Raw genomic sequence first — 93576 nt, forward strand, 5'->3', positions numbered from 1 at the left:
CAGGGGGGACCCTGTGGGAGAGTAGGACGCCGCCGAACAATTATTGTGGGAAAGCCCCGCACCTTCTGGTGCGGGGCTTTCCTGCGTTCCGGACCAGAACCGTTTCCCTTCCGGGACGGAAACGGGCAGGCTGCTCAGAGGCGGCCGGCCGCTTTCAGGGCCAGATAGGCGTCGGCCAGAGCCGGAGCCAGTGTGTCCGGGGCGGCGTCGACCACCGTCACGCCATGGCGGCGCAACTGGTCGGCCGTCCGAGCGCGCTGAGCCTGATTCTGCGCGGCCGCAGCCGCCTCGTACACGCCGTCCACGGTGCCCCGGGCCTTCGCCATGGCGGCCGCCCGGGGATCCGCCACCGAGGCCACCAGAACCGTGTGGCGCCGGGTGAGCTGGGGCAGCACCGGCAACAGGCCCTCCTCGATCGGCGCCGCGTCCAAGCTTGTCAGGAGCACGATAAGTGAACGCCGGGGAGCGCGGGACAGGGCCGTCGAGGCCAGGCCCCGGGCATCCGTCTCCACGAGTTCCGGCTCCAGCGGGGCCAGCGCGGCGACCACCGCGGGAAGGACATCGGCCGCTGAGCGGCCCTGGACCTGGGCGCGGAGACGGCGGTCGTAGGCCAGAACGTCCACACGGTCGCCCGCTCGGGACGCGAGGGCCGTCAGCAGGAGGGTGGCGTCCATGGCCGCGTCCAGGCGCGGCACGTCCCCGACGCGGCCGGCCGAGGTGCGGCCGGTGTCCAGGACGATCAGAAGATGCCGGTCGCGCTCCGGACGCCAGGTCCGTACGGCCACCTCGGACTGGCGGGCGGTGGCGCGCCAGTCGATCGAGCGCGTGTCGTCCCCGGGGACGTACGCCCGAAGGCTGTCGAACTCCGTGCCCTCCCCGCGCGACAGGACGCTGGTGCGGCCGTCGAGCTCGCGGAGCCGGGCCAGCCGGGACGGCAGGTGCTTGCGGCTGGTGAACGGCGGCAGGACCCGTACCGTCCACGGCACCTCGTGGCTGCCCTGCCGGGCCGCGAGGCCCAGAGGGCCGTACGAGCGCACCGTCACCCGTTCCGCGCGGCGGTCGCCGCGACGCGTCGGGCGCAGGGTCGAGGTGAGCCGGCGCCGCTCGCCCGGCGGGACCGTCAGCTTCTGACGGGTCGGTGACAGGGCGGCGCTGGGCGGCCAGGCGTCCCTGAGCTGGGCGCGGAGACGGCGGCCGGAGGGGTTCGTGACCGTGAGCCGCACCTCGGCCGCGTCACCGAGTCGAACAGACGTATCACCACTTCGGGTGAACCGGAGCGTTCTTACTGGCGCGGCCAGGGCGTAGTCGCACAGAATTGCGAGCGAGAGGGGCGCGTTGACCGCGAGCATCCCCGTCCAGCTGGGGGCGAGGATGCCAACGGGGAGCGATCCGAGGGCCGCGAGGAGCGCGGCTCGTCCGGTGAGGGCCATGAGGCGCCGTTCTCAGCGGGGGACGGGGACGTGGGCGAGGATCGAGTGGATCACGGAGTCGGCCGAGACTCCTTCCATTTCGGCCTCGGGCCGCAGGTGGACGCGATGACGGAGGGTGGGGAGGGCCAGGGCCTTCACATCGTCGGGGGTGACGTAGTCCCGGCCGGTGAGCCAGGCCCAGGCGCGGGCGGCCGAGAGCAGGGCGGTGGCGCCTCGGGGAGAGACCCCGAGCGTGAGGGAGGGGGATTCACGCGTGGCACGGCAGATATCGACGACATAGCCGGCGATCTCGGGGGAGACCGTGACCTCGGCGACCGCGGCTCGGGCGGCCTCCAGGTCGGCGGGGCCCGCGACCGGACGGACACCGGCGGCCTTCAGGTCGCGGGGGTCGAAGCCCTCCGCGTGCCGGGTGAGGACATGGATCTCGTCCTCACGTGAGGGCAGAGGCACCGTCAGCTTCAACAGGAAGCGGTCGAGTTGGGCCTCGGGGAGGGGATAGGTGCCCTCGTACTCGACGGGATTCTGCGTCGCGGCCACCATGAACGGGTCCGGCAGGGCGCGCGGGGTGCCGTCGACGGTGACCTGACGCTCCTCCATCGCCTCGAGCAGCGAGGCCTGGGTCTTCGGGGGCGTGCGGTTGATCTCGTCGGCGAGCAGCAGGTGGGTGAAGACCGGGCCGGGCTGGAAGGAGAACTCGGCGGTGCGGGCGTCGTAGACGAGGGAGCCCGTGACGTCGCTCGGCATGAGGTCCGGGGTGAACTGGACTCGCTTGGTGTCCAGTTGGAGCGTGGCGGCGAGCGCGCGGACCAGGAGGGTCTTGGCGACACCGGGGACGCCCTCCAGGAGGACGTGACCCCGGCAGAGCAGGGCGACGACGAGACCGGTGACGGCGGGGTCCTGACCGACCACCGCCTTCGCGATCTCGGTACGCAGGGCCTCCAGGGAGGCACGGGCGCGGTCCGAGGGCGGCGCGGTCTCGGGAGTCGGGGCGCTCATGAGGTACGTACCTCTCTTTCGAGGGCGTCGAGTTGGTCCGCGAGGCGGACGAGGGTGGCGTCGTCGGCGGGAGCCGGGCCGAAGAGAAGGTCTTCAGGGTCCCCGCCGGCTCCGGAGAGCCGGGCGGTGAGAGCGGGCAGCAGCAGGTCGGGGGAGTGGGCGTCCCGGACAGGGACACCCAGCAGGGGAGCGATCCGGGTACGGGTCGCGGAGCGCAGAACGGAGGCGGCGCGGTCACGGGCGTTCGCCTTCCGGTAGAGGCGGGCTCGCCCCTCGGTGGCCTCGGAGGCGTGGACGGTGACCGGCAGCCGTTCCGTCACCAGCGGGCCGAGGCGGCGGCCGCGCCAGACGGCGGCGAGGACCGCGGCGACGGCGAGCTGGAAGGCGCCCCACAGCCAGCCGGAGGGGATGAGGGCGAGGAAGTCGCCCGCGGTGTCGCCGTCGGACGGTTCGCCGGCGGGCGGCAGGTCGGACAGGGAGGGGAGGTACCAGACGAGATGGGGACGGGAACCGAGGAGCTGCAGGGCGAGCGAGGCGTTGCCCTGCTCATCGAGACGGTCGTTATGGAGGATGTCGGGGGCGCCGAGGAGGACCGTGTCGCTGTCACCGGTGGCCGGGAGACGGACGAGGGTCGGCAGACCGTCGGCGTGGTAGCAGGCGTCCGCCCGGATGCCTGCCGCCGTCAGGTACCGCTCGCCGCCGAGGTCGGCGCTGCCCGCGCGGCGGGCGGCGGGCAGGGAGCAGGCGGGGGCGAGGTCGGTGACGCGTGTGCTCTCGGCGGCGGTGACGCCGGGGGCGAGCGTGGCGAGCGACGGTGCGCCCGCCCCGATCAGGACGGTGCGGCCGGCGGATGCGCGCATGACCGTGCGAAGCGCGGACAGCCGGTTGTCGGAGAGCAGGTCCGGGGCGGTGACCAGGAGGGTGGAGTCGCGGCCGGTGGCGGCCGTGGCCTCGTCCAGGGTGGTGGCCACGGTGACGGTGACGCCCCGGTCCTTGAGGAGTTCGGCGACGGCCCGGCTGCCGTGGGGATCGGCGGAGCGGGGGTCGAGGGCGCCACGGGGTTCGGACGACTGGAGGAGGGCCAGGATCAGGCCGCCGGTCAGCACCAGGGCGAGCACCAGGACGGCGCCCCGGGCGCGGGCCCAGAGCTGGGCGGGGGAGAGCGCCGTCGACGTGGGGCTGAGCGTCCCGCTCATGCGACGGGCTCCGGGGAGGCGGGCTCCAGGACGGGCCGGGCCCGCTCCAGTGCGGTGTCCAGCTCGGTGAGCCGGAGGTACGCGGCCTCGTCCGCGGCGCGGCCGCCGTACGTGACGTCGTCGAAGGCGCGGGCCGCGAGGCGCAGGGCGTCCGCGTGGGACGGAAGGGAACGGCCGGCTTCGGCGGCGGCCTCGTCGGCGGTGCGGCCCGGGCGGGGCTCGATCAGGGTGCGTTCCTCCAGGGAGCGGACGACGGCCCGCATGCGTTCCTGGACGGCCTGGTTCCAGTGGCCGGCGGAGGCGTGCCGGGCGGCGCTCGCCCGGTGCTCGGCGGCGGTGCGGGGGCCGTCCTCGAACAAGGTGTCCCCGCTCGACGTCGGTGTCCGGCGGGGAGTGCCCAGGCGCCACCACAGGGCGCCGACGAGGGCCAGGACGACCAGGGCCACGACGACGAGGCCCAGCACGCCGCCGGGCGCGGCCCCGGAGGCCTTGTCGAGGAGGTCGCCGAGCCATTCCCAGAAGCGGTCGAGCCCGCGCTGGAGGAGGCTCGGGTCGTTCTGGTGGTACGCCGGGTCGGACAGCTCCCGCTCCGCCGCCTCGCGGGCGGGGACGCGGGAGAGGTCCACCGGCACGTCAGCCTCGGACGGGGCCCTGGTGAGCAGCCCCGTCGTTCCCCCCGCGGCCGTCACGGCATCAGCCTCCGACGGCTTCGTCGCCCGGAGCGGCGCCGTAGCCGGGGAGACCGGCCGCCCGGCCCAGTTCGAGATCGAGGGCCTCGCGCCGGATGCGCTGGTCGACGTAGAGCAGGACCGTCACACCGGCCGAGATCGGATAGGTGACCGCGCTCGTGAGGACCGCGCCGATGCCCGTGACGATCAGGAAGGGCCAGCCGGGCGCCGTGGCGGTGCCGGAGACCACGCCCGAGATACCTTCGCCGTCCATCGCCATGCCGGCCACGGTGAACGGGACCAGGACGATCATGGTGACGACGAAGATCAGCAGCTGGGTCAGAAGGGTGATGCCGAAGATCCGCCACCACGCTCCCCGCACCAGCTTGGCCGAGCGCTTCAGGGCGGCGAACACACCTTGGCGCTCCAGCATCAGGGCGGGCGAGGAGAGGCTGAACCCGATCATCAGCCAGAGCGTCACGACCGCGGCGGCGAGGCCGCCCAGCGTGACCAGGGCGGTGCCGGGATCGCCCCCGATCAGCAGACCGGGAAGTACACCGACGGTCATGATCGCCAGGCTGATCGCGGGCAGCAGCAGCGACAGGCCGATCAGCTGGAGGAGCCGCGGGCGGGCCTCCTGCCAGGCGGAGCCGATGGACACCGGCCGGCCGAGGACGGCACGGCTGACGACGACCGTCAGCAGGGCCGCGCTGACGAGCGAGGCCATCAGCGCGACGAGGAGACCCGGGGCTGCTCCGATCACGGACGTCCGGGCCGCCTCCAGGGAGTGGTCGAGCACCTCGGCGGGGGTGGCGTCGGGGCTGAGCGCGGGCGGGGCGGGGACGAGATACCGCTGCGCGAGGATGTTGGCGAGCTCCGAGATCACGGCGACCGTGACGGTGACGGCGAGGACCGGGCGCCAGTAGGTGCGCAGGGTCTTCACGGCGCCGTCGAGGATCTCACCCACGCCCAGCGGGCGCAGCGGGATCACCCCGGGCTTCGCGGCCGGGGGCCTGTCCCCGTACCCGTGCGGCGGCGGAGCGCCCCAGCCATCGCCCTGGGGCGGGACCCGCCCCGGCGGCGGGCCCGCGGGCGTCGACCACCGCTGGGCGGGCGGCTGGTCCTTGGACCACTGAGGGGCGGCGCCGTTCGCGTCGGAGGAGGCGCCGGGGGCCCCGGAGCCGTCCTGGCCGTCGGAAGGTGCAGATCCGGGCGAGCTCCAGCCCGGAGTGTCGTTCACGGTCGTCCACCTCGGAGGAATGGTCGCGGTGCCGGATCGGCGAACCGGCTCGGTCACGGGGCCGACCGCCCGGCGGGCGGCGGGCCGGGTGCCATCGTGCCACGCGGGCCCCGCCCTCGGGCCGGGGCCGGTGACTCTCTCCCCTCCCTCCATGGTGCTGCGGTGACGGCGGACCGGGGCCATGTCCGGCCACTCCGTACCAAAGGTCGCGGAAACGGCGGGGCGCGGCCCGGGCCGGCGGGGCGGCCCGCCCCACTCCTCCCGACGTCCGGCGGGGGCGGCCGGTCGGAGCGTGGGACGGGCCGGGCGGTACGGGGTACGGTTCTGCGCGACCACCGGGGGACACGGGGTGACATCCATGACTGACATCAACACCCGCGAACACAGCCAGTCATCGGCAGCCGACTAGCACGTCACCGCAGGTCAGTGAGGTATCTCACCAGCCGCCTTGGGACTGATACGGAAATGGGATGATGTCGATATGAAGGGACGCGTTCTTGTCGTCGACGACGACACCGCACTGGCCGAGATGCTCGGCATCGTGCTGCGGGGTGAAGGGTTCGAGCCGTCGTTCGTCGCTGACGGGGACAAGGCGCTCGCCGCTTTCCGGGAGACCAAGCCGGACCTGGTGCTGCTGGATCTGATGCTGCCCGGACGGGACGGCATCGAGGTCTGCCGGCTGATCAGGGCCGAGTCCGGGGTGCCGATCGTCATGCTCACGGCCAAGAGCGACACGGTCGACGTCGTGGTGGGCCTGGAGTCCGGGGCCGACGACTACATCGTGAAGCCGTTCAAGCCGAAGGAGCTCGTCGCCCGCATCCGCGCGCGGCTGCGCCGCTCCGAGGAGCCGGCTCCCGAGCAGCTCACCATCGGTGACCTGGTCATCGACGTGGCCGGGCACTCCGTGAAACGGGACGGGCAGTCCATCGCCCTGACCCCGCTCGAGTTCGACCTGCTCGTCGCCCTCGCCCGCAAGCCGTGGCAGGTCTTCACCCGTGAGGTCCTCCTGGAGCAGGTCTGGGGCTACCGGCACGCCGCCGACACCCGACTGGTGAACGTGCACGTCCAGCGACTGCGTTCGAAGGTCGAGAAGGACCCCGAGCGCCCGGAGATCGTCGTGACCGTCCGCGGTGTCGGTTACAAGGCGGGACCGAGCTGACATGAGTACGGGCAGTGCTGCTCCGAAGCCCGGGGACCCGGGAGTCCGTACGGGGCGGGCTGCCGGACCGGGGCGGGGGGGCCCGCGTTTCGGCCGTCCGTCCACCGGCGGGCGACTCTTCCACGACGGCGCCCCCGGCGGGCGGCTGTTCCGGCTCGCCGCCCGATGGGTGCGCCGCCCGCTGCTCCCCGCCGTACGGCTGTGGCGGCGGAACATCCAGCTGAGGGTCGTCGCCGGCACGCTGTTCATGTCGCTCGGCGTCGTGCTGCTGCTCGGCGTCGTCGTCTTCGTCCAGGTGCGCAACGGTCTTCTCGACGCCAAGGAGAGGGCCGCGCAGAGCCAGGCCGCCGGCGGGTTCTCCGCCGCACAGGACCGTGCCGCCACGACCCCCACCGGGCCGGGACAGCAGGACGGCGTACGGGCCGGTGCCTCCGTGAACTGGCGCTCCACCCTCGTCGAGCAGCTCGCCAGCGGCGGCCAGAGCGCGTTCAACGTCGTCGCGCTCTCCCTCGACACCGGCGACACCGCCAGCCGCGGCGCCCGTGCCTCCGGCGAGGTCGACCCGACCCGCAGCATCCCCGCCGACCTGCGGCACTCCGTCGCGCAGAGCAGCGACACCTTCCAGAAGTTCAGCCGGATCCACTACACCAACGGCCGCGACTCCGAGCCGGGCCTGGTGATCGGCAAGCGCCTCACCGACGCCGAGGGCGACCAGTACGAGCTGTACTACCTCTTCCCGCTCACCCAGGAGGAGGACTCCCTCGCCCTGGTGAAGGGCACCCTGGCCACGGCCGGGCTGTTCGTCGTCGTCCTCCTCGGCGCCATCGCCTGGATGATGGTGCGGCAGGTCGTCACCCCCGTCCGCATGGCCGCCGGGGTCGCCGAGCGGCTCTCCGCGGGCCGGCTCCAGGAACGGATGAAGGTCACCGGCGAGGACGACATCGCGCGCCTCGGCGAGGCCTTCAACAAGATGGCCCAGAACCTCCAGCACAAGATCCAGCAGCTGGAGGACCTCTCGCGGATGCAGCGGCGGTTCGTCTCCGACGTCTCGCACGAACTGCGCACCCCGCTGACCACCGTACGGATGGCCGCCGACGTCATCCACGAGGCCCGCATCGACTTCGACCCCGTCACCGCCCGCTCCGCCGAACTCCTCGGCGACCAGCTCGACCGCTTTGAATCGCTGCTCTCCGACCTCCTGGAGATCAGCCGCTTCGACGCGGGCGCGGCGGCCCTCGAGGCCGAGCCGATAGACCTGCGCCAGGTCGTGCGCCGGGTCATCGGCGGCGCCGAACCGCTCGCCGAACGCAAGGGCACCCGGATCGTCGTCGTCGGCGACGAGCAGCCCGTGGTCGCCGAGGCGGACGCCCGCCGCGTCGAACGGGTGCTGCGCAACCTCGTCGTCAATGCCGTCGAGCACGGCGAGGGCCGTGACGTGGTGGTGAAGCTGGCCGCCGCCGGCGGGGCGGTCGCCATCGCGGTCCGCGACTACGGCGTCGGCCTCAAACCCGGCGAGGCCGCCCGGGTCTTCAACCGCTTCTGGCGCGCCGACCCGGCCCGCGCCCGCACCACCGGCGGCACCGGCCTCGGCCTGTCGATCGCCGTCGAGGACGCCCGCCTGCACGGTGGCTGGCTCCAGGCCTGGGGCGAGCCCGGCGGTGGCTCGCAGTTCCGGCTCACGCTGCCGCGCACGGCCGACGAGCCGCTGCGCGGATCGCCCATCCCGCTGGAACCCGACGATTCCCGGCGCAACCGGGAGCAGGCCGCCGCAGGCCGGGCGCAGGAGAGCGCCCGCGTCGCGGCCGTCCCGGCCCAGTCCGCCCGGGAGCGGTCACCGCTTCCCGTACCGCCCAGGCTCCCCGAGCCGCCGCGGGCCACCGTCGACCCGGCGGCCCTGCCCGGCAGCGGGGCGCGCGTGGTGGCGCGGGCGGTGCCCCGGAGCGACGGCGGGGGCGGAGCGGACGCCGGCACGCACACGTACACCGAGGAAGACATGGAGCGGGAGGACGGGACACGTGGGGGCTGACGTCCGGGAGCGGCACCCGGGGCGGGGACGGAGCACACGCGCGCTGGCCCTCGCCATCTGCGGCGGGATCCTCGCGACGGGCTGCGCGACCATGCCCGACAGTGGTGAGGTCCAGCAGGTGAAGGCGTCCAACCCGGGGGACTCGCAGGTCCGGGTGTACGCCGTGGCGCCCCGGGAGAACGCGGACCCGGAGGAGATCGTCGACGGCTTCCTGGAGGCCATGACCAGTGACGACCCCGGTTTCGCCACGGCCCGCAAGTACCTGACGAAGCATGCGGCGCAGGCGTGGAAGCCGGAGGAGAGCATCACGGTGCTCGCCACCGCGCCCGACCGCGAGCAGGCCGACCGCAAGGCCGACCCGGGGGACGAGGGCCGCGCCTACCCGATCTCGGGCCGGAAGATCGCCACCGTGGACGCCCGCCACGCCTACCAGCCGATCAGCCCGGCCGACTACCTGCGGTCCATCCGTGTGGTGCAGCAGCCCTCCGCCAACGGCAAGGACAAGGAGTGGCGCATCGACAGCCTGCCGCCCGGCCTTGTGCTGGGCGAGGCGGACTTCCTGCGGAACTACCGGTCGGTCAACACGTACTACTTCGCCTCGGGCAAGGACTGGGTCGTCGCCGACCCGGTCTACATCCGGCAGCGGCAGGACCCGGTCACCCGCATGGACCCGGTCACGCAGACCATCAAGGCCCTCCTCGAAGGGCCGACGAACTGGCTGAAGCAGGCCGTCGACTCCCGCTTCCCCTCCGGTACGCAGCTCAGGAGCGGCGTCACCACCCTGACGCCGGACGACCAGTCCACCCTCAAGGTGCCGCTGAACGCCAAGGCGGACCAGGTGGGGCCCGACATCTGCCGCCGGATGGCCGCGCAGGTGCTGTTCACCCTGCGCGACCTGACGTCGGTACGTGTCGAGCAGGTCGAGCTCCTCGGCACCCGGGACCGCTCCCTGTGCCGGCTGGGCAAGGGGCAGGCCGAGGAGGAGTTCGCCGCCGTGCGGGGCACCCCGCGGCCGGAGAACCCGTACTTCGTCCACGAGGGCAAGCTGATGACCGTCTCGGTCAGCGGCAAGGAGCCGGAGGCGCCGAGCGAGGTGCCCGGCCCGTTCGGCAAGGGCACCACGCCGCTGGGGTCGGTCGCCGTGGACCGGGGGGAGACCCGGGCCGCGGGCGTCCGGGCGAACGGCGCCGAGCTGCTCGTCTCCTCGATCACCAGCGACATGGGACCGCCCCGCTCGGTCCTCACGAGCAAGGGACACGGCCCGCGGGAACGGCTGTCCGCGCCCAGCTGGGACGGAAGCGGTGACCTCTGGGTCGCCGACCGGGACCCGGCCGCCCCGCGCCTGTGGATGGTGCCGAACGGCTCCGGCGAACCGGTCGAGGTCCGCACGCCCTGGCTGAGCGACGGCGCCCGCGTCGAGTCGCTGCGGGTCTCGGCCGACGGGGTGCGCGTCGCCCTGCTCGTCAGCCGTGAGGGACGTACCACCCTGCAGATCGGCCGGATCGAGCGGCAGACGGCGGGCGCCGAACCGGCCGTGTCCGTGGTCGACCTCCAGCCCGCCGCACCCCGCATGGAGACGGTCACGGCCGTCTCCTGGGCGGGCCCGAGCCGGCTCGTCGTGGTCGGCAAGGAGGCGGGCGGTGTCCAGCAGGTCCGCTACCTGCAGACCGACGGATCGACCTCCGCCAGCTCGGTGCTGCCGGGGCTCAACGGCGTGACCACGGTGGCCGCGCCCCACACCGACCAGGCGCCGGTGGTCGCCGACTCCGGCGACGACGGCATCGTCCGGCTCGCCTCCGGGATGAACTGGCAGCCGGTGGTGAAGGCGGGCGTCTCGCCCGTCTACCCCGGCTGACGGATCCCGCACCACCGCCGCTCGCCCCCGGTCCTCCGGCGGCGGGCGGCGGTTTTCCACAGAGGTGGCGGCCCGGGGACCGGGAGCGCAGAGTGGAGCCATGCGGGGGTGGTGGCGCGAGATCTCCGGTCTGGTCCTGCCGGCCGCCTGCGAGGGCTGCGGCAGGCCGCGCACCGTGCTGTGCCCGGACTGCGGGGCCGCGCTCCTCGGGTGGGACGCCGGCACCGGAGGACCTACGGGAGCGGTCGCGGTCGCCGGCCCGTGCCGGGTGCGGCCCTCGCCGGAACCGCCCGGGCTGCCGGAGGTGCATGCCGCGGCGCCCTACGCCGGTCCGGTACGGGCGCTGCTGCTGGCTCACAAGGAGCGTGGGGCGCTCGGGCTCGCCGCGCCGCTGGGCGCCGCCCTGGCCGCCGCCGTGGAGGCCGCAGCAGGCCCCCTGGAGGACGTACGGCCGGCCCCGCTTCTCCTGGTGCCCGTGCCGTCGTCGCGGCGGTCGGTGCGGGCGCGTGGTCACGATCCGACACTGCGGATCGCGCGGGCGGCCGCGGCCCGGTTGCGGTGTACGGGCCGCCCCGCCCGGGTCGTCCCGGTGCTGCGGCAGCGGCGGCGGGTCGCCGACCAGGCGGGGCTCGGGGCACGCGGACGCCGGGCGAACCTGTCGGGGGCCCTGGAGGTCGTACCGGGCGGCGGGCGGCTGCTCGCGGCCGGCCTGGTGGTCCTCGTGGACGACCTCATGACGACCGGCGCGTCGCTCGCGGAGGCGGCGCGGGCCCTCGGTGAGATCCATTCGCCGTTCATCCCCTCCTCACCGGAAGGTTTACCGGCGGTTTCCGGGCAGGGCGGAATCGAACAGCGGGTGGGGGCCGTGATCGCATCCTCTCCCGCTTCGTTCGAAATAAACCGGAACTCCGTGGGAACTCGAATCGTTGCAGGTGGTGAGCGGTGAAAGCACTCGAACGGAGGTAAGTCGCGGCAGCGGGTGCCGACACCCGTCCGAAGGAGCTATGTTCGGTTGTGAGGAATGACCGCAGTCACTCCTCGCCGAATACACGGTTGCGCCTCTAGGACAGGAGTTCAGGGCGAATTAACCTCGCGTCGATGGGGTGGGGATCGCATCGACGGGGGAGGAGGAGGTGAAAGTTCGCCGAGTCCGATCTCCGGTAATCCACCGGAGTCTGGTGCAAAGGGAGACGCCCGACGGTCAAGGAGCCGATTCGGGCGATCCGGGAACGGAGTTCTGCGTGGACATCGTCGTCAAGGGCCGCAAGACCGAGGTGCCCGAGCGGTTCCGCAAGCACGTGGCCGAGAAGCTGAAGCTGGAGAAGATCCAGAAGCTCGACGGCAAGGTGATCAGCCTCGACGTCGAGGTGTCCAAGGAGCACAACCCGCGGCAGGCCGACCGGTCCGACCGCGTGGAGATCACCCTCCACTCCCGAGGCCCGGTGATCCGGGCGGAAGCCGCCGCGGCCGACCCGTACGCGGCGCTCGACCTCGCCAGCGACAAGCTGGAGGCCCGGCTGCGCAAGCAGCACGACAAGCGGTACACGCGCCGCGGCAGCGGCCGGCTCTCGGCCGCCGAGGTCGGTGATGTCGTGCACGGTGTCGCCCAGATCGACGAGAACGGACAACTGGTCGGCTCCGAGGCCGAACAGGACGTGCCCACCACGATGGTGGGCCCGATCGAGGTCCAGGGCGAAGGCCCGCTGGTCGTCCGCGAGAAGACCCACAAGGCCGCCCCGATGACGCTCGACCAGGCGCTCTACGAGATGGAGCTGGTCGGGCACGACTTCTACCTCTTCGTCGACTCCGACACCAAGCAGCCGAGTGTCGTCTACCGGCGTCACGCGTACGACTACGGCGTCATCCACCTGGAGAGCGACCCGCTCGCCGAGAGCGGCGGCGCCGGTGGCGCGCTCGGCGGCTGACGGGCCGCCGCACGTCCCCGCCTGACATGCCCCTCACGGTGCCCCTGGAGCGCGCTCACCGCGCTCTCAGGGGCACCCCCGTGAGACCCGCGCGGCCGGCTTGTCCGCCGAGGGATCACCGCGGCACCGCCGGGGCATGAAATCATGGCGTGCACGCCAACCGGTGCTTCCCGAGCAGTGGTTGGAGGACCGGAAACGAATTCAGGCCACGGCCTTCAGGGGGAGGAACGATGGCGGACAGCTTCGGACCGGTGCTCAGCGAGCGCGAGCACGGTGGCGCGGTCATCCCGGGGACAGCTCCGGAGGGATCGGATTCGGACAGCGGAGCCTTCCGCAAAGAGCCGATCAGGGTCCTCGTCGTGGACGATCACGCCCTTTTCCGCCGGGGACTCGAGATCGTCCTCGCCCATGAGGAGGACATCCAGGTCGTCGGAGAGGCCGGAGACGGCGCCGAAGCCGTCGACAAGGCGGCCGATCTGCTCCCGGACATCGTCCTGATGGACGTGCGGATGCCCCGGCGCGGTGGCATCGAGGCCTGCACCTCGATCAAGGAGGTGGCCCCCAGCGCGAAGATCATCATGCTGACGATCAGCGACGAGGAGGCCGACCTCTACGACGCCATCAAGGCGGGCGCGACCGGCTACCTCCTCAAGGAGATCTCCACCGACGAGGTGGCGACCGCCATCCGCGCCGTCGCGGACGGCCAGTCGCAGATCAGCCCCTCGATGGCGTCCAAGCTGCTCACCGAGTTCAAGTCGATGATCCAGCGCACGGACGAGCGCAGGCTCGTGCCCGCGCCCCGGTTGACCGACCGCGAGCTGGAGGTCCTCAAGCTCGTCGCGACCGGGATGAACAACCGGGACATCGCCAAGGAACTCTTCATCTCCGAGAACACCGTCAAGAACCACGTGCGGAACATCCTGGAGAAGCTCCAGCTGCACTCCCGCATGGAGGCCGTGGTCTACGCGATGCGGGAGAAGATCCTGGAGATCCGCTAGGGCCTCCCTTCCGGCAGATCCGGAAGAAAGGCCTCAGGGCGTGGCCGGGCAGCCCGGGCGGGCAGGGCCGCCGCGGACCGGAGGATGTCAGTCGAGCGCGGCGACAAGGGCCGGAGCCAGCTCCGGAGTGTCCACGCGCTCCACCTTCACCGCGTCGCAGCCCACCCACTCGGCCGCCTCGCGCAGCGCCGTGGCCACGGCCGGCACGGCCTTCGGGCCCTCCAGGGACACCTGCCGGGCCACCAGCGTCCGGCCCTCGCGCGCCGGGTCCACCCGGCCGACCAGCCGGCCACCGGCCAGGACCGGCATCGCGAAGTAGCCGTACACCCGTTTCGGCTTCGGCACGTACGCCTCCAGGCGGTGCGTGAACCCGAAGATCCGCTCCGTGCGGGCCCGCTCCCAGATCAGAGAGTCGAACGGTGACAGCAGCGTCGTGCGGTGCCGGCCACGGGGCTCCGAGGCCAGCGCCGCCGGATCTGCCCAGGCGGGCTTCCCCCAGCCGGCCACCGTGACCGGCACCAGGCCCGAGGCCTCGATCACCGCGTCGAACTGCTCGCCCTTGATGCGGTGGTAGTCGGCGATGTCCGCGCGCGTGCCCACCCCGAGCGCCTCGCCCGCCTGCCGCACCAGCCGCCGCACGCACTCGGTGTCGTCCAGGTCGTCGTGCAGCAGCGCGTCGGGGATCGCCCGTTCCGCCAGGTCGTACACCCGCTTCCAGCCGCGCCGCTCGACCACCACCACGTCGCCGTACATCAGCGCCCGCTCGACGGCGATCTTGGTGTCGGACCAGTCCCACCACTCGCCCTTGTTCTTCGCGCCGCCCAGCTCCGTCGCCGTGCGCGGCCCCTCGTCGCGCAGCTGGGCGACGACCTTCTCGTACGTCCCGGGCGCCAGGTCGTGGTGCCACTGGGGCCGGGCGCGGTAGGCGCGGCGGCGGAACGCGAAGTGGGGCCACTCCTCGACGGGCAGGATGCACGCCGCGTGCGACCAGTACTCGAAGGCGTGGGCCTCGGTCCAGTAGGCCTGCTCGACCGTGGCGCGGCCGACCGCGCCGAGGCGCGCGTACGGGACGAGCTCGTGCGAGCGGGCGAGCACGGAGATGGTGTCGAGCTGCACCTGCCCGAGCCGGCGGAGGATCCCGCGCACTCCCGCCCGGCGGTCGGCCGCGCCCAGGAATCCCTGGGCGCGCAGCGCGATCCGGCGGGCCTCGTCGGCGGTCAGTTCGGCGGCGGGCGGCGGCACAGTCGTCATGGACCGCACCCTAGGGCCCGGCACCGACAGGAGGGCCGGGAACCGGTCACCCCGTGTCAGGTCAGGGCCTCACGGTCCTGCGCCGGGAGGTAGGGCAGGGGGCTGGGCAGGCCGAAGTCGGAGGGGAGGAGGGAGGCGATCCAGCAGTCGCGGACCGTCCCGTGGTGGAGGAGCCCGGCACGCTGGACGCCCTCCGGAGTGAACCCGGTCCGTTCGATCACGGCCCGCGAGGCCACGTTGCCGACCTCGGCGCGCCAGACCAGGCGGGTGCAGCCGAGGCCGGTGAAGGCCCAATGGGCCAGGGCGCGGACGGTCTCCGTCATGTAGCCGTTGCCGCGGGCCTCCGCCGCCTGCCAGAAGCCGATCTCGTACACCCCGGGCTCCTGGGCCCGGAGGGAGGCGGCGGCGAGCAGCGGGCCGCCCTCCAGGAGCTCGACCGCGAACCCGTACTCCTTGTCCTCGCGCCAGCCGTCCGGGACGAGCCGGTCGAGGAAGAAGCCGGCGTCCTCGCGCGTGTACGGGTCCGGGACGGTGGTCCAGCGGCGGATGGCCGGGTCCTGGCAGATGGCGTACACGGCGTCGGCGTCCTCGGGAAGCCAGTTCCGCAGGCGCAGCCGGTCCGTGGTGAGCGTGATGGGGTCCATGACGGGATTCTGGTGACCGGGGGCACGGGACGCGAACACTTTTCGGGCGGGGCGGCACCTTCCGCCCGCCTCGGGCGTTCTCATTCCGGGCGCACGTGCGGCTCCGGCACTGCGGGCCTCCCTCCCCGGCGGTGGTCTCGCTTACGATGGCCGTTGCGGTGGGGACCACCTGCCGTGCCCGCGCTCGTGTCCATCACAAGACCCAGTGCCAGGCCCGACCGGCAAGGAGACCAGCCTCAGTGTCCGTCTTCAACAAGCTCATGCGTGCAGGCGAAGGCAAGATCCTGCGCAAACTGCACCGCATCGCGGACCAGGTCAACTCCATCGAAGAGGACTTCGTCAACCTCTCCGACGCCGAGTTGCGGTCGCTGACGGAGGAGTACAAGCAGCGGTACGCCGACGGCGAGAGCCTCGACGACCTGATGCCGGAGGCCTTCGCGACCGTGCGCGAGGCCGCCAAGCGTGTCCTCGGCCAGCGCCACTACGACGTGCAGATCATGGGCGGCGCCGCCCTGCACCTCGGCTACGTCGCCGAGATGAAGACCGGTGAGGGCAAGACCCTCGTCGGCACGCTCCCGGCGTACCTCAACGCGCTCTCGGGCAAGGGCGTGCACCTGATCACCGTCAACGACTACCTGGCCGAGCGCGACTCCGAGCTCATGGGCCGGGTCCACCGCTTCCTGGGGCTGAGCGTCGGCTGCATCCTCGCCAACATGACGCCGGCCCAGCGCCGCGAGCAGTACAACTGCGACATCACGTACGGCACGAACAACGAGTTCGGCTTCGACTACCTGCGCGACAACATGGCCTGGTCGAAGGACGAGCTCGTCCAGCGCGGCCACAACTTCGCCTGTGTCGACGAGGTCGACTCCATCCTCGTCGACGAGGCCCGTACGCCGCTGATCATCTCCGGTCCGGCCGACCAGGCGACCAAGTGGTACGGCGACTTCGCCAAGCTGGTCACCCGCCTGACCCGCGGCGAGCCGGGCAACCCGCTCAAGGGCATCGAGGAGACCGGCGACTACGAGGTCGACGAGAAGAAGCGGACCGTCGGCATCCACGAGTCCGGCGTGGCCAAGGTCGAGGACTGGCTGGGCATCGACAACCTCTACGAGTCGGTCAACACCCCGCTCGTCGGTTACCTGAACAACGCCATCAAGGCGAAGGAACTGTTCAAGAAGGACAAGGACTACGTCGTCATCGACGGCGAGGTCATGATCGTCGACGAGCACACCGGCCGTATCCTCGCCGGCCGCCGCTACAACGAGGGCATGCACCAGGCGATCGAGGCGAAGGAGGGGGTGCCGATCAAGGACGAGAACCAGACGCTCGCCACGATCACCCTCCAGAACTTCTTCCGCCTCTACGACAAGCTGTCCGGCATGACCGGTACGGCCATGACCGAGGCCGCCGAGTTCCACCAGATCTACAAGCTCGGCGTCGTCCCGATCCCGACGAACAAGCCGATGCAGCGCAAGGACCAGTCGGACCTGATCTACCGGACCGAGGTCGCCAAGTTCGCCGCGGTCGTCGACGACATCGCGGAGCGGCACGAGAAGGGCCAGCCGGTCCTCGTCGGCACGACCTCCGTGGAGAAGTCCGAGTACCTCTCGCAGCAGCTGTCGAAGCGGGGCGTCCCGCACGAGGTCCTCAACGCCAAGCACCACGAGCGCGAGGCCAGCATCGTCGCCCAGGCGGGCCGCCGCGGCGCCGTCACCGTCGCCACCAACATGGCCGGCCGCGGTACCGACATCAAGCTCGGCGGCAACCCGGACGACCTCGCCGAGGCCGAGCTGCGCCAGGCCGGTCTGGACCCGGTCGAGCACGTGGAGGAGTGGGCGGCCGCCCTCCCCGCCGCCCTGGAGCGCGCCGAGAAGGCCGTGAAGGCGGAGTTCGAGGAGGTCAAGTCGCTGGGCGGGCTGTACGTGCTCGGCACCGAGCGCCACGAGTCGCGCCGTATCGACAACCAGCTCCGCGGCCGTTCCGGCCGTCAGGGCGACCCGGGCGAGTCCCGCTTCTACCTGTCGCTCGGCGACGACCTGATGCGTCTGTTCAAGGCGCAGATGGTGGAGCGCGTGATGGCCATGGCCAACGTGCCGGACGACGTGCCGATCGAGAACAAGATGGTCACCCGCGCCATCGCCTCGGCCCAGTCGCAGGTCGAGACCCAGAACTTCGAGACGCGTAAGAACGTCCTGAAGTACGACGAGGTCCTCAACCGGCAGCGCGAGGTCATCTACGGCGAGCGCCGCCGCGTCCTGGAGGGTGAGGATCTGCAGGATCAGATCCGCCACTTCATGGACGACACGATCGACGACTACATCCGCCAGGAGACCGCCGAGGGCTTCGCGGAGGAGTGGGACCTCGACCGGCTGTGGAGCGCGTTCAAGCAGCTCTACCCGGTGAAGGTCACCGTGGAGGAGCTGGAGGACGCGGCCGGCGACCGGGCGGGCATCACCGCCGAGTTCATCGCCGAGGCGGTCAAGAACGACATCCACGAGCAGTACGAGGCGCGCGAGAAGCAGCTCGGCTCGGAGATCATGCGCGAGCTGGAGCGGCGCGTGGTCCTGTCCGTCCTGGACCGCAAGTGGCGCGAGCACCTCTACGAGATGGACTACCTCCAGGAGGGCATCGGCCTGCGGGCCATGGCCCAGAAGGACCCGCTGGTCGAGTACCAGCGCGAGGGCTTCGACATGTTCACCGCCATGATGGAGGGCATCAAGGAGGAGTCGGTCGGCTACCTGTTCAACCTGGAGGTCCAGGTCGAGCAGCAGGTCGAGGAGGTGCCGGTGCAGGCCGGCGCGCCGTCGCTGGACAAGCAGGAGGCCGTGCCGTCCGGTGCCGGACGGCCCGAGATCCGCGCCAAGGGGCTCGACGCCCCGCAGCGGCCCGACCGGCTCCACTTCTCCGCGCCCACCGTGGACGGCGAGGGCGGCGTCATCGAGGGCGACTTCGCCACCGACGGCGGGGCGGAGTCCGGTGACGGGATGACCCGCGCCGAGCGGCGCAAGGCGCAGAAGAACGCGGGCGGGCGCCGTCGCAAGAAGTGACGCGCCGCCGAGGCTGATGGGGAAGGGGTCGGGCACCGGAAGGTGGCCGGCCCCTTCGTCATGCCCGGCCGCCGCCGGCGCGGGCCGCCGGACGGAGGTCGTCGAGCTCGACGGCGGCGCAGCGCCAGCGGTGGTCGGCGCCGCGTTCGAGGCGGAAGGCCATGGCCCGGACACGGGGGCCGGTGGCGATGCTCGCGAAGGCCTCGATCACGGTCCGGCCGGCGTCCAGCTGCATCGCGCAGCGGCGCAGGACGGGACGCGGCCCGAGCGACCGCAGCGGGGTGTCCGGGGCGAGGCGGACCAGCTGCTCGTACCCCTCCCCGACGGTGTACCCGAGCATCCAGTGGACCGGCCGCTCACCACTGAGCACGGCGAGCAGCCGCTCGGCGAACACGGTGTGCGGAGGCAGCGCGCGGGGCGGGGTGCGGTGCGGGACGGACGGCCGGACCCCGGCCGCGCCGCGCGGACGGCTGCCGGCCGGGCCGCCGGGCGCTGTGCGGGGGCGGGGGGTACGGGGAGTGACGGGGCGCGAGGTGGCCTGCGGGGCGGCGGGCCGGGGCGCGACGGCTTCCCCCGCGGCTTCCCGTACGGCTCGCCGGGCGGGCCGTACGGCCTTGGCGGGCTCGGCGGGCGGCGTGGTGGCGAGCGTGGTGGTCATGGCGATCCCCTCCTGGCACAACGGCGGAGTACCGGTCGGTAACTTCCGTTGGGGATCTTGTACGGGCGGGCCGGGTACGGCGGCAAGGGCCGGGCGTCACCAGGCGACTCCGGAGAGTGATTCACCTATCAGGGTGAATCGGGAGGAGGTCGCGTCCAGGAGGGTCGAGCGGCCGTTCCCGGGGTGGACGGGGCGGCCCCCCGGCCGCCCACCCCGAAGGGGGACTCCGCACGTATCCTGAGGGCCACTCCGACTACGAAAGCGGCCAGCCATGCGCGTGTACGTCCCCCTGACCCTCCCCGGTCTCGCACAGGCGCACAAGGCGGGCGAGCTGGGCCCCGGCCCGCTGACCGCCTACGCCGTCACCCCCGCCCTGCGCGAGTGGTACGTCTCCGACGACATCGAGGAGCTGGAGTACGCGGCGCTCAACCGGGCCGCCGCCGCCTCCCTGCGCCTCCTCGCGGGCGACCCCCGGGCGCCCCGGCGCCGGATCGTCGTCGCCGTCGACGTGGCCGACAGGGAAGCGGCGGTCGACCCCGACCGCGGACTCGACGCCGGATCCATCGGCGAGGTCCGCATCGCCGGATCCGTCCCGCTGTCCAAGGCGGCGGCGGTGCACGCGGACGCCGACGACGCCGAGGCGGACGTCACCGCGGCGGCGGCCGCGCTCGGCGCGGCGGACCTGGGTGACGACGACGCCCAGTTCGTCGTGGACGGGGCCGAGGACCACGAGCTGCTGTGGTTCGGGGTGCAGGAGATCCCCGCGCTGCTGAGCTGACGGCCGGGGCCGGCCGCCCTCCGTACCGGCGCCCTCCCCGCTGTCGGTGGCGCCCGGTACGGTCTTCCCCATGGGGAAGCACGGTAAGGGCCGGGGCACGCACCTGGTCTGGGACTGGAACGGCACGCTGCTCGACGACATCGGCGCGGTCATCGACGCGACCAACGCCGCCTTCGCGGAGCTCGGCCTGGAGCCGATCACGCTGGAGCGGTACCGCGAGCTGTACACGGTGCCGGTGCCGAAGTTCTACGAACGGCTCATGGGCCGGCTGCCCACCGACGACGAGTGGACCGTCATGGACGGAACCTTCCACCGGCACTACTGGCAGCGGGCCGAGGCGTGCGTGCTCACCCCCGGCGCCGCCGAGCTGCTCGCCGCGCGCCAGGCCTCCGGTCTCACCCAGTCGCTGCTCTCGCTCGCGCCCCACACCGACCTCGTCCCGCTCGTCCGCCGGCACGGGATCGCCGAGCGGTTCCTCCGCGTGGACGGGCGGACCGACCGGTCCACGGACGGCAAGGCCGGGCACATGGTGCGCCACCTGACGGCGCTGCGTGACGTCCCGGCGGAGCGGGTGGTCGTCATCGGGGACGCCGCGGACGACGCGTACGCGGCGGCGCACGTGGGCGCGAGGGCCGTGCTGTTCACCGGTGGCTCGCACAGCCGGGCCTCCCTGGAGCGGGTGGGCGTGCCGGTGGTCGACTCGCTGGAGGAGGCCGTGGCCGTGGCGGAGGAGCTGGTCTGAGGCGCCCGCGCCCCCGCCCCGTCCCCCGCCGGCCGCGCCCCGGCGGCCCCCGCCTCTCAGCCCTTCGCGCGCAGCACCTTCAGGAACTCGCGCATCCACACCGGGTGGTCCGGCCAGGCGCGGGAGGAGACCAGCAGGCCGTCCACCACGGCCTCCGTGTCGCGGAACGCCGCCCCCGCAGCCTGCATGTCCAGCTCCAGTGCCGGGTACGCGGTGACCCGGCGGCCCTCCAGGCCGCCGACCGCAGCCGTCAGGAGAGGACCGTGACAGATCTGCGCCACCGGCTTGTCCGCGTCGAAGAACGACTTCAGGATCTTCCGCAGCTCCGGGTCGTTGCGCAGGTACTCGGGCGCCCGGCCGCCCGGGATCACCACGGCCACGTACGCGCTCGGGTCCACCTCCGAGAACGCCAGGTCCGCCGGCCAGGTGTAGCCCGGCTTCTCGGTGTACGTGTCGAAGCCCGGCTCGAAGTCGTGCACCACGAACCGGAGCCGCTTGCGGGACGGGGCCGCGATGTCGACCTCGTACCCCTCCTCCAGCAGCCGCTGGTACGGGTACAGCACCTCCAGCGACTCCGCCGCGTCACCGGTCACGATCAAGATCTTCGCCATGGCGTCTCCCGGATCTCCGTTGGTCGGCCGGCCGTGCCCGGTCCCCGCGCCGCGGTCCCGGCTCCCAGCCGTTCCTCGTGCCGGGTCCACGCTCCCGCGTGCGGCCCGCCCTGCCAAGACCACCCTGTGTCGCTGTCCAGAACGTCAAACTTCCCCTCGCACTTTTGTACACATACGGCTCATGACGATCCGGGGGGCGGGAGCGATAGGCTTTTCCCGTGATCAGCGCGATACGCCGAGGGGGCAACGCAGCCCCCGGCTGCCGCCCGGCCCGCGGAAGCGGCCGGGCCGCCCGTGCGTTCGCCGATCCTTTCCGTCCGGGCGGGCCGCGCTGTATGGCCGATAACGACCCGGGCATCTCTCATCGGGCATACCGTCGACACCGACCGGAATCACCGCGTCGTGGCGTTGTGCCCTTCCTTCCACCGACGTCACGCAACGGCGCGCGACCAGGAGTCAGAGGACATGCAGACCAAGCTGGACGAAGCCAAGGCCGAGCTGCTCGAAAGGGCCGCTCGGGTAGCTGAGCACAGCCCGGTCGGGGGGCGACTTCCGACGGGCTCCGAGGGCGGGGAGCGCCCGGACCGGGACACCGTGCTCGACTACCTCCAGCGCTACTACCTGCACACCGCGCCCGAGGACCTCACCGACCGTGACCCGGTGGACGTCTTCGGCGCCGCGCTCTCGCACTACCGGCTCGCCGAGAACCGGCCCCAGGGCACTGCCAGCGTCCGCGTCCACACCCCGACGGTGGAGGAGAACGGCTGGACCAGCAGCCACTCCGTCGTCGAGGTCGTCACCGACGACATGCCCTTCCTCGTCGACTCCGTCACCAACGAGCTGTCCCGCCAGGGCCGCGGCATCCACGTCGTGATCCACCCGCAGGTCCTCGTCCGCCGTGATGTCACCGGCCGCCTCATCGAGGTCCTGACCGCCCAGCCCGCCGAGCGCCCCCACGACGTGCTCACCGAGTCCTGGATCCACGTCGAGATCGACCGCGAGACCGACCGCGCCGACCTCAAGCAGATCACCTCCGACCTGCTGCGCGTCCTCTCCGACGTCCGCGAGACCGTCGAGGACTGGGAGAAGATGCGCGACGCCGCGCTGCGCATCGCCGACGGCCTGCCCGACGAGCCCACCGCCTCCGACCTGCGCCCCACCGAGGTGGAAGAGGCCCGCGAGCTGCTGCGCTGGCTCGCCGACGACCACTTCACCTTCCTCGGCTACCGCGAGTACGAGCTGGTCGACGGCGACGCCCTGGCCGCCGTGCCCGGCACCGGCCTCGGCATCCTGCGCTCCGACCCGCACCACAGCGGCGACGACCAGGGCCACCACGCCCACCCCGTCTCGCCGTCCTTCAGCCGGCTGCCCGCCGACGCCCGCGCGAAGGCGCGTGAGCACAAGCTGCTCATCCTGACGAAGGCGAACAGCCGGGCGACCGTGCACCGCCCCTCGTACCTCGACTACATCGGCGTGAAGAAGTTCGACGCCAACGGCAACGTCGTCGGCGAGCGCCGCTTCCTCGGCCTCTTCTCCTCCGCCGCCTACACCGAGTCCGTCCGCCGCGTCCCGGTCGTCAAGCGCAAGGTCCAGGAGGTCCTGGACGGCGCCGGCTTCTCGCCCAACAGCCACGACGGCCGCGACCTGCTCCAGATCCTGGAGACGTACCCGCGCGACGAGCTGTTCCAGACCCCGGTCGACCAGCTCCAGGCCATCGTCACCAGCGTCCTGTACCTCCAGGAGCGGCGCCGGCTGCGGCTCTACCTGCGCCAGGACGAGTACGGCCGCTACTACTCGGCCCTCGTCTACCTGCCGCGCGACCGCTACACCACCCGGGTCCGGCTGCGGATCATCGAGATCCTCAAGGAGGAGCTCGGCGGCACCAGCGTCGACTTCACCGCCTGGAACACCGAGTCGATCCTCTCCCGCCTCCACTTCGTCGTCCGCGTCGAGCCCGGCACCGAACTCGCCAAGCTCACCGACGCCGACGTCGACCGCATCGAGTCCCGGCTGGTCGACGCCGCCCGCTCGTGGTCGGACGGCTTCGGCGAGGCCCTCAACGCCGAGTGCGGCGAGGAGCGCGCCGCCGAGCTGCTGCGCCGTTACGGCAACGCCTTCCCCGAGGGCTACAAGGCCGACCACTCGCCGCGCGCCGCCGTCTCCGACCTCGTCCACCTCGAGGCCCTCGCCCAGAGCGGCAAGGACTTCGCGCTCTCCCTCTACGAGCCGGTCGGTGCCGCGCCGGGCGAGCGCCGCTTCAAGGTCTACAAGGTCGGCGACCCGATCTCGCTGTCCGCCGTGCTCCCGGTCCTCAACCGGCTCGGCGTCGAGGTCACCGACGAGCGGCCGTACGAGCTGCGCGGCGCCGACCGCACCCGCAAGGCCTGGATCTACGACTTCGGCCTGCGGATGCCCGTCTCCCTCGGCAACGGCGGCGACTACCTCGGCGACGACGCCCGCGAGCGCTTCCAGGAGGCCTTCGCCGCCACCTGGACCGGCGCGGCCGAGAACGACAACTTCAACTCGCTCGTCCTGTCCGCCGGGCTCACCTGGCGGCAGGCGATGGTGCTGCGCGCCTACGCCAAGTACCTGCGCCAGGCCGGTTCGACGTTCAGCCAGGACTACATGGAGGACACCCTCCGCAACAACGTCCACACCACCCGGCTGCTCGTCTCCCTCTTCGAGGCCCGGATGGCCCCGGAGCGCCAGCGCGCCGGCACCGAACTGACCGACGGCATCCTGGAGGAGCTGGACGGCGCCCTCGACCAGGTCGCGAGCCTGGACGAGGACCGCATCCTGCGCTCCTTCCTCACCGTCATCAAGGCGACCCTGCGGACGAACTTCTTCCAGAAGGCCGCCGACGGCACCCCGCACGCCTACGTGTCGATGAAGTTCGACCCGCAGGCCATCCCGGACCTGCCGGCCCCGCGCCCCGCCTTCGAGATCTGGGTGTACTCGCCGCGCGTCGAGGGCGTCCACCTGCGCTTCGGCAAGGTCGCCCGAGGCGGCCTGCGCTGGTCCGACCGCCGCGAGGACTTCCGTACCGAGATCCTCGGCCTGGTCAAGGCGCAGATGGTGAAGAACACCGTCATCGTGCCCGTCGGCGCCAAGGGCGGCTTCGTCGCCAAGCAGCTCCCGGACCCGTCCGTGGACCGGGACGCCTGGCTGGCCGAGGGCGTCGCCGCGTACAAGACGTTCATCTCCGCCCTGCTCGACATCACCGACAACCTCGTCGCGGGCGAGGTCGTGCCGCCGCTCGACGTCGTCCGCCACGACGAGGACGACACCTACCTCGTCGTCGCCGCCGACAAGGGCACCGCCACCTTCTCCGACATCGCCAACGGCGTCGCGGAGTCGTACGGCTTCTGGCTCGGCGACGCCTTCGCCTCCGGCGGCTCGGCCGGCTACGACCACAAGGGCATGGGCATCACCGCCCGCGGCGCCTGGGAGTCGGTCAAGCGCCACTTCCGCGAGTTCGGCCACGACACCCAGACCGAGGACTTCACCGTCGTCGGCGTCGGTGACATGTCCGGCGACGTGTTCGGCAACGGCATGCTGCTCTCCGAGCACATCCGACTGGTGGCCGCGTTCGACCACCGCCACATCTTCGTCGACCCGAACCCGGACGCGGCCGTCTCGTACGCCGAGCGCCGCCGCCTGTTCGAGCTGCCCCGCTCCTCCTGGGCCGATTACGACACCTCCCTCATCTCCGCGGGCGGCGGCGTCTTCCCGCGCAGCGCCAAGTCGATCCCGGTCAACGCGCACATGCGGGCCGCCCTCGGCATCGAGGACGGCGTCACCAAGATGACCCCCGCCGAGCTGATGAAGGCGATCCTGCGGGCCCCCGTCGACCTGCTGTGGAACGGCGGCATCGGCACGTACGTCAAGGCCTCCACGGAGTCCCACGCGGACGTCGGCGACAAGGCCAACGACGCCATCCGCGTCGACGGCCAGGACGTGCGGGCCAAGGTCATCGGCGAGGGCGGCAACCTCGGGGCGACCCAGCTGGGCCGCATCGAGTTCGCCCGCACCGGCGGCAAGGTGAACACCGACGCCATCGACAACAGCGCCGGCGTCAACACCTCCGACCTCGAGGTCAACATCAAGATCCTGCTCAACGGGCTCGTCGCCGAGGGCGACATGACCGTCAAGCAGCGCAACAAGATCCTCGCGGAGATGACCGACGAGGTCGGCACGCTCGTCCTGCGCAACAACTACGCGCAGAACGTGGCCCTGGCCAACGCCGTCGAGCAGTCCCCGTCCCTGCTCCACGCCCACCAGCGGTTCATGCGCCGCCTGGGACGCGACGGGGCCCTCGACCGCGGCCTGGAGTTCCTGCCGAACGACCGGCAGATCCGCGAGCTCCTCAACAGCGGCAAGGGCCTGAGCCAGCCGGAGCTCGCCGTCCTGCTCGCCTACACCAAGATCACGGTGGCCGACGAGCTGATCGGTACGGAGCTGCCGGACGACCCGTACCTGCGCGAGCTGCTGCACGCGTACTTCCCGACGCTGCTGCGCGAGAAGTTCCCCGAGGCCATCGACGGTCACGCGCTGCGCCGCGAGATCATCACCACGGTCCTGGTCAACGACACCGTGAACACCGGTGGCTCGACGTTCCTGCACCGCCTCCGCGAGGAGACCGGCGCGTCGATCGAGGAGATCGTGCGGGCGCAGACCGCCGCCCGGGCCATCTTCCGGCTCAGCCAGGTCTGGGACGCCGTCGAGAACCTCGACAACCGGGTCCCGGCCGACGTCCAGACCCGGATGCGGCTGCACTCGCGGCGCCTCGTCGAGCGCGGCACCCGCTGGCTGCTCAACAACCGGCCGCAGCCGCTGCGGATCGGCGAGACCATCGACTTCTTCGCCGAGCGCGTGGAGCGGGTCTGGGCGCAGCTGCCGCAGCTGCTGCGCGGCGCGGACCTGGAGTGGTACCAGTCGATCCTGGACGAGCTGACCGAGGTCGGCGTGCCGGAGGAGCTGGCGCTGCGCGTCGCCGGGTTCTCCTCCGCCTTCCCGATCCTCGACATCGTGGCGATCGCGGACCGCTCCGGCACGGAGGCCCTGGCGGTGGCCGAGGTCTACTACGACCTGGCCGACCGGCTGCGGATCACGGACCTGATGGACCGGATCATCGAGCTGCCGCGCAGCGACCGCTGGCAGTCCATGGCCCGTGCCTCGATCCGCGAGGACCTCTTCGCGGCCCACGCGGCCCTCACCTCCGACGTGCTGGCGGCGGGCGACGACTCCGCCACGCCGGAGGAGCGGTTCAAGGCCTGGGAGGACAAGAACGCGGCCATCCTGGGCCGCGCCCGGACGACCCTGGAGGAGATCCAGGGCTCGGACACCTTCGACCTGGCGAACCTGTCGGTGGCGATGCGGACCATGCGCACCCTGCTCCGTACCCACAGCTAGGACGTACCGCCACGGGGCCCCGCCGGAGGTTGTCCGGCGGGGCCCCGTGTCATTCCGCGTCGGCCGGTTCGGGCTCCGGGGTGACCGTGGAGGTCCACAGCCGGCGGGCGGCGAGCAGGGCCGCCGCCAGGAGCAGGGCGTTGCGGAGCGCGGGGACGGCGAGGCCCGGCAGGGTGCCGGCGATCACGTCGGCGTAGAGCACGGGGTACGCGAGGGAGCTGAGCGCCGCCGCCGTCAGGAGCAGCAGCACCACCGGACGCATCACGGTCGCCCGGGAGGTCAGGCAGACGGCGCCGAGCCCGAGCAGCCAGACCATGTACTGGGGGCTGAGCACCCGGCTGGTGACGGTGAGCAGCAGGACGGCGGCGAGGGCCGCGTCCAGGGGCGTCGCCGGGGTCCAGTGCCGGGCCCGCAGCCGCCACAGCAGCAGCCAGCCGCAGGTGACGACGGTCAGCAGCAGCGAGAGGTGCCCGAAGGTCGAGACGTACGGGCCGATGTACTCGAGGGCCCCGTGGCGCAGGTCGACCGTGCCGGACCAGACGCCGGTGGCGCGGGCCAGCGCCAGGGCCGTACCGCCGAGCGACTCGATCTGGACGCCCCGGTCGCCCTGCCCGCGCAGGAAGGTGAGCGGGCCGGTGAAGGACAGGGTGAGGACGGTGAGGAGCGCGCCGGCGGTGACGGCGGCGGCGGTCCACGCCTCCCGGGAGGTACGGCCCCGGGGGGTGCCGATCAGGGTGAGCAGCGGCCACACCTTCACCAGGGCACCGAGCCCGGCGAGCGCCCCGCCGATCCGGTGCGCGGCACGGGACCGGGGCCGTTTCAGCGCGAGCAGGGCGAGGACGGCGAGGGCGGTGACCTGCACGTCGTACCGCGCGAGGGGCACGTGGAGCAGCAGGGGAAGGCCGCAGACCCACACCCAGGCGCCGTGCGTGAGGCGCTCCTGGTCGGCGTGGGTCAGGGCGAGCGCGACGAGCGCGTCGGCGAGGAGGGTGAGGACGACGAAGGCCTGGAAGTAGCTGAGCCAGGGCAGGACTCCGGGCGACATGATGACGAGCCCGGCACCGGGCGGGTACTGCCACGCCGGGTCGCCCACGGGGAAGGAACCGTCGGCGAACTGCCCGTACCAGTGCCGGTAGAGCAGGTACACCTCCCGGCCCACCCCGCCGATCCCCAGACTGTCCTTGAGCAGGAGCAGCAGCATCCCCGCGCGGGTGATGAGCCAGACGGCGGCGAGCGCGAGGAGGGGACCGTTCCCGACCGTGACGAAGGTGGCCGAGGTGAAGGTCTCCGACTCGAAGGGCGATCGGGTCAGGCGCGGCGGCGGGGGAGTGCTGCCGGAGCGGGGCGGAGGAGCGCTCCCGGGCGACGGGGGAGCGCTGCCGGACGGCGGGGGGTGGGGCTGCTCGGTCGTCACCCTCCGACCGTAGTCCGATACAGGGGGTTTCTCCCCTTTGTGGTCGCCCGTACCGGTGAACACCGACCGCCGCCGCGCGGCTCAGGCACCGCCCGAGGTGAAGGCCTCGTACGCCGCCACGACCTCCTCGGCCGGTCCGTCCATCCGCAGCGTCCCCGCCTCCAGCCACAGGGCCCGCCCGCAGGTCTCCCTGATGGTGGCGTGCGCGTGGCTCACCAGGAAGACGGTCCCCGCCTCCGCCCGCAGCTCGTCGATCCGCCGCCGGCTGCGGCGCTGGAAGGGGGCGTCGCCCGTCGCCAGGGCCTCGTCGATGAGGAGCACGTCGTGACTCCGGGCGGCGGCGAGGGAGAACCGCAGCCGGGCGGCCATGCCGGAGGAGTACGTCCGCAGGGGGCGCGAGATCGCGTCCTCCTTCTCGTTGACGCCGGAGAACTCCACGATGTCGTCGTAGCGCTCCCGGATCTCCGCCCGGCTCATGCCCATGGCGAGGCCGCCCAGGATCACGTTCCGCTCGCCGGTCAGTTCGTTCATCAGCGCCGCGTTGACGCCGAGCAGCGCGGGCTGCCCCCGGGTGTGGATCCGGCCGCGCTCGACGGGCTGGAGGCCCGCGACGGCCTTCAGCAGGGTGGACTTGCCCGAGCCGTTCGAACCGATCAGGCCGATCGCCTCTCCCTGGTACGCCACGAAGCTCACCCCCCTGACGGCGTGCACCCGGCGGCCCGTCGGCACCGGACGGCGACCGCCCAGCAGCCGGGCGAGACCACCGGCGGTTCCCCGGCCTCCCAGCCTGTGGCCGGCCCCTCCTCCGTGCACGGTGTACGAGACGTGCACGTCGTCCACGACGACGGTCGGAATCCTCGGTGCCTCAGCCACGGCCGTACGTCTCCTCCGCCTGCCAGAACCACAGGAACCCACCCGTGAAGACCACGAGCGCCCAGCCGGCGGCGAGCGCCCAGGCGTGCGGCGGGAGCTGCGCCGCCCCGTAGCTGTCGATGAGCGCAAAACGCATGAGGTCGATGAAGAGGGCCGCCGGATTGCACTGCAGGGCGCGGACGACGGGCTCGGGGAAGCGGCCGCTGTGCGCCAGGTTCTGGATGGACCACATGGCCCCCGAGGCGTACATCCAGGTCCGGAGCACGAACGGCATGAGCTGGGCGATGTCCGGGATGCGGGCGGCGAGCCGTGCCATCACCAGGGCGACGCCCGTGTTGAACAGCGCCTGGAGCAGGAGGGCCGGCACGGCGAGCAGCCAGCTCGGGGCCGGGAACTGGCCGCAACACAGGAGGATCAGGACGAGCGCGGCGAGTGAGAGCAGCAGCTGCTGGAGCTTCTGGAGGGCGAGGGAGAGCGGCAGGGCCGCGCGGGGGAAGTGCAGGGCGCGCACCAGGCCGGGATTGCCGCTGATCGCCCGTGTCCCGCTCAGCACCGTGTCGGCGGTGAAGGTCCACACGAAGACGCCGGTGATCAGGAACGGGACGTAGTCGGGGACCCCGTGCCGGGTGTTCATCAGGACGCCGAAGATCAGGTAGTAGACGGCGGCGTTGAGGAGCGGGGTCATCAGCTGCCAGAGCCGGCCGAGGCGTGCCTGGCTGTACTGGGCGGTCAGGCGGGCGGTCGCGAGGGCGGTGATGAAGGAGCGGCGGGACCAGAGCCGGCGGACGTACGTGCCGAGCGGCGGACGGGCTCCGCTGACGGAGAGGCCGTGGCGGCGGGCGAGTGCACCGAGGTCCTCGGCGGGGATCGCGGCCGGGGCTCCGGGCGGGACGGGTGGGGTGTACGGCCGGGGGGCGAGGGTCGAGGTCATGGGGCCGCTTTCGAGGAGGGCGGGCGCGGGCAGCCGCTGACGGGGCGGGGCGTCGGCCGCCGACGGACGGGATCGGCGCGGAGTGGCTCCGGCGGAGGGGCACGGACACCACTGGCGACGGGACGGAACCGTATCGTCGCTACGTGGAGGCTAGAGTGTGGATACGACGGAACGCAACCGTATCGTCGTGACGATGGTGTTGGTTAGGATGCGCGTATGAGCACCCCGCCCCCCCGACGCGCCCCCGCCGGAGCCGCCGTGCTCCGCGAGGACGTCACCGAGGCCATCCGCGCCGCCGTCTTCGAAGAACTCGCGGCCGTCGGGTTCGCCCGGATGTCGATCGAGGGCATCGCGCGCCGCGCCGGCGTCGGCAAGACCGCCGTCTACCGGCGCTGGAAGTCCAAGCTCTCCCTCGTCCTCGACCTCGTCGGCGCCGTCGCCGAACAGGGCATGCCCGCCCCCGCCACCGGCAGCCTCCACGACGACGTGCGCGCGCTCCTCGAGGTCGCCGCGCAGGCCCTGCGCCACCCCGTCGCGTCGCGGGTCGTCCCGGACCTGCTCGTCGAAGCCGCCAGGAACCCGGAGATCGCCGACGCCCTCCGGGCGGCCCTCCTCGACGGGCGGCAGGGAGTCGTCGCCCGGATCGTCCACGAGGCCGTCGCGCGCGGCGACCTCCCCGACGGAAGCGACCCGGCACGCGCCCTCGACCTCGTCCTCGGCCCCCTCTACTGGCGCCTCGCCGTCGTCCGCACCGAACTGCCCGAGGGGTACGTGGACGAGCTCGCGCGCGCGGCGGTGGCGGCGCTCCGGGCGGGGTGACGCCCGAGCGCCGCCACCGCGGCCGTACCTGCGGAGCGCCCTACTTCACCGCGCCCGCCATCACGCCCGAGACGAACTGGCGCTGGAAGGCGAAGAAGACGACCAGCGGGACGACCATCGACAGGAAGGCTCCCGGGGCCAGGACGTCCACGTTGTTGCCGAACTGGCGGACCTGCTGCTGGAGGGCCACCGTGATCGGTGGGGACTGGGAGTCCGCGAAGATCAGGGCCACCAGCATGTCGTTCCACACCCACAGGAACTGGAAGATTCCCAGCGAGGCGATGGCCGGGCCGCCCAGCGGCAGCACCACGCGCGTGAACAGCCGGATCTCGCCCGCGCCGTCGAGCCGGGCCGCCTCCAGCAGCTCGCGTGGGATCTCCGCGAAGAAATTCCGCAGCAGGAACACCGCGAACGGCAGGCCGAAGGCCGTGTGGAACAGCACCACCCCCGCCGTCGTCTCGAACAGCCCGACCGCCCCGAACAGCTTCGACACCGGGATCAGCGCCACCTGCACCGGCACCACCAGCAGCGCGACCACCCCCAGGAACCACCAGTCGCGGCCCGGGAACTCCAGCCACGCGAAGGCGTAGCCGGCGAACGAACCGATGACCAGGACCAGGAGCGTGGACGGAACGGTGATCATGACCGTCGACAGCAGCGAGCCCGTGAACGTCTCGTTCGTCAGCAGCCGGGCGTAGTTCTCCGTGGTCAGCTGCGCCGGGGCCGCGAACACCTGCCACCAGCCGCTCTCCGCGATGTCCGACGGCGAACGGAGCGACGACAGCAGCAGCCCCACCGTCGGCAGCAGCCAGAACAGACCGGTCAGGAGCAGGAAGGCGCGCACCGCGCCGCCGGCCGTACGGGCGGCGATCCGGGTGGCGAGCGACGTCGACGGCCTCACCTGCGGGCCTCCCTTCGCATGCGACGGATGTTGAGCACCATCACCGGCAGCACCAGGAGCAGCAGGACCACCGCGATCGCCGATCCCACCCCCAGGTCCGCGTCCGTTCCGAAGGACGACCGGTACAGCTGGAGCGCCAGCACGTTCGCGTCGTCCTGGGCCGAACCCGGCGCGATCACGAAGACCAGGTCGAAGATCTTCAGCACATTGATCATCAGCGTGACCAGGACGACCCCGAGGACCGGCGCGAGCAGCGGCACCGTGATCCGGCGGAACACCTGCCACTCGTTCGCCCCGTCCACCCGGGCCGCTTCGAGCAGCTCGCGCGGAACGGCCGCGAGCCCCGCCCCGATCAGCACCATCGCGAACCCGGCCCACATCCACACGTACGCGCCGATCACCGCCGGGGTCACCAGCGACGGACCGAGCCACTCCACGCCGTTGTACTGCTCACGGAAGTTGTCGGCGGGCAGACGCAGGACGGCTCCGTCCGCGCGGTCCGCGGGCAGCTCGAAGGTGCCGTCGGCACCCGCCGTGGCCGTGGCGACCACCTTCCCGTCCCGTACCGCCTCGATCCGCAGCCCCGCGAGCCCCTTCTCGGCCGGGTCGACGCGGTTCGGCTTTCCGCCGCCGCCCCGGGTGAAGTCCAGCCAGGCCGTCCCGGTGATCCGGTCCGCCGCCGGGCCGCCGTCCTCGGCGCCCGGGGCGCGCGCCGGCCGCGCCTCCTCCGGCATCCGGCCCGGCGCCACCCCGACCAGCGGGAGGAGCACCGGCACCCCGGCCCGTACCGGATCCTTCGTCACGTACGCCCCGCCGCCCGCCGCTTCCAGCGGGTGCACGGGCAGCGGACGGGCCCGCGGGAAGACGGAGGCCTCCGCGAAGGTGTCGTGGACGCCGACCCAGACCGCGTTGGCGATCCCGCGGTCCGGATCCTGCTCGTACACCAGCCGGAAGATGATCCCCGCGGCCAGCATCGAGATCGCCATCGGCATGAAGACGACCAGCTTGAACGCCGTCCCCCAGCGGACCCGCTCGGTCAGCACGGCGAAGACCAGGCCGAGGGCGGTGGCCACCGCGGGGGCCACCACCAGCCACACCAGGTTGTTGCGGACGGCCGTCCGCAGCGACTCGTCCGTGACGAGGGCCAGGTAGTTGTCCAGACCGACGAAGACCCCGCCGGAGCGGTCGAAGAACGAGCGCTGGAGGGAGTACCCGATCGGGTAGACGACGAGCGCGCCGAGGAGCAGGACGGCGGGCAGCAGGAACACCGCCGCGACGGTGGTGCTCCCGCGCCGGCCGCCGTTCACGCGTGCCATGGCCCGCGCCTCAGCTCTGCGGGGCCGCGGCCCGGTACGCCTTCGCCGCCTCCGCCTCCAGGCGCGCCTGGGTCCCCGCGACGTCCCTCGGGTTCTTCAGGAAGTCCTGGAGTGCCTTCCACTCGCCCTTCCCGGGAGTGCCGCCGAACGACTGCGGCATCTGGTCCGACATGTCGAAGCGGAAGTCGTCACCGGCCCCGATCAGCGCCTTCGCGATCTCCCGCTGGACGTCGTTCGGGTAGGCGGCCGGGTCCAGGTTCTTGTTCGGCGAGAGGAAACCGCCCTCGGCCGCCCAGATCCGCGCCGCGTCCGGCGAGGCCAGGAACGCCAGCAGGGCCTGCGCCCCCTTGGTGTCCTTCAGGGCCACGGCCGCGTCGCCCGCCGTCACCACGGGCGCCGCGCCCGGTTCGACCGCCGGGAACGGGAAGACCTTCGCGTCCGTACCGATCTTCGCCTCGGTCTGGGCGATGTTGACGGCGGCGAAGTCCCCCTCGAACACCATCGCCCCCTTCGGCCGGTCGCCGCCCGTGAACGTCTGCGTCACCGAGGCCGGGTACTCGGTCTGGAGCGCCCCGCTCGTCCCGCCCGCGAGCAGCTCCGGGCGGCCGAACAGTTCGGCGAGCGTCTTCAGGGCGGCGGCGACGGAGGGGTCGGTCCACTTGATCTCGTGCTTGGCCAGCTGGTCGTACTTCTCCGGGCCCGCCTGCGAGAGGTAGACGTTCTCGAACCAGTCGGTGAGCGTCCAGCCGTCCGCGCCGCCGACCGAGACCGGGGTGACGCCGGAGGCCGAGATCGTCTCGGCCGTGGACAGGAACTCCTTCCACGTCTTCGGCTCGGTGGCGCCCGCGTTGTCGAAGGCCGCGGTGTTGTACCAGACCAGGGACTTGTTGGCGGCCTTGAAGTACACCCCGTACGGGGTGCCGTCCACCGTGCCCAGCTCCCGCCAGCCGCGCGAGTAGTTCGCTTCGAGGGCCCGCCGCCCTTCCGGCCCCACCGGCTTGATCCACTTCTGGGCCGCGGCCTGCCGGATGGCGCCGACCTGCGGCAGCATCGCCACGTCCGGCGGCGAACCACCGGCGATCTTCGTCCCGAGGAAGTTCACGATGGGATCCTGGGCGGGCACGAAGGTGACGGTCGCGCCCGTCCGCTTCTCGAACTCCTTCAGCACCTTGGAGAAGTTCTCCTGCTCGGGGCCCGTCCAGACGGCCGCCACCTCGATCTTCTCGCCCTTCAGCGGTAAGGCCCCGGTGGGGCCCGCGCTCGGGCCGGCGTCCGTCGATCCCCCGCCGCCGCAGGCGGTGAGGACGAGCGCGGTGACGGCCGTGACGGCCGTGAGGGCGCCGAATCGTGTGCGTGGACGAAGAGTTGTACGCATTGCTGCCCCGTCTCTGTCGTGCGCGTCGCTGTACGTGCCGACAGGTCTACGCCGGGGCGCCGGAGCCCGCAATACCGCCTTCGGGGTCTCCCGGGTGATCGTGACTGGCTCGTGACGTGAGGTCAGGCCGCAGGGGCGGTGGGCGGCCGGTGGGCGGCCGGGGCCCGGCGGTCCGGGGCGCGGCGGGTGCCGGGCCGCCGGGCCCCGGACCGGGTCACGCGTGCGTGAGGGGTGGTACGGGCGCGGCCTCCACCGAGCGCGCCGCCCGTTCCAGCGCGCTCGCCAGGAGGGCCAGGTCCGTCGGGCCGTTGCCCAGCTCGCGGACCGGGCGCCGGGTCGGCGGATCGCCCATCCGCTCCCACTCCAGCGGGACGACGGTCGGGCGGAGCGTCGCCGTGCGCGGGATCCGCCCCGTCACCCGGCCCGTCTGGAACGGGGTCACCCGGCCGTCGGGGTGGCCGAGGCGGCCCCGCCCGGGCGCCGGAACGTCCGGACCGGGCACCACCGGCGGCGGGTCGAGCACGATCCGGAGCCGGGCGCCGTGGGCCAGCTCCGTGTCGGCGGTCCGGTCGGGACGGGCGGAGGTCACGACGAGGTGCACACCGAGGCGCTCGCCACTCCGGGCCACGGCCTCCAGCGCCCGTACGACGGAACCCGCCGCCGGACGGCCGGGCGCGCCGAGCGCCGGTGCGACCAGGGCGTCGAAGTCGTCCACCAGGACGACGAGACGCGGCAGCGGGCCCACCGCCGCCGGTGCCTGCACCTGCTCCGGGGCGGGGGACGGCACCTGGGCCTGGGCGTGCGGGACACGGGGGGACTCGGGGCCCGCCGGGCGCGGGATCACGGGCTCCCCGGCGCCGACGCGCAGGGTCCGTCCGCTCGACGGGGCGTCGAGCCCGCCGCTGCGGCGCGGCAGGCGCCCACTGGGCGTCTCGCCCAGGAAACCGTCCACGGCCCCCCGCGCCCCGCGCCCACCGGCCCGCCCGTCGACGTCGTCGTCACCGACCCGGAGCGTCCGCCCACTGGTCCGCTCGGGCAGCGTCCCGTCCCCGGCCCGGTGCACTCGGCCATCGGGCCGCGGATCGAGGTCACGACCGGCCGGACGGGCCACGCGCCCGCTCCCGCGCGCGTCGAGGTCGTCGGCACCCGGGTACGGGGTGCGCCCGCTCGGCCGGCTGTCGCCGTACTCCGTACCGGGGTACGGCGTGCGGCCGCTCGCGCGGCTGCCCGGGTCGGTGTCGCCGGGCCGCCCCACGCGCCCGCTCCCGCGCGCGTCGAGGTCGTCGGCGCCGGGGTAGGGGGAGCGCGTGCCGGCACGGCTCTCGGCGCGTTCCGCGCCGGGGGACGGGGCGCGCCCGCCGGCCCGGCCGGACAGCTGGTCCGTCCCCGGGTACGGGCTGTCCGGGTACGGGGTCCGGCCGCTCGCGCGGCTCTCCAGGGCGTCGACGGCGGGGTACGGCCGGCGGCCCGTCGTCGGGTCGGCGTCCCGCGAGGCGGCGCGGCCGTCGCCGTGGCGGGGGGACGGGAGGGAGCCGACCGGGCCGTCACCCGTGCGGAGGGTGCGGCCGCTGGGGCGGTCGGCGAGGTCCGTGGGGTCGGGGAGGCGCACGCTCGCGCGGGCGCCCTGGGGGACCGATTCCGCCGCGCTCGGGACGCGCTGGCCGACCACCGCCCGGGCGGTCCGCCGTTCGGCGAAGCCGCCCTCGCCGAGGATCTCCGCCCGCCGCTTCAGCTCCGCCCCCAGCGCCTGCGCGAACTCCCGCATCCGCACCGGGTCCGAGGCCACCAGGTGCTCGGTGACGTGCGGCAGCTCCGTACAGGCCGCGAGACCCTCGCCGCGCTCGCCGCCCGCGCCGTCGACCAGGAACAGGCCGAGCCGGTCGGGTCGGGCGGAGGCGGCGAGGGAGGCGGCGATCGAGCGGAGCAGCTCCGTGCGGCCGCTGCCGGCCGGGCCCTCGATGAGGAGGTGCGGGCCCTCCTGGGTGAGGTCCAGGGAGAGCGGCCCGCGCGGGCCGGCGCCGAGGACGGCGGTGCCCTCGCCGGCGGAGGCCCAGCGGGCCATCAGGGACGCGGGGGTGGCCCGGGCGAGCCCGAGTTCGTCGAGGAGCCGGGCGGAGGGCGGCAGCGCGGCGGCCCGGCCGTTCGGCGTCGCGGCCGCGTCGGTGCGCAGCGGGGCGAGCGCGCGCCCGAAGCGCTCCGCCCAGGCGACGGACACCGCGTCGACGACTCCGACCGTGCCGTGGCCGGCGGCCCGCCCGCCCGTGGTGCGCAGCAGCCGCAGCGCCGTGGCCACGTCCCCGCTGAGCAGGACGGCGGCCCCGCACTCGCGGAAGGCGAGGGAGGCCGCGCAGGCCGTCTCGTACGTGGCGGCCACGGGGGAGACGGGCGAGGCGGAGGGCGCCTCGGCGAGGCAGATCAGGTGGATGCCGGCCGCGGCGCCGGCCCCGGCGAGCCGGGCGACGGTCTCGCGCAGCGCCGAGGAACCGGGGTCGCCGTCGACGACCACGACCGTCGCGGGCCCGTCGTACCGGGCGGCGGCCTCCGCGACGGCCGTGCGGTCGGCGCTGGGCCAGCCGGGACCGAGCGGCCCGTCGTCCAGGCGCCGGGTCAGCTCCGCCGTACGGGCCTGGGCCTGCTCGCGGTCGTAGGCGAGGAGCAGCCGGCAGTCCTGCCCGTGCGCCGGGCGGACGTGCGGGAGCCAGCCGAGCCAGCCCCAGGCGCGCCGCCGCTCCTCCAGGGAGCGGTTCCGGTCGGCGCTGATCAGGACGATCTCGAGGTCGGCGGGGGAGTGCAGCGCGGCGAGCTGGGCCACCACGGAGCGGGCGAGCCCGGCGAGCCGGTCGGCGGGGCCGGCCAGGCCGAGGGAACCGGCCTCGCGCAGCCCGATGGTGACAGGCACCCCGGACAGGTCGGCCCGGTCGGTCGTGCCCAGCCGGACGACGAGGGCCTCGGCGTGGTCCCGGCCGCGCTCCCAGAGTCGGGGCCCGGGGCCGAGAGCGGTGAGGAGGACGGCCGACGGGTCGGGCCACGTGTCGGCGACGGGCAGGGGACCGGTGGCGTCCGGCCCGGTCCGTCCGTCCGGGGCGTGCCCGGCCGGCGGAGCACCGGCGGTGGCGGGCGCCGGTTCGTCGCGGCCCCCCGCCAGGCGGCGCGCCCAGGCGCCGAGTCCCCGCCGCGCGGCCGGGCGCCCGGCGGAGGCCGGCGCGTCGGAACGGCGCCGGCCTCCGCCGTGGGCCTCGTCGCCCTCGGAGGGCCCCTCCTCGCGCGCGTGCCCGGGGCTTTCGTCGTACGGCTCCGTGAGTCCGATGCCCCGCGCACCGCCGTGGGTGGCGCCGGCCGAGGGAGGCGCGGCGGGCGCCGCGTGCCCGCCGGGGCCCGGCCACGGGCCGCCGCTGCCGCCGTGCGGGGCGGCGGTGGCCGCGGCGGGACCGGGGGCGAGCCGCAGATGGCCCTCGCCGTCGGGCGTGGTCGCCCGCGTCTCCGTACCGGCCGGGTCCTCGCCCGGCCCGGTGAGGCGGAGGGCGGACTCGCCGAGGCGCAGCAGGGCGCCGGGGCGCAGCCGGACCGGGCGCGGTCCGACGGGCACGCCGTCGAGCGTGGTGCCGTTGGTGGAGCCGAGATCCGCGACGGTCACCCGGCCGTCCTCGCCGACGGTGACCGTGCAGTGGGCGCGGGAGACGTCGGGGTCGTCCAGCGGCACGTCGGCGTCGACGGAACGGCCGATTCTGATCGGTCCGCCGTGGAGCAGGTGGACCCCGCCCGCGTCGGGCCCGGCCACCACGTGCAGGCGCGCGGCGACGGCCGTGTCCACCCGGTCGTCCGGGCCCGGGGCCTGGAGCGAGAGGACGGCGCCGTCCACGAGCGGGGGCTCGCCGAGGACGCAGCGGCGGGCGTCGAGCCGCTCCCCGCCCGCGTACAGCACGACCGTGTTCGACGCGGGGGTGTCGGGGCCGGTGACGGCGGCGGCCAGGCCGGATGTCACGGCGGCGAGCGCCGTCCCGGGCGGGGCGGTGACGAGCACGTCGCACGCGCGCCCGGCGCCGTGGCCGGCGTGCGGCGCGAGGACGGTCAGCCGGATCTGCATCGCCGTCAGCGGTCCCTTCTGCGCGCGATGCCCGGCAGGGGGAACCGCCCCGTCCCTCCCCCCACCCGGCACGGACGCGTCGCCCGGTACAGGTCGGCACGGCGCGGGGGCTCCCGACCCCACCGATGCGACGTGCTGGAGGCATCCTCGCACCTGCCGCCGACAACCCGCCCCCGGGTCACCCATAAGTGATCTTGAACGATCGGAGGTGGCCGGAAAATCGCCTGCCTGTGCGCCGCCGCACACAAGGCGCGGCAACCGTAGGGCCTCATGGAGCGTCTTCTTCCGGACAAGTCCGGGCACCGTTCCGGACGTCAGGGACCCCGGGCGGACCCCGGACCGGACGTCCACCCGGTGTCCGCCGGGCGACCCGCCGGGTGGAGCCCGCGGGCCGCCGGAACCGTCAGGAACCGTCCGGGCCGGTCCGCACCGGCCCGGACCGCTCCGGAGTCGAACGGGCGAGCGGAATCCGCCTGTGGACAACCGGCCGGTGACCCGTTCGGCGGCACTAAAGTGGGTCGGACACCCGGACGGGTCACAAACAGAGACAAGGACCCCGGGGACCAGCAGACCGACCCCAGGACCACGATCAGCAGGGAGCGCGTGACGTGCGGCCTATCGGCAGCAAGTACCTGCTCGAGGAGCCGCTCGGCCGCGGCGCCACGGGCACCGTCTGGCGAGCCCGCCAGCGGGAGACGGCGGGCGCCGAGGCGGCCGTCCCCGGCCAGCCCGGGGAGACCGTCGCGATCAAGGTCCTCAAGGAGGAGCTGGCCAACGACGCGGACATCGTGATGCGCTTCCTGCGCGAGCGGTCCGTGCTGCTCCGGCTCACCCACCCCAACATCGTGCGCACCCGCGACCTGGTGGTGGAGGGGGACGTCCTGGCGCTCGTCATGGATCTCGTCGAAGGCCCCGACCTGCACCGCTACATCCGGGAGAACGGGCCGCTCACCCCCGTGGCCGCCGCCCTCCTGACGGCCCAGATCGCCGACGCGCTCGCCGCCAGCCACGCCGACGGCGTCGTCCACCGCGACCTCAAGCCGGCCAACGTGCTGCTCGCCGAGCGGGACGGCGGCATGCACCCGATGCTCACCGACTTCGGCATCGCCCGTCTCGCCGACTCGCCCGGCCTCACCCGCACCCACGAGTTCGTCGGCACGCCCGCGTACGTGGCGCCGGAGTCCGCCGAGGGCCGGCCGCAGACCTCCGCCGTCGACATCTACGGCGCGGGCATCCTGCTCTACGAGCTGGTCACCGGCCGGCCTCCGTTCGCCGGCGGCACCGCCCTGGAGGTCCTGCACCGGCACCTCAGCGAGGAGCCCCGCCGCCCCTCCACCGTCCCCGGCCCCCTGTGGACGGTCATCGAACGCTGCCTCAGCAAGAACCCCGACCTGCGGCCCAGCGCGGTCAACCTGGCCCGCGGCCTGCGGACGGTCGCCGCCGGCATCGGCGTGCACGCCTCGCCCGCGCAGATCGAGGCCGCCGAGGGCGTCGGCGCGCTCCTCGCCCCGGACCCGGCGCCCGCGCCGGTGCCGGTGACGCCCGGAGCCGCGGACCCCACGCAGGTGCTGCCCAGCGGCGCCGGTGCCGCGCAGTACGACCCGGCGGCGCCCACCAGTGTCATGCCGACGAGCCCGCCGCCCGGCGCGGCCGACGCGACCGCGGTCCTGCCCTCCACCGGCCCCGCCGGCCAGGGCGGGCACGGCGGGCACGGCCAAGGCGGCGCCGACCCGACCGCCGTCATGCCCCCCGTGCCGCCACAGCCGCCGCAGGGCGGGCCCGAGGACCCGCACCCCTGGCAGAACCAGCTGCGCGCCGCCCGCGACCGCAACGAGCAGACGCAGATCCAGTACCTCGACCCGTCCGAGGACCCGCTGCGCCGCCGCCCCCAGCGTCAGCCCCAGCAGCCCGCACGGCAGCAGCCGCACCAGCCGCAGCGCCCCGCCCCGCAGCGGCCCGCCCCCGCGCCGTACCAGCAGCAGCCTCCGCAGCGGCAGCAGTACGCGCCTCCGCCGCCCCCGCCCCAGCAGTACGCGCCGCCCCAGCAGCAGTACGCCCCGCCGCAGCCGCCGCCGCAGGCTCCCGCCCCGCGCGCCCCGCGTCCGCCGCGCGAGCCGCGCCGCAGCGCCAACCCGGTGCGGATCCCCGGCCTCGGCTGTCTCAAGGGCTGCCTGGTCATGATCGTCCTGTTCGTGGTGGCCGGCTGGCTCATCTGGGAGCTCACCCCGCTCCAGGGCTGGATCGCCGAGGGCAAGAGCTACTGGCAGGCCATCGGCGACGGCATCTCCTCGGTCACCGACTGGATCTCCAAAATCGGCGACAGCGCGGGCTCCAGCGGGGGTGCTACCGGCGGTACGGGGCAGTAATACTGCCGATTTATCGACTTCCGGAGGGTGATTTCCCTCCGGAAGTGACGTCCTGCCGCCGCGGACGCGTAACTTTGACGCGAACCGCAGCCGCTGAGGGAGCAGTCTTGGCACGGAACATCGGCAGCCGCTACACCGCCCACCAGATCCTCGGGCGGGGCAGCGCCGGAACGGTGTGGCTCGGCGAAGGGCCGGAAGGTCCCGTCGCCGTCAAACTGCTGCGCGAGGACCTGGCCTCCGACCAGGAACTCGTCGGCCGCTTCGTCCAGGAGCGGACCGCCCTGCTCGGCCTCGACCACCCCCGGGTGGTCAAGGTCCGCGACCTCGTCGTCGACGGCAACGACCTCGCCCTCGTCATGGACCTCGTGCGCGGCACCGACCTGCGCACCCGCCTCGACCGCGAGCGGCGCCTCGCCCCCGAGGCCGCCGTCGCCATCGCCGCCGACGTCGCCGACGCCCTCGCCGCCGCGCACGCGGCCGGGGTCGTCCACCGCGACGTCAAGCCGGAGAACATCCTCCTCGACATGGAGGGCCCCCTCGGTCCGGGCGGCGCCCACCCCGCCCTCCTCACCGACTTCGGCGTCGCCAAGCTGATCGACACCCCGGGCCGGACCAAGGCCACCCGCATCATCGGCACCCCCGACTACCTCGCCCCCGAGATCGTCGAGGGCCTCCCGCCGCGCGCCGCCGTCGACATCTACGCCCTCGCCACGGTCCTGTACGAGCTGCTCGCGGGCTTCACCCCGTTCGGCGGCGGCCACCCCGGTGCCGTCCTGCGCCGCCACGTCACCGAGACCGTCGTGCCGCTGCCCGGCATCCCCGAGGAGCTGTGGCAGCTGATCGTGCAGTGCCTGGCGAAGGCCCCCGCCTCCCGGCTGCGCGCCTCCGAGCTCGCCGTCCGCCTCAAGGACGTCCTGCCCCTGCTCAAGGGCATCCCGCCGCTGGACGTGGACGAGCCGGGTGCCGAGCCGGCCGCCCCGGAGCCGTACGAGGAGGACACGTACGCCACGGCCGCCGGCACCGGTCCCGGCGAGGGCCGGCCGCGCCGGGCCGCCGTCCCGCTGGTCCCCGGCGCCTCCGCCGACTCCCACCGGGACACCCACACCTCCATGCGGGTCCCCGCCCCCGACGAGCTGTCCGGCGGCCCCCTCGGCACCGCCCGCGCGCCGCGTCCGGCCGGCGCCCGCCGCCCCGGGTCCGCCCGCAACAGAGCCGGAGCGGTCCGCAAGCGGCGGATCACCCTGGCCGTCGCGGCGGCCGTGGTCGCCGGCGCGCTGGGCGCGGGCGGCTACCTGATGGCCTCCGGAAACGCCCCGACGCCGCCGCAGGACTCGAAGCAGTCGTCCCAGGAGTCCCGGCCGTAGTAGGGCTCCGGGCCCGGAGCCGTTACGCTGGACGCGTGGCAGTCGTCGATGTATCCGAAGAACTGAAGTCCCTCTCCTCGACCATGGCGTCGATCGAGGCCGTCCTGGACCTCGACAAGCTGAGGGCCGACATCGCCGTGCTCGAGGAGCAGGCCGCGGCCCCGTCCCTCTGGGACGACCCGGAGGCCGCGCAGAAGATCACGAGCAAGCTCTCGCACCTCCAGGCCGAGGTCCGCAAGGCCGAGGCGCTGCGCAACCGCATCGACGACGTCGCCGTCCTCTTCGAGCTCGCCGAGGAGATGGACGACCCGGACACCCGGGCCGAGGCCGAGACCGAGCTGACCGCCGTGCGCAAGGCGCTCGACGAGATGGAGGTCCGTACCCTCCTCTCCGGCGAGTACGACGAGCGCGAGGCCCTCGTCAACATCCGTGCCGAGGCCGGCGGCGTCGACGCCTCCGACTTCGCCGAGCGGCTCCAGCGCATGTACCTGCGCTGGGCGGAGCGCCACGGCTACTCGACCGAGGTCTACGAGACCTCGTACGCGGAAGAGGCCGGCATCAAGTCGACCACCTTCGTCGTCAAGGCCCCCTACGCCTACGGCACCCTCTCCGTCGAGCAGGGCACCCACCGCCTGGTGCGCATCTCGCCCTTCGACAACCAGGGCCGCCGCCAGACCTCCTTCGCGGGCGTCGAGATCCTCCCGGTCGTGGAGCAGTCCGACCACGTCGAGATCGACGAGTCCGAGCTGCGCATCGACGTCTACCGCGCCTCCGGGCCCGGCGGCCAGGGCGTCAACACCACCGACTCGGCGGTGCGCATCACGCACCTCCCGACCGGCATCGTCGTCTCCTGCCAGAACGAGCGCTCCCAGATCCAGAACAAGGCGAGCGCCATGAACGTCCTCCAGGCGAAGCTGCTGGAGCGCCAGCGCCAGGAGGAGCGCGCCAAGATGGACGCGCTCAAGGGCGACGGCGGCAGCTCGTGGGGCAACCAGATGCGTTCGTACGTCCTCCACCCGTACCAGATGGTCAAGGACCTCCGGACGGAGTTCGAGGTCGGCAACCCGCAGGCGGTCCTCGACGGTGAGATCGACGGCTTCCTGGAGGCCGGCATCCGCTGGCGCAAGCAGCAGGAGAAGTAACACCCTCGCCACGTCCCCGGGCCCCGCACCCCTCCAGGTGCGGGGCCCGGACGCGTGCCCGGCCGGACCGGGACCCGCACCCGGCGCCGTCCCGCGGCCCGTGTCCGGGACGCTCCGTGACGGTCGCGCGGATTCGCGGGCGCAAGCGGAAACACCGCCACCAGGCGCTTTGTCGACAAGGGAACTGGCTGTTCAGGGGCCGTAGTTAAGGGTTTACGTCACAGTTGCATCGCCCCATGGCAGGCAAGTCGTGATCTTTCGGGCATCGCACGCGCAACGACCTTGACGCTGCTTCGGAAACTCGGAAGGGTGGCCCACTGGCATGCGCAATTCTGGGGCGCGTGTGAACGGGGGCCGATCTAGTCGTGATGCCGCCCCTGCTGCGCGGGGCCCCGAGCGCTGCCCCATGACGAATTGAGCTACTGGGGGTAGCAGCCACATGACGAAGCAGATGCGTATCCGTGTCGCGCGCGTCGCCGCCGGCGCCGTGATCGCGGCCGGTGCGTCGCTCACCGCGGCCGGTGCCGCACAGGCCGTGGACATCTTCGGCGAGGACAACCCGACGCCCATCCCGACCTGCATCCCGGGTGAGCCGGGCTGTGACGTGACCCTTCCGCCGGTGACCACGCCGCCGGTCACCTCGGAGCCGCCGGTGACCACGCCGCCGGTCACCACCGCGCCGCCGGTCACGACGCCGCCGGTCACCACCGCGCCGCCGGTCACGACGCCGCCGGTCACCACCGCGCCGCCGGTGACCACGCCGCCGGTCACCACCGCGCCGCCGGTCACGACGCCGCCGGTCACCAACCCGCCGGTCACCACCGCGCCGCCGGTCACCAACCCGCCCACCGACGAGCCCCCGGTCGAGACGGAGGAGCCGGGCCCCGGCACCACCACCGACCCGGCCCCGGGTGACACCGACGAGCCCACCACCCCGAGCACCGGCGGCACGGGCACCGGTGGCACGGACAACGGCACCGGGTCCGGCTCCGACGAGCCCGGCACCTGCACCGTCGACCTCGACGGCGCGGAGTGCGTCGACACCGGCAACAGCAACACCGACACCAACAACGCCGGCTCGCAGCCCGTGCAGCAGGGCCAGGCCAAGGAGGAGCTCGCCGAGACCGGTGCGGCCGAGACCTCCTTCCTGGTCATCGGCGCCGCGACCATGATCGCGGGCGGCATCGGCTTCCGCCTGCTGCCGCGCGTCGTCGCCGGCGGCCGTACCGCCGCCTGACGCACCCGCGTCCACGCATGACGAAGGGCCGGGGAGCCACCGCTCCCCGGCCCTTCCTCATGCGCTTCGTCGTCTCACCCTTCCGGCCGGTGCGCGCGCCTTCCGCACACCGTCCGCCGTACCGCTACGCCGTACGGACGGCCGCGAGCAGGGCGATCGCCGCGAGCAGGGCGACCGCCAGCGTCAGCAGCGTCGCGGGGGACAGACCCTGCGGGCCCAGGCGCTCCCGGTTGGCGCGGCAGACGCGGCAGCGGCCCTCGGCGACCGGGGCCGCGCAGTTGGCGCACACCAGTCGGTCATAGGTCATGCGCTCTCCTCCTCCCGCACACTCCCGCACAGGGACACCAGGACAACGCCCGACGGGATCCGGACGTTCCCCCTACCACTGTGCCAGCTCCGCGGCGTTTCGGCGCGCCCCCGCCGGCCGCCGACGGGCCACTCGGAGGGCGAAAAAGGATAAAGCACGCAAGCCAGGACCGCGACTGCGCGGGACATCCCCGTTCGCGTAAGGTCACGCTCACCTACCCCCGGCCGACCGTGGTGCATCCGTGATCCGATTCGACAACGTCTCCAAGTCCTATCCGAAGCAGAACCGCCCCGCGCTCCGGGACGTCTCCCTGGAGATCGAGAAGGGGGAGTTCGTCTTCCTCGTCGGTTCCTCCGGCTCCGGAAAGTCGACCTTCCTGCGGCTGCTCCTTCGGGAGGAGCGCGCCAGCCAAGGCCAGGTGCACGTCCTCGGCAAGGACCTCGCCCGGCTGTCCAACTGGAAGGTGCCGCACATGCGCCGCCAGCTGGGCACCGTCTTCCAGGACTTCCGCCTGCTGCCCAACAAGACCGTCGCCGAGAACGTGGCCTTCGCCCAGGAAGTCATCGGCAAGCCGCGCGGCGAGATCCGCAAGGCCGTACCCCAGGTCCTCGACCTCGTCGGCCTCGGCGGCAAGGAGGACCGGATGCCCGGCGAGCTGTCCGGCGGTGAGCAGCAGCGCGTGGCCATCGCCCGCGCCTTCGTCAACCGCCCGATGCTGCTGATCGCCGACGAGCCCACCGGCAACCTCGACCCGCAGACCTCCGTCGGCATCATGAAGCTGCTCGACCGCATCAACAGGACAGGGACCACCGTCGTCATGGCGACCCACGACCAGAACATCGTCGACCAGATGCGCAAGCGCGTCATCGAGCTGGAGAAGGGCCGTCTCGTCCGCGACCAGGCCCGTGGCGTCTACGGCTACCAGCACTGACGGCGGGGGAACCAGAACACCATGCGCGCTCAGTTCGTGCTCTCCGAGATCGGCGTCGGTCTCCGGCGCAACCTGACGATGACCTTCGCCGTCATCGTCTCCGTGGCCCTCTCGCTCGCCCTGTTCGGCGGCGCGCTGCTCATGCGCGAGCAGGTCAGCACGATGAAGGACTACTGGTACGACAAGGTCAACGTCTCCATCTTCCTCTGCAACAAGACCGACGCGACCTCCGCGCCCAAGTGCGCCAAGGGCGCGGTCACCAAGCAGCAGAAGGAGCAGATCGAGGCCGACCTGCGGAAGATGGACATCGTCGAGACCGTCCACCACGAGACGGCCGACGAGGCGTTCAAGCACTACAAGGAGCAGTACAGCGACACCGCCATCGCGTCCGTCATCACCCCGGACCAGATGCAGGAGTCGTTCCGGGTCAAGCTCAAGGACCCGGAGAAGTACAAGGTCGTCGCCACCGCCTTCGCCGGCCGGGACGGCGTGGAATCGGTCCAGGACCAGCGGAACATCCTGCAGAACCTCTTCGACCTGATGAACGGCATGAACATCGCCGCCCTCGGCGTCATGGGCCTCATGCTGATCATCGCGCTGATGCTGATCGTCAACACCGTCCGCGTCTCGGCGTTCAGCCGCCGCCGCGAGACCGGCATCATGCGGCTCGTCGGCGCCTCCAGCTTCTACATCCAGATGCCGTTCATCATGGAGGCCGCCTTCGCCGGCCTCCTCGGCGGCGCGGTCGCCTGTGTGCTCCTCCTCGTCGGCCGCTACTTCCTCATCGACCACGGCATCGCCCTGGCCGAGAAGATGCAGCTCGTCACCTTCATCGGCTGGGACGCCGTGCTGGCCAAGCTGCCGCTCGTCCTCGCCATCGGGCTCCTCATGCCCGCCGTGGCGGCTTTCATCGCGCTGCGCAAGTACCTGAAGGTGTGACGAAACACCCCCCTCGGGGAACGGCGTCGTCCGGCCAAAGGCCGTGCGGCGCCGTTCGCTTGTCCTAGAGTGGGCGGCATGCCGGCCGGCACCGACGATCTCTCACCCCGGCCCCGCGGAGTCCTCCGTGGGGCCGCTCTGACGCTGGTCTTCGCCGGAGTCCTCGCCACGGCGGCCGCCACCGGCGCGCTGCCCCGGCAGGAGCCGGCCTCCGCCGAGCGGCGGCCCGCCGCCCCCGCCCCGCGCGGCTCGACGGTCGACCCCGCCGCCCTCAACCGGGCCGCGGCCGCGGCCATGGCCGACGGCAAGTCCGGCACCGAGGCCGCCGAGGAGTTCGTCAGCCGCAGCGGCGACCGCTGGGGCGCGGTGTACGACAAGAAGGAGTACGCCGAGTTCGAGCGGGCCCTGGACGGCACGTACACCGGTGTCGGCCTGTCGGCGGGCCGCGCCGGCCGGGACGGCGTCCGCATCACCCGGGTCCAGCCCGGCGGCCCGGCGGCGCGCGCCGGACTGCGGGCGGGCGACCGTCTCGCCTCCGTCGACGGACGCCCCGTCGCCGGACTCTCCGTCTCCGAGGTCGTGGCCCTCCTGCGCGGTGACGGGGTGCCCGGCACGTCCGTCGTCCTCCGCGTCGAGCGGGGCCGGACCGCCTGGACGCGAGAGCTCAGGAGGGCCCGGCTCGCCACCGAACCCGTCACCGTCCGCCGGTACGACGACGGCACCCTCCTCATCCGGGTCGCCGCCTTCACCAAGGGCGCGGGCGCACGGGTCCGGGAGGCGGTACGGGCCGCTCCCTCCGGCGCCGGCGTCCTGCTCGACCTGCGGGGCAACTCCGGCGGCCTGGTCTCGGAGGCGGCCGTCGCCGCCTCCGCCTTCCTCGACGGCGGCCTCGTCGCCACGTACGACGTGGAGGGCGAGCAGCGGGCCGTGTACGCGGAGCGCGGCGGCGACACCGGACGGCCCCTGGTCGCGCTGATCGACGGCGGCACCATGAGCGCGGCCGAACTGCTCACCGGCGCCCTCCAGGACCGGGGCCGGGCCGTCACCGTCGGCTCGCGCACCTTCGGCAAGGGCTCGGTGCAGATGCCGAGCACCCTGCCGGACGGTTCCGTCGCCGAGCTCACCGTCGGCCACTACCGGACGCCCGCCGGGCACGCGGTCGACGGCCGGGGCATCACACCCGACCTGACGGCGGGGGAGGGGGCCGAGGAGCGGGCCCGCACGGTATTGAGTGGCCTCGGAGGGGGCTCGTAGTGCGAAAATGACCGCACTATGGCAAAGGGACTCGTGAACGTGCAGGGCAACCCTGCGAAGAAGAAGACCCAGGACAAGGGGCCGGAGCGCAAGCTCATCGCGCAGAACAAGAAGGCGCGGCACGACTACCACATCCTCGACACCTACGAGTGCGGTGTGGTCCTCATGGGCACCGAGGTGAAGTCGCTGCGCATGGGCCGCGCCTCGCTGGTGGACGGCTTCGTCCAGATCGACGGCCACGAGGCGTGGCTGCACAACATCCATGTGCCCGAGTACACGCAGGGCAGCTGGACCAACCACTCGGCGAAGCGGAAGCGCAAGCTGCTGCTGCACCGCGCCGAGATCGACAAGCTGGAGCAGAAGGCGTCCGAGACGGGGCACACGATCGTGCCCCTCGCGCTGTACTTCCTCGGCGGCCGGGTCAAGTGCGAGATCGCGCTCGCCAAGGGCAAGAAGGAGTACGACAAGCGCCAGACGCTGCGCGAGAAGCAGGACACGCGCGAGGCGAGCCGCGCCATCGCGGCGGCCAGGCGCCGGGAGCGGGCGGCGAAGCTCGCCGCGGGTGGGTGACGCCCGGCCGGCCGCCGGGAATACGCTGGCACGCGTGGCCGTTGGTCACGTACGATGGGCCACGCACCCCACCGAGGGTGCGCGGTTTGAAAAATCAACATGGGGATGATCGGTTTCGACAGCGGATGTCGAAGCAGGGGAAGCGTGTCGAGGAAGCGGCAATGATCTCGTTAACCACGCGCCGAAACCAATAATCGCCAACACCAAGCGCGATTCCTTCGCCCTCGCTGCCTAAGTAGCGACTTGCGAAGTGTCAGCCCGGGGCTGTTCCCGACCCGGATCCTGGCATCATGCAGGGAACTAAACCTTGATCCCGGTCACGGGGTGAAGAGGGAAATCAAACAGTGACTGAGCCCGTTCCGGACTTGTCTGGGTGATCCGGAGGGCCGAGAAACTCGCACCAGACTGCACACGGAGAAGCCCTGGTTCCGCACCGTTGGACGCGGGTTCGATTCCCGCCATCTCCACTCATCCCATGTGGGCAGAGGCCCGGCAGTCGCGACGCGACCGCCGGGCCTCTGTCATGTCGGCCGTCAGTAGTGATAGCGGGCCTTGAGGATCTTCACTTCCTTGTCGTCCGCCCGGTACACCAGCCGGTGCTCGTCGTCGATCCTGCGGGACCAGTAGCCTGACAGATCACCTTCAGCGGTTCCGGTTTCCCGATGCCGGTGAACGGATCGCGCTGGATCTCGCCGATGAGGCGGGCGATGCGACGAGCCATCCGGCGGTCCGAGGCGAGCCGGAACAGGAAGTCCTCCCAGCCGGCCGGGTCGAAGTGGACGCTCCTCACTCCTCGCCTCCGGCCATCTCCCGCACTTCGTCCAGGGATACGGCGACCGTCGGCGCACCCTCCCGGTCCCGAGCGACGGCTTCCATGAGACGCCTGGCGTTCTCGGGGGAGCGCAGCAGGTAGACCGTCTCCTGCCACGAGTCGTAGTCGGCGGCGGACATCAGGACGGCATCGCCGTTCCTGGAACTGATGCGCACAGGGGTGTGGTCGTTGTTGACCCGCTCGATGAGAGGAAAGAGCGTGGCCCTCGCTTCACTGGCGCTTATCGACATCGCGTCCTCCGACGGCCGGGAGTGGTACGGGGAAATGGTGCCGGACTAGTCCCGCGCGGCGGTACCGGTGAGCGTCGCGGTCCGGAGCCCCGCCGTCAGGAGCAGGGCCAGGGCCGCCGCTGCCGCCGGGACGAGGAAGCCGAAGGCGGCGAAGGGGGCGTGGTCGGCGGCGAAGCCGCCGGTGGCCGAACCCGCGGCGATGCCCGCGAGCAGCGCCGTCACGGCGAGCGTCATGCCCTCGTTGAGCTGGGCGGGCGGCGTGAGGCGCTGGACCAGGCCCATCCCCGTCACCATCGTCGGTGCCGTGGCCATGCCCGCGATCAGCAGACCGCCGGCCAGGGCGGGGAGCGAACCGGTCGACGCGGCGAGCAGCGGCAGGGTCATCAGGACGGCCATCGCCGTCAGGCAGGTGCGCAGCCGGGCGGAGCGGCGGGCACGGCCGTAGACGAGCCCCGCCGCGCAGGAGCCCGCCGCCTGGAGGGCGAGGACGGGGCCGGCGACCGGGCCGTCCACGAACGCCAGCGTCACCACCTCCATCGACCCGAAGACGGCGCCCGTGGCGAGGAAGACCGCGAGGAGCGGCACCATGCCGGGCGCGCGGAGCGGCGAGCCCGCCGCCGTCCGCGCGGCGACCGGTGGTTCCGTGGACCGCTGCGCCGCGAAGAGGAGCACACCGGTCAGGAACAGGGCCGCGGCGGCCAGTGTCCCCGCCTCCGGGAACAGCGCCGCGCACAGCACCGCCGCCAGGACCGGGCCCAGCATGAAGCACAGCTCGTCGACGGCCTGCTCGAAGGAGTTGGCCGTGTGCAGGGCCGCCGGGTCACCCTTCAGCAGGTGCGCCCAGCGGGCCCGGGACATGCCCCCGGTGTTCGGGGCGGTCGCGGTCAGGGCGGCCGTGGCGAACAGGGCCCAGACGGGCGTCCGTTCGTGGACCCACAGCGCCATCAGGACGTGGCCCAGGACCGCGTACAGGGTGGCCGGGACCGCGACCCGGGCCTGCCCGTACCGGTCGACCAGGCGGGCGATCAGCGGGGCGGTGACCGAACCGACGGCGAGACCGGTGGCCGTGACGGATCCGGCCAGCGCGTAGGAGTCGTACGCCGCCGAGATCATCATCACGTCGGCGACGCCGAACATGCCCATCGGCAGCCGGGCGACGAGGTTGCCGGCGGTGAAGGCGCGGGTGCCCGGAAGGGCGAAGAGACGGCGGTACGGGCCGGCCGGGCGGGCGGGCGGAGCGTCGCGGAAGCGCGGTGCGAGGGCCGGGCCCGCCGGGGTGAGAGTGAGGTCCGGATGCGGCATGGATCAAGGTTCGGCCGCCCGGCCCGGTCCGGTCCAACACCTGATCGGTGGTGATTCACGCACCTGTGTTGTTGAATGCGGCGTGGCCACTCCGCACGACATCGAGCCCCGGCTGCTGCGCGCCTTCACCGCCGTCGCCGAGGAGCTCCACTTCACCCGCGCCGCCGGACGGCTCTACGTCGCCCAGCAGGCCCTCAGCCGGGACATCCGGCGCCTGGAGCGGGAGCTCGGCGCCGACCTCTTCCTCCGCACCACCCGGCAGGTGACCCTCACCCCGGACGGCGAACGCCTCCTGCCGTACGCCCGCCGGGTGCTGGCCGCCCACGACGAACTGCGTGACGCCTTCCGCGCCGAACCGCGGCCCCTCCTGGTCGACCTCAACAGCCCCGGCCTCGCCCACGAGCGCGTCCTCGCCCGCGCCCGCGAACTCGCCCCCGACCAGGAGCTGATGGCCCGCTTCGAGAGCGGACTCACCGGCGCCGCGCGGGACATCCTCGCCGGGCGGCTGGACGTCTCCTTCGGCCGGTACGGAGGTCTCGACGCCCGCTTCCGCGACCGGCTGGACGCGCAGTTCGTGCGGTACGAGCCGATGGCCGTGATCCTGCCCGAGGACCACCCGCTCGCCGGGCTCGGCGAGGTACCGCTCGGCCGGCTCGCCGGCGAGCACGTTTACGCCGGAGCCGGCAACGACCGCACCCCCGAGTGGACCGACCTCGCCGTCCGCCTCTTCGCCGGGCGCGGCATCGCCCTCTCCCCGCCCGCCCCGCTCGCGGTCGGCAAGGAGGAGTTCCGGCGCATCATGGCCAAGTACCGCCACCCGGTCCTCGCCGTGGTCGACTTCCCCTCCATGCCCGGCTGCGTCCTGCGGCCGCTCGTCGACCCGGTCCCCCTGTCTCCCGTGAGCCTGGTGTGGCGCAAGGGGCTCCGGCACCCCGGCCTCGACGCCCTGCGCCGGGCGGCCGCCGAGATCGGCGCCCAGGAGGGCTGGCTGCTGCGCCCGCCCGGCTCCTGGCTCCCCGACGATGAACCCGGACTGCCGCGGACCCCGCCGGGCGGGGCCTGAGCCGGAGCGCGGAAGGGGGCGCTCACAGGCGCGCCGCGCCCCGGGTGAGAGCAAGGTTCCGCCCCCGTCACCTCCCGCCACCGCCCTGAAACGCGGCCTCCCTAGCGTCGGTCACCTCAGGGATCCGACTCCGTGGAGGTACGTGATGGGTGGCCGCTGGATCGAACGCTGGGAGCCGGAGGACGAGACGTTCTGGCGCGAAGGCGGCGAACGCGTCGCGAAGAGGAACCTCCTCTTCTCCGTGTTCTCCGAGCACATCGGCTTCTCCGTCTGGAGCCTGTGGTCCGTGATGGTCCTGTTCATGGGACCCGAGTACGGCATCGACCCGGCCGGCAAGTTCTTCCTGATCGCCACCGCCACCGTCGTCGGCGCGCTGATCCGCATCCCGTACACCTTCGCCGTCGCCCGCTTCGGCGGCCGCAACTGGACCGTCTTCAGCGCCCTGCTGCTCCTCCTCCCCACGGGCCTCGCCTTCGCGGCGATAGAGCCCGGCACCTCGTACACCACCTTCGTCGTGGTGGCCGCCCTCACCGGCGTCGGCGGCGGCAACTTCGCCTCCTCCATGACCAACATCAACGCCTTCTTCCCGCTCCGGAAGAAGGGCTGGGCCCTCGGGCTCAACGCCGGCGGCGGCAACATCGGCGTCCCCGTCGTCCAGCTCGTCGGCCTGCTCGTCATCGGCACCGCCGGCGCCCTGCACCCCCGGATCGTGCTCGGCGTCTACCTGCCCCTGATCGTCGTCGCCGCCGTCTGCTCGGCCCTCTTCATGGACAACCTCGCCCCCGTCCGCAACGACACCGGCGCCGTCAGGGAAGCCGTCCGCGCCCGCCACACCTGGATCATGGCCTTCCTCTACATCGGCACCTTCGGCTCCTTCATCGGCTACAGCTTCGCCTTCGGCCTGGTGCTGCAGACCCAGTTCGGCCGCACCCCCCTCCAGGCCGCCTCCCTCACCTTCATCGGCCCCCTCCTCGGCTCCCTCATCCGGCCCGTCGGCGGCGCCCTCGCCGACCGGCACGGCGGCGCCCGCATCACCCTGGGCACCTTCGCCGCCATGGCCGCCGCCACCGGAGTCGTCCTGTACGCCTCCGTCACCGCCTCGCTCGCCGTCTTCCTCGTCGGCTTCATCGCCCTCTTCGTCCTCAGCGGCCTCGGCAACGGCTCCACCTTCAAGATGATCCCGGCGATCTTCCTCGCCCAGGGCCACCGCAAGGGCCTCACCGGCGAGACCGCCGAGGCCTACGGACGTCGGCTCTCCGGCGCCTCCATGGGCCTCATCGGCGCCATCGGCGCCCTCGGCGGACTCGGCATCAACCTCGCCTTCCGCCAGTCCTTCCTGACCGTCGGCAGCGGCACCGGCGCCTTCGTCGCCTTCCTCGCCTACTACGCGGCCTGCATGGCCGTCACCTGGGCGGTATACCTTCGAAGGACGAGCCCCGTTCCCGACACCGCCGAGGGCGCGGAGCAGCCCGAGACCCGGCCCGGATACGCGAAGGTGTGATCTGCCGTGCACGGCGCGGACCGTAACGACCAGGAAATACGCGTGAACCCGGACCGTCACGCGGCCGCGTCAGGCTCGGGCCCCATGGACGAGAACCACGGCGAGAACCACGGCCCCCTGGCCGGCTTCACGGTCGGAGTCACCGCCGCCCGGCGCGCGGACGAGCTCATCGCGCTGCTGCGCCGACGCGGCGCGGCCGTCGTCCACGGGCCCGCCCTGCGGATCGTGCCGCTGGCCGACGACACCGAACTCCTCGCCGCCACCAAGGAACTCATCGGCCACGCGCCCGACGTCGTCGTCGCCACCACCGCGATCGGCTTCCGCGGCTGGGTCGAGGCCGCCGAGGGCTGGGGATGCGGGCAGGAACTCCTCGACGTGCTGCGCGGCAGCGAACTCCTCGCCCGCGGGCCGAAGGTGAAGGGGGCGGTACGGGCCGCCGGCCTCACCGAGTCCTGGTCCCCCACCTCCGAATCCATGGCCGAGGTCCTCGACCGGCTCCTCGCCGAGGGCGTGGCCGGGCGGCGCGTCGCCCTCCAGCTCCACGGGGAGCCGCTGCCCGGCTTCGTGGAGGCCCTCACCGCCGCCGGCGCGCAGGTCGTCGGCGTCCCCGTCTACCGCTGGATGCCGCCCGAGGACCCCGCGCCGCTCGACCGGCTCCTCGACGCGGTCCTCGCCGGCGGGCTCGACGCCGTCACCTTCACCAGCGCCCCGGCCGCCGCGTCGCTGCTCTCCAGGGCGGCGGAGAAAGGGGTACGGGACGGGCTCGTCACCGCGCTGCGGCAGGAGGTCCTCGCGGTGTGCGTCGGGCCGGTGACCGCGCTGCCGCTCCAGGCCGAGGGCATCGAGACGCACCAGCCCGAACGCTTCCGGCTCGGGCCGCTCGTCCAGCTCCTGTGCACCGAACTGCCCGCCCGGGCCCGGGTCCTGCCCGTCGCCGGGCACCGCGTCGAGATCCGCGGACACGCCGTCCTCGTCGACGGCGCGCTGCGGCCCGTACCGCCCGCCGGCATGGCCCTCCTCGGCCTCCTCGCCCGGCGGCCCGGCTGGGTCGTCTCCCGCGCGGAACTGCTGCGGGCGCTGCCGGGGGCGGGGCGGGACGAGCACGCCGTGGAGACGGCCATGGCCCGCCTCCGCGCGGCCCTCGGCGCCCCCCACCTCATCCAGACGGTCGTCAAACGCGGCTACCGCCTGTCGCTGGACCCGTCGGCGGAGTCGAAGTACGGGGCGTGACGGGCCGGGCCCGAGCCCCGGCCCGTTACCGTACCGGCGTGATCCCCGACGGTCTTCGCGTGCGACGCGCCCGCCCCTCCGACGCCCCGGCTCTCGCCGCCGCGCTCTCCCGCAACCGCGCCCACATGCGGCCCTGGGAGCCGCACCGCCCCGACCGCTACTACACCCCGGCCGGGCAGGCGGAGCGGCTCGGGGACGGGGCCGTGCGTTGGATCGCCCTGGACGGCGGGCGGGTCGCCGCGTGCGCCACGCTCTCGGGGATCGCCCTCGGCCCCTTCCGCAGCGCGTCCCTCGGATACTGGGTGGACGCGGAGTACACCGGCCGGGGCCTGGCGACCGCGATGGTGGAGGAGGCGTGCCGGGCGGCGCGGGAGGAACTGGGCCTGCACCGGGTCGAGGCGGGGACCGTCCTGGACAACCACGCCTCCCAGCGGGTCCTCGCGAAGGCCGGCTTCGAGCGCTTCGGAACCGCGCCCCGCTACCTCCACATCGACGGCGCCTGGCGCGACCACCATCTCTTCCAGCGGATCCTCCACGACGATCCGCCGCCCCACGCCTGACAGGGCGGCCCCGGTGGCGTACGCTCGACGGCTGCCCAGTGCACGTCAGAAGGGGGCCTCGGTGGCCGCGCAGGAAGCCGTGGACACGGTCAGGGACCGTGAGATCGGTGTCGAGCAGGAACATCTGGACCACGTCTACCGCCGTCTGGAGGAGAAGATCCACGAGGCGGAGTTCCTGATGAACGACGCCGCCCAGCGCGCCCAGGTCGGCACGCCCGGCGCGCTCGCCGAGCGCGACGCCCAGGTCTTCCGTGCCGGGATCCACCTCAACCGGCTGAACAACGAGTTCGAGGACTTCCTCTTCGGACGGATCGACCTGTTGTACGGCAAGGACGGCAAGAAGGGCCCCGACGGGGCCTACACCTCCCTGGAGCCCGCCGAGGACGCCATCCGCCCCGACAACACGGCCGAGATCGGGGAGACCCTCCACATCGGCCGCATCGGCGTCCTGGACTCCGACTACTCCCCGCTCGTCATCGACTGGCGCGCGCCCGCCGCCGCGCCGTTCTACCGGTCCACGCCCGTGGACCCCGGCCGGGTGGTGCGCCGCCGGGTCATCCGTTCCAAGGGCCGCAAGGTGCTCGGCGTCGAGGACGACCTGATGCGCCCGGAGCTGAAGGCGACCCTCGGCGGACGCGAGCTGCCCGCGATCGGCGACGGCGCCCTGATGGCCGCGCTCGGCCAGGCCCGCAGCCACACCATGCGGGACATCGTCTCCTCCATCCAGGCCGAGCAGGACCTGGTCATCCGCGCGCCCGCCGCCTCCGTGACGTACGTCGAGGGGGGCCCGGGCACCGGCAAGACGGCGGTCGCCCTGCACCGGGCGGCCTACCTGCTCTACCAGGACCGGCGCCGGTACGCGGGCGGCATCCTCATCGTCTCGCCGACCCCGCTCCTCGTGTCGTACACGGAGGGCGTCCTGCCCTCGCTCGGCGAGGAGGGCCAGGTCGCGATCCGCGCGCTGGGCTCCCTGGTCGACGGGGTGGAGGCCACCGCGTACGACGAGCCGGCCGTCGCCCGGATCAAGGGCTCCTCCCGCATGGTCGCCGTCCTCCGCAAGGCCGCCCGGGGCGCCCTGGAGACGCCGCAGCCCAAGGCCCAGCCGGAACTGCCGGAGCCGGCCGAGGACGAGCGGGCCGCCCCGGCCGGCACGCCCACGCGGCTGCGGGTGGTCGCCTTCGGCCGCCGCCTGGAGCTGGAGGCCGACGAACTGCGGCGGATCCGGCAGAACGTCCTGTCCGGCACCACCCCCGTGAACCTGCTCCGCCCGCGCGCCCGCCGGCTGCTCCTCGACGCGCTGTACGCCAAGTCCGGCGCCGTCGGCCGGCACAGCGACCCGGAGCTCGCCGCCGAGCTGCGGTCCTCCTTCGACGAGGACGTGTCGACCGAGGACTCCTTCCTCGGCTTCCTCGACGCCTGGTGGCCCGAGCTCACCCCGCGCCGGGTCCTCGACGCGATGGCCGACGAGAAGCGCCTGGGCCGCTGGGCCCGCCGCGTCCTGAACCAGGGGGAGGTGCGGCGGCTCGCCCGCTCGCTGCGCCGCCCCGGCCTGTCGGTGCACGACGTGGCCCTCCTCGACGAGCTGCACACCCTGCTCGGCGCCCCGGCCCGCCCGCGGCGGAAGCGGGAGTACGACCCGCTGGACCAGCTCACCGGCCTGGAGGAGCTGATGCCGGTACGGGAGGAGACGCAGCGCGAGCGGGCCGAGCGGCTCGCCGCCGAACGCACCGAGTACGCGCACGTCATCGTGGACGAGGCCCAGGACCTCACGCCCATGCAGTGGCGGATGGTCGGCCGCCGCGGCCGGCACGCGACCTGGACGGTGGTGGGCGATCCGGCGCAGTCCTCCTGGTCCGACCCGGACGAGGCCGCCGCCGCCCGCGACGAGGCCCTCGGCAGCCGTCCGCGCCGCCGCTTCGAGCTGACCGTGAACTACCGCAACCCGGCGGAGATCGCCGAGCTCGCCGCACGGGTCCTGGCGCTGGCCATGCCGGGCAAGGAGTCCCCGCGCGCGGTCCGCTCCACCGGTGTGGAGCCCCGCTTCGTCGCCGTACCGGAAAACACCCACCTGGCCGAAACCGTACGGTCCGAGGCGGAGCGGCTGCTCGGTGAGGTGGACGGCACGGTGGGCGTCGTCGTCGCCATGAACCGGCGCGGTGAGGCCGCCCGCTGGCTCGCGGGGCTCGGCGACCGGGTGGTGGCCCTCGGCTCCCTGGAGGCGAAGGGCCTGGAGTACGACGCCACCCTCGTCGTCTCGCCCGCGGAGATCGCGGACGAGTCCCCGGCCGGCCTGCGGGTCCTGTACGTGGCGCTGACGCGCTCCACGCAGGCCCTGACCGTGCTGTCGGGCCCGCGTGACCTGCCCGACGCCGCGGGCGTACCGGACCTGCTGCGGGATTGATTTCAGGTCAACCTGTGGCGCTGGAATCACCGGGCGGGGTGGTTTGTTAGCCTGGGTGTGGCACCGGCTCGATCCAAGCCCCCGGGCCCAACCTTCGTCCCTCAGAGGGACCACTTGCCGCGAGGCGAGCATGGCGGGTCGGTGCCACTTAGACGTACATACAAAGTTGAGGCCCCAGGTCACCTCAGGTGACGGGGGCCTCTTCTGCTTCCCGGCCATCTCTCGTATGGTGGAAACTACTTTCCGAAAACAAAATGACCGCATTACCTGCTACCGGCAGGTAGGTGCGACCATCGGAGGGCGCCGCCGGGTCAACCAGCCGGAGCGGCGTAGCAACGAAGCTAGGGAAAGCAGAGGAACTCGGCCATGGCAACGGCGCCCAGCGTCTCGTACTCGATGACGGTCCGCCTCGAGGTACCCGCGAGCGGGACCGCGGTCTCCCAGCTCACCACCGCGGTCGAGTCCCACGGCGGGTCCGTGACCGGCCTCGACGTGACCGCCTCCGGCCACGAGAAGCTGCGCATCGACGTCACCATTGCCGCGACCTCCACCGCGCACGCGGAGGAGATCGTCGAGCAGCTGCGCGGCATCGAGGGCGTCACCCTCGGCAAGGTCTCGGACCGTACGTTCCTGATGCACCTCGGCGGCAAGATCGAGATGGCGTCCAAGCACCCCATCCGCAACCGTGACGACCTCTCGATGATCTACACCCCCGGCGTCGCCCGCGTCTGCATGGCCATCGCCGAGAACCCCGAGGACGCCCGCCGCCTCACCATCAAGCGCAACTCCGTCGCTGTCGTGACCGACGGCTCCGCCGTCCTCGGCCTCGGCAACATCGGCCCCAAGGCCGCCCTGCCCGTCATGGAGGGCAAGGCCGCCCTCTTCAAGCGCTTCGCCGGCATCGACGCCTGGCCGATCTGCCTCGACACGCAGGACACCGACGCGATCGTCGAGATCGTCAAGGCCATCGCCCCCGGCTTCGCGGGCATCAACCTGGAGGACATCTCGGCGCCCCGCTGCTTCGAGATCGAGGCCCGGCTCCGCGAGGCCCTCGACATCCCCGTCTTCCACGACGACCAGCACGGCACCGCCATCGTCGTCCTCGCCGCCCTCACCAACGCCCTCCGCGTCGTCGGCAAGGGCATCGGGGACGTCCGCGTCGTCATGTCCGGCGCCGGCGCCGCCGGCACGGCCATCCTCAAGCTGCTCATCGCCGCCGGCGTGAAGCACGCCGTCGTCGCCGACATCCACGGTGTCGTCCACGCCGGCCGTGAGGACCTGGTGGACGCCCCCGCCGACTCGCCCCTGCGCTGGATCGCCGACAACACCAACCCGGAGGGCGTCACCGGCACCCTCAAGGAGGCGGTCGTCGGCGCCGACGTCTTCATCGGCGTCTCCGCCCCGAACCTGCTGGGCGCCGAGGACGTCGCCGCGATGGCCGAGGACGCCATCGTGTTCGCGCTCGCGAATCCCGACCCGGAGGTCGACCCGGCCGCCGCCCGGCAGACCGCCGCCGTCGTCGCCACCGGCCGCTCGGACTTCCCCAACCAGATCAACAACGTGCTGGTCTTCCCGGGTGTCTTCCGCGGTCTGCTCGACGCCCAGTCGCGCACGGTCAACACGGAGATGATGCTGGCGGCCGCCAGCGCCCTCGCCGACGTCGTCACCGAGGACGAGCTCAACCCGAACTACATCATCCCCTCGGTCTTCAACGACAAGGTCGCCGGAGCGGTCGCGGGAGCGGTCCGCAACGCGGCCAAGGCGGCGGGCGCGGGCGCCTGACGCCGAGCCCCCGTGCGGCCCCGAAGGCCCCGCGCGGCACCCGCCGGGCCCCGGCCGAGCCGGCCGGGCCCCCGGGGCCGGTCGGGGCCTCCGCCGTGCCCACGGTCCGTGACCGGGCGTGTCGTGGGTCGCGGCACCATAAACCCGCCTTTAGGGTGGATCTCCGGCTCGGCGTACCTCACGCGGAGTCGACGCTGTGTCACCACCTGGGGACTCTGGCGCTTTTCGTGTGACCCCAGGGGGTGCCGGATTGGCGTTCCCGCCGCTGGTGGGGGCAGGATGCGTGTTTGGGCGCGAGGGTCCGTCAAGGGACCCGGGTCCGGGGACTGTCCGAAGGCCCTGGCAGCATCGGCTTCGCTGTACCCAGTCATGCGGCTCTCGCCGCGTGGCACGCCTCACAGGCAAGAAGAACACGGGAGTAACAACATGAACCGCAGTGAGCTGGTGGCCGCGCTGGCCGACCGCGCCGAGGTGACCCGCAAGGACGCCGACGCCGTCCTCGCCGCCCTCGCCGAGACCGTCGGTGAGGTCGTCGCCAAGGGCGACGAGAAGGTCACCATCCCCGGCTTCCTGACCTTCGAGCGCACCCACCGTGCCGCTCGCACCGCTCGTAACCCGCAGACCGGCGACCCGATCAACATCCCGGCCGGCTACAGCGTGAAGGTCTCCGCGGGCTCGAAGCTCAAGGAAGCCGCCAAGGGCAAGTAAGCCGTCGCGGGCGGGCCACACCGCCCGCCGGCAGCGTGCCGGGGCCGCGGGACGGCCCGGGGCAGGCGCAGAGGGCGGCCACCCCTGTCAGGGGGTGGCCGCCCTCGTCGTACGCCCGCACGGGGCGTTGTACGGCGGCGCCTCCCGGCGGACCCATCACAAGAGCCCCCGGTACGCCTCCGGGGAAAAGAACCTCCGCTACGCCCCCCGGGGACGCGAGAGGGCCCGTACGGCGTCCGTACGGGCCCTCTCGGCGTGCGATCGGGAGCTAGACCAGCGCGCCGCCCGGCAGCTCGACCTTCGCGCCGAGCTCGACCAGCTTCGCCATGAAGTTCTCGTAGCCGCGGTTGATCAGCTCGATGCCGTGGACCCGGGAGGTGCCCTGGGCCGCCAGCGCCGCGATCAGGTACGAGAAGCCGCCGCGCAGGTCGGGGATGACCAGGTCGGCGCCCTGGAGCTTGGTCGGACCGCTGACGACGGCCGAGTGGAGGAAGTTCCGCTGGCCGAAGCGGCAGTCCGAGCCGCCCAGGCACTCGCGGTACAGCTGGATGTGCGCGCCCATCTGGTTCAGGGCGGAGGTGAAGCCGAGCCGCGACTCGTACACCGTCTCGTGGACGATGGAGAGACCCGAGGCCTGCGTCAGGGCCACCACCAGCGGCTGCTGCCAGTCGGTCTGGAAACCGGGGTGGACGTCCGTCTCCAGGGCGATCGCGTTGAGCGAGCCGCCCGGGTGCCAGAAGCGGATGCCCTCGTCGTCGATCTCGAAGGCGCCGCCGACCTTCCGGTACGTGTTGAGGAAGGTCATCATCGAGCGCTGCTGCGCGCCGCGCACGTAGATGTTGCCCTCGGTGGCGAGCGCCGCGGAGGCCCAGGACGCCGCCTCCAGGCGGTCCGGGAGGGCCCGGTGGGTGTAGCCGTCGAGCCTGTCGACACCGGTGATCCGGATGGTCCGGTCGGTGTCCATGGAGATGATCGCGCCCATCTTCTGCAGAACGCAGATCAGGTCCTCGATCTCGGGCTCCACGGCCGCGTTGGACAGCTCGGTGACGCCCTCGGCGAGGACGGCGGTGAGCAGCACCTGCTCGGTCGAGCCGACCGAGGGGTACGGGAGGCGGATCTTGCAGCCGCGAAGACGCTGCGGCGCCTCCAGGTACTGGCCGTCGGCCCGCTTCTCGATGGTCGCGCCGAACTGGCGGAGCACGTCGAAGTGGAAGTCGATCGGCCGGCCGCCGATGTCGCAGCCGCCGAGGCCCGGGATGAAGGCGTGGCCGAGGCGGTGGAGCAGCGGGCCGCAGAAGAGGATCGGGATGCGGGACGAACCGGCGTGGGCGTCGATGTCGGCGACGTTCGCGGACTCGACGTGCGTCGGGTCGAGCACCAGCTCGCCGGGCTCCTCGCCCGGGCGCACCGTCACACCGTGCAGCTGGAGCAGTCCGCGAACGACCCGGACGTCACGGATGTCGGGCACGTTGCGCAGCCGGCTCGGCCCGCTGCCGAGGAGCGCGGCGACCATCGCCTTGGGCACGAGGTTCTTCGCGCCGCGGACGCGGATCTCGCCCTCCAGCGGGGTTCCGCCATGGACGAGCAGTACATCATGGCTGTCTGTGCCGGTCATGAATCTCGCGTTCCGGAGTTGTCGGTCGGGTGGCCAGAGAAAAGGGTAAGGGTCCATGACACCCCCTCCCGGCGTGTCGGGGGGCTTCTCAGATGTAATGAATTCGGCACAGCACCCTCCGTCCCCGTGATCTTGCGGAGCGTCACGGTCCGGTTCGATGGTCGGGGAGGTATCGCGGTGGTCTCGGCCCTGCTGTCCCCTCCCTTCCGACCTGCGAGAGTCCATCGTGTAACCGGCATTGCGCCCGACAACCCCCGCAAACGCCGAAGATGCGGGATCATGTGTCGCATGACCGAGGTGTCCTCGCTCACAGGACGGCTGCTCGTGGCCACCCCCGCGCTGGCGGATCCGAATTTCGACCGCGCGGTGGTGCTGCTGCTCGACCACGACGACGAGGGTTCGCTCGGCGTGATCCTCAACCGGCCCACGCCGGTGACCGTCGGCGACATCCTCGCCCCGTGGGCGGATCTGGCCGGCGAGCCCGGGGTCGTCTTCCAGGGCGGCCCCGTCTCGCTCGACGCGGCCCTCGGGGTCGCCGTGATCCCCGGCGACGAGGGCCCGCTCGGCTGGCGGCGGGTGCACGGCGCGATCGGCCTCGTCGATCTGGAGACCCCGCCCGAACTCCTCGGCCCCGCCCTCGGCTCGCTGCGCATCTTCGCCGGGTACGCGGGCTGGGGCCCCGGCCAGCTGGAGGACGAACTCGCCGAGGGCGCCTGGTACGTGGTCGAGTCGGAGCCCGGCGACGTGTCCTCCCCGCGGCCGGAGACCCTGTGGCGCCAGGTCCTGCGGCGCCAGCGCGGAGACCTCGCCATGGTGGCGACGTACCCGGACGACCCCACGCTGAACTGACGCGGACCGGGTGCGGGCAGGGCTCGGGGCCGAGCCGTGGGACCGTGCCCCACGGCTTTCAGTACCCTGGGTGCCATGAGCACTCTCGAGCCCGAGCGCGGGGCAGGTACGGGAACCCTCGTCGAGCCGACGCCGCAGGTGTCCCACGGTGACGGCGACCACGAGCGCTACGCCCATTACGTCCAGAAGGACAAGATCATGGCGAGCGCTCTCGACGGCACGCCCGTCGTGGCGCTGTGCGGAAAGGTCTGGGTACCGGGGCGCGACCCCAAGAAGTACCCGGTCTGTCCGATGTGCAAGGAGATCTACGAGTCCATGGGCTCCGGCGGCGGAGACAAGGACAAGGGCGGCAAGGGCGGCGGACAGGGCAAGTGACCCGCCGCTGACCGGACCCCCCGAGGTCGGGGACGGCCCCCGTCGTACGCGCTTCGGCGCCTGCGGCGGGGGCCGTTTCGCATGTCCGGGAGACGGTGGGGCGCGCCTCCCGGCGGGTGCTGCCGGGGACGGAAGTGGTCGAGACCTCTTGTGGACGGGCGGGAACGGCCCCTAACCTCACGCGTGTTGTGCAGCACGAAACGCACGTTGCGTATGTTGCAACGCACGCTCGGAGGGGTCCGTTCCATGAAGCTTCCTGCCCTCCCCCACGCTCTCGGCTTCGCTCGAGCAGGGGGGACCCTCGTCACCGCCAAGGCAGCCGCGCTCCTGCTCGCCGCCCTCACCGCCACCGCCTGCGCGCCCGGAACCTCCGGCGGCACGGCCGCCGGCGACGAGAAGTCCGGCACCCTCCGCGTCTGGCTGTTCCAGGAGGTGAACAACAAGCCCAAGGAACAGGTCGTCGACCAGGCCGTCACCGCCTTCGAGCAGCGGCACGCCGGCACGGAGGTCGAGGTCGAGTACATCCCCGTCGAGACCCGGGCCCAGCGCGTCAAGGCCGCCTTCAACGACCCCGGCTCCGCCCCCGACGTCATCGAGTACGGCAACACCGACACCGCCGGTTACGTGAAGGACGGCGGACTCGCCGACGTCACCGCCGAGTTCGCCGCCTGGCCCGAGGCCAAGGACACCGACCCCACCGCGAAACGCTCCGTCACCGTCGGCGGCAAGGTCTACGGAGCCCCCCTCTTCGTCGGCGTCCGCGCCCTCTACTACCGCACCGACGTCTTCCGCGAACTCGGCCTCGCCGTCCCCAGGACCCAGGCCGAGCTGGTCGCGACCGCGAAGCGGATCCACCGGGCCAGGCCCGAGCTGTACGGCATCGCCGTCGGCGGCGCCTACACCTACGGCGCCCTGCCCTTCGTCTGGGCGGCCGGCGGCGAACTCGCCACCGGAGAGGGGCCGGACACCCGCGCCGCGATCGACGGCGAGGCCGCCCGGCGCGGCATCACCACGTACACCTCCCTCTTCGGCGACGACAACTGCCCGGCGGCCAAGTGCGCCCAGATGGGCGGCAACGCCACCGTCACCGCCTTCGCCTCCGGCAAGGCCGCCATGGCCATCGGCGGCGACTTCAGCCACGCCGCCGTCGAGGCCGGCGCGGTGAAGGGCAGGTACGCGGTCGTCCCCCTCCCCGGTACCACCCCCGGCTCCATCGCCCCCGCCTTCGCCGGCGGCAACAATCTCGGCGTCCTTCGGAGCACCTCGCACCGCAGCCTCGCCGTGGACCTCATGAAGGCCCTCGCCGGCAAGGACACCCAGGCGAAGCTGTTCGACGCGATGGGCTTCCTGCCCACGTACACCGACGTCCGCGCCGACGCCGCCCGCCGCAAGCCCTTCGTGAAGCCGTTCACGGACACCCTGGCGGCCGGGACCCGCTTCGTCCCCGCCTCCGCCGGATGGGGCAGGATCGATTCCTCTCTCGTCCTCCCGACGATGTTCCAGGAGATCGTCAGCGGCCGGAAGGACGTCCGGACGGCCACCGAGGACGCGGCCGGGAAGATGAACGCCGCCTTCACGTCGGCGGGCTGAGCCGATGCCGAACCCGTACGCCCGGAAGTTCCGCGAGCCGCCGGCGGGCGGCCCGGTGGGGGCCGGCGGTTCCGGTGGTACCGGTGTCGCCCCTTCCCCGGAGGCCGCCGCTGCCTCCGCCGCCCCGCTCCCGGGAGCCACGGGCCCGCGCTCCCCGGACCGGCGCTCCCCGGCTCCCCGGAGCCGTACCCTGCGCCCCGGCCTGCCCGGGACGCCCGGCAGGTGGACGCCCTGGCTCTACCTCCTGCCCGCCCTGCTGGTCCTCGGCGCGCTGCTCGTCTACCCCGTCTACCAGCTCGGCCTCATCTCCGTCCTGGAGTACACCCAGGCACAGGTCAGCGGCGGCGAGCCCACCACCTTCCGGGGCCTCGCCAACTACACGGCCCTCTTCACCGACCCCCAGTTCCGGCAGGTCCTCCTCGCCACGGTCCTCTTCGCCGCCGCCTGCGTCGTCACCACCCTCGCCGTGGGCTGCGCCCTCGCCGTGCTCCTGACCCGCGTCCGCGCCCTGCCCCGGCTCGTCCTCATGCTGGCCGCGCTCGGCGCCTGGGCGACCCCGGCCGTCACCGGCTCCACCGTCTGGGTCTTCCTCTTCGACCCCGACCTCGGACCCGTCAACCGGCTCCTCGGCCTCGGCGACTTCTCCTGGACGTACGGGCGGTACAGCGCCTTCGCCCTGGTCCTGATGGAAGTCGTCTGGTGCTCCTTCCCGTTCGTGATGGTCACCGTCTACGCGGGCATCCGGGCCGTCCCCACCGAGGTCCTGGAGGCCGCCGCCCTCGACGGCGCCTCCCAGTGGCGGATCTGGCGCTCCGTCACCGCGCCGCTGCTCCGGCCGATCCTGGTCGTCGTCACGATCCAGTCGATCATCTGGGACTTCAAGGTCTTCACCCAGATCTACGTGATGACGCACGGCGGCGGCATCGCCGGCCAGAACCTCGTCCTCAACGTGTACGCGTACCAGAAGGCCTTCGCCTCCTCCCAGTACAGCCTGGGCGCGGCGATCGGGGTCGTCATGCTGCTGATCCTGCTGGCCGTGACGCTCGTGTACCTCCGGCTCCTGCGCCGTCAGGGAGAAGAACTGTGACCGCCTCCGTCCCCCCTGTCCCTGCCCCCGGCGGCCACGTCCGTACGCCACCGCGGGCCCGTGCCCGCGTACGGATCCGGCGGCCCGGACGTCTCGCCGCCGAGGCCGTCACCCTCCTCGTGGCCGCCGCCGTCGCCTTCCCCCTCTACTGGATGGTCCTCTCCGCCCTCAAACCGACCGGCGAGATCCAGTCGGCCCGGCCCCGGCCCTGGACGCTCTCCCCGACCCTGGACTCCTTCCGGCGCGTCTTCGAGCAGCAGGAATTCGGCCGTTACTTCCTCAACTCGCTCGTCGTGGCCGTCAGCGTCGTCCTCGCCTCCGCGCTGATCGCGTTCCTCGCGGCGACGGCCGTCACCCGCTTCCGCTTCCGCTACCGCACGACGCTGCTCGTCATGTTCCTGATCGCGCAGATGGTGCCGGTGGAGGCGCTCACCATCCCCCTGTTCTTCCTCATGCGGGACCTCGGCCAGCTCAACACCCTGGGCTCGCTGATCCTGCCGCACCTCGCCTTCTCGCTGCCCTTCGCGATCTGGATGCTGCGGGGCTTCGTCAGGGCGGTCCCCGAAGCCCTGGAGGAACAGGCGCAGATCGACGGCGCGAGCCGCACCCGCTTCCTGTGGCAGATCCTCTTCCCGCTGGTGCTGCCCGGCCTCGTCGCGACGAGCGTCTTCTCGTTCATCTCCACCTGGAACGACTTCCTCTTCGCGAAGTCCTTCCTCATCAGCGACACCTCGCAGTCGACCCTGCCGATGGCGCTGCTCGTCTTCTTCAAACCGGACGAGAACGACTGGGGCGGCATCATGGCCGGTTCCACCGTCATGACCGTCCCGGTGCTCGTCTTCTTCGTACTCGTACAGCGCCGACTGGTCTCCGGACTCGGCGGCGCGGTGAAGGACTGACGCGTGAACCCCGACCCGACGGACCTGATCCCGGCCCCCGCGCGCGTGGAGGGGCCGCACGACCGCACCCGCGCCCTCCGCCTCGACGCCCGGACGACCCTGGACGCCGCCCCCGGCACCGGCACCACCGAACGCTGGCTCCGCGCCACCCTCGGCGCCGCCTTCCGCCTTCCCCTGCACCCGCCGCCCGCCGCCGGGGCCCCGGCCGCCACCGGAATCCGCCTCCGCCTCGACGGCAGCCTCGCCCCGGAGGCGTACCGGCTCCGCGTCTCGGTGGCGAGCGGCACCGCCGAGATCACCGGCGGCGGCCCCGCGGGCGTCTTCTGGGGCGCCCAGACCCTCCGCCAGCTCCTCGGCCCCGAAGCCTTCCGGCGCGCGCCCCTGACCGCCGGCCCCCCGCCCGCCCTCGCGGAGTGCACCGTCGAGGACGCCCCGCGCTTCGCCTGGCGCGGCCTCATGCTCGACGTGGCCCGCCACTTCATGCCGAAGGACGACGTCCTGCGCCAGCTCGACCTGCTCGCCGCGCACAAGCTGAACGTCCTCCACCTCCACCTCACCGACGACCAGGGCTGGCGCGTCGAGATCCGGCGCCACCCGCGCCTCACCGAGGTCGGCGCGTGGCGGAGCCGTACCAAGTGGGGCCACCGGGCCTCCCCGTACTGGAACGACACCCCGCACGGCGGCTTCTACACCCAGGACGACATCCGCGAGATCGTCGCCTACGCCGCCGACCGGCACATCACCGTCGTCCCGGAGATCGACCTCCCCGGTCACTCGCAGGCCGCCATCGCCGCGTACCCGGAACTCGGCAACACCGACGTCGTCGACACCACCGCCCTGACCGTCTGGGACACCTGGGGCGTCAACCCCCACGTCCTCGCCCCCACGGAGGCCGTCCTCCGCTTCTACGAGGGCGTGTTCGAGGAGATCCTGGACCTCTTCCCGGCGGAGACCTCGCCGTTCGTGCACATCGGCGGCGACGAGTGTCCCAAGGACCAGTGGAAGGCCTCACCCACCGCGCAGGCCCGCATCGCCGAACTCGGCGTCGGCGACGAGGACGGGCTCCAGTCGTGGTTCGTCCGCCACTTCGACCGCTGGCTCGCCACCCGGGGCCGCCGCCTCATCGGCTGGGACGAGATCCTGGAGGGCGGCCTGGCGGAGGGCGCAGCCGTGGCGTCCTGGCGGGGGTACGCGGGCGGGATCGCCGCCGCCGAGGCCGGCCACGACGTCGTCATGTGCCCGGAGCAGCACGTCTACCTGGACCACCGTCAGGCCCCGGGCGACGACGAGCCGATGCCCATCGGGTACGTCCGCACCCTGGAGGACGTCCACCGCTTCGAACCCGTCCCGCCCGGACTCTCCGCCGCGGCGGCCGCCCGCGTCCTCGGCGCCCAGGCCAACGTCTGGACCGAGGTCATGGAGAACCGCGCCCGCGTCGACTACCAGGTGTACCCGCGCCTCGCCGCCTTCGCCGAGGTCGTCTGGTCCGCGCTCCCCGCCCCCGCCGACCGCGACCACGCGGACTTCACCCGGCGCATGAAGATCCACTACCGGCGCCTCGACGCCCTCGGCGTCGACTACCGCCCGCCCGCCGGCCCCCACCCGTGGCAGCGCCGCCCGGGCGTCCCGGGCCGCCCGCTGGAGGGACCGCCCCCGAACGTCTGACACCCGCCCCGCGTCCCCGTCGGCGCGGTGTGAGCGACCTCGCTTCCCCACCTCACCCAAGTGCGGCGAAACGGAAGTTACCGTCACTCCCGGGACGTCACGGACGGAACAGTCCTTCGTGGACCCTCGCGCCGGACGGCTCGGAAGATGTGCCAGAGTTGCCCCGTCCGGCCTGTGAGCACGTACGGTACGCCCACACGCAGGCGCGAGGGCCGGGCACAGTCGGGGACCACCGGGACACCGGGAAGGGGCAGCGGGTTGACCACGCACGCACCACAGACGGCGCAGTCCGTGACGCTGCCCGTCTCGCTCGACGAGGCCGTGGCGGCCCTCACCGCCATGCCCGCCGCCGTGCCGGTGGCGGGCGGCACCGACCTGATGGCCGCCGTCAACCGAGGTCAGCTCCGCCCCGCGGGTCTCGTCGGCCTCGGCCGCATCAACGAGATCCGCGGCTGGCAGTACCAGGACGGCCACGCCCTCCTCGGCGCCGGCCTCACCCACGCCCGCATGGGCCGCCCCGACTTCGCCGCGCTCATCCCCGCCCTCGCCGCCGCCGCCCGCGCCGCGGGACCGCCGCAGATCCGCAACGCGGGCACCCTCGGCGGCAACGTGGTCACCGCCTCGCCGACCGGCGACTCGCTGCCGGTCCTCGCCGCCCTGGAGGCCGACCTCGTCGTCGTGGGCCCGCTCGGCGAGCGCGAGATCCCCGTCTCGCACCTCCTCGCGGGCCGCGACCTGCTGGCCCCCGGCGAACTGGTGGCCTTTGTCCGCGTGCCGCTGCTGCACGCGCCCCAGGTCTTCCTGAAGGCCACCGGCCGCACCGGACCGGCCCGCGCCACCGCCTCGGTCGCCGTCGTCCTGGACCCGGCCCGGCGCGGAGTGCGCTGCGCGGTCGGCGCCGTCGCGCCCATGCCGCTGCGCCCCCTGGAGGCCGAGCGCTGGATCGCGTCGCTGGTGGACTGGGACAACGCGCGCGGGCTGGCCCCGGAGGCGCTGGCGGCGTTCGGCGAGTACGTCGCCGCCGCCTGCGTCCCGGACCCGCAGGGCGACGAGCAGTTGCCCCCGGCCGTACTGCACCTGCGGCGCACCGTCGCCGCACTCGCCCGACGGGCACTGGGGAGGGCACTCGCGTGAGCGGCACCGATCGCAACGAGCAGCAGTACGGACAGCGGCCCGGGCATCACCACGGGCAGCAGGAACAGCGGTCCGAGCAGCCTGAGCAGCACGGGCAGCAGGCCGGCAACCCGGGTGGGTGGCAGCCGATCCCGCAGAGCGAGGGGTACGACGGCGACGCGACCGCCTTCGTCCAGCTGCCGCCCGAGTTCATGCTGGACGGCATCCCGCTGGAGGCCCCCGGCCACGGCTACGTACCGCCGATGATCACGCCGCTCCAGCCCCTCCCGTCGTACCAGCAGCAGATGCGGAGTCAGACGCCACCCGAGCCGGTGACCGACCCGGCGGCGGACCCCTCGGGCGCGGACCCGTGGGCGGAGCAGCAGGCCGGACCCTTCACGCCGTACGGACGGACCGCGCCGTACGGACACGCCGAGCCGTACGGGCGGAGCGACGCGTACGGGCAGGCCGAGCCGTACGGGCACGCGGAGCCGTACGGCGGGCAGCCGTACGCGCCGCCCCGCGCCGACGACGGGGTCGCGTACTTCACGCAGGCGGAGCAGGACGAGCGGTACGGCGCCGAGGAGCGGCACGAGCCCGGCGGGGAGCCGGGCGCCGAGGACCCGCAGGCGACCGCCGAGTGGCGTTTCGAGGCGCCGCCCGAGGCGGGCGTGGATCCGGGCGTGGGCCCGACGGGACAGTGGCAGTTCGAGGTGCCCACCGCCCCCGTGTCGTACGCCGAGGCCCCGCCGACCCTTCCGGGCGGTGCCGCGGCGCCCTGGGCCGTGCAGGAGGTCCCGGCGGGCTCGGAACCGCCCGTGACGGACGAGCCGGTCCCTGCCGCCGCCGCTGAGAGCGAGACCGAGGCCGGCGTCGAGGCCGAGGTCCGGGCGGAGCCGGAGGCTCCCGCCGCCGAGGGGGCCCCGGACGTGCCCCCGAGTGCCGAGGCCCCGCTCGCCGATGTCCCGGCCGCCGATGTCCCGCTCGCCGAGGAGCCGGTCCAGGCCGCCACGTTCCCGGACTCCGGACCGGACGAGGCGCCCTCGGCCGACGTGGCGCCCGTGGAGGCCCCGGCGGACGACGCCCCGGTGGACCAGGCCCCGGCAGGTCGGGCCCCGGTGGACGAGGCTCTGGCGGACCAGGTCCCGGACCCCGGGTCCGTGGAAGCGGCGCTCCCGCCTCCGCCCGCCGAGAGCGACGAACACCCGAACATCTCGTACACCCTGCGCGTGAACGGCACCGACCGGCCCGTCACCGACTCCTGGATCGGCGAGTCCCTGCTCTACGTCCTGCGCGAGCGCCTCGGCCTCGCCGGGGCCAAGGACGGCTGCTCCCAGGGCGAGTGCGGCGCGTGCAACGTGCAGGTCGACGGCCGGCTCGTGGCCTCCTGCCTGGTCCCGGCCGCGACCGCCGCCGGCTCCGAGGTGCGGACGGTCGAAGGCCTGGCCGTGGACGGCGAACCGTCCGACGTCCAGCGGGCCCTGGCCCGCTGCGGCACCGTCCAGTGCGGCTTCTGCATCCCGGGCATGTGCATGACGGTGCACGACCTTCTGGAGGGCAACCACGCCCCCACCGAGCTGGAGACCCGGCAGGCGCTCGCCGGCAACCTCTGCCGTTGCTCCGGCTACCGCGGCGTCCTCGAAGCCGTACGGGACGTCGTCGCCGAACGCGAGGCGAGCGCCGCCGCCACCTCGCCCGAGACCCCCGGCGAACCCCGCGTCCCGCAGCAGATTCCCCACCCGCACGACGGAGGCATGGCGTGAGCAGCGACGCGATCACCGCGGCTCCCACGGCTCTGGACCACCCCGCCCCGGCCCCCGGCGAGGAGCAGGCCGCCCACGGCCTCGGCACCTCCCTCCCGCAGGCGGAGGCCCGGGCCAAGACCGAGGGCACCTTCCCGTACGCCTCCGACCTGTGGGCCGAGGGCCTGCTGTGGGCCGCGCTCCTGCGCTCCCCGCACGCGCACGCGCGGATCGTCTCGGTCGACACGAGCGCCGCAGCGGCGATGCCGGGCGTACGGGCCGTGGTGACGGCCGCCGACGTACCGGGCGCCGCCACCTACGGCCGCCGGGTCGCCGACCGTCCCGTCTTCGCCGACGGCCTGGTCCGCCACCACGGCGAGGCCATCGCCGCCGTGGCCGCCGACCACCCGGACACGGCCCGGCTCGCCGCGGCCGCGATCCACGTCGAGTACGAGATCCTCGAACCGGTCACCGACCCGGAGAAGGCCTTCGCGGCCGAGGCCCTCCACCCGGACGGCAACCTCATCCGGCACATCCCGCTCCGCTTCGGCGACCCGGAGGCGACCGGCGAGGTCGTCGTCGAGGGCCTCTACCGGATCGGCCGCCAGGACCCGGCCCCCATCGGCGCCGAGGCCGGCCTCGCCGTGCCCCGCCCGGACGGCGGCGTCGAGATCTACACGGCCTCCACCGACCCGCACACCGACCGCGACCTGGCCGCCGCCTGCTTCGGCCTGCCGCCCGAGCAGGTCAAGGTCGTCGTCACCGGCGTCCCCGGCGCCACCGGCGACCGCGAGGACCCCGGCTTCCAGATCCCGCTGGGCCTCCTGGCGCTGCGCACCGGCTGCCCGGTGAAGCTCACCGCCACCCGGGAGGAGTCCTTCCTCGGCCACTCCCACCGCCACCCCACCCTCCTGCGCTACCGCCACCACGCGGACGCGGACGGCCGCCTGGTGAAGGTGGAGGCGCAGGTGCTCCTCGACGCGGGCGCGTACGCGGACTCCTCCTCCGAATCCCTCGCGGCGGCCGTGGCCTTCGCCTGCGGTCCGTACGTCGTCCCCCACGCCTTCGTCGAAGGCTGGGCGGTCCGCACGAACAACCCCCCGTCCGGCCACGTGCGGGGCGAGGGCGCGATGCAGGTCTGCGCGGCCTACGAGGCCCAGATGGACAAACTGGCCGCCAAACTCGGCCTGGACCCGGCCGAGTTGCGCATGCGGAACGTCATGGCGACCGGTGACATCCTGCCCACCGGCCAGACGGTGACCTGCCCCGCCCCTGTGGCCGAACTTCTGGCCGCCGTACGGGACTTCCCGTTGCCGCCGCTGCCCAAGGACATCCCTGAGGAGGACTGGCTGCTGCCCGGAGGCCCCGAGGGCGCGGGCGAGCCCGGAGCCGTACGCCGGGGAGTCGGCTACGCCCTCGGCATGGTGCACATGCTGGGCGCGGAGGGCACGGACGAGGTCTCCACGGCGACCGTACGGGTCCAGGACGGCGTCGCGACGGTCATCTGCTCGGCCGTGGACACCGGTTCGGGCTTCTCGACCCTGGCCCGCCAGATCGTCCAGGAGACCCTCGGTATCGACGAGGTCCACGTCGCCCCCGTCGACACCGACCAGCCCCCGGCCGGACCAGCCGCCCACGGCCGCCACACCTGGGTGTCGGGCGGAGCCGTCGAACGGGCCGCGAAGATGGTCCGCACCCAGCTCCTCCAGCCGCTGGCCCACAAGTTCGGCATGTCCACCGAACTGCTCCAGATCACCGACGGCAAGATCACCTCGTACGACGGCGTGCTCTCCACCACGGTCACGGAAGCCCTGGACGGCAAGGAACTCTGGGCCACCGCCCAGTGCCGCCCGCACCCCACCGAGCCGCTGGACGACGCCGGCCAGGGCGACGCCTTCGTCGGCCTCGCCTTCTGCGCCATCCGCGCGGTGGTGGACGTGGACATCGAGCTCGGCGCCGTCCGCGTGGTCGAGATGGCCGTCGCCCAGGACGTCGGCCGCGTCCTCAACCCGGCCCAACTGGCCACCCGCATCGAGGCCGGCATCACCCAGGGCGTCGGCGCGGCCCTCACCGAGAACCTCCGCACCACCCGCGGCCTGGTCCGGCACCCCGACTTCACCGGCTACGCACTCCCGACATCCCTGGATGCCCCGGACATTCGCATCGTGAAACTGGTCGAGGAACGCGACGTCGTGGCCCCCTTCGGCGCCAAGGCGGCGAGCGCCGTCCCCGTCGTCACCTCACCCGCCGCAGTGGCCTCAGCCGTACGCGCGGCGACCGGACGCCCCGTCAACCGCCTGCCGATCCGCCCGCAGGCAGCCGTGGCGGCGCCCAATTCGTAACGGCGTGATGTGCGTTGCTTGTGCAACCGGGAGGTGCGGACTGTCGTCGTCCTTGACTACAGTGAACTACTAGACACACGCACGGTTGTTCACACGGGGGAGGAGCGTGGGCATGGAAGCCTACATGGGAGGCCTGGCGGCCGGGATGCGGACGCAGGCTGTGAAGTACAGCGCCGACTCCATGGAGACCTTCCGCAAGGGCGTCGACGACCTCATCACCCAGCTCCAGAATTCCGAGGCCGGCCCGGACAAGCTGAAGACGGACTCGGTCACCCGCAGCCAGTTCGGCGGAGGCGGGGCGGCATGGGGTGAGGCCCAGAGCGCGTACGCGGCCTACGACGAGGTCCTCGGCAAGCTCGTGCAGCTCTCGGGGCTGCTCAAGGACTGTCTGGAAGGGCTCGGAATCGCGGTCGTCGCCTCCAAGAACGGCATGGAGGAGATGGACGACGACATCAAGCGCAAGATGATCGCGATCCACCAGCGCACGTACGAGGCGAAGCAGCAGGCGGAGAAGGAAGCCGGACGGGATACGCCCGGGGAGGGTAGCCGGGGGCTCGAGGACGCCAAGTTCAACTAGGTCGCGCTGACGGAATTTCGGGGACACGGGGAAGAGGCGAAGGATGAGGCCTGCAGAGGGCGGCGGAGGCGGCGCGACCAACTTCGCCGGCATGACGCACGAGCAGATGCTGGAGTGGCTGAACGAGGCGAGCAGCTACAACGTCGGCGAAGCAGCGCGGCGTTTGAAGGCGGTCGGCGAGCAGATGGCCAAGATCGCCGAGGATCTGCGTGCCAGGATGCGCAACATGGACTGGGAGGGCGAGGCCGAGAAGGCCTTCGTCGAATGGGCCACGAATGTGGCGAACTCGACGACTGCCCTCTCCGAGTACAGCGCGCGTGGCGCGGGGTGGATGGAGCAGAACTCCACCGCAATCGCCGCGGCGCAGAGCGCCATGCCGCCGTACACCTCCCACGAGGCCGCCAAGGCGAACCTCAAGGCGGCGATCGAGCACCGTAACGACCCGGATGCGCAGACCGTCGCCAACAAGGCGCGCAGTTCCATGGCCGCCAGCGAGGAACTCCAGGCGATCCAGGCAAAGGAGAAGGCGAACCAGCAGGCGGCGGCTGACGAGATGTACCGCCTTTCGAGCACGTACCAGTGGTCGAGCTTCAACATGAGGGGCCAGGAGCCGCCGACGTTCCCGCCGCCGCCCGGCGCGTTCGTGCCGGACCGCAGGGACGTCATCACGGACGACCGCTCGTATGTCGGCTCCACGCAGCAGAGTGACAGCCGTTCCACCGGTACGGACACGGGGACCACGCAGCCCTCTCGCTCCCGGCACGACGTTCCGCCCGCCACACCCGACCGCTACGTCCCGCCAGCCGACGACAAGGACGGTCCGACGTACACCGTCCGTCCCGATGTCCGCCCGGACGTCCTCCCCGAGGTGCGTCCTGACGAGCCCGTCGACCTGGGCATCGACAGCGTGAACACGCTGCCGCCGCCGACCACGACCGGCCCCGCTCCGGTACCGGGCCCCCAGCCGCCGCTCACCAAGCCGGACGGCTTCACGCCCCCGTTCGTGACGACGGGCGTCCCGCCGTTCACCGGCAAGGGAGGGACGACGCCGCTGCCGCCGACCGCACCGACCAACGGCGGCGGTCGCGGTCCGCTGTCCAACGGGGGTCTGCGCGGTCTCGCGCCGGGCCACGGCCCGCTGGGCGGCGGCCCCCGTGAGGGCATCAGCGGCGGTCGCGCGGTGCCCAGCACGCAGGCCGGTCGACCCGCGACCGGCATCCCGCGCAGCACGGTGATCGGCACGGAGCAGGGCGGGCGCGGCGCGGGCGTCGGCCGTGCCCCCATGGCCGGTGGCATGGGAGCGCCCATGGGCGGCGCCATGGGCGCCGGTCAGAGCGGTGTCACCGGCGGTCGCCGACTCGCCGGTGAGACCGGCGGTGTCGTCGGAGGCCGGCCGCAGTCCACCGGCGCGGCGGCCGGCCGTCCCTTCACGCCCGGAGGCTCCGGGCTCGTCAGGGGCGGAACCACCCCGGCGGGCGATCAGCGCGAGGAGCAGAAGGGCGAGCGTCCCGACTACCTTGTCGAGGACGAGGAAACCTGGCAGCGCAACCGCCGTGTGGCGCCGCCCGTCATCGACTGATCAGCGCGAGGAAGCGGAAGCAGATGCGTACCAGCAGTGTTCGTCGGAGCCGGGCCCGAGTCGCCGCCTCGGCCGCCTTGGGGATGCTGCTGGTGGGCATCGCTTCCGCGCCCGCCCACGCGGAGAGCATCCGAGACCAGCAGTGGCACCTCGACGCCTTCGGCGCCGAGGAGATCTGGAAGCGCAGCACGGGCAAGGGCGTCACCGTCGCGGTGATCGACTCGGGTGTGGACAAGAACAACCCGGACTTGCGTGGTCAGGTGCTCACCGGCAAGGACTTCGCGGCAGCCGAGGAAGAGGGCGATCAGTTCACCGACTACATGGGTCACGGCACGGGCATGGCGGGTCTGATCGCCGGCACCGGAGCACGAGACGGTGGAAACGGCGCCTTCGGCCTGGCACCAGGATCCAAGATTCTGCCGGTCCGCGTTCCTGGGCTCGACGCGGGCGAAGGCAGCATGGCTGACAGCGACAAGGTCTTCAACCGTGTCGTTCCTCCGGCCATCAAGTACGCGGCCGACTCCGGTGCCAAGGTCATCAACATCTCCCTGAGTGCCACCGCCGGTTCGCAGGAACTCACCGATGCGGTCGCATACGCGCTGGGTAAAGGCTCCCTTGTCTTCGCGGGCGTCGGGAACACCGGCGACAAGGGCAATCAGGTCGAGTACCCCGGAGCCACCCCCGGTGTCGTCGGCGTCGGTGCCATCGACAAGAAAGCCAAGCACGTGCCACTCTCGCAGTACGGCGATCAGGTCGACATCGTGGCCCCCGGCAAGGACGTGGTCGCTGCCTGTGGTGGCGGTACCGGGCTCTGCAAGTCCACCGGTACGAGCGATGCCACGGCGCTCGCCTCCGCTGCAGCAGCACTCATCTGGTCGAAGCACCCCGACTGGACCAACAACCAGGTCCTGAAGGTCATGCTCAACACGGTCGTCAAGCCCGCCGGTGGTGAGAAGCGCAGCGACTACCTCGGCTACGGAGGCATCCGCCCGCTCCGTGCCCTCAAGACCCCCGGCGACCCCGGCCCCGCCGACGTCCGCCCCATCGACGACCTCACCGAGGCCACCGCCACCCCCGGGGGAGCCACGGCGTCGGCCACGCCCTCCGGCAACGCGGCCCCGCCGAGCCCCGCCCCCACCGGTTCCTCCGCCGCGCCCGCGCCGGCTCCCGCCGCCCAGGCGAGCGCCGACGACGGCGGCAACACCGGCCTGTGGATCGGCCTCGGAGTCGGTGCTGCCGTGCTGCTCGCCGTCGGGGTCGCCGTACCGGTGCTCAGGTCGCGTCGCGGTTGAACCGACGACTGCTGTCCGGTTCGACGCGTACATGATGGAGGACTGACATACGGTCTGCGCGTGCCGGGATCGTTGCCGCCCTGTTGGTGACTTCCTTCCTCGTCGGCTGTTCTGGGAGCGGGGACGGTGGTGACGGTACGGCGGAGACGAAGGGCCGGACGGCCGCGCGGGTGCGGCGGCTTCGCCTCGGAGGCCCCCGTGGCGAAGGCGCTGGCGGCCATCGCCGGTGAAGGCGTGTCCCTGTCGAGTGACACGGTCCGGCCGGAGAAGGTGATCACCGACCTCCGGAAGGCCGCGCGCACCTGGCAGAGAGGCAAGCGATGGATGAACGGAGTGCCGTTCTGCGAGCTGGAGCAGGCCCAGGACGGACGGCGCATCCTGGACATCACCTTCCGAGAGGCGCTCTCCGTGCCCACGGAGGATGAAAAGGTCCACACGGCTTACTCCTCAGGGCTGCGCGCGACGTCCTCCGACCTCTTCGCCGCCGTCTACTTCTCCTGCCGCCTGAAGGCACCCGCCCACGAGATCGTCATCGTCGCCGAACTGCAGCGCCCCCTCGACGACCCGGCCGATCATCCGGGGCTCCGCGACGATCAGGTCACCCTGGTCAACGCCGCCGCCCGCCGCGTCGCGGCAGACCTCGGCTGCACGGACACCCGGCTGGCGGCGGGGGCGCCTGTGGTCCGCTGAGGACTGCTGAAAGGCTCGGGGCGGGAAGCCGGGGACCCTGCCGCCGTGGGTGAGGAGAACCTGCGGCGGGGCCGCCGCGCCCGTGGCCACCGCCCTCGCCGTTCGCGCGGTCAACGGCATCCGGCCATCGTCCGGTGGTGTCCGTTCGTTCCGGCGTCGCCCCCGGGCGATCCTGTCGACCGGAACAGCGATTCGGCTGTCGGCCGCCCGAGAAGGGCCGGGGTGTCCGAGTTGCGAAGGTGAAGCGCTCGCGAGGGCATCGCAGAGATCTTGTGTGCGTCCGTTTTCCCCACGGGGGAGTGCTCGAACGGCCTTCCGTGAGGCTACGATCGCCATGTTTCCGGCGGCTCCGCGCGTGCGGAACCCGGCGGAATTCAGCGGGACTTAGCTGAGGCGAATCAGGAACGATCACCGTCCGAGGGTCACGGGGGAGAGCATGTCGTTCGAAGAGGAGTGGGCGTCCGCCCGGTCCACGTCCACGTCCGGCGTGAGCATGCGGCTCAATCAGGTCGCTCCCGAATCCGGTGGCGGGAGCGGCGGGAACGCCGACCTCAGCGTCGACCAGGACAAGCTCGGCGCCATCGGCAGCGCCGCCTACGCGCTGCACGGCCGGCTCGCCAAGGACGGCAAGCACGCCGAGGCGAGCACGGGCGAGGCAGCGACCCAGCTGTCCGGCCACGGGTTCCTCACCGGCTCCGCGATGTCGACCGTCCAGCGCACCTGGAGCTCCCAGCTCGGCACGCTCCTCGACGCCTGCGCCAACATCTCGAACCACCTCGACTACAGCGCGGCCTCGCACGCGAAGGAAGAACAGGACATCAAGGCGGCGCTCGCCGCCTCCAGGATCGACCAGTACTTCAAGTAACGGGCGGGGAGAGCCACGGTGTTGACCTACGAGAACGTCATGCAGGCGCAGCTCGACAAGCTGAAGACCGCCGCCGACGACTGGTCCGAGATGAAGGGCAAGCTGGACAAGCTGGCCGACGACGCCCGGACGACCATGGCGGCGAAGGCCAAGGACGACTACTGGCGCGGTGTGAACGCCGAGGTCACCAAGCCCTTCGTGGACAAGACGGCGAAGGAGTTCGAGGACGCGGCGAAGGCCGCCGACGGGATCCACAAGATCCTGGAAGACGGCTACCAGTCCTTCAAGAAGGCCAAGGACGACCTGAAGAAGATCGCCGAGACGGAGGCTCCCGGGCGGGGCTTCCACGTCAAGTCGGACGGTACGGTCGTCGCCCGCGAACCGCTCTCCGAGATCAAGGACCCGGCGGCCCGGCACGACCCCGACTTCCAGGACCTGGTGCGCAAGGAGCGCGCGGACATCCAGGCGATGGAGGACCGGATCAAGGCCATCCTGGAGGTCTGCACCGAGGCCGACGTGGCCTGCTCCAACGCCCTCAAGGCCAACATCACCGGCGACCAGCACAACTTCAGCGCCCCGAAGTACGGCAGCCTGGACGCCGAGGAGGCGCAGCGTGCCGTCGACCTGGCGAAGAAGGGCCGGGACATCTCCCACGAGGAGCTGACGCGCCTCAACGAGCTGCTGAAGGACAACGCGGGCTCGAAGGCGTTCTCGCGCGGTTTCTACGACGGTCTCGGTCCGAAGGGCGCCCTGGAGTTCTTCGGGCAGCTGTCCACGGACACGTACGACTACACGAAGGTCGACAAGGAGCGCCTCGCCGACGTCCAGCAGCTCCAGAAGAACCTGGGCATGAACCTGGCGACCGCCACACAGGGCGGCGACGCCTGGACCGACAAGTGGTCCGCGGACATGCGCAAGCTCGGCACCGAGCGCATCCCGCTGGTCAAGTACGACAACAACCCGGCCTTCGGGTACCAGTTGCTCGGCGGCATCATGCGCTACGGCAACTACGACCCGAAGTTCCTGGTCCCCATCGCCGAACACGTCACGCAGCTGCACGCGAAGGACCCGTACCTCTTCGCCAACAGCAAGTCGATGATCGCCGGCGGGCTCAAGAACCAGTACAACCCGTCGGGCGTCAACGGTGCGGGCTACGACCCGATGATCTCCATGCTGGAGGCGCTGGGACACAGCCCGGAGGCGGCGAAGGAGTACTTCTCCAAGGAGCCGACCGCGTACAACAAGGACGGCAGCGTCGGCGGGACGGTGGACCTGGACCCGAAGAAGGACGGGGACCAGAAGGGCTACCTGGACTACTTCGCGAACGACAAGTACACCTTCTTCCCCGACATCGACGGCCACGACCCCGACGACGCCAAGAAGTCGGCGGACTACATGCCCGACGCGTTCGGTCACGCGCTGGAGGCGGCGACGCTGGGCCACGCCTGGGACGACCCGACACCGGAGCTCAAGCGGGACGAGACCTCCGCCGAGATCATGACGCAGGTCGTCGAGAAGTACGGGAGCGACCCCGAGCTGCTGAAGAAGTACCAGTCCACCATGGCCGACAGCCTCGGCAACATGGGCGCCGGTTACATCGACGACCTCAACTGGGCGCTGGCGAAGAACGACTCGGAGAGTCCCTTCGCCCCTTCGAAGATGCCCGGCGCCCATCCGCAGTTCGGCCGCGAGACCGCGATCGACTTCCTCAGCACGCTGGGCCAGCACCCGGACGCGTACGCCACGGTGTCGACGGCCGAGCGCCTCTACACCACCAGTGTCCTGGAGGCACAGGTCGGCCCCGGCGGGAAGATCGACGAGGGCGCGGCCCGCGCGACCGTGTACACCGGGGCCACCCTCCAGGGCGTGCTCGACGAGTCCCGGGCCAACCAGGTCGAGGCCGAGGGCATGAAGAAGCACGAGGAGTACGAGAAGGCCCAGGCGGCGAAGGCCGGCTGGGTGGAGCTCGGTGCCACGGTCGGCATCGCGGCGGGCGTCGCCTTCCTGCCCGCCACCGCCGCGGTCGGTACGGCGGCCGTCCTCGTACCGCTCGCCGTCGACACCGGCTCGGGAGTCATGGAACAGCTCGCTGGGCAGGTCATCGGCGACTGGTCGGACAAATCCGTCGAGGACCACAAGGACAAGACCGAGGACGAGATCCACGAGGACCAGAAGGCGCTGTACACGGCGGGCCGGTACAGCGCCGAGTCCCCCATGGAACGCTTCCTCGCCCAGCACAGCGACAAGGTGAACAGTGACTTCAGGCAGGACATGATCGAATCGGTCGACGGCGGTTACGCGAAGGGCAACGACCACGCGAACCAGACGGGCAACGACCCGGAGACCGGCTGACCGTCCGCTTCCGACCCCGGAGGAATCCCGATGCGAAGAGTCTCCCTGTCCGCCGCCACAATCGCGCTCGGTCTGCTGCTCACCGCCTGCGGGAGCGACGAGAAGGAGCAGCCGCGGATCACCGCCGCGCAGCAGTGTGACGGCACGCTGTCGCCGGCGGCGGCGAAAGCGCTCGAATCGGTGCTCCGGGCCGAAAAGTTTCTGGAGGCCGGCAGCGGCGGGTTGAAACGGACGGTGGACCAGCTCATCGAGGATCAGGCCAGGGAAGGGCGGCCACCGGGGCACCCCGCGATGTGCGAGGTCACCACCGGCCAAGGGCTCGAGATGCGTGTCGAGTTCCGCCTGTACGAGCGCGACGACCTGTACGACGACGGCCGGGATTGGACGACCTCGGGACGGCATCTGTACGCCTTGGGTCGAGAGGCCAGCTCCGACAACGAGACGGCCAGGCTGTTCGTCGGCTGCACCAGTCCGAGGCTGAAGGGGGCGAGCGAACGGCCGGCCCCCATCCAAGGCTTGCTCCGGTTCGGCAAGCCCCTGAAGGGGGCGCTCCCCGACAACACCCCGGCCACCCGCGAGGCGTACCTCACCGTCCTCCACTCCGTCACCCTGGCGGTCGTGAAGGAGCTGGGCTGCGAGAACAACGCGGGGCTGCCCGAGAAGCCGGTCCTCACGGAGAAGAAGTGGCGCGGCCAGCGGTAGGCGTCGGGGGACGGGCTGTGGCGGGGGCGGCCGGTCTGCTGCTCGCCGCTACCGCCTGCTCGTCCGCGGCGCAGCCCCCGCCCGCGCCCGAGCCGGCCGCGCTGCGGGCCTGTCAGGACGCCTTCGGAGCGGAGAGTGTCGACGTCCTGCGTGCCGCTCTCGGCGACGGGTTCCGGCCGCACGGGCCGGCAGGGGCGGACGTGAAGGGCCGGCTGGTCGCGGAGGCGCGGGAGTGGCGGGCCGGGGCGGACGATCTGCGGCGGCAGGTCCAGCACCCTTGCGAGATCGAGGGCGGCGGGAGCGGGCGGGTGATCACCGCGACCGTCGGGTGGTCGATGTACGACATCGACCACGTGAGCGCGGGGAAGGGGAGGTTCCGTTGGCGTACCGTCGCGGACGGCGTGTACGTGGCGTCCCGGCCCGACATCTGGGGGACGCCGCTCGTCATGCCGTGCACCGTGCCGGGCACGGCCCCCGGCCAGGGCAGGGAGCTGCCCCTGGAAATCGCCGTGCTCCACAAGGCCACCGGGGAGGCGGCAAAGGTGCCGGAGGAGCGGCTTCTCGCCGCCCTGGCGCGCGGTACTCGGGAGCTCCTCGGCTGCCGGGAGCAGGTGGACGTGCCGGGCGACCTGCTGCCCTGACGCGCCCGGTCGGGTGGGGCTCTCAGTCCTCGGCCGTGCGGGGCTGTGGGGGCAGTTGGGAGACGAGGAGGACCGCGCCCCGCGTGCAGAGGGCCGCGAGGAGGATCGTCGTGAAGCCCTCGATGTGGAGCGTGGAGAACTTCGGGCCCAGCCAGGACAGCAGCCACCAGATGAGCGCGTCCTGGACGAAGCCGGCGAGGCCGAAGGCGGCGAGGGCCGGGAGGGGGACGCGGCCCGAGGGGCCGATGAAGACCAGTTGGGTGAGCACCGCCAGGACCACGGAGGCCACCAGGACCGCGAGGACGGCGTCGGCCGTCTCCGGGCCGAGGGTGATGCCCGGCAGCAGCGCCCCGGCGAGGGCCGTGCCGGCGACGATGCCCACCTTGCGTCTTCCTTGATCGCTCATGCGCGGACTGTGGCACAGGCGCCGGGCGCCTGTGAAGATCCGCGAGCGACCTGGCGGTGACCAGGAATCGTCAGAGACCGTGACCGGAATCGAACCGGCGTCACTCGCTTTGCAGGCGAGCCCCTCAACCACTCGGGCACACGGTCGTGTCGTGCGTGCTGGTACGACCGTAGGGCGGCGCCCGGATGGGCCTCAAGGGGCGCGGCCGCGGTGCCATGCGACTGCCATGCCGCTGCCACACGCCGTTCACAGAAGGGACCGAAGGGCCCAGGAGGGCTCAGGAAGACTCAGGAGGGCGCAGGAGGAGTCGGGGCTACGCGGGCGCGGGCCCGGGCGGAGGGCGACCGGCCCCGGAGTCGTACGTCGCAGGGCCGAGGAGAACCGGGACTCCTGACAGGGGTCACTGGCTGCTTCACCTCTTACTCTGGGGGGATGAGCGCCCTCGAACCCCACGACGCCGCGACCGGCGCCGACGACACCGTCCCCCCGAAAACGCCGGTCGAGCCCCCGCGGGGCTCCGTGCTCGACTCCGCGCACCGGGCGCTCAGCATCGGCATCGTCTCCGTCGTCCTCCTCATCGCCTTCGAGGCGACCGCCGTCGGCACCGCGATGCCCGTCGCCGCCCGCGAACTGCACGGCATCCCGCTCTACGCCTTCGCCTTCTCCGCGTACTTCACCACCAGCCTCTTCGGCATGGTCCTCGCCGGTCAGTGGTCCGACCGCAACGGGCCCCTCGCCCCGCTCGCCACCGGCATCAGCGCCTTCGCCGCGGGTCTGCTCCTGTCGGGGACCGCCGGGGCCATGTGGGTCTTCGTCCTCGGACGGGCCGTGCAGGGGCTCGGCGGCGGGCTGGTGATCGTCGCGCTGTACGTCATCGTCAGCCGCGCCTACGCCGAACACCTGAGGCCCGCGATCATGGCCGCCTTCGCCGCCAGCTGGGTGGTGCCCTCGGTCGTCGGCCCGCTCGCCTCCGGCACGATCACCGAGCACCTGGGCTGGCGCTGGGTCTTCGTCGGCATCCCCGTCCTCGTCGTCTTCCCGCTCGCCCTCGCCCTCCCGGCGATCCGCCGCACCGCCTCCGGACCCGCCGACCCCTCCGCGCCGGTCGCGCCGTGGGACCGGCGGCGGATCCGGCTGGCGCTCGGCATCTCGGCGGGCGCGGGACTCCTCCAGTACGCCGGGCAGGAACTGCGCTGGCTCTCCCTGCTGCCGGCCGTCGTGGGCGCCGCGTTCCTCGTGCCCGCCGTCCGCGGTCTCCTGCCGCGCGGCACCGTCCGGGCGGCGCGCGGGCTGCCCTCCGTCGTCCTGCTGCGCGGCGTCGCCGCCGGTTCCTTCATCGCCGCCGAGTCCTTCGTGCCGCTGATGCTGGTCACGCAGCGCGGCCTCAGCCCCACCCTGGCCGGGCTCTCCCTGGCCGCCGGCGGCCTCACCTGGGCGCTCGGTTCCTGGATCCAGTCGCGGCCGTGGACGGAGCCGTACACCGAGCGGCTCGTGGTCGTCGGCATGATCCTCGTCGCCGTGGCGATCGGCACCGCTCCGGCGGTCCTGATCCACGCCGTGCCGGTATGGGTGGTGGCGGTGGCGTGGGGCCTGGGCTGTCTGGGCATGGGGGCGGTGATCTCCTCCACGAGCGTGCTGCTGATGAAGCTGTCGGCCCCGCACGAGGCCGGCGCCAACTCCGCCGCCCTCCAGATCTCCGACGGCCTCTCCAACGTGCTGCTGCTGTCCGCCGGCGGAGCCGCCTTCGCCGCCCTCGGCGGCGGGGCCGTGGGCCACGCGGCCGCCACCCACGCCTCGGCGGCCACCAGCTCCCACCCGGCCGCCTTCGCCGCGGTCTTCCTGCCCATGGCGGGGGTGGCGGCGGTGGGTGCCTGGGTGGCGACCCGCCTCCAGCCCTCCCGGAAGGGCGCGGAAATCCCCGGCCAGGGACGTGGCGGTCAATGAGAACGGGCCGGGCGAACACGGGCGCGCACCCTCCGCGCCCGCGTTCGGGGCCCGACGTGAGGTGGATCGCAACCGCCGCGGCACCGTCCTGTTTCGTACGAGGTTCGGGGCGGGCCGCCGGTAAGGTGGCCCGGTTGTCATATCTGGACGAGCGTCGAACCGGAGATCGTGACTACCACCGCCCCCTCCTCACACCACCTCTCTCCCGCCTTCCCCGGCCGCGCCCCCTGGGGCACCGCCAACAAGCTGCGCGCCTGGCAGCAGGGGGCCATGGAGAAGTACATCCAGGAGCAGCCTCGTGACTTCCTCGCGGTCGCCACGCCCGGCGCCGGCAAGACCACCTTCGCGCTGACCCTCGCGTCCTGGCTGCTCCACCACCACGTCGTGCAGCAGGTCACCGTCGTCGCACCCACCGAGCACCTGAAGAAGCAGTGGGCCGCGGCGGCCGCGCGGATAGGGATCAAGCTGGACCCGGAGTACAGCGCCGGGCCGCTCAGCAAGGAGTACGACGGCGTCGCCCTCACCTACGCGGGTGTCGGCGTGCGGCCCATGCTCCACCGCAACCGCTGCGAACAGCGCAAGACCCTCGTCATCCTGGACGAGATCCACCACGCCGGAGACTCCAAGTCCTGGGGCGAGGCCTGCCTGGAGGCCTTCGAGCCGGCCACGCGGCGCCTCGCCCTCACCGGCACCCCGTTCCGTTCCGACACGAACCCGATCCCGTTCGTGACGTACGAGGAGGGGAACGACGGCATCCGCAGGTCGTCCGCCGACTACACCTACGGCTACGGCAACGCCCTCGGCGACGGGGTCGTCCGGCCGGTCATCTTCCTCTCCTACAGCGGCAACATGCGCTGGCGCACCAAGGCCGGCGACGAGATCGCCGCCCGCCTCGGCGAGCCGATGACCAAGGACGCGATCTCGCAGGCCTGGCGCACCGCGCTCGACCCGCGCGGCGACTGGATGCCGAACGTGCTGCGCGCCGCCGACCAGCGGCTCACCGAGGTCCGCAAGTCCATCCCGGACGCCGGTGGCCTCGTCATCGCCTCCGACCAGGATTCGGCCCGCGCCTACGCCAAGCTGATCCGGGAGATCACCGGCACCAAGGCCACCGTGGTCCTCTCCGACGACGCCGGAGCCTCCAGCCGCATCGACGAGTTCAGCGAGAACAACGACCGGTGGATGGTCGCCGTCCGCATGGTGTCCGAGGGCGTCGACGTGCCCCGCCTCGCGGTCGGCGTGTACGCCACGACGATCTCGACCCCGCTGTTCTTCGCCCAGGCCGTCGGGCGTTTCGTACGTTCCCGCAGGCGCGGCGAGACCGCCTCGGTGTTCCTTCCCACCATCCCCAGCCTCCTCGGTTTCGCCAACGAGATGGAGGTCGAGCGCGACCACGTCCTCGACAAGCCCAAGAAGGAGGGGGAGGAGGACCCGTACGCCGAGTCCGAGAAGGAGATGGCGGAGGCCGAGCGCCAGCAGGACGAGGACACCGGTGAGCAGGACATGCTGCCGTTCGAGGCGCTGGAGTCCGACGCCGTCTTCGACCGCGTGCTGTACAACAGCGCCGAGTTCGGCATGCAGGCCCACCCCGGCAGCGAGGAGGAGCAGGACTACCTGGGCATCCCCGGGCTCCTCGAACCCGACCAGGTGCAGTTGCTCCTCCAGAAGCGCCAGGCCCGGCAGATCGCGCACAGCCGCAAGAAGCCGGACAGCGAGGCCGACCTCCTGGAGCTTCCGGCGGAGCGGCGGCCCGTCGTTTCCCACAAGGAGCTCCTCGAGCTGAGGAAGCAGCTCAACACGATGGTCGGCGCGTACGTGCACCAGAGCGGCAAGCCCCACGGCGTCATCCACACCGAGCTCCGGCGGGTCTGCGGCGGCCCGCCGAGCGCGGAGGCGACGGCCGGGCAGATCCGCGAGCGGATCAAGAAGGTCCAGGAGTGGGCCACCCGCATGCGGTGACCCTCTCCCGCTCCCCGGCCGGTGAGAACCGGTCGGGGTGATCGAGGCGGCCGGGGAGGACGAGGCCCGTACGACGGCGTGCGTACGGGCCTCACGCGTGTCCGGGTCCCGGGGACGGTGTCCGCCTGGCTCAGGCGGGGGATCGGGTCGGGGTCGGTCGGCTCAGGCACCGGACCGGTCGGGATCCGGCTCCTCCGGCGGGTGGGGGACGGGTGGCCGACGGGCCGGACGGCCTCCGCCCGGCCCGGGCCCGGACGAAGGCGCCGACATAGCGCGTCTTGTCCGCCGAAGTCCCACGTCCGCGGGACTTTGCTCCCGAACCGCCATCCTTCCGCCCGCCTGCGCCCGGATTCTGGACGAGGTCTTCCGCTGAGCGGAGCGGGTCGCTACTGTCCCGGCTCAAAGCTATCGCCCCGTGGCAGCGCCGCCGCGGAGCGCAGCCGGTGTACCCCTTCCTGCCGGCGGCCTCTGACGTGCGTCGCCGACGGGACCGGCGTCGCAACCCCGTAGGAGTCCGCCGCCACTCACTCCGAAGGAGAGGGCGTCGTGACCGCGGAGACCTCCCAGACGCTCGACCGGGGACTCAGAGTCCTCAAACTGCTCGCCGACACCGACCACGGCCTGACCGTCACCGAGTTGTCCAACCGACTCGGCGTCAACCGGACCGTCGTCTACCGACTGCTCGCCACGCTCGAACAGCACGCCCTGGTCCGACGCGACCTCGGCGGACGCGCCCGCGTCGGTCTCGGTGTGCTCCGGCTCGGCCGCCAGGTCCACCCGCTGGTGCGCGAGGCCGCGCTGCCCGCGCTCCGCTCGCTCGCCGAGGACATAGGCGCCACGGCCCACCTCACGCTCGTCGACGGCTCCGAGGCGCTCGCCGTCGCCGTGGTCGAACCCACCTGGACCGACTACCACGTCGCCTACCGGGCCGGCTTCCGCCACCCGCTGGACCGGGGCGCCGCCGGGCGCGCGATCCTCGCCGCCCGCCAGGGCGGACTGACGGAACCGACCTACACCCTCACGCACGGCGAGCTGGAAGCCGGCGCCAGCGGTGCCGCCGCCCCCCTCCTCGGCGTCACCGGCATCGAGGGCAGTGTCGGCGTCGTCATGCTCACCGACGCCGTCCCGGAGCGGGTGGGCCCCCGGGTGGTCGACGCGGCCCGCGAGGTCGCCGACGCCCTGCGGTAGTACGGCGCCGGCCGTCTTCGCGGTCAGTCCCGTCCGCGTCCCGCCCCGGGCGGGCGGCCCTCGGCCGGCCCGGCCAGGAGGGAACCCAGGCCGGTGCGCGCGTGGTGCACCGAACGGCCCGTCCGCACCGTCGTGATCAGCCCCGCCGCCCGCAGCGCCGCGGCATGGGCCGAGGCGGTCGCGTCGCTGACACCGGTACGGCGCGCCAGCTCCGTGGTCGTCCGGGGCTCCGCCAAGGCGTGCAGCACCTCCGCCCGGGTACGGCCCAGCACGCCCGCCAGACCCTCACCGGACGCGGCCGCCTCCGGGGGTACGAGGGGCAGGCCCGGGCCCGCCGGGTAGGCGAGGACCACCGGCCGGCCCGGCAGGTCCTGCACGAGCGGGCCACCCCGCCAGTGGAAGGTCGGCAGCAGCACCAGCCCCCGTCCGCCGAGCCGCACGTCCCGGCCACCGGCGCCCCGCGCGCCCGCACCGGCCGCCTCCCAGATTCCGTCCCGCAGGCGCGAACCCGGCACCAGGGCGGTCAGGGCCTCCCCGAGGCCCCGCTCCGCCACGGCGAGCGCGTGCCGGGCGAACTCCGCCCGGTGCAGGTCCTGGACGAGTGGCCACACGGGGGCGAGAACCGTCCCGTACGCGGCTCGCTGCGCCCGGTCCACGGTCCGCCACGCCTCCGCCTCGCCCTCGTACAGGCCCCGCACCCAGCGCGGTGGGGCGCCCTGCCCCGCGTACACCCGGGCCAGCTCCGCCCGTACGAGCTCCGGGGGCGCCGACCGGATCCGCTCGAAGCCGTCCCGCCGCGTCTCGCCGAGGACGTCCAGGAAGACGGGGGCGCGCCCGGCCGGCGCCAGCTCCGCGAGCGGCGCGGCCACCCCCGGCAGGGCCCGCAGCAGCCTCCCGCGCCACCGTCCGAACAGCGCGCGCTCGTGCGGCGCGCCCAGCATCATCAGGGCCGCGTGCAGCTCGGGCACGGGGGAGGGACGGGGTGCGAACCGCACCCGGGCGTAATCGTCCGTCGTGAAGTGCAGCCGCATCCCCGCAGATTCCCCCGTCCGCCGCCAGCCTTTCGGCCAGGGCCGGAAGCTTCGCACCGGGGCCCGGCCCGCCCCCAGGATGCCGGGCATGACCGACACACGCACACCCGGACGCCGCTCCCTCGTCAAGGGCGCCCTCGCCGGGGCCGCCGCTCTCACCCTCGCCTCCGCCACCACCCGGGTCGCCTCCGCCTCCGGCCCGGCCGGTCAGGTGCTCCGGCTGCCCGCGCCCACCGGCCCGTACGCCGTCGGTGCCACCGTCCGCCGTCTGACCGACCCCGCCCGCAACGACCCCTGGGCACCGGAGATCGGTGTCCGGGAGGTCATGATCACCGTCCTGCGGCCCGCCGCTCCCGGCCGTGGCTTCCCGCGCGTCCAGCAGCTCACCCCCGACGCGGCCGCGGCCTTCACCGTCCTCGCCCCACTGGTACGGCCGCCGCTGCCGGGTGCCGGGGTCGACTGGGCCGCCACGCTCACCCACGCCCGGGCCGGCGCGCCGGCTCTGCCCGGCCGGCGGCCCGTGCTGCTGTACAGCCCCGGTGGCGGCGACTCCCGCTGCATGGGCAGCTCCCTGGCCGTCGACCTCGCCTCGCACGGCTGGACCGTCGTCACCGTCGACCACCCCGGTGACGCGAGCGAGGTCGAGTTCCCGGACGAGCGGCCGGGCCGCGAACGGATCCGGACGACGGTGCTGCGCCCCGACATGGGCGCCGCCGCCTTCCGCACCATGATCGACACGAGGGTCGCCGATCTGCGGTTCGTCCTCGACGCCCTCGGCCTCGACCGGGCCGGCCTGTACGGGCACTCGGCGGGCGGCGCCGCCGTCGCACAGGCCCTCCACGAGGACCGGCGGGTCGTCGCCGCCGTCAACCTGGAGGGGTACCTGGACCGCGCGGACGGCGAACTCCTCCCCGTCGCCCGCCACGGCACCGACCGGCCCCTGCTCCTCGCCGGCACCGACGGCTTCCGCGACGAACGGCTCGACCGCTCCTGGGCGGCGCTGCTCGGCCACGGCGGGCCGGTCACCCGGCGGCAGCTGGCCGGCGGCGGCCACTGGGTCTTCACCGACCACGCCTCCCTCGTCCCGCAGCTCCAGGCGGCGGGCCTCATGACGGCGGCGGAACGGGCCGAGCTGGTCGGCACGGTCGCGCCCCGGGAATCCGTGCCCGCCGTGCGCACGCTCCTGCGCTCCTTCTTCACCCGCCACCTGCCCGTGCGCGCGGGTGGCTGAGCGGTCGCGGTCCGGCCCGGGCGGGTTCCCCGGCGGGGCAGCGCGCCCGGGTCGCCGCCCTCGGGCCCGTACCGGAGGCCGCCCCAGTAGATTGGGGGCGTGCTTTCCCGTCTCTCCCGTCCCCGCGCGCTGGCGCTGAGCGCCCTGCCCATCGCCGCCCTGTTCGCCGTGGTCGGGCTCGCGCCGCTGCCGTACGCCGTCGCCCAGCCCGGCTCGACCGCCGACGTGCTCGGTGTGGACAAGGGGCGGGAGGTCATCAGCGTCGCCGGCGCCCCGGTGCAGAAGACCGAGGGGCAGCTGCGGATGACGACGATCGTCGCCAGCGGGCCGTCCGTGGACGTGGGTCTCGGCGAGGTCGTGGACGCCTGGTTCCGGACGGACCGGGCGGTGATGCCGATCCATTCGGTCTACCCGCCCGGCAAGTCGGACGCCGAGATCGAGAAGCACAACCTGGGCCAGATGAAGGAGTCGCAGGACGCGGCCACCCTGGCGGCCCTCCGCTACCTGAAGAAGGACCCGGCGAAGGTCAAGGTCACCCTGCACCTCGCCGACATCGGCGGGCCCAGCGCCGGGCTGCTGTTCTCCCTCGGCATCGTCGACAAGCTCGACGGCGTCGGACGGGCCGGTGATCTGACCGGCGGGCGGATCGTCGCCGGGACGGGCACGATCGAGGCCGACGGGAAGGTCGGCGCCGTCGGCGGTGTCTCCCTCAAGACGCAGGCCGCCGCCCGTGACGGTGCCACCGTCTTCGTCGTGCCCAAGGACGAGTGTGCGGAGGCGAAGGCCGAACTGCCGGAGGGGATGCGGCTGATCCCGGTCACGGCGCTGGACGACGCGGTGTCGTCCCTCCGTGCCCTCGCCCAGGGCCAGGAGGCACGGGTCCCGTCCTGCTGACCCCCCGGTCGCGCTCATGCGACCAGGGTGACGGGCCGGTCGGCGGGTGTCGCCAGCCGCAGTCCCAGTTCGACGAGCCGCCACCCCACCCGCACCCGGACGGAGCCCGCGGCCCGGGCGGCCGGGCCGGCGGTGCCGGAGACGACCGAGGCGGCGGCGGAGGCCCGTGCTGCGGCCGAGGCCTGCCGCTGGAGCGCGGCGGCGTTCAGAGCGTGCAGTTGAAGATGGATGTCTGCGTGCATGGTGCTCGTTCCTTCCGTGGGTGGGGCTTCCCTGGGGTGACGTGCAGTGCCGTGCCGTGCCGTGTGCGAACCGCGGGCGTCAGTCCTCGCGCTGCGGGAAGGCGTGCAGGTGGATCCGCACGCGCTCGGCGTCCGGCGCACGGCTTTCCTCGCCGTCCCGGTACGAGTCGATGAGGGCGTGCAGTCTCTCGTCGAGTTCACGGAGCTTCGCGGGCGGCAGCCGCAGCGTGAAGTCGCTCATGTCGGAGGCGCCGAGCCAGCTCTCGCCCCAGTCGTGCCGGGTGCCGAGGTAGGTGTTCAGCTCCTGGGTGTGGATGGTCGCCACCTCGTGGAAGTACACGTCGATGGCTCCCCGGACCTCGGGGTCCGTGTGCTGGTGGAGCGACTCGTCGACGGTCGTGCCCTGATGGGCCGATCTCCACCACCGCTCCCTCCCCTTGCCGCGCGTCGGGTCGTCCTCGACGAAGCCGTGCGCCGCGAGCTGGCGGAGGTGGTAACTGGTGGCGCCGCTGGATTCGCCCAACCGCTCGGCCAGTTGGGACGCGGTGGCGGGGCCGTGAAGGCGCAGCGCCCGCAGCAACTGGATGCGGAGCGGGTGGGCGAGCCCGCGCAGGGAGCGCGGGTCGAGTGCGCGGCTGAGATGTTCCTCGGGCTCGGACATGGTTCCACCCTAGAGATGCAAAGAAGCCGTTGCAACACTTTTTTTGCAATGACTTCTTTGCGGTCCTCCGTCCCCCACCCGGACGGAGCAGGGGGACGTCAGACCGGTTCGCCGCCCGCCGCCTGTTCCACCAGCGGGATGATCCGCAGCGGGACCGGGTTCTCCATCACGATCGCCGTCGACGCCCGCACGATCCCCTCGAACGCCACCACCTTGTCGATCACCCGCTGCAGATCCGCGTTCGACCGGGCGACCAGCCGGCACAGCATGTCCCCGTGCCCCGTCGTGGTGTGCAGCTCCAGCACCTCGGGCACCGTCGACAGATGGCCCCGCACGTCCGCGCCCTGGCCCTGTTTGATCTCCAGCGTCGCGAAGGCCGTCACCGGATATCCGAGCGCCGCCGGGTCCACCTGCGGCCCGAACCCCCGGATCACCCCGCTCGCCTGCAGCCGGTCGAGCCGTGCCTGCACCGTGCCCCGCGCCACCCCGAGCCGGCGCGAGGCCTCCAGGACGCCGATGCGCGGTTCACGCGCGAGGAGCACGATCAGCCGGCCGTCCAAATGATCGATCGCCACGAGGGCCTCCCGATGGTCAGGATGTACAAGTCGCCCGCCGATGCTGGCGCATCGCTGTACACATTGACCAGGCTCTGAGCAAACTATTGCGCACCTTGCCGTACGGCGCGACGCTGCTCCCATGACTGAGACCATTGACCACACCCCGAGCACCGCGCGTGAGGCCGATCCCTTCCCGGTCAAGGGAATGGACGCGGTCGTCTTCGCCGTCGGCAACGCCAAGCAGGCCGCCCACTACTACTCCACGGCCTTCGGCATGAAGCTCACCGCCTACTCCGGACCGGAGAACGGCAGCCGCGAGACCGCCAGTTACGTCCTCACCAACGGTTCCGCCCGTTTCGTGTTCACCTCCGTCATCAAGGCCTCCACCGAGTGGGGCCACTTCCTCGCCGAGCACGTCGCCGCGCACGGCGACGGCGTCGTCGACCTGGCGATCGAGGTCCCGGACGCGCGCGCCGCCTACGCCTACGCCGTCGAGCAGGGCGCCACCGGCCTCACCGAGCCCTACGAGGTCAAGGACGAGCACGGCACCGTCGTCCTCGCCGCCATCGCGACGTACGGCAAGACCCGCCACACCCTCGTCGAGCGCTCCGGCTACACCGGCCCGTACCTCCCGGGTTACGTCGCCGCCGCGCCGATCGTCGAGCCCCCGGCCAAGCGCACCTTCCAGGCGATCGACCACTGCGTCGGCAACGTCGAGCTCGGCCGCATGAACGAATGGGTCGGCTTCTACAACAAGGTCATGGGCTTCACGAACATGAAGGAGTTCGTGGGCGACGACATCGCGACCGAGTACTCGGCCCTGATGTCGAAGGTCGTCGCGGACGGCACCCTCAAGGTGAAGTTCCCGATCAACGAGCCCGCGATCGCGAAGAAGAAGTCGCAGATCGACGAGTACCTGGAGTTCTACGGCGGCGCCGGCGTCCAGCACATCGCGCTCGCCACGAACGACATCGTCGCCACCGTCCGCGCGATGCGGGCCGCGGGCGTCCAGTTCCTGGACACCCCCGACTCGTACTACGACACGCTCGGCGAGTGGGTCGGCGACACCCGCGTCCCGATCGAGACCCTGCGCGAACTGAAGATCCTCGCCGACCGCGACGAGGACGGCTACCTGCTGCAGATCTTCACCAAGCCGGTCCAGGACCGCCCGACCGTCTTCTTCGAGATGATCGAGCGCCACGGCTCCATGGGCTTCGGCAAGGGCAACTTCAAGGCCCTGTTCGAGGCGATCGAGCGCGAGCAGGCCAAGCGCGGCAACCTGTAACCGCCGCGCCGTGCACGGAGGGGGTCCGGGGCGAGCGCCCCCGCCCCCCCCGCCGCGGGGGGCCTGGGGGAATGGTCAATAAAAACGGGCCCGCCCCCCGCGGGGGGGGGTTGGCGGGGGGGTGCGGTGGGG

General features: G+C 72.7%; 74 protein-coding genes, 1 tRNA gene, 1 other RNA gene and 1 pseudogene. 50 read left to right on the forward strand and 27 right to left on the reverse strand.

Going from position 1 to position 93576, the window contains the following annotated elements; all coding sequences use genetic code 11:
• Positions 1 to 134: 134 nt before the first annotated feature.
• Genes ABTY40_RS25430 through ABTY40_RS25450 form a run of 5 tightly spaced genes read right to left on the reverse strand, consistent with a single transcriptional unit; the run spans position 135 to position 5530 of the window.
• Positions 135 to 1430, reverse strand: coding sequence for a DUF58 domain-containing protein (locus ABTY40_RS25430; protein WP_352061655.1), 1296 nt, complete (start codon positions 1428 to 1430; stop codon positions 135 to 137).
• A 12-nt stretch (positions 1431 to 1442) separates the two neighbouring features.
• Entirely contained in the window at positions 1443 to 2426 is a 984-nt protein-coding gene (locus ABTY40_RS25435; RefSeq protein WP_352061656.1) for an AAA family ATPase, read from the reverse strand.
• The gene (locus tag ABTY40_RS25440) at positions 2423 to 3622 is read right to left on the reverse strand and encodes a DUF4350 domain-containing protein (RefSeq protein ID WP_352061657.1); all 1200 of its coding nucleotides are present in this window, start codon (positions 3620 to 3622) and stop codon (positions 2423 to 2425) included. Before ABTY40_RS25440 ends, ABTY40_RS25435 begins: the two co-directional genes overlap by 4 nt.
• Positions 3619 to 4311, reverse strand: a complete 693-nt coding sequence (locus ABTY40_RS25445) for a DUF4129 domain-containing protein (RefSeq protein ID WP_352061658.1) — start codon at positions 4309 to 4311, stop codon at positions 3619 to 3621. Before ABTY40_RS25445 ends, ABTY40_RS25440 begins: the two co-directional genes overlap by 4 nt.
• A gap of 4 nt (positions 4312 to 4315) precedes the next feature.
• Positions 4316 to 5530 carry a DUF7544 domain-containing protein gene (locus ABTY40_RS25450; protein ID WP_352061659.1) on the reverse strand — a complete coding sequence of 405 codons (1215 nt, stop codon included), beginning with the start codon at positions 5528 to 5530 and terminating at the stop codon, positions 4316 to 4318.
• Positions 5531 to 6011: 481 nt separating this feature from the next.
• Between ABTY40_RS25450 and mtrA the strand changes: the two genes are divergently transcribed.
• The 6 genes from mtrA to ABTY40_RS25480 all read left to right on the forward strand — a co-directional run bounded on the left by mtrA (position 6012) and on the right by ABTY40_RS25480 (position 13493).
• Positions 6012 to 6689: a two-component system response regulator MtrA gene (gene mtrA, locus ABTY40_RS25455; protein ID WP_023550067.1), complete on the forward strand. Its 678-nt coding sequence runs from the start codon at positions 6012 to 6014 to the stop codon at positions 6687 to 6689.
• Position 6690: 1 nt separating this feature from the next.
• Entirely contained in the window at positions 6691 to 8715 is a 2025-nt protein-coding gene (gene mtrB / locus ABTY40_RS25460) for an MtrAB system histidine kinase MtrB (RefSeq protein ID WP_352061660.1), read from the forward strand.
• Positions 8705 to 10570, forward strand: a complete 1866-nt coding sequence (locus ABTY40_RS25465) for an LpqB family beta-propeller domain-containing protein (RefSeq protein ID WP_502990674.1) — start codon at positions 8705 to 8707, stop codon at positions 10568 to 10570. The genes mtrB and ABTY40_RS25465 overlap by 11 nt, the downstream gene beginning before the upstream one ends.
• Positions 10571 to 10670: 100 nt before the next feature.
• The gene (locus ABTY40_RS25470) at positions 10671 to 11516 is read left to right on the forward strand and encodes a ComF family protein (protein ID WP_352061661.1); all 846 of its coding nucleotides are present in this window, start codon (positions 10671 to 10673) and stop codon (positions 11514 to 11516) included.
• A gap of 295 nt (positions 11517 to 11811) precedes the next feature.
• Complete coding sequence (gene hpf, locus ABTY40_RS25475; RefSeq protein WP_345288670.1) at positions 11812 to 12495, forward strand: ribosome hibernation-promoting factor, HPF/YfiA family; 684 nt, start codon at positions 11812 to 11814, stop codon at positions 12493 to 12495.
• Between the two features lie 230 nt (positions 12496 to 12725).
• Positions 12726 to 13493 carry a response regulator gene (locus ABTY40_RS25480; protein WP_352061662.1) on the forward strand — a complete coding sequence of 256 codons (768 nt, stop codon included), beginning with the start codon at positions 12726 to 12728 and terminating at the stop codon, positions 13491 to 13493.
• Between the two features lie 87 nt (positions 13494 to 13580).
• Here the strand turns inward: ABTY40_RS25480 and ABTY40_RS25485 are convergent, their stop codons facing one another.
• Together ABTY40_RS25485 and ABTY40_RS25490 are read right to left on the reverse strand one after the other, a co-directional pair.
• Complete coding sequence (locus tag ABTY40_RS25485; protein ID WP_352061663.1) at positions 13581 to 14744, reverse strand: winged helix-turn-helix domain-containing protein; 1164 nt, start codon at positions 14742 to 14744, stop codon at positions 13581 to 13583.
• A gap of 56 nt (positions 14745 to 14800) precedes the next feature.
• Positions 14801 to 15388 carry a GNAT family N-acetyltransferase gene (locus ABTY40_RS25490; protein WP_352061664.1) on the reverse strand — a complete coding sequence of 196 codons (588 nt, stop codon included), beginning with the start codon at positions 15386 to 15388 and terminating at the stop codon, positions 14801 to 14803.
• A 239-nt stretch (positions 15389 to 15627) separates the two neighbouring features.
• On the opposite strand from ABTY40_RS25490, the gene secA reads away from it, so the two are divergent.
• Positions 15628 to 18438 (forward strand): preprotein translocase subunit SecA, encoded by a 2811-nt coding sequence (secA, locus tag ABTY40_RS25495; protein WP_352061665.1) that lies wholly within the window; start codon positions 15628 to 15630, stop codon positions 18436 to 18438.
• 58 nt (positions 18439 to 18496) lie between these two features.
• Here secA and ABTY40_RS30950 read toward each other — a convergent pair whose 3' ends face one another.
• Complete coding sequence (locus ABTY40_RS30950) at positions 18497 to 19096, reverse strand: Rv3235 family protein (RefSeq protein ID WP_502990675.1); 600 nt, start codon at positions 19094 to 19096, stop codon at positions 18497 to 18499.
• Between the two features lie 271 nt (positions 19097 to 19367).
• Between ABTY40_RS30950 and ABTY40_RS25505 the strand changes: the two genes are divergently transcribed.
• Complete coding sequence (locus ABTY40_RS25505; protein WP_352061666.1) at positions 19368 to 19874, forward strand: DUF6912 family protein; 507 nt, start codon at positions 19368 to 19370, stop codon at positions 19872 to 19874.
• Between the two features lie 70 nt (positions 19875 to 19944).
• Positions 19945 to 20616, forward strand: a complete 672-nt coding sequence (locus ABTY40_RS25510) for an HAD family hydrolase (RefSeq protein ID WP_352061667.1) — start codon at positions 19945 to 19947, stop codon at positions 20614 to 20616.
• Positions 20617 to 20672: 56 nt separating this feature from the next.
• Here ABTY40_RS25510 and ABTY40_RS25515 read toward each other — a convergent pair whose 3' ends face one another.
• Complete coding sequence (locus ABTY40_RS25515) at positions 20673 to 21227, reverse strand: DJ-1/PfpI family protein (protein WP_345288614.1); 555 nt, start codon at positions 21225 to 21227, stop codon at positions 20673 to 20675.
• Positions 21228 to 21692: 465 nt separating this feature from the next.
• Between ABTY40_RS25515 and ABTY40_RS25520 the strand changes: the two genes are divergently transcribed.
• Positions 21693 to 26639, forward strand: coding sequence for an NAD-glutamate dehydrogenase (locus tag ABTY40_RS25520; RefSeq protein ID WP_352061668.1), 4947 nt, complete (start codon positions 21693 to 21695; stop codon positions 26637 to 26639).
• 49 nt (positions 26640 to 26688) lie between these two features.
• Here ABTY40_RS25520 and ABTY40_RS25525 read toward each other — a convergent pair whose 3' ends face one another.
• The 3 genes from ABTY40_RS25525 to ABTY40_RS25535 form a co-directional block, all read right to left on the reverse strand.
• Positions 26689 to 28053, reverse strand: coding sequence for a glycosyltransferase 87 family protein (locus ABTY40_RS25525; protein WP_502990676.1), 1365 nt, complete (start codon positions 28051 to 28053; stop codon positions 26689 to 26691).
• 81 nt (positions 28054 to 28134) lie between these two features.
• Complete coding sequence (locus ABTY40_RS25530) at positions 28135 to 28926, reverse strand: ABC transporter ATP-binding protein (protein WP_352061669.1); 792 nt, start codon at positions 28924 to 28926, stop codon at positions 28135 to 28137.
• Complete coding sequence (locus ABTY40_RS25535) at positions 28919 to 29857, reverse strand: ABC transporter permease (protein ID WP_352061670.1); 939 nt, start codon at positions 29855 to 29857, stop codon at positions 28919 to 28921. Before ABTY40_RS25535 ends, ABTY40_RS25530 begins: the two co-directional genes overlap by 8 nt.
• Before the next feature lie 216 nt (positions 29858 to 30073).
• On the opposite strand from ABTY40_RS25535, the gene ABTY40_RS25540 reads away from it, so the two are divergent.
• The gene (locus ABTY40_RS25540) at positions 30074 to 30676 is read left to right on the forward strand and encodes a TetR/AcrR family transcriptional regulator (RefSeq protein ID WP_352061671.1); all 603 of its coding nucleotides are present in this window, start codon (positions 30074 to 30076) and stop codon (positions 30674 to 30676) included.
• Positions 30677 to 30716: 40 nt separating this feature from the next.
• Here the strand turns inward: ABTY40_RS25540 and ABTY40_RS25545 are convergent, their stop codons facing one another.
• The 4 genes from ABTY40_RS25545 to ABTY40_RS25560 form a co-directional block, all read right to left on the reverse strand.
• Positions 30717 to 31577, reverse strand: coding sequence for a carbohydrate ABC transporter permease (locus ABTY40_RS25545; protein WP_352061672.1), 861 nt, complete (start codon positions 31575 to 31577; stop codon positions 30717 to 30719).
• On the reverse strand, positions 31574 to 32893 hold the full coding sequence (locus tag ABTY40_RS25550; protein WP_352061673.1) for a carbohydrate ABC transporter permease: 1320 nt from the start codon (positions 32891 to 32893) through the stop codon (positions 31574 to 31576). The genes ABTY40_RS25545 and ABTY40_RS25550 overlap by 4 nt, the downstream gene beginning before the upstream one ends.
• A 10-nt stretch (positions 32894 to 32903) precedes the next feature.
• Positions 32904 to 34268 carry an ABC transporter substrate-binding protein gene (locus tag ABTY40_RS25555; RefSeq protein ID WP_352061674.1) on the reverse strand — a complete coding sequence of 455 codons (1365 nt, stop codon included), beginning with the start codon at positions 34266 to 34268 and terminating at the stop codon, positions 32904 to 32906.
• A 214-nt stretch (positions 34269 to 34482) separates the two neighbouring features.
• A complete protein-coding gene (locus tag ABTY40_RS25560) occupies positions 34483 to 38352 on the reverse strand; it encodes an FHA domain-containing protein (protein ID WP_352061675.1) in 3870 nt (1289 codons plus the stop codon).
• Positions 38353 to 38960: 608 nt separating this feature from the next.
• Between ABTY40_RS25560 and ABTY40_RS25565 the strand changes: the two genes are divergently transcribed.
• The 4 genes from ABTY40_RS25565 to ABTY40_RS25580 all read left to right on the forward strand — a co-directional run bounded on the left by ABTY40_RS25565 (position 38961) and on the right by ABTY40_RS25580 (position 44461).
• The gene (locus ABTY40_RS25565) at positions 38961 to 40718 is read left to right on the forward strand and encodes a serine/threonine-protein kinase (protein ID WP_352061676.1); all 1758 of its coding nucleotides are present in this window, start codon (positions 38961 to 38963) and stop codon (positions 40716 to 40718) included.
• Positions 40719 to 40825: 107 nt separating this feature from the next.
• A complete protein-coding gene (locus ABTY40_RS25570; protein WP_352061677.1) occupies positions 40826 to 42082 on the forward strand; it encodes a protein kinase domain-containing protein in 1257 nt (418 codons plus the stop codon).
• 35 nt (positions 42083 to 42117) lie between these two features.
• Positions 42118 to 43224 (forward strand): peptide chain release factor 2, encoded by a 1107-nt coding sequence (gene prfB / locus ABTY40_RS25575; protein WP_352061678.1) that lies wholly within the window; start codon positions 42118 to 42120, stop codon positions 43222 to 43224.
• Between the two features lie 439 nt (positions 43225 to 43663).
• Entirely contained in the window at positions 43664 to 44461 is a 798-nt protein-coding gene (locus ABTY40_RS25580; protein ID WP_352061679.1) for an LPXTG cell wall anchor domain-containing protein, read from the forward strand.
• A 124-nt stretch (positions 44462 to 44585) separates the two neighbouring features.
• On the opposite strand, the gene ABTY40_RS25585 is transcribed toward ABTY40_RS25580, so the two are convergent.
• Complete coding sequence (locus ABTY40_RS25585) at positions 44586 to 44768, reverse strand: hypothetical protein (protein ID WP_345281922.1); 183 nt, start codon at positions 44766 to 44768, stop codon at positions 44586 to 44588.
• 241 nt (positions 44769 to 45009) lie between these two features.
• On the opposite strand from ABTY40_RS25585, the gene ftsE reads away from it, so the two are divergent.
• The 5 genes from ftsE (at position 45010) to ssrA (ending at position 48932) form a co-directional block, all read left to right on the forward strand.
• Positions 45010 to 45699 carry a cell division ATP-binding protein FtsE gene (gene ftsE / locus ABTY40_RS25590; RefSeq protein ID WP_030223113.1) on the forward strand — a complete coding sequence of 230 codons (690 nt, stop codon included), beginning with the start codon at positions 45010 to 45012 and terminating at the stop codon, positions 45697 to 45699.
• Positions 45700 to 45720: 21 nt separating this feature from the next.
• Positions 45721 to 46638, forward strand: a complete 918-nt coding sequence (gene ftsX, locus ABTY40_RS25595) for a permease-like cell division protein FtsX (protein ID WP_352061680.1) — start codon at positions 45721 to 45723, stop codon at positions 46636 to 46638.
• Positions 46639 to 46716: 78 nt separating this feature from the next.
• Positions 46717 to 47892, forward strand: a complete 1176-nt coding sequence (locus ABTY40_RS25600; protein WP_352061681.1) for a S41 family peptidase — start codon at positions 46717 to 46719, stop codon at positions 47890 to 47892.
• Positions 47893 to 47910: 18 nt separating this feature from the next.
• Positions 47911 to 48462: an SsrA-binding protein SmpB gene (gene smpB / locus ABTY40_RS25605; RefSeq protein ID WP_345281917.1), complete on the forward strand. Its 552-nt coding sequence runs from the start codon at positions 47911 to 47913 to the stop codon at positions 48460 to 48462.
• Positions 48463 to 48563: 101 nt separating this feature from the next.
• Positions 48564 to 48932, forward strand: a transfer-messenger RNA (tmRNA) gene (gene ssrA, locus ABTY40_RS25610).
• 63 nt (positions 48933 to 48995) lie between these two features.
• On the opposite strand, the pseudogene ABTY40_RS25615 reads toward ssrA, so the two are convergent.
• The 3 genes and pseudogenes from ABTY40_RS25615 to ABTY40_RS25625 all read right to left on the reverse strand — a co-directional run bounded on the left by ABTY40_RS25615 (position 48996) and on the right by ABTY40_RS25625 (position 50826).
• Positions 48996 to 49183 (reverse strand): annotated as a pseudogene (locus tag ABTY40_RS25615) (Txe/YoeB family addiction module toxin).
• 65 nt (positions 49184 to 49248) lie between these two features.
• A complete protein-coding gene (locus ABTY40_RS25620; protein WP_352061682.1) occupies positions 49249 to 49524 on the reverse strand; it encodes a type II toxin-antitoxin system Phd/YefM family antitoxin in 276 nt (91 codons plus the stop codon).
• Positions 49525 to 49569: 45 nt separating this feature from the next.
• The gene (locus ABTY40_RS25625; RefSeq protein WP_352061683.1) at positions 49570 to 50826 is read right to left on the reverse strand and encodes an MFS transporter; all 1257 of its coding nucleotides are present in this window, start codon (positions 50824 to 50826) and stop codon (positions 49570 to 49572) included.
• 82 nt (positions 50827 to 50908) lie between these two features.
• Here ABTY40_RS25625 and ABTY40_RS25630 point away from each other — a divergent pair, with 82 nt between their 5' ends.
• The 7 genes from ABTY40_RS25630 (at position 50909) to ABTY40_RS25660 (ending at position 60071) form a co-directional block, all read left to right on the forward strand.
• Positions 50909 to 51889, forward strand: a complete 981-nt coding sequence (locus ABTY40_RS25630) for a LysR family transcriptional regulator (RefSeq protein ID WP_352061684.1) — start codon at positions 50909 to 50911, stop codon at positions 51887 to 51889.
• 145 nt (positions 51890 to 52034) lie between these two features.
• Positions 52035 to 53390 (forward strand): nitrate/nitrite transporter, encoded by a 1356-nt coding sequence (locus ABTY40_RS25635; RefSeq protein ID WP_352061685.1) that lies wholly within the window; start codon positions 52035 to 52037, stop codon positions 53388 to 53390.
• A gap of 84 nt (positions 53391 to 53474) precedes the next feature.
• Positions 53475 to 54620: a uroporphyrinogen-III synthase gene (locus ABTY40_RS25640; protein ID WP_352061686.1), complete on the forward strand. Its 1146-nt coding sequence runs from the start codon at positions 53475 to 53477 to the stop codon at positions 54618 to 54620.
• Positions 54621 to 54679: 59 nt separating this feature from the next.
• Positions 54680 to 55180 carry a GNAT family N-acetyltransferase gene (locus ABTY40_RS25645; protein ID WP_352061687.1) on the forward strand — a complete coding sequence of 167 codons (501 nt, stop codon included), beginning with the start codon at positions 54680 to 54682 and terminating at the stop codon, positions 55178 to 55180.
• Between the two features lie 61 nt (positions 55181 to 55241).
• Positions 55242 to 57581, forward strand: coding sequence for a HelD family protein (locus ABTY40_RS25650; RefSeq protein WP_352061688.1), 2340 nt, complete (start codon positions 55242 to 55244; stop codon positions 57579 to 57581).
• 366 nt (positions 57582 to 57947) lie between these two features.
• Positions 57948 to 59363 (forward strand): NAD-dependent malic enzyme, encoded by a 1416-nt coding sequence (locus ABTY40_RS25655; RefSeq protein WP_345281900.1) that lies wholly within the window; start codon positions 57948 to 57950, stop codon positions 59361 to 59363.
• Between the two features lie 426 nt (positions 59364 to 59789).
• Positions 59790 to 60071 carry an HU family DNA-binding protein gene (locus ABTY40_RS25660; RefSeq protein WP_017237029.1) on the forward strand — a complete coding sequence of 94 codons (282 nt, stop codon included), beginning with the start codon at positions 59790 to 59792 and terminating at the stop codon, positions 60069 to 60071.
• 268 nt (positions 60072 to 60339) lie between these two features.
• On the opposite strand, the gene murA is transcribed toward ABTY40_RS25660, so the two are convergent.
• On the reverse strand, positions 60340 to 61686 hold the full coding sequence (murA, locus tag ABTY40_RS25665) for a UDP-N-acetylglucosamine 1-carboxyvinyltransferase (protein WP_352061689.1): 1347 nt from the start codon (positions 61684 to 61686) through the stop codon (positions 60340 to 60342).
• Positions 61687 to 61974: 288 nt separating this feature from the next.
• Here murA and ABTY40_RS25670 point away from each other — a divergent pair, with 288 nt between their 5' ends.
• The 17 genes from ABTY40_RS25670 to ABTY40_RS25750 all read left to right on the forward strand — a co-directional run bounded on the left by ABTY40_RS25670 (position 61975) and on the right by ABTY40_RS25750 (position 82046).
• Positions 61975 to 62535, forward strand: coding sequence for a YqgE/AlgH family protein (locus tag ABTY40_RS25670; protein WP_345281895.1), 561 nt, complete (start codon positions 61975 to 61977; stop codon positions 62533 to 62535).
• A 75-nt stretch (positions 62536 to 62610) separates the two neighbouring features.
• Positions 62611 to 62910, forward strand: a complete 300-nt coding sequence (locus ABTY40_RS25675) for a DUF3039 domain-containing protein (protein WP_309056156.1) — start codon at positions 62611 to 62613, stop codon at positions 62908 to 62910.
• A gap of 246 nt (positions 62911 to 63156) precedes the next feature.
• Positions 63157 to 64500 carry an extracellular solute-binding protein gene (locus tag ABTY40_RS25680; protein ID WP_352061690.1) on the forward strand — a complete coding sequence of 448 codons (1344 nt, stop codon included), beginning with the start codon at positions 63157 to 63159 and terminating at the stop codon, positions 64498 to 64500.
• A gap of 4 nt (positions 64501 to 64504) precedes the next feature.
• Positions 64505 to 65587: a carbohydrate ABC transporter permease gene (locus ABTY40_RS25685; RefSeq protein WP_352061691.1), complete on the forward strand. Its 1083-nt coding sequence runs from the start codon at positions 64505 to 64507 to the stop codon at positions 65585 to 65587.
• A 74-nt stretch (positions 65588 to 65661) separates the two neighbouring features.
• Positions 65662 to 66486: a carbohydrate ABC transporter permease gene (locus ABTY40_RS25690; protein ID WP_352061716.1), complete on the forward strand. Its 825-nt coding sequence runs from the start codon at positions 65662 to 65664 to the stop codon at positions 66484 to 66486.
• A 3-nt stretch (positions 66487 to 66489) separates the two neighbouring features.
• Entirely contained in the window at positions 66490 to 68151 is a 1662-nt protein-coding gene (locus ABTY40_RS25695) for a beta-N-acetylhexosaminidase (protein WP_352061692.1), read from the forward strand.
• 258 nt (positions 68152 to 68409) lie between these two features.
• Positions 68410 to 69285, forward strand: coding sequence for an FAD binding domain-containing protein (locus ABTY40_RS25700; protein ID WP_352061693.1), 876 nt, complete (start codon positions 68410 to 68412; stop codon positions 69283 to 69285).
• On the forward strand, positions 69282 to 71027 hold the full coding sequence (locus ABTY40_RS25705; RefSeq protein ID WP_352061694.1) for a 2Fe-2S iron-sulfur cluster-binding protein: 1746 nt from the start codon (positions 69282 to 69284) through the stop codon (positions 71025 to 71027). Before ABTY40_RS25700 ends, ABTY40_RS25705 begins: the two co-directional genes overlap by 4 nt.
• Positions 71024 to 73348 (forward strand): xanthine dehydrogenase family protein molybdopterin-binding subunit, encoded by a 2325-nt coding sequence (locus ABTY40_RS25710; protein WP_352061695.1) that lies wholly within the window; start codon positions 71024 to 71026, stop codon positions 73346 to 73348. The genes ABTY40_RS25705 and ABTY40_RS25710 overlap by 4 nt, the downstream gene beginning before the upstream one ends.
• 112 nt (positions 73349 to 73460) lie before the next feature.
• Entirely contained in the window at positions 73461 to 73925 is a 465-nt protein-coding gene (locus tag ABTY40_RS25715; RefSeq protein ID WP_352061696.1) for a DUF2563 family protein, read from the forward strand.
• 43 nt (positions 73926 to 73968) lie between these two features.
• Positions 73969 to 75504, forward strand: a complete 1536-nt coding sequence (locus tag ABTY40_RS25720; RefSeq protein ID WP_352061697.1) for a hypothetical protein — start codon at positions 73969 to 73971, stop codon at positions 75502 to 75504.
• Positions 75505 to 75587: 83 nt separating this feature from the next.
• Positions 75588 to 76796: a type VII secretion-associated serine protease mycosin gene (gene mycP, locus ABTY40_RS25725; RefSeq protein WP_352061717.1), complete on the forward strand. Its 1209-nt coding sequence runs from the start codon at positions 75588 to 75590 to the stop codon at positions 76794 to 76796.
• A 198-nt stretch (positions 76797 to 76994) separates the two neighbouring features.
• Complete coding sequence (locus ABTY40_RS25730) at positions 76995 to 77486, forward strand: hypothetical protein (protein WP_352061698.1); 492 nt, start codon at positions 76995 to 76997, stop codon at positions 77484 to 77486.
• A 436-nt stretch (positions 77487 to 77922) separates the two neighbouring features.
• Complete coding sequence (locus tag ABTY40_RS25735; RefSeq protein WP_352061699.1) at positions 77923 to 78351, forward strand: hypothetical protein; 429 nt, start codon at positions 77923 to 77925, stop codon at positions 78349 to 78351.
• Between the two features lie 18 nt (positions 78352 to 78369).
• Positions 78370 to 80703, forward strand: coding sequence for a DUF6571 family protein (locus ABTY40_RS25740; protein ID WP_352061700.1), 2334 nt, complete (start codon positions 78370 to 78372; stop codon positions 80701 to 80703).
• 30 nt (positions 80704 to 80733) lie between these two features.
• Complete coding sequence (locus tag ABTY40_RS25745) at positions 80734 to 81405, forward strand: hypothetical protein (protein ID WP_352061701.1); 672 nt, start codon at positions 80734 to 80736, stop codon at positions 81403 to 81405.
• Positions 81406 to 81422: 17 nt separating this feature from the next.
• On the forward strand, positions 81423 to 82046 hold the full coding sequence (locus tag ABTY40_RS25750; protein ID WP_352061702.1) for a hypothetical protein: 624 nt from the start codon (positions 81423 to 81425) through the stop codon (positions 82044 to 82046).
• Positions 82047 to 82068: 22 nt separating this feature from the next.
• Here ABTY40_RS25750 and ABTY40_RS25755 read toward each other — a convergent pair whose 3' ends face one another.
• Together ABTY40_RS25755 and ABTY40_RS25760 are read right to left on the reverse strand one after the other, a co-directional pair.
• Entirely contained in the window at positions 82069 to 82452 is a 384-nt protein-coding gene (locus tag ABTY40_RS25755) for a hypothetical protein (protein ID WP_352061703.1), read from the reverse strand.
• A gap of 74 nt (positions 82453 to 82526) precedes the next feature.
• A tRNA-Cys gene (locus tag ABTY40_RS25760) sits at positions 82527 to 82598 on the reverse strand.
• Positions 82599 to 82884: 286 nt separating this feature from the next.
• Here ABTY40_RS25760 and ABTY40_RS25765 point away from each other — a divergent pair.
• The 3 genes from ABTY40_RS25765 (at position 82885) to ABTY40_RS25775 (ending at position 87543) form a co-directional block, all read left to right on the forward strand.
• Positions 82885 to 84396: an MFS transporter gene (locus ABTY40_RS25765; protein ID WP_352061704.1), complete on the forward strand. Its 1512-nt coding sequence runs from the start codon at positions 82885 to 82887 to the stop codon at positions 84394 to 84396.
• Between the two features lie 168 nt (positions 84397 to 84564).
• Entirely contained in the window at positions 84565 to 86355 is a 1791-nt protein-coding gene (locus tag ABTY40_RS25770; protein WP_352061705.1) for a DEAD/DEAH box helicase, read from the forward strand.
• Between the two features lie 546 nt (positions 86356 to 86901).
• On the forward strand, positions 86902 to 87543 hold the full coding sequence (locus ABTY40_RS25775) for an IclR family transcriptional regulator (RefSeq protein WP_352061706.1): 642 nt from the start codon (positions 86902 to 86904) through the stop codon (positions 87541 to 87543).
• 23 nt (positions 87544 to 87566) lie between these two features.
• Here ABTY40_RS25775 and ABTY40_RS25780 read toward each other — a convergent pair whose 3' ends face one another.
• The gene (locus ABTY40_RS25780) at positions 87567 to 88574 is read right to left on the reverse strand and encodes a helix-turn-helix domain-containing protein (protein ID WP_352061707.1); all 1008 of its coding nucleotides are present in this window, start codon (positions 88572 to 88574) and stop codon (positions 87567 to 87569) included.
• Positions 88575 to 88662: 88 nt separating this feature from the next.
• Here ABTY40_RS25780 and ABTY40_RS25785 point away from each other — a divergent pair, with 88 nt between their 5' ends.
• Positions 88663 to 89805 (forward strand): alpha/beta fold hydrolase, encoded by a 1143-nt coding sequence (locus tag ABTY40_RS25785; protein ID WP_352061708.1) that lies wholly within the window; start codon positions 88663 to 88665, stop codon positions 89803 to 89805.
• A gap of 99 nt (positions 89806 to 89904) precedes the next feature.
• Entirely contained in the window at positions 89905 to 90699 is a 795-nt protein-coding gene (locus tag ABTY40_RS25790; RefSeq protein ID WP_352061709.1) for a S16 family serine protease, read from the forward strand.
• Positions 90700 to 90713: 14 nt separating this feature from the next.
• Here the strand turns inward: ABTY40_RS25790 and ABTY40_RS25795 are convergent, their stop codons facing one another.
• The 3 genes from ABTY40_RS25795 to ABTY40_RS25805 all read right to left on the reverse strand — a co-directional run bounded on the left by ABTY40_RS25795 (position 90714) and on the right by ABTY40_RS25805 (position 92177).
• Positions 90714 to 90941 carry a hypothetical protein gene (locus tag ABTY40_RS25795; RefSeq protein WP_352061710.1) on the reverse strand — a complete coding sequence of 76 codons (228 nt, stop codon included), beginning with the start codon at positions 90939 to 90941 and terminating at the stop codon, positions 90714 to 90716.
• Positions 90942 to 91020: 79 nt separating this feature from the next.
• Positions 91021 to 91602 carry an ArsR/SmtB family transcription factor gene (locus ABTY40_RS25800; RefSeq protein ID WP_352061711.1) on the reverse strand — a complete coding sequence of 194 codons (582 nt, stop codon included), beginning with the start codon at positions 91600 to 91602 and terminating at the stop codon, positions 91021 to 91023.
• A 98-nt stretch (positions 91603 to 91700) separates the two neighbouring features.
• Positions 91701 to 92177 (reverse strand): Lrp/AsnC family transcriptional regulator, encoded by a 477-nt coding sequence (locus ABTY40_RS25805; protein ID WP_309054423.1) that lies wholly within the window; start codon positions 92175 to 92177, stop codon positions 91701 to 91703.
• A gap of 121 nt (positions 92178 to 92298) precedes the next feature.
• Here ABTY40_RS25805 and hppD point away from each other — a divergent pair, with 121 nt between their 5' ends.
• Positions 92299 to 93444: a 4-hydroxyphenylpyruvate dioxygenase gene (gene hppD / locus ABTY40_RS25810; RefSeq protein WP_352061712.1), complete on the forward strand. Its 1146-nt coding sequence runs from the start codon at positions 92299 to 92301 to the stop codon at positions 93442 to 93444.
• The last annotated feature ends 132 nt before the right edge of the window (positions 93445 to 93576 follow it).

Source organism: Streptomyces sp. NPDC126503, assembly GCF_040302405.1.
Lineage (GTDB): Bacteria > Actinomycetota > Actinomycetes > Streptomycetales > Streptomycetaceae > Streptomyces > Streptomyces gulbargensis.

Excerpts from the sequence above, each read along its gene's own strand:
- ABTY40_RS25430 (WP_352061655.1), bottom strand. The coding sequence starts at position 1,430 with ATGGCCCTCACCGGACGAGCCGCGCTCCTCGCGGCCCTCGGATCGCTC.
- ABTY40_RS25435 (WP_352061656.1), bottom strand. The coding sequence starts at position 2,426 with ATGAGCGCCCCGACTCCCGAGACCGCGCCGCCCTCGGACCGCGCCCGT.
- ABTY40_RS25440 (WP_352061657.1), bottom strand. The coding sequence starts at position 3,622 with ATGAGCGGGACGCTCAGCCCCACGTCGACGGCGCTCTCCCCCGCCCAG.
- mtrA (WP_023550067.1), top strand. The coding sequence starts at position 6,012 with ATGAAGGGACGCGTTCTTGTCGTCGACGACGACACCGCACTGGCCGAG.
- mtrB (WP_352061660.1), top strand. The coding sequence starts at position 6,691 with ATGAGTACGGGCAGTGCTGCTCCGAAGCCCGGGGACCCGGGAGTCCGT.
- ABTY40_RS25470 (WP_352061661.1), top strand. The coding sequence starts at position 10,671 with ATGCGGGGGTGGTGGCGCGAGATCTCCGGTCTGGTCCTGCCGGCCGCC.
- ABTY40_RS25480 (WP_352061662.1), top strand. The coding sequence starts at position 12,726 with ATGGCGGACAGCTTCGGACCGGTGCTCAGCGAGCGCGAGCACGGTGGC.
- ABTY40_RS25485 (WP_352061663.1), bottom strand. The coding sequence starts at position 14,744 with ATGACGACTGTGCCGCCGCCCGCCGCCGAACTGACCGCCGACGAGGCC.
- ABTY40_RS25490 (WP_352061664.1), bottom strand. The coding sequence starts at position 15,388 with ATGGACCCCATCACGCTCACCACGGACCGGCTGCGCCTGCGGAACTGG.
- ABTY40_RS30950 (WP_502990675.1), bottom strand. The coding sequence starts at position 19,096 with ATGACCACCACGCTCGCCACCACGCCGCCCGCCGAGCCCGCCAAGGCC.
- ABTY40_RS25505 (WP_352061666.1), top strand. The coding sequence starts at position 19,368 with ATGCGCGTGTACGTCCCCCTGACCCTCCCCGGTCTCGCACAGGCGCAC.
- ABTY40_RS25510 (WP_352061667.1), top strand. The coding sequence starts at position 19,945 with ATGGGGAAGCACGGTAAGGGCCGGGGCACGCACCTGGTCTGGGACTGG.
- ABTY40_RS25515 (WP_345288614.1), bottom strand. The coding sequence starts at position 21,227 with ATGGCGAAGATCTTGATCGTGACCGGTGACGCGGCGGAGTCGCTGGAG.
- ABTY40_RS25520 (WP_352061668.1), top strand. The coding sequence starts at position 21,693 with ATGCAGACCAAGCTGGACGAAGCCAAGGCCGAGCTGCTCGAAAGGGCC.
- ABTY40_RS25535 (WP_352061670.1), bottom strand. The coding sequence starts at position 29,857 with ATGACCTCGACCCTCGCCCCCCGGCCGTACACCCCACCCGTCCCGCCC.
- ABTY40_RS25540 (WP_352061671.1), top strand. The coding sequence starts at position 30,074 with ATGAGCACCCCGCCCCCCCGACGCGCCCCCGCCGGAGCCGCCGTGCTC.
- ABTY40_RS25550 (WP_352061673.1), bottom strand. The coding sequence starts at position 32,893 with ATGGCACGCGTGAACGGCGGCCGGCGCGGGAGCACCACCGTCGCGGCG.
- ABTY40_RS25555 (WP_352061674.1), bottom strand. The coding sequence starts at position 34,268 with ATGCGTACAACTCTTCGTCCACGCACACGATTCGGCGCCCTCACGGCC.
- ABTY40_RS25560 (WP_352061675.1), bottom strand. The coding sequence starts at position 38,352 with ATGCAGATCCGGCTGACCGTCCTCGCGCCGCACGCCGGCCACGGCGCC.
- ABTY40_RS25580 (WP_352061679.1), top strand. The coding sequence starts at position 43,664 with ATGACGAAGCAGATGCGTATCCGTGTCGCGCGCGTCGCCGCCGGCGCC.
- ABTY40_RS25585 (WP_345281922.1), bottom strand. The coding sequence starts at position 44,768 with ATGACCTATGACCGACTGGTGTGCGCCAACTGCGCGGCCCCGGTCGCC.
- ftsX (WP_352061680.1), top strand. The coding sequence starts at position 45,721 with ATGCGCGCTCAGTTCGTGCTCTCCGAGATCGGCGTCGGTCTCCGGCGC.
- ABTY40_RS25600 (WP_352061681.1), top strand. The coding sequence starts at position 46,717 with ATGCCGGCCGGCACCGACGATCTCTCACCCCGGCCCCGCGGAGTCCTC.
- smpB (WP_345281917.1), top strand. The coding sequence starts at position 47,911 with ATGGCAAAGGGACTCGTGAACGTGCAGGGCAACCCTGCGAAGAAGAAG.
- ABTY40_RS25620 (WP_352061682.1), bottom strand. The coding sequence starts at position 49,524 with ATGTCGATAAGCGCCAGTGAAGCGAGGGCCACGCTCTTTCCTCTCATC.
- ABTY40_RS25625 (WP_352061683.1), bottom strand. The coding sequence starts at position 50,826 with ATGCCGCATCCGGACCTCACTCTCACCCCGGCGGGCCCGGCCCTCGCA.
- ABTY40_RS25635 (WP_352061685.1), top strand. The coding sequence starts at position 52,035 with ATGGGTGGCCGCTGGATCGAACGCTGGGAGCCGGAGGACGAGACGTTC.
- ABTY40_RS25640 (WP_352061686.1), top strand. The coding sequence starts at position 53,475 with ATGGACGAGAACCACGGCGAGAACCACGGCCCCCTGGCCGGCTTCACG.
- ABTY40_RS25655 (WP_345281900.1), top strand. The coding sequence starts at position 57,948 with ATGGCAACGGCGCCCAGCGTCTCGTACTCGATGACGGTCCGCCTCGAG.
- ABTY40_RS25660 (WP_017237029.1), top strand. The coding sequence starts at position 59,790 with ATGAACCGCAGTGAGCTGGTGGCCGCGCTGGCCGACCGCGCCGAGGTG.
- murA (WP_352061689.1), bottom strand. The coding sequence starts at position 61,686 with ATGACCGGCACAGACAGCCATGATGTACTGCTCGTCCATGGCGGAACC.
- ABTY40_RS25670 (WP_345281895.1), top strand. The coding sequence starts at position 61,975 with ATGACCGAGGTGTCCTCGCTCACAGGACGGCTGCTCGTGGCCACCCCC.
- ABTY40_RS25675 (WP_309056156.1), top strand. The coding sequence starts at position 62,611 with ATGAGCACTCTCGAGCCCGAGCGCGGGGCAGGTACGGGAACCCTCGTC.
- ABTY40_RS25680 (WP_352061690.1), top strand. The coding sequence starts at position 63,157 with ATGAAGCTTCCTGCCCTCCCCCACGCTCTCGGCTTCGCTCGAGCAGGG.
- ABTY40_RS25685 (WP_352061691.1), top strand. The coding sequence starts at position 64,505 with ATGCCGAACCCGTACGCCCGGAAGTTCCGCGAGCCGCCGGCGGGCGGC.
- ABTY40_RS25715 (WP_352061696.1), top strand. The coding sequence starts at position 73,461 with ATGGAAGCCTACATGGGAGGCCTGGCGGCCGGGATGCGGACGCAGGCT.
- ABTY40_RS25720 (WP_352061697.1), top strand. The coding sequence starts at position 73,969 with ATGAGGCCTGCAGAGGGCGGCGGAGGCGGCGCGACCAACTTCGCCGGC.
- mycP (WP_352061717.1), top strand. The coding sequence starts at position 75,588 with ATGCTGCTGGTGGGCATCGCTTCCGCGCCCGCCCACGCGGAGAGCATC.
- ABTY40_RS25735 (WP_352061699.1), top strand. The coding sequence starts at position 77,923 with ATGTCGTTCGAAGAGGAGTGGGCGTCCGCCCGGTCCACGTCCACGTCC.
- ABTY40_RS25745 (WP_352061701.1), top strand. The coding sequence starts at position 80,734 with ATGCGAAGAGTCTCCCTGTCCGCCGCCACAATCGCGCTCGGTCTGCTG.
- ABTY40_RS25755 (WP_352061703.1), bottom strand. The coding sequence starts at position 82,452 with ATGAGCGATCAAGGAAGACGCAAGGTGGGCATCGTCGCCGGCACGGCC.
- ABTY40_RS25765 (WP_352061704.1), top strand. The coding sequence starts at position 82,885 with ATGAGCGCCCTCGAACCCCACGACGCCGCGACCGGCGCCGACGACACC.
- ABTY40_RS25780 (WP_352061707.1), bottom strand. The coding sequence starts at position 88,574 with ATGCGGCTGCACTTCACGACGGACGATTACGCCCGGGTGCGGTTCGCA.
- ABTY40_RS25785 (WP_352061708.1), top strand. The coding sequence starts at position 88,663 with ATGACCGACACACGCACACCCGGACGCCGCTCCCTCGTCAAGGGCGCC.
- ABTY40_RS25795 (WP_352061710.1), bottom strand. The coding sequence starts at position 90,941 with ATGCACGCAGACATCCATCTTCAACTGCACGCTCTGAACGCCGCCGCG.
- ABTY40_RS25800 (WP_352061711.1), bottom strand. The coding sequence starts at position 91,602 with ATGTCCGAGCCCGAGGAACATCTCAGCCGCGCACTCGACCCGCGCTCC.
- hppD (WP_352061712.1), top strand. The coding sequence starts at position 92,299 with ATGACTGAGACCATTGACCACACCCCGAGCACCGCGCGTGAGGCCGAT.